General features: G+C 67.6%; 118 protein-coding genes, 1 tRNA gene and 1 riboswitch (2 of these 120 running past the window's edge). Of the genes, 52 read left to right on the top strand and 67 right to left on the bottom strand.

The window, feature by feature from the left end:
• From M8312_RS11110 to M8312_RS11085, 6 genes are all read right to left on the bottom strand, one after another.
• Positions 1–723: the 5' portion of an exodeoxyribonuclease III gene (locus M8312_RS11110; RefSeq protein ID WP_250117756.1), read on the bottom strand. It extends 48 nt beyond the left edge of the window; the window shows 723 of its 771 coding nt (coding positions 1–723); it begins with the start codon at positions 721–723; its stop codon lies beyond the left edge, outside the window.
• A 54-nt stretch (positions 724–777) separates the two neighbouring features.
• On the bottom strand, positions 778–1494 hold the full coding sequence (locus tag M8312_RS11105; RefSeq protein WP_250117755.1) for a tetratricopeptide repeat protein: 717 nt from the start codon (positions 1492–1494) through the stop codon (positions 778–780).
• Positions 1491–2234, bottom strand: a complete 744-nt coding sequence (locus M8312_RS11100; protein ID WP_250117754.1) for an alpha/beta fold hydrolase — start codon at positions 2232–2234, stop codon at positions 1491–1493. The genes M8312_RS11105 and M8312_RS11100 overlap by 4 nt, the downstream gene beginning before the upstream one ends.
• Positions 2235–2282: 48 nt before the next feature.
• Positions 2283–2615 carry a UrcA family protein gene (locus tag M8312_RS11095; protein WP_250117753.1) on the bottom strand — a complete coding sequence of 111 codons (333 nt, stop codon included), beginning with the start codon at positions 2613–2615 and terminating at the stop codon, positions 2283–2285.
• A gap of 112 nt (positions 2616–2727) precedes the next feature.
• The gene (locus M8312_RS11090; RefSeq protein ID WP_250117752.1) at positions 2728–3942 is read right to left on the bottom strand and encodes a hypothetical protein; all 1215 of its coding nucleotides are present in this window, start codon (positions 3940–3942) and stop codon (positions 2728–2730) included.
• The gene (locus M8312_RS11085) at positions 3939–5291 is read right to left on the bottom strand and encodes a glycosyl transferase family protein (RefSeq protein ID WP_250117751.1); all 1353 of its coding nucleotides are present in this window, start codon (positions 5289–5291) and stop codon (positions 3939–3941) included. The genes M8312_RS11090 and M8312_RS11085 overlap by 4 nt, the downstream gene beginning before the upstream one ends.
• A 236-nt stretch (positions 5292–5527) precedes the next feature.
• Here M8312_RS11085 and M8312_RS11080 point away from each other — a divergent pair, with 236 nt between their 5' ends.
• The 6 genes from M8312_RS11080 (at position 5528) to M8312_RS11055 (ending at position 10426) form a co-directional block, all read left to right on the top strand.
• Positions 5528–6244 (top strand): hypothetical protein, encoded by a 717-nt coding sequence (locus tag M8312_RS11080; RefSeq protein ID WP_250117750.1) that lies wholly within the window; start codon positions 5528–5530, stop codon positions 6242–6244.
• A gap of 211 nt (positions 6245–6455) precedes the next feature.
• Positions 6456–6623, top strand: coding sequence for a hypothetical protein (locus M8312_RS11075; RefSeq protein ID WP_250117749.1), 168 nt, complete (start codon positions 6456–6458; stop codon positions 6621–6623).
• A 2-nt stretch (positions 6624–6625) separates the two neighbouring features.
• Positions 6626–7096 carry a hypothetical protein gene (locus tag M8312_RS11070; protein ID WP_250117748.1) on the top strand — a complete coding sequence of 157 codons (471 nt, stop codon included), beginning with the start codon at positions 6626–6628 and terminating at the stop codon, positions 7094–7096.
• 58 nt (positions 7097–7154) lie between these two features.
• Positions 7155–8321 (top strand): dual-specificity RNA methyltransferase RlmN, encoded by a 1167-nt coding sequence (gene rlmN / locus M8312_RS11065; RefSeq protein WP_502957462.1) that lies wholly within the window; start codon positions 7155–7157, stop codon positions 8319–8321.
• Positions 8322–8338: 17 nt separating this feature from the next.
• Positions 8339–9187, top strand: coding sequence for an oxygenase MpaB family protein (locus tag M8312_RS11060; protein WP_250117746.1), 849 nt, complete (start codon positions 8339–8341; stop codon positions 9185–9187).
• Between the two features lie 9 nt (positions 9188–9196).
• Entirely contained in the window at positions 9197–10426 is a 1230-nt protein-coding gene (locus M8312_RS11055; RefSeq protein WP_250117745.1) for an SAM-dependent methyltransferase, read from the top strand.
• On the opposite strand, the gene M8312_RS11050 is transcribed toward M8312_RS11055, so the two are convergent.
• Positions 10368–12176, bottom strand: coding sequence for an AcrB/AcrD/AcrF family protein (locus M8312_RS11050; protein WP_250117744.1), 1809 nt, complete (start codon positions 12174–12176; stop codon positions 10368–10370). The genes M8312_RS11055 and M8312_RS11050 overlap by 59 nt on opposite strands.
• A gap of 83 nt (positions 12177–12259) precedes the next feature.
• Here M8312_RS11050 and M8312_RS11045 point away from each other — a divergent pair, with 83 nt between their 5' ends.
• Positions 12260–12664: a GtrA family protein gene (locus M8312_RS11045; RefSeq protein WP_250117743.1), complete on the top strand. Its 405-nt coding sequence runs from the start codon at positions 12260–12262 to the stop codon at positions 12662–12664.
• Entirely contained in the window at positions 12664–13392 is a 729-nt protein-coding gene (locus M8312_RS11040) for a class I SAM-dependent methyltransferase (RefSeq protein WP_250117742.1), read from the top strand. Before M8312_RS11045 ends, M8312_RS11040 begins: the two co-directional genes overlap by 1 nt.
• On the opposite strand, the gene M8312_RS11035 is transcribed toward M8312_RS11040, so the two are convergent.
• Genes M8312_RS11035 through M8312_RS11025 form a run of 3 tightly spaced genes read right to left on the bottom strand, consistent with a single transcriptional unit; the run spans position 13317 to position 17497 of the window.
• On the bottom strand, positions 13317–14369 hold the full coding sequence (locus M8312_RS11035; RefSeq protein ID WP_250117741.1) for a glycosyltransferase family 2 protein: 1053 nt from the start codon (positions 14367–14369) through the stop codon (positions 13317–13319). The two genes, M8312_RS11040 and M8312_RS11035, sit on opposite strands and share 76 nt — an antisense overlap.
• Positions 14366–15946 carry a hypothetical protein gene (locus tag M8312_RS11030; RefSeq protein WP_250117740.1) on the bottom strand — a complete coding sequence of 527 codons (1581 nt, stop codon included), beginning with the start codon at positions 15944–15946 and terminating at the stop codon, positions 14366–14368. The genes M8312_RS11035 and M8312_RS11030 overlap by 4 nt, the downstream gene beginning before the upstream one ends.
• Before the next feature lie 33 nt (positions 15947–15979).
• Positions 15980–17497 carry a hypothetical protein gene (locus M8312_RS11025; RefSeq protein WP_250117739.1) on the bottom strand — a complete coding sequence of 506 codons (1518 nt, stop codon included), beginning with the start codon at positions 17495–17497 and terminating at the stop codon, positions 15980–15982.
• A 112-nt stretch (positions 17498–17609) separates the two neighbouring features.
• Between M8312_RS11025 and M8312_RS11020 the strand changes: the two genes are divergently transcribed.
• Both M8312_RS11020 and M8312_RS11015 read left to right on the top strand, forming a co-directional pair.
• Complete coding sequence (locus M8312_RS11020) at positions 17610–18272, top strand: EF-hand domain-containing protein (protein ID WP_250117738.1); 663 nt, start codon at positions 17610–17612, stop codon at positions 18270–18272.
• 114 nt (positions 18273–18386) lie between these two features.
• Complete coding sequence (locus tag M8312_RS11015) at positions 18387–20432, top strand: S46 family peptidase (RefSeq protein WP_250117737.1); 2046 nt, start codon at positions 18387–18389, stop codon at positions 20430–20432.
• A gap of 39 nt (positions 20433–20471) precedes the next feature.
• Here M8312_RS11015 and M8312_RS11010 read toward each other — a convergent pair whose 3' ends face one another.
• From M8312_RS11010 to gluQRS, 10 genes are read right to left on the bottom strand one after another with little or no spacing between them, the layout of a single operon-like run.
• Positions 20472–21092, bottom strand: a complete 621-nt coding sequence (locus tag M8312_RS11010) for a MarC family protein (protein WP_250117736.1) — start codon at positions 21090–21092, stop codon at positions 20472–20474.
• Positions 21089–21730, bottom strand: coding sequence for a hypothetical protein (locus tag M8312_RS11005; protein ID WP_250117735.1), 642 nt, complete (start codon positions 21728–21730; stop codon positions 21089–21091). Before M8312_RS11005 ends, M8312_RS11010 begins: the two co-directional genes overlap by 4 nt.
• The gene (gene folD, locus M8312_RS11000; RefSeq protein WP_250117734.1) at positions 21727–22620 is read right to left on the bottom strand and encodes a bifunctional methylenetetrahydrofolate dehydrogenase/methenyltetrahydrofolate cyclohydrolase FolD; all 894 of its coding nucleotides are present in this window, start codon (positions 22618–22620) and stop codon (positions 21727–21729) included. Before folD ends, M8312_RS11005 begins: the two co-directional genes overlap by 4 nt.
• Positions 22617–22907 carry a YggT family protein gene (locus tag M8312_RS10995; RefSeq protein ID WP_250117733.1) on the bottom strand — a complete coding sequence of 97 codons (291 nt, stop codon included), beginning with the start codon at positions 22905–22907 and terminating at the stop codon, positions 22617–22619. The genes folD and M8312_RS10995 overlap by 4 nt, the downstream gene beginning before the upstream one ends.
• 41 nt (positions 22908–22948) lie before the next feature.
• Positions 22949–23902, bottom strand: coding sequence for an L-histidine N(alpha)-methyltransferase (gene egtD, locus M8312_RS10990; protein WP_250117732.1), 954 nt, complete (start codon positions 23900–23902; stop codon positions 22949–22951).
• Positions 23886–25139 (bottom strand): ergothioneine biosynthesis protein EgtB, encoded by a 1254-nt coding sequence (egtB, locus tag M8312_RS10985; RefSeq protein WP_250117731.1) that lies wholly within the window; start codon positions 25137–25139, stop codon positions 23886–23888. The genes egtD and egtB overlap by 17 nt, the downstream gene beginning before the upstream one ends.
• Positions 25136–25759 carry a flavodoxin family protein gene (locus tag M8312_RS10980; protein WP_250117730.1) on the bottom strand — a complete coding sequence of 208 codons (624 nt, stop codon included), beginning with the start codon at positions 25757–25759 and terminating at the stop codon, positions 25136–25138. The genes egtB and M8312_RS10980 overlap by 4 nt, the downstream gene beginning before the upstream one ends.
• Before the next feature lie 58 nt (positions 25760–25817).
• Positions 25818–26381 (bottom strand): cob(I)yrinic acid a,c-diamide adenosyltransferase, encoded by a 564-nt coding sequence (locus M8312_RS10975; protein WP_250119774.1) that lies wholly within the window; start codon positions 26379–26381, stop codon positions 25818–25820.
• A gap of 1 nt (position 26382) precedes the next feature.
• A complete protein-coding gene (locus tag M8312_RS10970; protein WP_250117729.1) occupies positions 26383–26586 on the bottom strand; it encodes an HIG1 domain-containing protein in 204 nt (67 codons plus the stop codon).
• 12 nt (positions 26587–26598) lie between these two features.
• Positions 26599–27435, bottom strand: a complete 837-nt coding sequence (gene gluQRS / locus M8312_RS10965; protein ID WP_250117728.1) for a tRNA glutamyl-Q(34) synthetase GluQRS — start codon at positions 27433–27435, stop codon at positions 26599–26601.
• Positions 27436–27604: 169 nt separating this feature from the next.
• On the opposite strand from gluQRS, the gene M8312_RS10960 reads away from it, so the two are divergent.
• Positions 27605–28171 carry an HNH endonuclease gene (locus M8312_RS10960; protein ID WP_250117727.1) on the top strand — a complete coding sequence of 189 codons (567 nt, stop codon included), beginning with the start codon at positions 27605–27607 and terminating at the stop codon, positions 28169–28171.
• A 57-nt stretch (positions 28172–28228) separates the two neighbouring features.
• Positions 28229–28738, top strand: coding sequence for a response regulator transcription factor (locus M8312_RS10955; protein ID WP_250117726.1), 510 nt, complete (start codon positions 28229–28231; stop codon positions 28736–28738).
• On the opposite strand, the gene M8312_RS10950 is transcribed toward M8312_RS10955, so the two are convergent.
• On the bottom strand, positions 28735–29604 hold the full coding sequence (locus M8312_RS10950; RefSeq protein ID WP_250117725.1) for a UTP--glucose-1-phosphate uridylyltransferase: 870 nt from the start codon (positions 29602–29604) through the stop codon (positions 28735–28737). The two genes, M8312_RS10955 and M8312_RS10950, sit on opposite strands and share 4 nt — an antisense overlap.
• Positions 29601–29963, bottom strand: coding sequence for a hypothetical protein (locus tag M8312_RS10945; RefSeq protein ID WP_250117724.1), 363 nt, complete (start codon positions 29961–29963; stop codon positions 29601–29603). Before M8312_RS10945 ends, M8312_RS10950 begins: the two co-directional genes overlap by 4 nt.
• On the opposite strand from M8312_RS10945, the gene M8312_RS10940 reads away from it, so the two are divergent.
• Positions 29950–30504: a TlpA family protein disulfide reductase gene (locus tag M8312_RS10940; RefSeq protein ID WP_250117723.1), complete on the top strand. Its 555-nt coding sequence runs from the start codon at positions 29950–29952 to the stop codon at positions 30502–30504. The two genes, M8312_RS10945 and M8312_RS10940, sit on opposite strands and share 14 nt — an antisense overlap.
• A gap of 30 nt (positions 30505–30534) precedes the next feature.
• A complete protein-coding gene (locus tag M8312_RS10935; protein WP_250117722.1) occupies positions 30535–32358 on the top strand; it encodes a DUF885 domain-containing protein in 1824 nt (607 codons plus the stop codon).
• A 25-nt stretch (positions 32359–32383) separates the two neighbouring features.
• Here the strand turns inward: M8312_RS10935 and M8312_RS10930 are convergent, their stop codons facing one another.
• From M8312_RS10930 to M8312_RS10905, 5 genes are all read right to left on the bottom strand, one after another.
• Entirely contained in the window at positions 32384–33142 is a 759-nt protein-coding gene (locus tag M8312_RS10930) for a hypothetical protein (RefSeq protein WP_250117721.1), read from the bottom strand.
• A gap of 184 nt (positions 33143–33326) precedes the next feature.
• Entirely contained in the window at positions 33327–34889 is a 1563-nt protein-coding gene (locus M8312_RS14450; protein ID WP_284070177.1) for a M10 family metallopeptidase C-terminal domain-containing protein, read from the bottom strand.
• A gap of 154 nt (positions 34890–35043) precedes the next feature.
• Complete coding sequence (gene dapD / locus M8312_RS10915) at positions 35044–35862, bottom strand: 2,3,4,5-tetrahydropyridine-2,6-dicarboxylate N-succinyltransferase (protein ID WP_250117720.1); 819 nt, start codon at positions 35860–35862, stop codon at positions 35044–35046.
• Complete coding sequence (locus M8312_RS10910; RefSeq protein ID WP_250117719.1) at positions 35859–36530, bottom strand: pyrimidine 5'-nucleotidase; 672 nt, start codon at positions 36528–36530, stop codon at positions 35859–35861. The genes dapD and M8312_RS10910 overlap by 4 nt, the downstream gene beginning before the upstream one ends.
• A gap of 90 nt (positions 36531–36620) precedes the next feature.
• Positions 36621–37571 (bottom strand): aldo/keto reductase family protein, encoded by a 951-nt coding sequence (locus M8312_RS10905; protein ID WP_250117718.1) that lies wholly within the window; start codon positions 37569–37571, stop codon positions 36621–36623.
• 129 nt (positions 37572–37700) lie between these two features.
• Between M8312_RS10905 and M8312_RS10900 the strand changes: the two genes are divergently transcribed.
• The 3 genes from M8312_RS10900 to M8312_RS10890 all read left to right on the top strand — a co-directional run bounded on the left by M8312_RS10900 (position 37701) and on the right by M8312_RS10890 (position 41130).
• Positions 37701–38612, top strand: coding sequence for a sulfite exporter TauE/SafE family protein (locus M8312_RS10900; protein ID WP_250117717.1), 912 nt, complete (start codon positions 37701–37703; stop codon positions 38610–38612).
• Between the two features lie 38 nt (positions 38613–38650).
• The gene (locus M8312_RS10895) at positions 38651–39370 is read left to right on the top strand and encodes a TIGR02186 family protein (protein WP_502957461.1); all 720 of its coding nucleotides are present in this window, start codon (positions 38651–38653) and stop codon (positions 39368–39370) included.
• A gap of 74 nt (positions 39371–39444) precedes the next feature.
• Positions 39445–41130: an ATP-binding protein gene (locus tag M8312_RS10890; protein WP_250117715.1), complete on the top strand. Its 1686-nt coding sequence runs from the start codon at positions 39445–39447 to the stop codon at positions 41128–41130.
• 155 nt (positions 41131–41285) lie between these two features.
• Here the strand turns inward: M8312_RS10890 and M8312_RS10885 are convergent, their stop codons facing one another.
• The 4 genes from M8312_RS10885 to M8312_RS10870 form a co-directional block, all read right to left on the bottom strand.
• On the bottom strand, positions 41286–41861 hold the full coding sequence (locus M8312_RS10885; RefSeq protein WP_250117714.1) for a hypothetical protein: 576 nt from the start codon (positions 41859–41861) through the stop codon (positions 41286–41288).
• A gap of 148 nt (positions 41862–42009) precedes the next feature.
• Complete coding sequence (locus tag M8312_RS10880) at positions 42010–42678, bottom strand: hypothetical protein (RefSeq protein ID WP_250117713.1); 669 nt, start codon at positions 42676–42678, stop codon at positions 42010–42012.
• Between the two features lie 87 nt (positions 42679–42765).
• The gene (locus M8312_RS10875) at positions 42766–43185 is read right to left on the bottom strand and encodes a hypothetical protein (protein ID WP_250117712.1); all 420 of its coding nucleotides are present in this window, start codon (positions 43183–43185) and stop codon (positions 42766–42768) included.
• A gap of 183 nt (positions 43186–43368) precedes the next feature.
• Complete coding sequence (locus M8312_RS10870) at positions 43369–44781, bottom strand: M23 family metallopeptidase (RefSeq protein WP_250117711.1); 1413 nt, start codon at positions 44779–44781, stop codon at positions 43369–43371.
• Positions 44782–44889: 108 nt separating this feature from the next.
• On the opposite strand from M8312_RS10870, the gene M8312_RS10865 reads away from it, so the two are divergent.
• From M8312_RS10865 to fdxA, 3 genes are read left to right on the top strand one after another with little or no spacing between them, the layout of a single operon-like run.
• Complete coding sequence (locus M8312_RS10865; protein WP_250117710.1) at positions 44890–47400, top strand: helicase-related protein; 2511 nt, start codon at positions 44890–44892, stop codon at positions 47398–47400.
• Positions 47401–47685 (top strand): RNA-binding S4 domain-containing protein, encoded by a 285-nt coding sequence (locus M8312_RS10860; RefSeq protein ID WP_250117709.1) that lies wholly within the window; start codon positions 47401–47403, stop codon positions 47683–47685.
• A gap of 30 nt (positions 47686–47715) precedes the next feature.
• Entirely contained in the window at positions 47716–48054 is a 339-nt protein-coding gene (gene fdxA, locus M8312_RS10855) for a ferredoxin FdxA (protein ID WP_250117708.1), read from the top strand.
• A gap of 11 nt (positions 48055–48065) precedes the next feature.
• Here fdxA and M8312_RS10850 read toward each other — a convergent pair whose 3' ends face one another.
• Entirely contained in the window at positions 48066–48860 is a 795-nt protein-coding gene (locus M8312_RS10850; protein ID WP_250117707.1) for a MipA/OmpV family protein, read from the bottom strand.
• A 144-nt stretch (positions 48861–49004) separates the two neighbouring features.
• The gene (locus M8312_RS10845; protein ID WP_250117706.1) at positions 49005–49307 is read right to left on the bottom strand and encodes a hypothetical protein; all 303 of its coding nucleotides are present in this window, start codon (positions 49305–49307) and stop codon (positions 49005–49007) included.
• Between the two features lie 105 nt (positions 49308–49412).
• A riboswitch (TPP riboswitch) is annotated at positions 49413–49517 on the top strand.
• Between M8312_RS10845 and thiC the strand changes: the two genes are divergently transcribed.
• Entirely contained in the window at positions 49512–51380 is a 1869-nt protein-coding gene (gene thiC / locus M8312_RS10840; protein WP_250117705.1) for a phosphomethylpyrimidine synthase ThiC, read from the top strand. It overlaps the preceding riboswitch by 6 nt.
• A 4-nt stretch (positions 51381–51384) precedes the next feature.
• A complete protein-coding gene (locus M8312_RS10835; RefSeq protein WP_250117704.1) occupies positions 51385–51543 on the top strand; it encodes a hypothetical protein in 159 nt (52 codons plus the stop codon).
• Positions 51544–51595: 52 nt separating this feature from the next.
• Here M8312_RS10835 and M8312_RS10830 read toward each other — a convergent pair whose 3' ends face one another.
• Positions 51596–52639: a GTP pyrophosphokinase gene (locus M8312_RS10830; protein WP_250117703.1), complete on the bottom strand. Its 1044-nt coding sequence runs from the start codon at positions 52637–52639 to the stop codon at positions 51596–51598.
• A 126-nt stretch (positions 52640–52765) separates the two neighbouring features.
• Here M8312_RS10830 and M8312_RS10825 point away from each other — a divergent pair, with 126 nt between their 5' ends.
• Entirely contained in the window at positions 52766–53050 is a 285-nt protein-coding gene (locus M8312_RS10825) for a hypothetical protein (protein ID WP_250117702.1), read from the top strand.
• Here the strand turns inward: M8312_RS10825 and M8312_RS10820 are convergent.
• Positions 53047–53331, bottom strand: coding sequence for a DUF427 domain-containing protein (locus M8312_RS10820; protein WP_250117701.1), 285 nt, complete (start codon positions 53329–53331; stop codon positions 53047–53049). The two genes, M8312_RS10825 and M8312_RS10820, sit on opposite strands and share 4 nt — an antisense overlap.
• A 323-nt stretch (positions 53332–53654) precedes the next feature.
• Here M8312_RS10820 and M8312_RS10815 point away from each other — a divergent pair, with 323 nt between their 5' ends.
• The 4 genes from M8312_RS10815 (at position 53655) to M8312_RS10800 (ending at position 55736) form a co-directional block, all read left to right on the top strand.
• Complete coding sequence (locus tag M8312_RS10815) at positions 53655–54074, top strand: MerR family transcriptional regulator (protein ID WP_250117700.1); 420 nt, start codon at positions 53655–53657, stop codon at positions 54072–54074.
• A gap of 89 nt (positions 54075–54163) precedes the next feature.
• Positions 54164–54721, top strand: coding sequence for a hypothetical protein (locus tag M8312_RS10810; RefSeq protein ID WP_250117699.1), 558 nt, complete (start codon positions 54164–54166; stop codon positions 54719–54721).
• Positions 54722–54774: 53 nt separating this feature from the next.
• Positions 54775–55023 carry a LysR family transcriptional regulator gene (locus tag M8312_RS10805; RefSeq protein WP_250117698.1) on the top strand — a complete coding sequence of 83 codons (249 nt, stop codon included), beginning with the start codon at positions 54775–54777 and terminating at the stop codon, positions 55021–55023.
• Between the two features lie 95 nt (positions 55024–55118).
• On the top strand, positions 55119–55736 hold the full coding sequence (locus tag M8312_RS10800; RefSeq protein WP_250117697.1) for a YbhB/YbcL family Raf kinase inhibitor-like protein: 618 nt from the start codon (positions 55119–55121) through the stop codon (positions 55734–55736).
• Here M8312_RS10800 and M8312_RS10795 read toward each other — a convergent pair.
• Positions 55733–56077, bottom strand: coding sequence for a DUF1810 domain-containing protein (locus tag M8312_RS10795; protein ID WP_250117696.1), 345 nt, complete (start codon positions 56075–56077; stop codon positions 55733–55735). The two genes, M8312_RS10800 and M8312_RS10795, sit on opposite strands and share 4 nt — an antisense overlap.
• On the bottom strand, positions 56074–56526 hold the full coding sequence (locus tag M8312_RS10790) for a YaiI/YqxD family protein (RefSeq protein WP_250119773.1): 453 nt from the start codon (positions 56524–56526) through the stop codon (positions 56074–56076). The genes M8312_RS10795 and M8312_RS10790 overlap by 4 nt, the downstream gene beginning before the upstream one ends.
• Before the next feature lie 314 nt (positions 56527–56840).
• On the opposite strand from M8312_RS10790, the gene M8312_RS10785 reads away from it, so the two are divergent.
• On the top strand, positions 56841–57872 hold the full coding sequence (locus M8312_RS10785) for a hypothetical protein (protein WP_250117695.1): 1032 nt from the start codon (positions 56841–56843) through the stop codon (positions 57870–57872).
• A gap of 3 nt (positions 57873–57875) precedes the next feature.
• Here the strand turns inward: M8312_RS10785 and M8312_RS10780 are convergent, their stop codons facing one another.
• Complete coding sequence (locus M8312_RS10780; RefSeq protein ID WP_250117694.1) at positions 57876–58397, bottom strand: peroxiredoxin; 522 nt, start codon at positions 58395–58397, stop codon at positions 57876–57878.
• Positions 58398–58550: 153 nt separating this feature from the next.
• Here M8312_RS10780 and M8312_RS10775 point away from each other — a divergent pair, with 153 nt between their 5' ends.
• Positions 58551–58838: an SWIB/MDM2 domain-containing protein gene (locus M8312_RS10775; protein WP_250117693.1), complete on the top strand. Its 288-nt coding sequence runs from the start codon at positions 58551–58553 to the stop codon at positions 58836–58838.
• 56 nt (positions 58839–58894) lie between these two features.
• Here the strand turns inward: M8312_RS10775 and M8312_RS10770 are convergent, their stop codons facing one another.
• The 5 genes from M8312_RS10770 to M8312_RS10750 form a co-directional block, all read right to left on the bottom strand.
• Positions 58895–59197 carry a hypothetical protein gene (locus tag M8312_RS10770; RefSeq protein WP_250117692.1) on the bottom strand — a complete coding sequence of 101 codons (303 nt, stop codon included), beginning with the start codon at positions 59195–59197 and terminating at the stop codon, positions 58895–58897.
• Between the two features lie 91 nt (positions 59198–59288).
• Positions 59289–59678, bottom strand: coding sequence for a hypothetical protein (locus tag M8312_RS10765; protein ID WP_250117691.1), 390 nt, complete (start codon positions 59676–59678; stop codon positions 59289–59291).
• 79 nt (positions 59679–59757) lie between these two features.
• The gene (locus M8312_RS10760; protein ID WP_250117690.1) at positions 59758–59940 is read right to left on the bottom strand and encodes a PspC domain-containing protein; all 183 of its coding nucleotides are present in this window, start codon (positions 59938–59940) and stop codon (positions 59758–59760) included.
• A 300-nt stretch (positions 59941–60240) separates the two neighbouring features.
• Positions 60241–61098, bottom strand: coding sequence for an SDR family oxidoreductase (locus M8312_RS10755; protein WP_250117689.1), 858 nt, complete (start codon positions 61096–61098; stop codon positions 60241–60243).
• A gap of 32 nt (positions 61099–61130) precedes the next feature.
• On the bottom strand, positions 61131–61397 hold the full coding sequence (locus tag M8312_RS10750) for a hypothetical protein (protein ID WP_250117688.1): 267 nt from the start codon (positions 61395–61397) through the stop codon (positions 61131–61133).
• 110 nt (positions 61398–61507) lie between these two features.
• Between M8312_RS10750 and M8312_RS10745 the strand changes: the two genes are divergently transcribed.
• From M8312_RS10745 to M8312_RS10715, 7 genes are all read left to right on the top strand, one after another.
• The gene (locus M8312_RS10745; protein ID WP_250117687.1) at positions 61508–63316 is read left to right on the top strand and encodes an ABCB family ABC transporter ATP-binding protein/permease; all 1809 of its coding nucleotides are present in this window, start codon (positions 61508–61510) and stop codon (positions 63314–63316) included.
• A 104-nt stretch (positions 63317–63420) separates the two neighbouring features.
• Positions 63421–63762 (top strand): hypothetical protein, encoded by a 342-nt coding sequence (locus M8312_RS10740; protein WP_250117686.1) that lies wholly within the window; start codon positions 63421–63423, stop codon positions 63760–63762.
• A 106-nt stretch (positions 63763–63868) separates the two neighbouring features.
• Positions 63869–66028 carry a M3 family metallopeptidase gene (locus tag M8312_RS10735; protein WP_250117685.1) on the top strand — a complete coding sequence of 720 codons (2160 nt, stop codon included), beginning with the start codon at positions 63869–63871 and terminating at the stop codon, positions 66026–66028.
• 40 nt (positions 66029–66068) lie between these two features.
• Positions 66069–67832: a DNA helicase RecQ gene (gene recQ, locus M8312_RS10730; RefSeq protein ID WP_250117684.1), complete on the top strand. Its 1764-nt coding sequence runs from the start codon at positions 66069–66071 to the stop codon at positions 67830–67832.
• A complete protein-coding gene (locus M8312_RS10725) occupies positions 67829–68209 on the top strand; it encodes a hypothetical protein (protein WP_250117683.1) in 381 nt (126 codons plus the stop codon). Before recQ ends, M8312_RS10725 begins: the two co-directional genes overlap by 4 nt.
• Positions 68210–68218: 9 nt before the next feature.
• Positions 68219–69160 carry a sterol desaturase family protein gene (locus M8312_RS10720; RefSeq protein WP_250117682.1) on the top strand — a complete coding sequence of 314 codons (942 nt, stop codon included), beginning with the start codon at positions 68219–68221 and terminating at the stop codon, positions 69158–69160.
• Positions 69144–69551 (top strand): protein tyrosine phosphatase family protein, encoded by a 408-nt coding sequence (locus M8312_RS10715; protein ID WP_250117681.1) that lies wholly within the window; start codon positions 69144–69146, stop codon positions 69549–69551. Before M8312_RS10720 ends, M8312_RS10715 begins: the two co-directional genes overlap by 17 nt.
• On the opposite strand, the gene M8312_RS10710 is transcribed toward M8312_RS10715, so the two are convergent.
• From M8312_RS10710 to M8312_RS10695, 4 genes are read right to left on the bottom strand one after another with little or no spacing between them, the layout of a single operon-like run.
• A complete protein-coding gene (locus tag M8312_RS10710; protein WP_250117680.1) occupies positions 69520–69741 on the bottom strand; it encodes a putative signal transducing protein in 222 nt (73 codons plus the stop codon). The two genes, M8312_RS10715 and M8312_RS10710, sit on opposite strands and share 32 nt — an antisense overlap.
• Before the next feature lies 1 nt (position 69742).
• Positions 69743–70291: a DUF924 family protein gene (locus M8312_RS10705; RefSeq protein WP_349773282.1), complete on the bottom strand. Its 549-nt coding sequence runs from the start codon at positions 70289–70291 to the stop codon at positions 69743–69745.
• Positions 70288–71712 (bottom strand): metalloprotease TldD, encoded by a 1425-nt coding sequence (tldD, locus tag M8312_RS10700; protein ID WP_250117679.1) that lies wholly within the window; start codon positions 71710–71712, stop codon positions 70288–70290. Before tldD ends, M8312_RS10705 begins: the two co-directional genes overlap by 4 nt.
• Positions 71709–71912, bottom strand: coding sequence for a zinc-finger domain-containing protein (locus M8312_RS10695; protein ID WP_250117678.1), 204 nt, complete (start codon positions 71910–71912; stop codon positions 71709–71711). Before M8312_RS10695 ends, tldD begins: the two co-directional genes overlap by 4 nt.
• Before the next feature lie 57 nt (positions 71913–71969).
• On the opposite strand from M8312_RS10695, the gene M8312_RS10690 reads away from it, so the two are divergent.
• Together M8312_RS10690 and nadB are read left to right on the top strand one after the other, a co-directional pair.
• Entirely contained in the window at positions 71970–72887 is a 918-nt protein-coding gene (locus M8312_RS10690) for an ABC transporter ATP-binding protein (protein WP_250117677.1), read from the top strand.
• Complete coding sequence (gene nadB, locus M8312_RS10685) at positions 72884–74464, top strand: L-aspartate oxidase (protein WP_250117676.1); 1581 nt, start codon at positions 72884–72886, stop codon at positions 74462–74464. The genes M8312_RS10690 and nadB overlap by 4 nt, the downstream gene beginning before the upstream one ends.
• A gap of 279 nt (positions 74465–74743) precedes the next feature.
• Here the strand turns inward: nadB and M8312_RS10680 are convergent, their stop codons facing one another.
• The 5 genes from M8312_RS10680 to M8312_RS10660 all read right to left on the bottom strand — a co-directional run bounded on the left by M8312_RS10680 (position 74744) and on the right by M8312_RS10660 (position 77128).
• Positions 74744–75055 (bottom strand): hypothetical protein, encoded by a 312-nt coding sequence (locus M8312_RS10680; protein WP_250117675.1) that lies wholly within the window; start codon positions 75053–75055, stop codon positions 74744–74746.
• A 116-nt stretch (positions 75056–75171) separates the two neighbouring features.
• Positions 75172–75507 carry a hypothetical protein gene (locus tag M8312_RS10675; protein ID WP_250117674.1) on the bottom strand — a complete coding sequence of 112 codons (336 nt, stop codon included), beginning with the start codon at positions 75505–75507 and terminating at the stop codon, positions 75172–75174.
• A gap of 57 nt (positions 75508–75564) precedes the next feature.
• Entirely contained in the window at positions 75565–75744 is a 180-nt protein-coding gene (locus M8312_RS10670; protein WP_250117673.1) for a hypothetical protein, read from the bottom strand.
• 40 nt (positions 75745–75784) lie between these two features.
• Positions 75785–76543, bottom strand: coding sequence for a sulfite exporter TauE/SafE family protein (locus tag M8312_RS10665; RefSeq protein WP_250117672.1), 759 nt, complete (start codon positions 76541–76543; stop codon positions 75785–75787).
• A gap of 48 nt (positions 76544–76591) precedes the next feature.
• Positions 76592–77128, bottom strand: a complete 537-nt coding sequence (locus M8312_RS10660; protein WP_250117671.1) for a DUF4760 domain-containing protein — start codon at positions 77126–77128, stop codon at positions 76592–76594.
• A 109-nt stretch (positions 77129–77237) separates the two neighbouring features.
• Between M8312_RS10660 and polA the strand changes: the two genes are divergently transcribed.
• On the top strand, positions 77238–80045 hold the full coding sequence (gene polA / locus M8312_RS10655; protein WP_250117670.1) for a DNA polymerase I: 2808 nt from the start codon (positions 77238–77240) through the stop codon (positions 80043–80045).
• Positions 80042–81601 carry a lipopolysaccharide biosynthesis protein gene (locus M8312_RS10650; protein ID WP_250117669.1) on the top strand — a complete coding sequence of 520 codons (1560 nt, stop codon included), beginning with the start codon at positions 80042–80044 and terminating at the stop codon, positions 81599–81601. Before polA ends, M8312_RS10650 begins: the two co-directional genes overlap by 4 nt.
• A gap of 61 nt (positions 81602–81662) precedes the next feature.
• Here the strand turns inward: M8312_RS10650 and purH are convergent, their stop codons facing one another.
• From purH to M8312_RS10630, 4 genes are read right to left on the bottom strand one after another with little or no spacing between them, the layout of a single operon-like run.
• On the bottom strand, positions 81663–83255 hold the full coding sequence (purH, locus tag M8312_RS10645; protein ID WP_250117668.1) for a bifunctional phosphoribosylaminoimidazolecarboxamide formyltransferase/IMP cyclohydrolase: 1593 nt from the start codon (positions 83253–83255) through the stop codon (positions 81663–81665).
• 23 nt (positions 83256–83278) lie between these two features.
• On the bottom strand, positions 83279–84916 hold the full coding sequence (locus M8312_RS10640; protein WP_250117667.1) for a heparinase II/III family protein: 1638 nt from the start codon (positions 84914–84916) through the stop codon (positions 83279–83281).
• Entirely contained in the window at positions 84913–85569 is a 657-nt protein-coding gene (gene rpe / locus M8312_RS10635) for a ribulose-phosphate 3-epimerase (RefSeq protein WP_250117666.1), read from the bottom strand. The genes M8312_RS10640 and rpe overlap by 4 nt, the downstream gene beginning before the upstream one ends.
• A 21-nt stretch (positions 85570–85590) precedes the next feature.
• Entirely contained in the window at positions 85591–86841 is a 1251-nt protein-coding gene (locus M8312_RS10630) for an RsmB/NOP family class I SAM-dependent RNA methyltransferase (protein WP_250117665.1), read from the bottom strand.
• 17 nt (positions 86842–86858) lie between these two features.
• Between M8312_RS10630 and M8312_RS10625 the strand changes: the two genes are divergently transcribed.
• Positions 86859–87026: a DUF1674 domain-containing protein gene (locus tag M8312_RS10625; RefSeq protein ID WP_250117664.1), complete on the top strand. Its 168-nt coding sequence runs from the start codon at positions 86859–86861 to the stop codon at positions 87024–87026.
• Between the two features lie 9 nt (positions 87027–87035).
• On the opposite strand, the gene M8312_RS10620 is transcribed toward M8312_RS10625, so the two are convergent.
• On the bottom strand, positions 87036–88016 hold the full coding sequence (locus tag M8312_RS10620) for an NAD(P)H-dependent glycerol-3-phosphate dehydrogenase (protein ID WP_250117663.1): 981 nt from the start codon (positions 88014–88016) through the stop codon (positions 87036–87038).
• The gene (gene tsaD / locus M8312_RS10615) at positions 88013–89044 is read right to left on the bottom strand and encodes a tRNA (adenosine(37)-N6)-threonylcarbamoyltransferase complex transferase subunit TsaD (RefSeq protein ID WP_250119771.1); all 1032 of its coding nucleotides are present in this window, start codon (positions 89042–89044) and stop codon (positions 88013–88015) included. Before tsaD ends, M8312_RS10620 begins: the two co-directional genes overlap by 4 nt.
• Positions 89045–89096: 52 nt before the next feature.
• Here tsaD and hemC point away from each other — a divergent pair, with 52 nt between their 5' ends.
• From hemC to bla, 4 genes are all read left to right on the top strand, one after another.
• Entirely contained in the window at positions 89097–90011 is a 915-nt protein-coding gene (hemC, locus tag M8312_RS10610) for a hydroxymethylbilane synthase (protein ID WP_250117662.1), read from the top strand.
• Positions 90011–90673 carry a uroporphyrinogen-III synthase gene (locus tag M8312_RS10605; RefSeq protein WP_250117661.1) on the top strand — a complete coding sequence of 221 codons (663 nt, stop codon included), beginning with the start codon at positions 90011–90013 and terminating at the stop codon, positions 90671–90673. Before hemC ends, M8312_RS10605 begins: the two co-directional genes overlap by 1 nt.
• Positions 90670–91473 carry a hypothetical protein gene (locus tag M8312_RS10600; protein ID WP_250117660.1) on the top strand — a complete coding sequence of 268 codons (804 nt, stop codon included), beginning with the start codon at positions 90670–90672 and terminating at the stop codon, positions 91471–91473. The genes M8312_RS10605 and M8312_RS10600 overlap by 4 nt, the downstream gene beginning before the upstream one ends.
• A 62-nt stretch (positions 91474–91535) precedes the next feature.
• Positions 91536–92579, top strand: coding sequence for a class A beta-lactamase (gene bla, locus M8312_RS10595; RefSeq protein ID WP_250117659.1), 1044 nt, complete (start codon positions 91536–91538; stop codon positions 92577–92579).
• Here the strand turns inward: bla and aceB are convergent.
• The 3 genes from aceB to aceA are packed head-to-tail and all read right to left on the bottom strand — an operon-like array spanning position 92576 to position 95650.
• Complete coding sequence (aceB, locus tag M8312_RS10590; RefSeq protein ID WP_250117658.1) at positions 92576–94144, bottom strand: malate synthase A; 1569 nt, start codon at positions 94142–94144, stop codon at positions 92576–92578. The two genes, bla and aceB, sit on opposite strands and share 4 nt — an antisense overlap.
• Complete coding sequence (locus M8312_RS10585; protein WP_250117657.1) at positions 94141–94344, bottom strand: DUF4170 domain-containing protein; 204 nt, start codon at positions 94342–94344, stop codon at positions 94141–94143. The genes aceB and M8312_RS10585 overlap by 4 nt, the downstream gene beginning before the upstream one ends.
• A 25-nt stretch (positions 94345–94369) precedes the next feature.
• Positions 94370–95650, bottom strand: a complete 1281-nt coding sequence (gene aceA, locus M8312_RS10580; RefSeq protein ID WP_250117656.1) for an isocitrate lyase — start codon at positions 95648–95650, stop codon at positions 94370–94372.
• A 130-nt stretch (positions 95651–95780) separates the two neighbouring features.
• On the opposite strand from aceA, the gene M8312_RS10575 reads away from it, so the two are divergent.
• Genes M8312_RS10575 through pheT form a run of 3 tightly spaced genes read left to right on the top strand, consistent with a single transcriptional unit; the run spans position 95781 to position 100658 of the window.
• Positions 95781–97190 (top strand): helix-turn-helix domain-containing protein, encoded by a 1410-nt coding sequence (locus M8312_RS10575; RefSeq protein ID WP_250117655.1) that lies wholly within the window; start codon positions 95781–95783, stop codon positions 97188–97190.
• 34 nt (positions 97191–97224) lie between these two features.
• Complete coding sequence (gene pheS, locus M8312_RS10570) at positions 97225–98289, top strand: phenylalanine--tRNA ligase subunit alpha (protein WP_250117654.1); 1065 nt, start codon at positions 97225–97227, stop codon at positions 98287–98289.
• Positions 98286–100658, top strand: a complete 2373-nt coding sequence (gene pheT, locus M8312_RS10565) for a phenylalanine--tRNA ligase subunit beta (protein WP_250117653.1) — start codon at positions 98286–98288, stop codon at positions 100656–100658. The genes pheS and pheT overlap by 4 nt, the downstream gene beginning before the upstream one ends.
• Here the strand turns inward: pheT and M8312_RS10560 are convergent.
• The 4 genes from M8312_RS10560 to ftsE are packed head-to-tail and all read right to left on the bottom strand — an operon-like array spanning position 100620 to position 103508.
• The gene (locus M8312_RS10560) at positions 100620–101336 is read right to left on the bottom strand and encodes a lysophospholipid acyltransferase family protein (RefSeq protein WP_250117652.1); all 717 of its coding nucleotides are present in this window, start codon (positions 101334–101336) and stop codon (positions 100620–100622) included. The genes pheT and M8312_RS10560 overlap by 39 nt on opposite strands.
• An 8-nt stretch (positions 101337–101344) precedes the next feature.
• Positions 101345–101878 (bottom strand): YdcF family protein, encoded by a 534-nt coding sequence (locus M8312_RS10555; RefSeq protein ID WP_250117651.1) that lies wholly within the window; start codon positions 101876–101878, stop codon positions 101345–101347.
• Positions 101875–102744 (bottom strand): cell division protein FtsX, encoded by an 870-nt coding sequence (locus M8312_RS10550; protein ID WP_250117650.1) that lies wholly within the window; start codon positions 102742–102744, stop codon positions 101875–101877. The genes M8312_RS10555 and M8312_RS10550 overlap by 4 nt, the downstream gene beginning before the upstream one ends.
• 2 nt (positions 102745–102746) lie before the next feature.
• The gene (ftsE, locus tag M8312_RS10545) at positions 102747–103508 is read right to left on the bottom strand and encodes a cell division ATP-binding protein FtsE (protein ID WP_250117649.1); all 762 of its coding nucleotides are present in this window, start codon (positions 103506–103508) and stop codon (positions 102747–102749) included.
• A gap of 75 nt (positions 103509–103583) precedes the next feature.
• Here ftsE and M8312_RS10540 point away from each other — a divergent pair, with 75 nt between their 5' ends.
• Both M8312_RS10540 and M8312_RS10535 read left to right on the top strand, forming a co-directional pair.
• Positions 103584–104633, top strand: a complete 1050-nt coding sequence (locus M8312_RS10540; protein ID WP_250117648.1) for a zinc-ribbon domain-containing protein — start codon at positions 103584–103586, stop codon at positions 104631–104633.
• 51 nt (positions 104634–104684) lie between these two features.
• Positions 104685–104771: transfer RNA gene (locus M8312_RS10535), tRNA-Leu, on the top strand.
• A 45-nt stretch (positions 104772–104816) separates the two neighbouring features.
• On the opposite strand, the gene M8312_RS10530 is transcribed toward M8312_RS10535, so the two are convergent.
• On the bottom strand, positions 104817–106361 hold the full coding sequence (locus M8312_RS10530; RefSeq protein ID WP_250117647.1) for a DUF3482 domain-containing protein: 1545 nt from the start codon (positions 106359–106361) through the stop codon (positions 104817–104819).
• Positions 106358–107842: a hypothetical protein gene (locus M8312_RS10525; RefSeq protein WP_250117646.1), complete on the bottom strand. Its 1485-nt coding sequence runs from the start codon at positions 107840–107842 to the stop codon at positions 106358–106360. Before M8312_RS10525 ends, M8312_RS10530 begins: the two co-directional genes overlap by 4 nt.
• An 86-nt stretch (positions 107843–107928) precedes the next feature.
• On the opposite strand from M8312_RS10525, the gene msrB reads away from it, so the two are divergent.
• Positions 107929–108339 (top strand): peptide-methionine (R)-S-oxide reductase MsrB, encoded by a 411-nt coding sequence (msrB, locus tag M8312_RS10520; RefSeq protein WP_250117645.1) that lies wholly within the window; start codon positions 107929–107931, stop codon positions 108337–108339.
• Between the two features lie 44 nt (positions 108340–108383).
• Positions 108384–109749: the 5' portion of a transglycosylase domain-containing protein gene (locus M8312_RS10515; protein ID WP_502957413.1), read on the top strand. 773 nt of this gene lie beyond the right edge of the window; 1366 of the gene's 2139 nt are visible here — the first part of the coding sequence; the start codon lies at positions 108384–108386; the stop codon falls past the right edge of the window.

Genomic DNA, 109749 nt, shown 5'->3' with positions numbered 1-109749 from the left:
TGCCCGCACCGATCGATCGACCCCGGCCTGCTTGAGGCCCTTGGCCGCCGGACCATTCAATAGCAGGTGGTCGATGCGCAGGCCGGCGTCGCGCGGAAAGGCGTTCCGGAAATAGTCCCAGAAGGTAAACACCTGCTCGTCGGGGTGCTTGGCCCGCAGTGCGTCTGTCCAACCTTGCCGGAGCAAGCGCCGGTAAGCTTCGCGCACCTCGTCGGCGAACAGCGCGTCGTCGCGCCAGCGTTCGGGTTTGTAGACGTCTTCGTCTTCCGGAATGATGTTGTAGTCACCCGCCAGCACCACTGGGCCGTCGACCGCGAACAGCTCGGCCGCCAGCGCCTCGAAGCGGGCGATCCACTCCAGCTTGGCGTCGAACTTGGGACCGGGCCGGGGATTGCCGTTGGGCAGGTAGAGGCACCCCACCAGCACCCCGCCGACCGCCGCTTCGATGTAGCGGCTGGGCGCCTCGGCTCCGTCGCCGGGAAGATTGCGGCGGGTCTCCACCGGCATGGCCCCACGGGCAAGGATCGCCACCCCGTTCCAGCTTTTCTGGCCAAGCCAGATCGCCTGGTATCCAGCCTCGCGGATCGCCTCTTCCGGGAACTTGTCGGGCGCGGCCTTGAGTTCCTGCAGGCAGACGACGTCGGGCGTGGCCCCGTTCAGCCATTCGAGCAGCACGGGCAGCCGGCCGTTGACGCCGTTCACGTTGTAGGTGGCGATTCGCATGACAGGCCATGAACCCTTTGCACCCGCATCGGCTCCGTGCCGTTCGCCGGGCGGCTACCGTTTCGGCGGAGCCTTGGACTTCGGGGCGGGCGCCGACGCCTTGCCCGGCGCCGCTGGTGCCGATGCCGCGGGCGCTGCATCGAGCCGGGCGAGCTTGTCCTTCGCCTCACGGGCGAAGGCGTCGCTGCCCGCGGCCGCGGCGCGATACCGTTCCCGCGCCTGCGCCCGGTCATTGCTCAGCAGGGCAAGGTCGCCGGCCTGCACCAGCGTCGCCGGGTCGCTCGGCAGCAGGTTGAGGGCCCGGCCATTCGCGGTGCGGGCCAGATCAAGCTTGCCCTCCTCGATCGCAACGGCGGCCGAGAAATACCAGTAGAAGGGATCGCTCGCCGCGGTCGCCTGTGCTTCGCTCAGCCTGGCCCGCGCCACCGCGTAATTCTTCTGCTCGAACGCGACCCTCGCCCGGTCGATCAATGCTTCGCCGCGCTGCAGTCCGGTGAGGCCCGTTCCGGCGAGCGCCTGGTCAAGCGCCACCGCCGCCTTGGCCGGTTCACCCGCCGCCAGCCACATGTTGCCGGCCGCGGCCAGTGCCCGGTCGCGGTCGGCACCGACGGCGCGCGAAGCCGCCGCCTCGAACTCCGGGGCGGCCTCGGCAAAGCGCCCGGCGTTGCCGGCGGCCACCGCACGGCAGGCCGCGCCCGCGTCGCCGGTCGCACAATTGGGGGTTTGCGCCGCCTGCGCGAGGGTCGTTGCGGCAAGCAGGGCAAGAATCATTGGGCAAGCTCCACCAGGTCGGCCGCGGCGCGCAGGATGGTGCGCAGTTCCCCGTGGCCCGACAGTCGATGGCCGCCGCCCTTGACCAGCCACAACTGAACCTCGGACGAACGAAGCGCCGCGACCGTTCGCAGCGCCAGGGCGGGCGGCACCTCGCCGTCCGCGTCGCCATGTATCAGCCGCACCGGGCAGTGGATCGGGATCTCGTCACCAAGCAGCAGCCGCTGCCCGGACTCCCAGAAGGCCAAGGTGGTCAGCTCCGAGTCGCCACCATAAGGGTTCTCGCGCTCCAGCCTGCCTGTGGCACGCAATGTCGCGCGATCGTGCTCATCATAACCCCAGTCGGTGAAATCAGGAGCCGCCGCGATGCCGAGCAGCCCGCACACCCGCTCGGGCCGGCGCAGCGCCGCGAGCATCGCCAGCCAGCCGCCCATCGACGATCCGGCAAGGATCAGCGGACCGTCCGTCCGCTCATCCATGATGGCGAGCACCTCCTCGAGCCAGCGCTCGAGCGTACCGTCGGTGAACGCGCCTGCGCTCTCGCCCGTCCCGCTATAGTCGAAGCGCACGAAGCCGAGATCGCGCTCGGCCGCCCAGGAACGGAGGGTCAGCGCCTTCGTTCCCATCATGTCCGAGACATAGCCCGGCAGGAACAGGATGGTGGCGGGACCATTGCCGGCGTGCGCCCGATAAGCGATTCGGCGGCCGTCGGCGAGTTCGTGGAAAGAAGGATCGCTCATGACCGCGGCGACATAGCGCAGCCGCCGCGGTCAAGCGAATGCGAGGGGTCAGCGCGCCGCGACCCGGTTGGCGGTGGCACGCTGCGCCTGCGCCTGCTCCCAAGCCTTGCCCATGCTGTCGGCGCGGCATTGCTTGACCCAGCGCTTGCCCGCCGGGTCGGCCGAGCTCGCGTCGCCGCAGACGTCCGCGGCGGCGCGCTGCAGCCGGGCCTTGAGCAGCGCCTGGCCATGCGCCGAAGAAAGGTCGAGGTCAGCGGTGGACACGGTGGCAACGGCGACCGGACCGGGCATGGCGGCGGACACCGGCGCGGCGAAGGTCAGCGCGGATGCCGCGGCCACCAAGCTGACGAGCGAAGCGGCGAAAGCAGAACGAGCGGTCATGATGGTTCTCCCTGTCATCTACAGGAGACGCAGATGCGCCACATTGACGCGCTGCGGGAGCAACGATGTTGCACCGCCGTTCTGCAAAAACGCTGAACCCGCGCTTTCCCGCCTAGAAGTCGCTCCCGAGCGCCACCGCGAACCCGCTGCCCGGCGTCGCGTTGCCCAATGCCCGATAGCGGTAATCAAGTGACAGCCGCACGTTGCGGGTCATCCGGGCCGAGATGCGCGGCCCAAGGTCGAGCCGGTTCAGGCCCTTCTGTGCTCCACCCCAGACGCCCAGCCCGACCGAATAGCGCCCGAACAGCGGCCGCTCCGCCACCAGGCCGCCGTCGACGAACCAGTCGCGCTGACGCACGGAGACGATCCCGCTCTGGCCATAGCCGTCGAGCCGGAAGCCGAGCGGAAGCGCCTTTCCGTAGATGCCGCCCTCGGCCAGCAAGGCGAAGGCGCTGCGCCCGCCGGTCAGGTCACCGATGCGCTGCCGCCGCTCGGCCAGCAGTCGGAGTGGAAGGTTCACCAGCGGCTGCCACGCGACGCCCAGGGCCGCTTCGCCATTCACCCCGCGGTTGCGGGTGCGGGGCGCGGGAATCGGCGCGGAGAAGCGCAGGTTGGCCGACAGGCGCGGGGTGAAGCGATAGGTCAGCCTGCTTCCCGCCTGGCTTGCGCCCAGCTGTCCGCCGATCGCCAGCGCGGGACTGGTCGCCGCCGGAACGGCGCTGGTGGCGGGGCTGGCCTGGCGGATTAGGCTCCAGCTCGACAGGCTCCAGCGGTCGAGCCGGTGGGGGCCCTCGGGGGTCAATGCTGTCACGGCCGGGGCAGCGCCCGGTCCGGGGTTGAGGGCCACCGCCTCCGGCCGTGACAGCGGCGCCTCGTCCGCAGCAGAGGGACTTGGCTCCACGCCCGAAGCGGGAGCAGCGGTCCAAGGCGTCTGGCGCGGCAACGGCATGGCCGCTGCCGCAACGGGAACAGGGTAATAGATTGGCATCGGCATGGCGGTCGGCCGGGGCGCGGGTGCACCCCATCCGGGCGGCGGCGGCGGCGGATAGCCGTAAGGAGCGCCATATGGTCCCGGTGGGTACGGGTAGGGATAGGCCGCCGGCGCATAGCCATAAGGCGCCGCCGGATATTGCTGGGGCGCCTGAACCGGCCCGGGGCCGAGCGGGGCATAGGACATCGGCGGCCCCGCCACGGCCTGCGCCGGCGGCGCGCCGGGCAGAGGCGGGGTTGCCGGCGCGGCTTCGGGTAACGCCAGCGCGCTTGCCGCCGCCCGGAACGTGACCCAACCGGCGACCGCCACCGCCAGGAACTTGACCGGTGCGCTCATCGTGCTGTCTCCGCTGGAAAGATGTGGGCGGTCTTGTCCCACTGCCGTGGTCCGCCCCTGAGATGGATCATCAGCGCTCGCCGCGCGGCGAGGATGGCGATGACGTTGCCGATCACCATCCGAGGAACGCTCATCAGCCCTTCACCCAGGCCGTAGGCGGACGCGGTGAACATGCCGCGCATGAGCACTCGCCAGGTCAGCAGCAGTGCGGTCAGCCGAAGCAGCCAGTCGAGCCCGCGCGAAAGCGGTGCCGGCGGCGGCGCGCCGAGCCACTGCGCCAGCCACAATTGGCTCCACAGCAGTGCCGCGACATAGCCCGCCAGCAGCAGCACCGCGGCCAGCGGTCCGCGCCGGTCCCGCATCCGGAACCAGCGCTCACCCCAGCCGCGTCCCCAGCCGAGCCGGTCCCAGCCGGAGAAAGCGATCCCGCCCAGCCATCGCGCCTTCTGCCGCACGGCGGTGTCGAGCGTGGCCGGGAAATGGCCTCGGCTAGCCACCACGGCGGGCTGCCCGTGCACCACCGGCAGGCGCACGAACATCGTTCGCTCGCCCAGCGCGCCCAGCCGCAGACCCATCTCATAATCCTCGGTCATGCTGCCGCCGGCGAACGGCCGCCCGCCTTCGCTGCTGGCCAGCCGGCCGAGCGCCTCCCGCCCGATGGCGCAGCCGACGCCCGCAAGCGGAATCGCCGCTCCGACGGCTTCCCGCACCACCAGTTCCTTGCCGTGGCTCTCGGCGAACTCGTCACAATAATGGCCGCCGATCCAAGGGCTGGCCGGGTCGACCAGCGGAACCACCGGCAGCTGGACCACGCCCGCCCGTCCGATCAGCCGGGCGAACAGCTTCAGTTCCTGCGGATGCACCAGATCCTCGGCATCGTGCAGGATCACCGCCGCAGCCCGACGCCCCTCAGCCGTCTCTACCCGGACCAGCGCGTCATACAGCCGGTTGAGGCAATCGGCCTTGGTGGTCGGCCCGTCGACCCCGATGTCGACCGCCACCACGCGCGGATCGGTGACTTGGCGGATGGCGGCCGCGGTGGCCGCATCGTTGCGATAGTGCCCGACCAGCAGGCTGTAATCGGGATAATCGAACCGCTCGAGGGTTGCGCGAAGCATGTCGCCAATCACCGCTGCCTCGTCCCAGGCGGGAATGAACACGACCATCCATCCTTCGGCCGTCCCCCTCAGCATTCCGGCGTCGGCAGGCACGAAGCGGCGGTAGATGGTGAGGGCGCGCCACACCCGGCGCGCGATATAAATGAGGTCCAGCAGCAGGTCGTCGAGCGCGAACAACAGGAAGCCGGCCGCTGCGAACAGCGACAGCTCGACAGCCACGCGCTGGATCATTCCCGCGACGCTCACGCGCGTCGCGGCATGTCCGATGGTCTGGAGAAAAGCTCCGCCGTCATCATACCCCCATGAGACAACCGAGCACCCACTTCTTGGCACAGCCCCGAGGCACAAGCAACCGCGCCGAAACAACGGGAACTCGTGGGGCGCCGCGTTGATTTACCGCTTCCTAATCGCTCGCGTGCAAAGAGCCGGTTTCCCGCCTGTTCCAGAAACTGAGCGCTTTTCTGCCGATGGACCGAACCGCCGCCTTGTCCCAGCAACTTCAGCAGCGCGCCGACGCGCTGCTTGGTCTGCTGGAACGGCGCGCGTCACTGCTCCCGCTGGCCTGGCTGGTGGTGGCCGGTCTCGGCTCGGCGATGCGGTTGAGCGGCCAGTTTGCCGATCCGCTTGCCTGGCTGCCCTATGCGGTCTTCACCGTCCTGCCCGCGGGCGTGCTCACCGCCGCGCTAGCCATTTTCGGCGGCCGGATCGCGCCGCCGGTGATCGCCCGCCACCCGCTCTACGGGGCCGGCGGGTTGATGCTGTCGCTATTGCTGGCACTGGTCGCCGCCGTCCTGCTGCGCGGCATCTCCTTCCTCGCCGCCATCCCGCCCGCTGGTGCGGAGAGCAGCCCTTGGCTCGACACGCTCCACGCCTGGCTCACCGCCGATGCGACGATCGCCTGCAGCCTGTACTCGGTGGCGTTCGCCGCGGGGCTGCGCCGCTCCGCCCATTTCCCGGCGCTGCTCGCTTCGGCCTGGGCGATCGATCTCGCCATGCAGCTGATCATGGCCAATGCCGCGGGCGGAATGATGCTGCCCGCCGCTGTCGCCCTTGCGTTCCAGGCCCTGCTTCGCGGCAACCTCACCCGAGTGCTGGTCAGCATCGGCATCTGGCTGCCCTATGTGCTGCTGTCGGAACGGGTAGCCGTCACCTACCGCCACGAATTGCGCGAGAACGGCGCCTGATTCGTTGCAAGACCGCAATGAACGCGGCGACCCCAACGACCGGCGGTTTTCCGGGCCTTCTGCACGACACTTGCAAAATCAGCGGCTTGGGCCGCACTGTCCTTGAGTGGCGCAGCAAGGTTCTGGTTCGTGGTTGACAACTTCTTAACAGAAGCGTTGAGCCCGTTCGTGGCCGCAGGTTTGCGTGCCGCGAAAGGGAACGATCCTGGCGATGACCAAGCTTCTGACCAGCACGGCGGGCGCAGCCTTGGCGGAGATCGCGCTGGGCGTCGCACTGGCGGGCGCGGCGGTAGTGGTTGCCTCCATTGGCCTCAATGGAGCGGTGCAGCAGGCGGTCGCGCACGAACAGGCGGTCAAGTCGGTCCCCGCCGCCCGTTGATCATGGCCGCGGCGGCGCTGCTTGCCGCTCCGGCCGCTGCCGCTCCTCCCCGCACTCTCTTCGCCAGTCCTGTCTGGGTGGCTTTCGACCGAGGCGCCGATTGCGCCGCAATCGCCCGCTCCGAACTGCTTGCCCTGCCCGGCCGCGACCAGGCCCGCGCCACCATCAGCTTCGACCGCCCACCTGGTCGCCGCAGGGGCGAACTTCACCTGCGCCTGTCCCGACCGGCGATCCCCGGCAGCACGGTGCTGGTTCAGGCCGGTGGCGCGACCTTCCAGCTTACCGCCCGCGGACCCGACGCGTGGAGCACCGGTCCGGCGCAGGAAGCCGCGCTGATCGCCGCCATCCGTTCGGCCGGCGATCTGCGTGCCCGCTTCCGCGCGGGTGATGGCGGCCACACCGACCGTTACCTCCTGACCGGCGCCCCAACGGCGATCGACGCTGCCGCCGCGGCCTGTGCGTCGCGCGGCTAGAAAAAGCACGCATCCTCCGCTACATGGGCCCCACACCATGAGCGCCGATACCACCCTGATGCCGATCCCCGGCCCGATCGACCCTGTGCCCGTCCCGCGCGCTGCACCCGCGCGCGCCGACGGCAAGGTCGAGCTGGTCGGACTGTCCCGTGAGCAGATCCGGGCCGCCCTTGAAACCGCCGGGCTGGAGCCGCGCGCAGCCAAGCTCCGCGCCAAGCAGCTGTGGCACTGGATCTACAATCGCGGGGTCACCGACTTCGCGCTGATGACCGACATCGCCAAGGCGCAGCAGCCGTGGATCGCCGAGCGCTTCACCATCGCCCGGCCGGCGGTTGTGGAGGCGCAGGTCTCGACCGACGGCACCCGCAAGTGGCTGCTCCAGACCCATGACGGTCACGATTTCGAGATGGTGTTCATCCCCGACGCGGATCGCGGCACTTTATGCGTGTCGAGCCAGGTCGGCTGCACGCTCAATTGCCGCTTCTGCCATACCGGCACGATGCGCCTGGTCCGTAACCTGGAACCGCATGAGATCGTCGGCCAGGTGATGCTCGCCCGCGATGCGCTGGGCGAGTGGCCGAGCCAGCCGGAAGGCCGCATGCTCACCAACATCGTGATGATGGGCATGGGCGAACCGCTCTACAATTTCGACAACGTCCGCGACGCGCTCAAGATCGTGATGGATGGGGACGGGCTCGGCCTGTCCAAGCGCCGCATCACCCTGTCGACCTCGGGTGTGGTGCCGATGATGGCGCGCGCCGGTGAGGAGATCGGGGTGAACCTCGCCGTCTCGCTCCACGCCGTTACCAAGGAGATCCGCGACGAGATCGTGCCGCTGAACCGCAAGTACGGCATTGAGGAGTTGCTGCAGGCCTGCGCCGATTACCCCGGCGCCAATAACGCCCGGCGCATCACCTTCGAATATGTCATGCTCAAGGACAAGAACGACAGCGATGCGCATGCGCATGAGCTGGTCCGCCTGATCCGCCACTATCGTCTGCCGGCCAAGGTCAACCTCATCCCGTTCAACCCTTGGCCCGGGGCGGAATATGAATGCTCGACCCCCGAGCGCATCCGCGCCTTTTCGAACATCGTCTTCGAAGGGGGGATCAGCGCGCCGGTCAGGACACCGCGGGGGCGGGACATTGACGCGGCCTGCGGGCAGCTGAAGACCGCGGCGGAGAAGAAGCGCCGGTCAGAACTCGATCGGGAGCAGGCGGCCTAACCAGCCGTTGGAGGCATATGGCCTCGCTCGCCCCCACCGAAAACATCCGCCGCCGAATCGCCGGTGAGGTGGTGGCTTTCTTCAACGACCAGGCGAAAGGTCAGGCGCCGATCGTCCGCAGCCCGGATGCGCTCTGCCCGCCGGGAGGAGTCGCCTGGCGAGTGCATGGCGACGTGACCGGCATGATCGTCGGCGGGGTCGCGGCGCTGCTGCTGCAGATGCTCCATCCCAAGGCGCTCGCCGGCGTTTGGGATCACAGCGACTTCAAGGCCAACATGCACGGCCGGCTGCGCAACACCGCCCGCTTCATCGCGGTCACCACCTACGGCGCCCGTACCGAGGCGGAGGCGGCGATCGCGCGGGTTCGCCGGATCCACGATCACGTCAACGGCACCCTTCCGGATGGCACTCCGTACGACGCCAACGACCCGCACCTGCTCGCCTTCGTCCACATTGCCGGGTCGGCCATGTTCCTGGCCGGCTGGCGGCGCTTCGGGGAACCGGGGATGAGCGCCGCCGACCGCGACCGTTACTGGGCCGAGGTCGCGCCCATCGCCCGGCTGCTCGGCGCCGAACCCGTCCCAGAGACGGAGGCTGACGCGAACGCGCTGCTCACCAGCTATCTGGGCGAGCTTCGCGCCGACACGCGCAGCCGAACGATCCGCGACATCATCCTCAACGCACAGCCCGAACAGCTCCGGGCCGTTCCGCTCCAAGCGCTGCTGATGCGGGCCGCCATCGACCTCCTCCCGCCCGTCGCCCGGCGGCTCCACGGACTGCGTTCCTCGGGCGTTGGCAAGCCGGCGATTGGCGCTGCCACCTTCGGCCTTGCTTCCACTTTGCGTTGGGCGCTCGCTCCGCGCTAGGAAGCGGGCATGAGCATGATTGGACGCTTCATCGACAAGCTGCTGCCCAGCGGCCGCATCACCATCGTCAGCGCTTCCGGGCAGCGGGAAACCTATGGACGCGGCGGTCCGGGCAAGGAGGTGACGGTCCGGCTCCACGACAAGGGCGTCCTGCTCAGCATCCTGCGCAATCCTCGCCTGAACATCGGCGAAGCTTATATGGACGGGCGCATCTCGATCGAGAACGGCACCATCCTCGACCTGCTGGAACTGGTGGTCGGCGCCAACCCGTTCGAGGCCGGCGGCCACAAGGGCACGCTCAAGAAGAAGCACGGCAATCCGCTGAAGGCGCTGATCCGCCGTCGCAACGATGCGCGCCGCTCACGCCGCAACGTCGCCCATCACTACGACCTGGACGGCCGGCTCTACCGGCTCTTCCTCGACCCGGACCTCCAGTACAGCTGCGCCTATTTCACCGATCCGGCGAACAGCCTGGAGACTGCTCAGGCGGACAAGAAGGCGCACATCGCCGCTAAGCTCGACCTCAAGCCGGGGCATCGCGTCCTCGATATCGGTTGCGGCTGGGGCGGCATGGCGTTGTTCCTGAATCGCATCGCGGGCGTCGAGGTACTCGGCGTCACGCTGAGCGAAGAGCAGCTCGCCGTCGCCCGCAAGCGCGCTGAAGAGGCCGGCGTCGCCGACAAGGTCAAGTTCGAGCTGATCGACTACCGCAGCGTCACCGGCCGTTTCGACCGCATCGTCTCGGTCGGCATGTTCGAACATGTCGGCGCCGCCCATTACATGGAATTCTTCGGCAAGTGCCGCGAGTTGCTAGCCGACGATGGCGTGATGCTGCTCCACACGATCGGTAAGTACGGCAAGGCCGGCGTTCCGGATCCCTTCACCGACAAATGGATCTTCCCCGGCTACCACCTGCCCAGCCTCAGCCAGATGCAGGCCGCCAGCGAGGAGGTGCGCCTGATCTGCACCGACGTCGAGACACTGCGCGTCCACTACGCCTACACGCTGCGGCACTGGCTCAACAATTGCTACGCGCACCGCGCTGAGATCGAGGCGCTTTATGACGAGCGCTTCTTCCGCATGTGGGAATTCTATCTGGCGGGCGGCATTGTCGCCTTCGAACATGGCGCGATGAACAACTTCCAGGTCCAGTACGTCCGCGACCGCCGCGCTCTGCCGCTCACCCGCGACTATATGGCGGAGGCGGAGGCGCGCTACCGACCACTCGCCAGATCCTGAACGGACTATCGGCCGGTAGCGGAACCGGCTGCAGCCAGGCCGGCACCTTGCCGTGGATCAGCTGCACGTAGAAACCGTTGGGGGCGCGCGACATGAAAATCGTCGCCTGGCTCATCATCGGGCAGATCATCAGATAATCGGCATGGTGCTTGAGGACGAGCTGGTGCGCCTGCGGCTCCGGCCCGCGGAACGCCTGCATCAGGTCGAGGATTGCCTCGCCATTGCGATGGTAAGGACCCGCGACCGCATTGTGGTGGGTGACCGAGATGATCCTTGGCCCAAGGTCGAGGAAGGTGAAGATCGTGCCCTTGGGCAGCTTGGCGATCGGCCGCAGCGCCCAAAGGGACGGACACAGCCGGTTGGCCTTGTCGACCTGCTTGTCCCACTCCTTGCGTGGCTTGCCCGGCACGAAGTTGAGCGCCAGCGGGGCCGCGGCACCCACTCCAACGACCACCAGCGCCGCGCTTCCGACCGCACCGACCAGCCAGTTCTTGGACCCCCACGCTCGCGGCAGCAGCACCCAGACCAGCGCCGCAGCCCCGGTGCAGGCGAGAAGCTGCGCCGCCGGCCCGGTCCGCATCTGCCACAACAACAGCAGCGCCGGCGCGACGGAGATGGCCGCGGCCGCCAGCGTGCGCCGCGCCAGGTCCCGCTCGGGCCGCCAATGATGCCGTGCCAGCAGCGCCCAGCCGATGAGCCCGACCCCGGGCAGCGCCGCGGTCCGAAGCTGATCCTGCCAGCCATAATCGGTGATCGGCTTGGCCTCGCGGACATTGTTGAGCCACAGCTGAGCCACTTGCGGAGACACGCCCTCCAGCCGGGTGAGGCAGTGCGGCCAGGCCAGCGCATGGAACGCGGCCACGATCACGCCCGCCCCCGCCGCCAGCGCCAGGCGCACCGTCCAGCGCTCCGGCGACAGGCTGGCGATCAGCCACAGCAGCGCCCCGCCAAGCAGCGCGTCCGACAGCCACACTGGCGACAGCGCGTCGCAAACCGGCGCCCGGTTGGCGTAGCTGGCGAAGAGGAGGAAGCCGACCGTGCAGCCCGCCGCCAGGCTGACGGCGAACGTCGCCATCCGCTCGCGCTGGCTGCGATCGTCGACCCACATCAGCACCTGCGCGGCCGCGGCCAGCGCGATGTAGATCAGGCTCTCCAACCCGATGCTCAGCGAGAAGGCACTGGCCGCCCCGGCGACCAGTCCGCCGCGCTTGCCGTCGGGATCGGCAACGCCCGCGATCGTCAGCGCCAGCATGGCAAGCTGCCAGCCATGATGGTCGATCCGTGTCGGCATCACCATGCCGTTGGTGGAGGCGGCGAAGAACAAGGCCGCAAACGCCAGCGGGAAGGCTGCGGGGTGGATCAGCCGCCGCGCGGTCAGCGCCAGCCCCATACACATGGGCAGATAGGGCAGCAGCGGCGCCACCGCGACCGCGAAGCGCTCGGCATTGGGCCCGGTGGTAAACAGACGGCCGAGCAGGATCAGCCCGGCGATCGGCAGGTCGACGATCCGGCTCCAGTGGATGTTCGCGCCCAGCGGCGGGTCCATCCGATACTGCCGCAGGTCGAACCAGTCCTGCCCGTTCAGCAGCGCCCTGACCTGCGCGATCCGCATGTTGTCGTCGGTGTCGTTGAGCTGGAACAGCTCGATCCCGCGCCAGCGCGAGAAGAGGAACCAGACGCAGGCGCCAAGCCAGTAGGCCAGCACCAGCCAACGCCAGTGGCGGGCGGTCCACGCCAGCAGTTTGTCCATCGGGGTCGTCAAGCGGGCGCCTCGGCAAGGGCAAAGAAGTGGCTGGCGCTCTAGCCGGTCCGCCTTAAAGGGCAAGTGAAGCCATGATCAGCAACCTTGCCCCTCACCATCGCGACACGATCGGCCAGTTGTTCCGTTTCGGCGTGGTCGGCATCGGCCTGACCTTGCTGTATGCCGCCATCTACTGGCCGCTCGCCACCTACGTGATGTGGCCGGTGTTCGCCGTCATTATCGCCTTCATCGTCGCGGTCACCGTAGGCTTCTTCCTGCACAGCCGGTGGAGCTTCAAGGGTCATGGCAAGACCGAGGACCACAAGACCAAGGTGCAGTTCTTTGGCGTGCAGACCTTCGGCTTCCTGCTCAATGCGGCCTTCACCTTCATTGCCACCGACCTGCTCCACGGCCCCACCTGGTGGCCGCTGGTCCCGGCAGTGCTGATCACGCCGTTCGCCACCTTCTTCCTCAACCGCCTGTGGGTGTTCGCCTGATGGAACGCATCGTCTACGACCGCATGGCCGAGCTCGACCAGCAGCACTGGTGGTATCGCGCCCGCCGAGTGGTGCTCGACGCGCTGATCCGCCGCACCGTCCAGCCGTCCAGCGACGCCCGGATCCTCGAGATCGGCTGTGGCACCGGCCACAATCTGCCGATGCTCTCCGCCTTCGGGCGGGTGGAAGCGATCGAGGTCGATCCCGCCGCCCGCTCGATGGCCGAACAGCGCCTCGGCCGGGCCGTCGGCTCCGCCCCGCTGCCGACACTCGACGGGGTTCCGGAGCACAGCTTCGACCTGATCGGCTCATTCGACGTGATCGAGCATATCGCCGACGACGCCGCTGCCCTTGCCAGCATCGCCGCCCGACTCAAGCCCGGCGGCAAGTTCATCATGACCGTGCCGGCGCACCAGTGGATGTGGTCGGCGCATGACGTGGTGAACCACCACCACCGCCGCTATTCGAAGTCGGGCCTCAAGAAGCTGATCGAAGGCTCACCGCTCAAGCTGGAGCGGATCGGCTATTTTAACAGCCTGCTGTTTCCGGTGGCGGTCGCCAACCGCTTCGCCGGCAAGCTGCGGGGCAAGGACGATGGCGACGACAGCCTGCCGCCAGCCCCGCTCAACGCCGCGCTGGAAAAGGTGTTTGCTCAGGAAGCGCGGTTGATCGGTAGGATTCCGCTGCCGCCCGGACTGTCGCTGTTCGCGGTCGCCTCCGCCCGCTGAAAACCCGCCGGCCCGGCGACCTGCCCAAGCCCGCGGCTCGGCGCTCGCGACACGCCGGCGATCTCCTGCACGATGTACAGCGGGCGCTGCTTGGCCTGGCTGTAGAGCCGGCCGATATATTCGCCCATCATTGCCAGCACGAACATCTGCACCGCGCCCAGGATCACCACCACCAGCATCAGCGAGGTCCAGCCCTGGATGCTCTGCCCGCTGATGAACGCATAAGCGATGTAGACAATGATCAGCAGCGACCCGAGGCTCAGCAGCAGCCCGGCATGGCTGGCGAGCTTCAGCGGCGCCGAGCTGAACCCGGTCAGCGCGTCGAACGCGAACTTGAGCATCTTGGACAGCGGATATTTGCTGGTCCCGGCCGCGCGCTCGGCCCGGTCGTAAAGAAACGGCACCTGGCGGAAGCCGATCCACGCCACCATCCCGCGCACGAACCGCGCCTGCTCCGGCATCGCCAGCAGTACGTCGAGCGCGCGCCTCGTCATCAGGCGGAAATCGCCCGCGTCGAGCGGGATGTTGATCTCGGTCGCGCTCGCCAGCAGGCGGTAGAAGGCCGTGGCGGTCGCCTTCTTGAATCGGGTCTCGCCCGCCCGGCTGCGGCGCACGCCATAGACCACGTCCGCACCTTCCTCGCGCATGGTACGCAGCATGTCGGACAATAACTCGGGCGGGTCCTGCAGGTCGGCATCGACGATGAGGATGAGGTCGCCCTTGGCCAGGTCGAGGCCGGCGGTCAGCGCCAGCTGGTGACCGTGGTTGCGCGACAGGTCGATGCAGACGAGCCGCGGGTCGCTCGCGCTCAGCCGCTGCATGATCGGCCAGCTGCCGTCTCGCGACCCGTCATTGACCAGCAGGATCTCGTAATCGCCGCCGACCGCGGCCCTGGCCGCATCGCCCAAGCGGCAATGCAGCAGTTCGAGACAGGCTTCCTCGTTGAAGCAGGGAACGACGATCGACAGCAGGGTCATCGCGGCACGTTAGCGTCCGCGCCGGGCAAGCGGTAGAGGGCCGACCCATTGGGTCCCGACCACACCTTGGCGAACCCCGCCGTCAGCAGCGGGTCGTAGGGTGGCGGGTCGATCAGCCACAGATAATCGAAGGCGAACGCCGGAAAACGCTCCAGCCGAACGCCGATCGGCCCGGCCGACAGCCGGCAATGCGGAGCCTTGACCAGGTTGGACGGATCATAGCGCCAATCGCCCGCCGCGCGGTAGGTCACGGTCAGCAGCTTGGCCCCGGGCACATCCCAATGGTCGTTGGAGAAGCCCTGCTTGCGGACCACCACCAGCCCGCCGAGGTGCGCGTTGCGCCACAAGGGCCAGCCGCCGTCCTGGCACGGAATTCCGACCATCGACACGACGCGCGCGCCCATGGGTACATGGTCGAGCGCGGTCAGCTGCTGGCGCTGCTCGTCGGCCGCAATCGCCAGGCTCCACGTCACCGACGCCGTCCTGACGATGAAAAAAGCCAGCGCGAGCCCGGCCAGCCGCCCCGCCAGTCGCAGGTCGGTCCGCTCCTTGAACCGGATGGCGAGAAGCGCGATCGCCCAGATGAACGGCACGATCCGCATGTCCGCGTAAGCGGACCCGAAGATGATGCGCGGCAGGATGGCGTAGGCCACCAGCAGGATCAGCACCGTGAACAGGAGCATCCGCGACAGCGCGAGCTTGGGATGGACGATCGCGAACAACAGCATGGCCGCCGCCGCGCTGACCGAGGCGATGTCGAACCACCGCCAGCGGTCGCGCAGCGCCATGGTGATCCATTCCCACTTCACCTTCCAGTTGAACCAGTCGAGCGTCTTGCCCCCGCCATGCTCCCGCCAGGCGATCATCAGCAGGATCGGCGCGGCCAGGCTCAGGCAGTGAAAGGCCGCCCGCGGGGCACTCATGACCCAGCCCCGGCCCTTGTCGTGCTGGCGGACGCATTCAGACGCAAAGGCCAGCAGCCCCAGCGTCCCCCAGCCGAAGGTGTGGGTCAGCCAGATGATGATCGAGATCGGCACGAACAGCACTGCCCGAAGCCGGCTCTTGCCCAGCCGCCCAAGCCGCAGCCACAGGCCGAACGCCAGAAAGGCGAAAGCCATCGACAGCGCGTAATTGACGAAGCCGAACAGGAAATGATGGCCCGTGATGAACGGCAGCGCGAACAGCACCGTCGGCGGAACCCGGTAGTGGACCTCCCGCGCGACCCACAACATCCCCGCGGCGGTCAGCGGCGGGATCGCCAGCACGATCAGCTTCACCGCCAGCTCGAGCCCGAAGATCTTGGCCAGCGGCATCACCAGCAGGTCGACACCCAGATTGCCGACGACCTTCCACTGGAAGTCGTAATATTGTGACAGATACGGGCTGGAGCCGAGGTCCAGCGCGACCCGGTACCGCCCCATATGGCCGAACAGGTCGACCAGCGGCGGGAGCGGCGGGCCGATCAGCGGGATCATCGTCGCCAGGACCACGGCCGCAACGAACCAGCGCGTCTCCCACCACTGCTTGGGGCGGTCGAGCGCGGCGGTATTGGGCGGCGAGGCGACCATCCAGTCCATGTGCCGCCTCCATAAGCCCGTGCGCGCGCTTTGCTAGCGGCTGGGTCGTTCGATCCGGTAGAGCGTCGCCAGCCCGTCACCCCACACGGGTGTCAGGCCGCGCAACCCCGCCGGTGCGGGCCGCTCCGTCCCGATCAGCAGGAGGAAGTCAAATGAACTGCGCGGCAATGCCTTGAGCGCGCCGTCGACCGTCCAGCTCAGCATGCAGGCCTGCGGCTGCGTCAGCTCCGACGGATCGCTGTCGAAGTTGTTCGGCGGGCGGTAGCGGCGTTCGAGCAGGTTCAGCCCCGACGCCCACCACTGGTCGTTCGAGAAGCCCCGCCGCCGGACAGTGATCATGGAGGCGATATGCGCGTGCCGCTGTTGCGGCCAGCGTTGCGCGCAATCCTGTCCGACCAGCGACGCCAGCCGCGCTCCGACCGGCAGTCGGTCGATGGCGGTCAGCATCGATTGCTGCTCGCGCGCAGCGATCAGGTTGCTGGCCGTCACCACCCCGATCCGAAGCAGCGCAAAGGCAAGCCCGAGCGCGGCCAGCCGCCCCGCCGTGCGCGCCGGCAGCCGAGCAGGGTCGATCGCCATGATGAAGAAGGCGAAGGCGTAAGGATAAAGCCGCATGTCGGCGAAGGCGGAGCCGAACATCTTGTAAGGCAGGATCAGGCCCGCGGCGATGAACAGCACCGCCGGACCGGCCAGCGCCGGCCGCAATGGCAGCCGCCGCCAGCCCAGGATGATCAGCACCAGCGCCACCACTGCTCCGCCAATGTCTGCCAGGGGCCAGCGGTCGCGCAGCACGCCCATGGTCCAGGCGACCTTGTCGTTGAGGATGAACCATTTCTCGGCAAGCTCGCCGTCACCCCGCGCCATGAACGGCAACAGCAGCAGGGCGGTCGCCAGTGGCAGGGTGGCCAATACCGTGTCGCGCAGCAGCGCGCCCGCCTTGCGCCGCCCGGCCAAGCCCTCGCCCAGCACGGCGCCCGCCACCATCAGGCCCAGCATCGCCCAGCCATAGAGGTGCGCAATCATCAGCGGCGGCCCGGCCACCGCCAGCAGCCAGCCTTGGCGCCGTTCGAGCCACCAGCCGAACACCAGCAGCGACAGCGCCGCGGCAAGCACGAAATTGACGAAACCGAACAGCAGCGGCGAGGCCAGGGCGAATGGTATCGCGAACCAGAACGTCGCCGGCACTCGCCCATGCGCCGCGCGGGCGACCTTGAGCAGCCCCGCCGCGGTCAGCACCGGAAGCAGGAGCACAATGAGCTTTGTTGCCGGCTCAAGCCCGATCAGCCGCGCCAGCGGCACCACCATGAGGTCGACCCCCAGGTTGGTCATCAGCTGCCAGTGATAGCCGAAGTATCGCTGCAGATCGGGCGATTGGTTAAGGTCGAGCGCCACCCGGTAGCGCGCCATGTGGGCCGGCAGGTCGACCAGCGGCGGCACCTCCGGCAGCAGGAAGGGCACGACCGTCAGCAGCACCAGAGCGGTCGTCAGCCAGCGCCGCTCCCACCAGCTGGCGGTCACGTCGGAATGGCTGTGGCTGGCTGGGGCATCCATCGTGCCGCAATGCTACACAGCACCGCTGCCGGCGCCAGCCCCGTTCAACTTGCCGCAAGCGAGACGGGCCTAAGCGCGCGTTTACGAAGGGGCCAAAGGCAGGAGAAGAATCATGTCACTGAAGCTGTTGATGGGTGGGCTGCTCGCCGCCGCCGCGACCACCGTTGCGCTCGCGCAACCCGCACCGCCTCCGCCCGCACAGGGCTGGAACAAGGGTCCGCGTGCCGCCGAGACCCGCGCACAGGTCATCCAGCACACGCAGGCGCTGTTCCAGCGGCTCGACCGCAACCGCGATGGCGCGCTCACGCAGGACGAGCTGGCGGACATCGGCGGACGCGGGCCGGGCGCTCCAGGCACCCCGCCACCACACGCCATGGGCGCCGCTCCCAACGGCGGCGACCACATGTTTGAGATGATGGATCTCAACCACGACGGCGTGATCACCCGCGACGAGTTCAACCAGGCCCACGCGCGCATGGGCGCCGGCCACCACATGGACGGTCAGGCCGGAATGGCCGGTCACGGCATGGGTGGCGGCGGCATGGCTGGGGGCATGGCCGGTGGTCACGGCGGCGGACACCAGGACGGGGCCATGCGCGGCCGGATGCTGATGATGGCCGACACCAACCATGACGGTCGCATCACCTTGCAGGAACTGACCGCCGCAGCGCTCGCGCGCTTCGACCGGATGGACGTCAACCATGACGGCACCGTCACGCCTGAGGAGCGGGCCCAGGCTCGCGCGCAATGGGGTGGCGGCCAGCGGGGGCAGTAAGCCCGGTCACATACCGTACAAGGGAGGGGCTCGGCCGAATGGCCGGGCCCCTTTCCATTTGCGCGCCGCTCGCTAACCTCGGTTATTCAGATTCTTTCCGACTTAGGAGCTTCGATGCCCGCTTTTGCTCGCCTTGCCGCCGGAACCGCGCTGCTCGCGCTCACCTCCACCGCCGCTCGCGCCGATGAGGGCATGTGGACCTTCGACGCCTTCCCGGCCGCGAAGATGCGGGCCGCCTATGGCTGGGCGCCCGACCAGGCCTGGCTCGACAAGGTGCGCGGGGCCGCGGTTCGCCTGACGGGCGGCTGCTCCGCCAGCTTCGTTTCTGGCAATGGCCTCATCCTCACCAATCACCACTGCGTGGTTGGCTGCCTGCAGGACCTGTCGACCGCCAATCAGGACCTTGTCGCCAGCGGCTTCACCGCCAGTGGCGCGGCCGGCGAACGCAAGTGCCCGGGCCAGCAGGCCGAGGTCGTCACCGCCATCACCGACGTCACCCCGGACGTGCAACAGGCGATCGGCGCGCTCACCGGCGCCGCGGCCGTGCGGGCCCGCGACGCGCGCATCGCCGACATTGAGAAGGCCGGCTGCACCGACCCGGCGACGACCCGCTGCCAGGTCGTGCGGCTCTACGGCGGCGGCCAGTACAAGCTCTACAAGTATCGCAAGTACAGCGACGTGCGGATCGTCTGGGCGCCCGAGTTCGCGGCGGCCTTCTTTGGCGGCGATCCCGACAACTTCAACTTTCCTCGCTATGCGCTCGATGTCGGATTCCTGCGCGCTTATGAGAATGGCAAGCCGGTCACCACGCCGGCCCACCTGACCTGGAACCCCCGCGCGCCGCAGGATGGCGAAGCGACCTTCGTGGTCGGCAACCCAGGCTCGACTCAGCGCCTGCTTACCCAGGACCAGCTCGCCTTCCAGCGGGAGGTGGCGCTTCCGATCACACTCGCCAGCCTGTCCGAACTGCGGGGCCGCCTGATCAGCGCCATGGCGCAAAGCCCCGAGCGTGCCCGGGAAGGCGCCGATACGCTGTTCGGAGTCGAGAACAGCCTCAAGGTCTACATCGGCCGCGTCGGCGCGCTTAACGACCCCGCCTTCACGGCCAAGCTAGCCGCGGCCGAGGCTGACCTGAAGCAGCGCAGCGCTGCCAACTCCGCCATCGGCAATCCCTGGGGCGACATCTCTCAGGCCGTGAAGGCTTATCGCGACATCTACGTCCCCTACCGCTTCATTACTCCGAACAGCGAACTCTACGGCTATGCGGAGACGCTCGTGAAGGCCGCCGCCGAGCGCGGCAAGCCGAACGCCGAGCGCCTTCCCGGCTACACCGAAAGCGCCCTGCCGCTGCTCGAGAAGCAGCTGCTCGACGAAAAGCCCGTCTATCCCTGGCTCGATCAGCTGACGCTGGAGTGGAGCCTCAGCAAGGCTCGCGAATATCTCGGCGCCGACGATCCCCAGACCCGCCTGATGCTCGGCAAGGAGAGCCCCGAGCAGTTGAGCCAGCGGCTGGTCAGCGGAACCAAGCTTGCCGACCCCGCCTATCGCCGTCAGCTCTGGCAGGGCGGCGCCGCGGCCATCGCGGCCTCGACCGACCCGATGATCGTCTACGCGCGCCAGCTCGACGCCCGCGACCGGGAGCTCGATCGCCTGTACAAGGAGCGCTACGACGCGCCGGTCACCGCCGCCCAGGCGCGGCTGGCGACCGCTCGCTTCGCCGCTTACGGGGCCAGCAACTACCCTGACGCGACCTTCACCCTGCGCATCAGCTACGGCCAGGTGAAGGGCTGGACCGAGCGCGGCCAGCAGGTCCCGACCCGCACCACGATGGGCGGCGCCTTCGACCGCGCCACCGGAGCCGCGCCGTTCGCGCTCGCCAAGGCCTTCACCGCCAACGAAGCCCGGATCAACAAGAACACCACCTACGACTTCGTCACCACCAACGACATCATCGGCGGCAACTCGGGCTCGCCGGTGATCGACAAGGCGGGGACGGTGATTGGCGCGGCGTTCGACGGAAACATCCACAGCCTCGGCGGCAATTACGGCTACGACCCGGCGCTCAACCGCACCGTGGTGGTCTCCGCCGCCGCCATCGACGAGGCGCTGCGCAACATCTACCCGGCGCCTGCCCTGCTGGCGGAACTGCGCAGGAAGTAAACCTGTGCGGCGAGGCCCGGGCCGTCCGGGACCTCGCCGTCAGCTGAGGACGTGGGGGAAGCTCTGCTTCAGCCCATCGACCACGAACTGCGCGGCAAGGGCTGCGAGCACCACGCCTAGAATTCGGGTGATCATCGCTTCCAGTCGCGCGCCGATGAACCGCATCAGCGGCCCGGCGGCGAGCAGCGACAGCATGGTCAGCGCGATCACGCTGGTCATCGCGCTCAGCACGATGGCGGTCTCGATCGTTCCGTTGGCCCGCGCGGTCAGCAGCATGGCCGACGCGATGGAGCCCGGCCCCGCGATCATCGGGATGGCCATCGGGAAGACGGAGATATCCTCCTGCTCGACGTGCGCCGCCCGCTCCTCGCGCCGCTCCGTCCGTTTCTCGAAGACCATGTCGAGCGCGATCGCGAACAGCATGATACCGCCCGCGATCCGGAAACTCGCGAGCTGGATGCCGAGCGCCCGCAACAGCGGCTCGCCCAGCAGCGCAAAGAACATCAGCACGCCCCAGGCGATCAGCGCCGAGCGGATCGCCATCCGCCGCCGCTCCGCAGCGACGGCTCCGCTGGTCAGCGAGGCGAAGATCGGTGCGCACCCCGGCGGGTCGATGACGACCAGGAAGGTCACCAGCGCCGAGGTGAACAGGGCAATCATCGGCGCGGGGGCGCGGCGATCCGCTGGTCGAGCACCGTCACGAACCGCTGTCCGGTCCACAGCTTCGCAAGCTGGTGGCGCGCGCCGTCCGGCGTTACCTTCCACTGGTAGAGCAGGGTGCCGTCGGCGGCCCGCGTGAAGCCGGTGTCGCCCGGCGGGCTGGCACGGTTGATCGGCGCGTCATAGGCCGCTTCGATCTGCTTGCGGCGCAGCTCGGCATTGGCGCACGACGCGCGGCGAACGGTCGGGCGAGCGGGAACGCGGCCGACCCGCGAAACCTCGTCGCCGCCGTCAACCGTCCAGCGCCACGCGCCGCTTGCCTGGCGAAGCCACAGCGTGGTGAAGGTCCCGCCATTGCGCGGGCCCCGCCACGGCCCTGTATTCGCCGCAGTCCGCCCGTCGCACGACACGAAGCTCCGCTCCGCCCACCAGCGCACCGCGCGCGGCGGGTTGGCGCGACCCTTGAGCCAGACCTGCGCCCAGGTCGCCTGCGGCGTGAACATGACGGCGGTCGGATCGGCCCATTTGGCGAAAGCCGTCCATTGTCCCTGGCGCTGCGCATCCGCGGCGAAGGCGCGTTCGGCATCGACGGCCGTGACGACCGGCGCCATGGCAAGCAGCAGTGCGGCAGCGATCATAGGTCCTCCGGCGGATTGAGTCCGGCGCGGCGGTGCGCCGCAACCAGCGTGTTTCTGAGCAGCATGGCGATCGTCATCGGTCCGACTCCGCCCGGCACCGGCGTGATCGCACCGGCGACCGCCCGCGCTTCGTCGAACGCCACGTCGCCAACGATGCGGGTCTTGCCCGGTTCGGCCGCCGGCACGCGATTGATGCCGACGTCGATCACGGTCGCGCCTGGTTTGATCCAGTCGCCCCTCACCATCTCCGCCCGGCCGACCGCGGCCACGACGATGTCCGCTCCCCGGCAAACCTCGGGCAGGTCGCGCGTTCGGCTGTGCGCCACGGTTACCGTGCAGCTTTCCTGCACCAGCAGCGCCGCCATCGGCTTGCCGACGATGTTGGAGCGCCCGATCACCACCGCATTGGCGCCCGTCAGGTCGCCGAGCTGCGCCTTAAGCAGGTGCAGACACCCCAGCGGCGTGCACGGCACCAGCGCGGCCGGATCACCGACCGCCAGCCGCCCGGCATTGACCACATGGAAGCCGTCGACATCCTTGTCCGGATCGATCGCGTCGATCACACGCGCGGCGTCAATCTGCGCCGGCAAGGGCAATTGCACCAGAATTCCGTCCACCGCCGGATCGCGGTTCAGCTGCTCGACCAATGTCAGCAGCTCCGCCTCGCTGGTGTCGGCCCGCATCGGGTGATGAACCCCGTGCATGTTCGCTTCCGCCACGGCCTTGTTCTTGGACCGGATGTAGACCGCGCTGGCGGGATCTTCGCCGACCAGCACCGTTGCCAGGCCAGCCGGGCGTCCGGCGCTTGCCCGGAAGAAATCGGCGGCGATCGCCACCCGTGCCCGCAGCGCCTGCGCGGCGGCACGGCCGTCGATCAGCGCCGCGCTCATGCGACGTCGCTGGCGAGCCCGCCGAGCAGCATCCGCACGATCTGGATCGCAATCAGCAGGACGATCGGTGACAGGTCCAGGCCGCCGAAATCCGGAAGAACCTTGCGGATCGGTCGGTACAGCGGGTCCAGCAGCCGGTCGATGGCGACGATGAACCGCCGCACACCCTGTGAGCTGGTGTTGATGACGTTGAACGCCACCAGCCAACTCAGGATCACCTGACCGATGACGATGTAGCCCAGCAGGCGGAGCAGCAGGTCGGCAATGCCGATGAGAGCGAGCAGCATGTCTCCGCGCTTAGCCGGACTGCCTCAGCGCGGCAACACACTCACGGCGCAAACCGCTCGGCTTCGGCTTCGGCCAGGAACAGCATGAAGTCGCCGGCCGGATCGGTCCACCAGGTCCGCGGGGTCCAGCCCCCGGCCGAAAGCAGCAGCCCGGCGCTTTCCGGCGTGTATTTGTGACTGTTCTCCGTGTGGATCGACTGACCCGCATCGAGCCTGAAGTGCTGGCCAAGCACGGTGAAGCTGACCGGCTCGCGCGCGACCAGGTGCATCTCGATCCGGTTGAGCAGGCTGTTCCAGCGCGCCTGGTGCCGGAATTTGTCGACAGGGATGTCGCCCTCCAGCTCGCGGTTGATCCGCTCCAGCAAGTTGAGGTTGAACGCCGCCGTCACGCCCTGCGCATCGTCATAGGCCGTGACCAGCCGGGCCTGATCCTTGACCCGGTCGAACCCAATCAGCAGCAGCGCCCCGGTGCCAAGGTCTTGGCGGAAGAGCCGCAGCAGGTCCGTTGCGCTCGCGGGCACGAAATTGCCGATGGTCGAACCCGGGAAGAAACCAAGCTTGGCCTGCCCCTGGACCTGCTCGGGAAGGGTGATCGGGCGGGTAAAGTCGCCTTCGATTGGAAGCACCGGCACCGACAGCTTGCGGCTCAGCGCCGTCGCCTCGTCGCGCAGCATTCCGCCGCTGATGTCCACCGGAACATAAGCCGCGGGCATGATCGCGTTCAGCAGAATCGGCGTCTTGGTCTGCGCACCCGCGCCCCATTCGACCACCGCCCGTCCCGGCTCGATCCAACGCGCCAATTCGGGTGCGATCGCCCGCAGCAACGCCGTCTCGGTACGCGTCGGATAATATTCCGGAAGGACCGTGATCTGTTCGAACAGCTCAGACCCGCGCTGGTCGTAGAGCCATCGGGCCGGAATGGCGGGCGGCGAAGCGGCCAGCCCGGCCAGCACGTCGGCCTTGAAGATCGGGTCGGTTTCAAGCGTCGCGAGCAAGGCGGACCCCCGTGAATTGCCAGCGTGCCGCCGGCGGGAAGAAGTTGCGATAGGAGGCGCGGCTGTGTCCGCGCGGCGTGGCGCAGCTGGCGCCCTTCAGCACCATCTGACCGCTCATGAACTTGCCATTATACTCGCCAACCGTGCCTTCGACCGGCGTGAAGCCCGGGTGCGAGAGGAAGGCGGATGCCGTCCAGCACCACACATTGCCAAACAGGCCCCCACCGGCGTGAGGTCGAACGGCCTCGGCGCGGTCGAGCTGATTGCCACCAGCCGCATCCTCTCCCGCCGCCAGCACCTCATATTCCGCTTCGGTCGGAAGCCGCGCACCCGCCCAGCGGGCAAAGGCGTCCGCCTCATAATAGCTGACGTGCGCGACGGGCGCGTCGAAGTGGAGTGGCTGGCGGCCCGCCAGCGTGAAGGCCGTCTGCTCCTCGGCGCTCCAGTAGAGCGGCGCGGTGACGTCATGCCGTCGCACCCAATCCCAGCCGTCGCTTAGCCACAGCGTCGGGGACCGATATCCGCCGTCGGCGACGAACTCCAGCCAGTCGGCATTGCTGACCGGTCGCGCCGCCAACCGGTATGGCTCCAGCCAGGCACGATGACGTGGCCCTTCGCAGTCGAACGAAAAGCCGTCACCATCAGCGCCGATCTCGATGACGCCATGACGTCCCTCGATCCACTTCTGGTCGTCGCTTGCCGGAGAAGAACCCATCCGGTCCCCTGCGTGGCTCGCCATGTAGGCTGGCTCCAGCGGATTGGCCGCGAACCCGGCCAGCACGTCCGTCAGCAGCAATTCCTGGTGCTGCTGCTCATGCTGGATACCCAGTTCGACCAGCGCCAGCGCCGCGGGTGGCAACTGCGGCAATGCAATTTGCAGCCGCTCGTCGACATGGCCGCGCCATTCGCGCACTTCCGCCAGGCTCGGCCGGCTGATCATTCCGCGCCGGTCTCGTGCCAGACGGGCGCCCTCACCCTCGTAATAGCTGTTGAACAGGAACGGGAAGCGCTCGTCATAGGCGCGATATCCCGACACATGATCGCGCAGCACGAACGTCTCGAAGAACCAGGTCGTATGCGCCAGATGCCATTTGGCCGGCGAAGCGTCGGCGAACGGCTGCAAGCAGGCATCCGCCTCGGACAACGGCTCGGCCAGCGCCAGGGTCAGCGCGCGCGTCCTTGCCAGACGCTCGGCGAGCGGCGCTTGGGCGGCCAGGATCGGGGCGTGCTGGTTCACTGGTCCTGCTTCACTCCGGGATATATCGCGCCTTTAAGCAGCTTCGCCAGGTGCGCGGCGTTGGACGCGAGCATCGCGGCCGTCTGCTTCACTTCCTTCGGCGTCTCGGGCAGCTGGTTGAAGTCGGTCTTGTGCATCGCCTCGCCCACCCAATAGCAGGACGCGCCGGCCGGGATGGTCCAGCCAGTATCGTTCAGCGACTGGAACAGGTCGGCGGTGACGTTGTGCGCGCCATCCTCATTGCCGACGATCGCCGCCACCACGACCTTGCCGAAGCTCGGCATCCGGCCCTGTTCGTCCGTTTCGCTGAGGAAGGCGTCCATCCGCTCCAGCGCGCGCTTGGCGACGCTGCAGGTCTGGCCCATCCAGATCGGTGTTCCGAAGATCAGGATGTCGGCGGCCAGAATTCTCGCACGGATGCCCGGCCAGGCGTCGCCCTCGCCCATGTCGCTCTCCACCCCAGGCTTCACGTCATGGTCGGCGAGCCGGATGGTCTCGGTGAGCTGCACGTCGTGCCGGGCAAATTCGTCGGCGAGGACCTTGATCATCGCATCGGTGGAGGACGGCTTGCCGCCGCTCGGCTTCAGGCTGCAATTGAGGGCGACGGCGGTAAGCGGCATGGATTTCTCCGGAATTTACGCCACTGAAACGAGCCGTTCGACAATTGGTGCCTAGTAATTAGGTCCGGGTTGCCCCGGGCACCCACAGCACGTCGCCGGACCCTTCCGCCGCCACCACGCGGGCCGCGACGAACAGATGGTCGGACAAGCGGTTGAGGTAGGCGAGCACCGCCTCGCCGACCGCCTCGCCCTCGGCCAGCGCAACGGCCGCCCGCTCCGCCCGCCGGGTGGTCGCCCGCGCCAGGTGAAGTGCCGCGACCGCCCGGCTCCCGCTCGGCAGGATGAAGCTGGTGAGCGGCGCCAGTTTCTCGTTCAGGGCGTCGATCTCGCTCTCGAGCCGGGTCACCTGCTCGGGCAGGATGCGCAGCGCGCCTTCGATCTCGCCAGGGGTGGCGAGGTCCGCGCCAAGATCGAACAATTCATTCTGGATGCGCAGCAGCGAGCTCGCCAGCCGATGCTCCGGCGACAACTCCGCCAGCGCGAGTCCAACGGCGCAATTGACCTCGTCGACTTCGCCGATCGCCGTCAGGCGGGCACCGGCCTTGCTGACGCGGCTGCCGTCGACGAGGCCCGCCTCGCCGCCGTCGCCGGTGCGCGTGTAGATCCGGTTGAGCTTGACCAGCTTAGCGGCCCGATCCGGCCAGCATCAGGATGGCAACGGCGACGAACACCGCGATACCCTGGTAGAGGACGCGCTTGCGCATCCACTGCTGCTGCTCTTGCTGGTTGCCGACCTTGCCCGATGCCATGGCCATGACGCCCCGAACCAGGACGTAAGCGACGGCGGCCATCAGGACGACCAGCACGATGATGAGGAGCGTGTTCATGATGCGCTCTATTTAGGGCATCGCCAGCCGATAACTAGGTGGCAGAAGTCCGGTAGCAAGCGCGTCGGCCAGCGCCCGTCCATCCACGCCGGCGTCCCGCATCGCGGCAAGCGTCGGCGCGCTGTCCCGCTTGGCCAATCGCCGCCCGTCCTCATGTACCACGAGCGGGTGATGCAGGTAGGTCGGCTCGGGCAGGCCAAGGAGCACCTGCAGCAACCGCTGAACGGGCGTGGACGGACGCAGGTCCGCCCCACGCACCACCAGGTCGACCCCGCTCGCCGCATCATCGACCACGCAGGCGAGGTGATAGGACGAGGGCGCGTCCTTGCGCGCCAGGATCGCGTCGCCGATCTGCGCCGCGTCACTGGCGAAGGTGATGCCATCGGCCTCCCGCCAGCCGGGCAGGCCCGCCGCCGCCATCGCGTTGGCGCTGTTCAGCCGCCAGCTGTGCGGCGTCCGCTCCCGTCGCTCCGGATCGTCGGCAAGCTCTCGGCATGTTCCCGGATAGCCGCTGCCCGCATCGCCATGCGGCGCGGTCAGCGAGGCCGCGATGTCCGCCCGCGTGCAGAAGCAGGCGTAGACCAGCCCCTCCCGCTTCAGCTGCTCCAGTGCATCGGCATAGGCCGCCACCCGGGCCGACTGGACCAGCGGCACGCCGTCCGGCGCCAGCCCCAGCCAGGCCAGGTCCTCCATGATCCCGCCGACGAACTCGGGCCGGGCCCTTCCGGGGTCGAGATCCTCGATCCGCAGCAGCCACCGTCCGGCCGCCAGCCGCCCCAGCACCGCGCTATAAGCGTGCCCCAGGTGCAGCCGACCCGTTGGCGACGGCGCGAACCGCGACGTTGTCATGTGCGCGCCTCTTGACCCGTAATCCGCAACTTGCGATTCATGACGCTGTCACACCGGTTTGGCAGCCGGGTGTCATCAGGGAAGTGGCCGATAACGGCTTTCTCCTCCTGAGTGCGACGGGCCGGGGAGTGCAGGTTCGGTTCTTTAAGACCGGAGGCCTTGCGCGCTCGTGTACCATCCCGAACTCATTCGCCATCCCGACAGCTGTCCCGCCCTCGTGCTCAATGCGGATTACACTCCGCTGAGCTATTATCCCTTGAGCCTGTGGCCGTGGCAGACCGCGGTCAAGGCGATGTTCCTGGAGCGGGTCGATGTCGTCTCCCACTACGAACGCGAGGTTCACTCGCCGACCCACACGCTGAAACTGCCCAGCGTCATTGCGCTGCGCCAGTTCGTGCGGCCGAACGAATATCCCGCCTTCACCCGGTTCAACCTGTTCCTCCGCGACCGCTTCCGCTGCGTTTATTGCGGCAGCCACCGCGAACTCACCTTCGACCACGTGATTCCGCGCGCTCAGGGGGGCCGGACGACTTGGGAGAATGTCGCCACTGCCTGCGCGCCCTGCAACCTCAAGAAGGGCGGCCGAACCCCGCGCCAGGCCGGGATGCCGATCCACCGCGAGCCGATCCGGCCGACCAGCTGGCAATTGCAGGACCATGGCAAGAGCTTCCCGCCCAACTACCTGCATTCAAGCTGGCGCGACTATCTCTACTGGGACGTCGAGCTGGATCCGTAGGAGCTGGACGGACGGGTAGGTAACTACTCGTTAACCAATGCCGTTCACGTTTGGAGCATGGCTGGTTCAGCTCCGCATATTCTCGTTGTCGATCCCAAGGCGGCCCATCGCGCGCTGCTCGCCCGCCGCCTCACCGCGGAGGGCTATGGAGTCACCACGACCGACAGCGTCGGGGCGGCCATCGCTCTGCTTCACCGGACCCCGGTCGACCTTGTGCTGGCCGAACTCGCCATGCCGGTGTTCGACGGCATCGCCCTGACCCAGCGCCTGCGGGCCACCTCGGCCTGGCGGGACCTGCCGGTGATCCTCATCAGCGGTCGCAGCGAGCATGACGGCGTTGTGCGTGCCCTCGCTGGCGGCGCCGACGACGTGGTCGTCAAGCCCTTCCACTTTGAAGTGCTGGTAGCCCGCATCGCCCGCCAGCTCGAACGCGCCCGCGCCCTTCGCGAATTGCGCGCCGACATGGCCGCGATGGACGCCCGCGTGGTGGAGCGCGCGATCGCTTTCGGTGAACTCCAGGACCGCTACCGCGCCCGCGAAGCGGAGCTTCGGCGGGTCGAGGCCTAGGCGGCCCCGACCGCGTCGCGCACCACGTCGCGCAGATCGTCGCGCCCGAGCGCCAGCGCGATTGTCGCCCGGACATAACCGGCGCGGTCGCCGCAATCGTGCCGCACCGCATCCACCTTCACCGCATGGAACGGCTGATTGCCGATCAGCTTGGCCATCGCGTCGGTCAGCTGGATCTCGCCGCCGGCGCCCGGCTCCTGGTCGTCGAGCACCTGCATCACCTCGGGCTGCAGGATGTAGCGTCCGATGACGCCCAGTCGCGATGGCGCCACTTCGGGCTTCGGCTTCTCGACCAGTCCCTTGACCTCGGTCAGCGTGCCGTCGCTCCGGCCCGGCGTGACGATGCCGTAGCTTGCCGTCTTGTCGGCCGCGACTTCCTCCGCGCAGACGATGTTGCCACCGACGCGATTGTAGGCGTCGACCATCTGCCGAAGCGCGCCCGGGCTGCCCGCCATCAGATCGTCCGGCAGCAGCACCGCGAACGGCTCATCGCCGACCACGTGGCGTGCGCACCACACGGCATGACCAAGCCCCAGCGGAGACTGCTGGCGAACGCTGATCAGCTCACCGAAGTCGGCGCGGCTGGCATCGAGTACCGACAGGTCCTTGCCCTTGCCGCGCATGGTCGCCTCAAGCTCGTAGCTCTGGTCGAAATAGTCGACCAGGCTCGACTTGCCCCGCCCGGTGACGAAGATCAGCTGCTCGATGCCCGCCTCGCGCGCCTCGTCCACCGCATATTGGATCAGCGGGCGGTCGATCACCGTCAGCATCTCCTTGGGCATGGTCTTGGTCGCCGGAAGCAACCGGGTGCCGAGCCCCGCGACGGGGAAGACGGCCTTGCGAACTGGCTTGAACGTGCTGGTCATTTCGGGGTCGCTGGTCCTGGATTGTCGATGCGATTCTGCGCCTGCCCTTCGGTTTCCACTTCCGGCGCCGCGCCACCGTCTGGCGGCGGCAGGTCGAAGCGGTCGGCGGTGCGCGGGCGGTTGCGGCTCTGGATCTCGTCGGTGCGCTCGGGGCGGGCTTGCGGCGGCAAGGTCAGCAGCTCCTCCACCGTAGGGGTGGTCAGCGCCGTCTTCGGCTTTACCGGCAGCGACTGGCCCTCGCGCGGTTGCAAGGTGCCCACGCGGCCGCAGCCGGCCATGGCCGTCAGCAAACCCAGCACCAATGCGGCCTTCCCAAGCCGCCGCCGAACGGGGTAGGCCCTGCCCATGCGCCTCATCATGCTCTCGGCCGCCCTGCTGCTCATCGCCGGTTGCGATAGGCAAGTTTCCTCCAACGGCCAAGCCGCCGCGGACGCCAATTCGGCCGCTCCGGTCAAACCGCAGGCCAGCAAGCTCGACCGATCCCAGGCCGGCAAGCCCGCGCCCGACGTCAGCTTTGTCGATGGCGATGGTGCGGAAACCAGCCTTGCCGCTTTCTCCGGCAAGCCCGTGCTGCTGAATCTGTGGGCGACCTGGTGCGCGCCATGCATCAAGGAGCTGCCGACCCTCGACAAGCTTTCGGCAAGCCCCGGTGCCCCGCAAGTGGTCGCGCTCAGCCAGGACATGCAGCCCCAGTCGACGGTCGCGGCCTTCATGGACGAACGGAAGATTGGCCTCGAAAGCTACCAGGACAAGGAAATGGCGATGAGCACCGCCCTTGGCGTGCAGACCCTGCCCACCACCATTCTCTACGGCTCGGACGGCAAGGAAATCTGGCGCTATTCGGGCGAAATGGACTGGACCAGTCCGCAGGCCGCCCAGATGCTCACCGCAGCCAAGTAACCCGCTTAACCGACCGGAGAACCTTTGTTCATGCGTCACCTGACCTGGCTCGCCGCCGCCCTGCTCACCGCCCCGGCCGCGATCGCGCCCGCCCAGCCCGCCGCTCCCGCCGCCAGCGCCACGGCCGCCAGCGAGGATGCGCGGCTGACCGCCTTCCTCGATGCCGAGTTCGCCCAGGACCTCAAGCTTCGGCCCCAGCTCGCCACCCGGCTGGGTTCCAAGGAAGGACAGGACCGGCTCGACGACAACAGCGATGCCGGCCAGCTGCAGCGGCTCCAGGCGCGCCGCGCCAGCGTGGCCCGGATGAAGGCGCAGTTCGACCGCAACAAGCTCTCGCCGGCCGGCCAGACCAACTATGACATCTGGCAGACCGAACTTGACCGGGCTGAGCTCCAGTACCGGTACCGCCGCTTCCAGCCGCCCTTCTATTCCTTCCTCTACTCGGCCAACACATCGCTGCCCGACTTCATGATCAACACCCACACGGTCAGCGACGCGGGCGACATGAAGGCTTACAATGCGCGGCTTCGCGCCATCCCGGCCGCCCTCGACATTGCCATCACGCAGAGCCGCCAGTCCTCCGTCGCCGGCATTCGCGCCCCGAAATTCCAGATCGAGCGGATCATCAGCGGCAGCCGTACCCTGATCACCGGCGCACCCTTCGACCGGGGCAAGGACTCCCCGCTCTGGGCCGACGCCAAGGCCAAGGTCGCCAAGCTCCGGTCAGGCAACAAGGTCACCCAGGCCGAAGCCGACACCCTGCTCGCCGACGCCCGCACCTCCGTCCTCGCGCTCAAGCCCGGCTATGAGCGGGTGATCGCGTGGGCGCGAAGCGAACTCCCAAGGGCACCGAGCGGACGCGTCGGCGCCATTTCGCTCCCGGGAGGGACGGACTGGTATGCAACCGCGCTCAAGATCAACACGACCCTCGACCTCACCGCCGACCAGATCCACGCCATCGGCCTCAAGGAAGTCGCCCGGATCGAGGGTGAGCAGGATGCGCTGGCCCGGACTGCGGGCTTTGCCAACCGCCAGGCTTTCTACGCCGACCGCGCCAAGCGCTTCCCGCCGGCCGAATACACCGATGCAACGCGCAAGGAGTATCTCGACCGCGCCAACGCCGCCATCGCCCACAACCGCGAATTGCTGCCGGCGCGCTTCAACAACTTCCCGCAGTACAGGATGGAAGTCGTCCGCGAGCCCTCGTTCAGCGAGGTCGCCGGCGGCGCCGCCCACGCCGCCCCGCCAAGCCCCGACGGTGTCCGCCCCGGTCGGGTTTACGTCCACCTGGTCGGCAAGACGGAGGACCCCGCCGCCGTCTACGACCTGATGTGCCACGAGGGCGTGCCCGGCCACGTCATGGCCGGCGACATCCAGGTCCGCCAGACCGGCACCCCCAGGTTCCGCCGCGCCGGCGGCTACGTCGCCTTCAACGAAGGCTGGGCGCTCTATGCCGAATTGCTGTGCAAGGAGATGGGCGCCTTCCCCGACGTCGCCGCCGACTTCATGCGCCTCGACGCCGAGCTGTTCCGCGCCGCCAGGCTGGTGGTCGACACCGGCATCCATGCCAAGGGTTGGACCGAGGACCGGGCCGTCGCCTACATGATCGCCAGCGGTCGCCTTTCGCCCGAGATGGCCCGCTCCGAGGTGCGCCGCTACATCACGCTTCCGGGCCAGGCGACCGGCTACAAGATCGGCATGCTCAAGATCATGGAGTTGCGCGCCGCGGCCGAAAAGGCGCTCGGGCCCAAGTTCGACATCAAGGCTTTCGACGACCTGATCATCGCCGAAGGCTCGCAGCCGCTTCCGGTACTGGAGCGGCGGGTCAACAACTGGGTCGCGGCACAGCGGTAACGCCCGCCGCGACCCAAATCGTCGCTTACTTGGCCGAACCGCCCTTCATCTGCGCGTCGAGGGCAGCGCCGCTCTTGGCGATGTCGGGCATCAGCTTCATCAGGTCGGGCAGCGCCTCGAAGGTACCGCGGATGACATCCGGCTCGAACCACAGGCCGACCATCTCACGCCCATAAGCCGCGCCGGTCGGGGTCGCCAGGAACGCCTGGATATCGGCCAGCTGGCGGGCGTCGAACCGGCGCGCCAGCGCCCGCGACATGCCCTCGCGGAAGCGTGGTTCGGTGACGTCGCCGACCTTCACCATGGTGGTCTGCACGAAGGCCTTGCCGGCCGCGACCTTCGCATCGAAGTTCGGATCATCGCGCGACAGCTTCACCCGCAGCGGCTCCGTGCTCGGCGGCTTGGCCGGCGCGGCGCCCTTCTTCGGCGGGGTCGGCGGCACCATGCTGGCGAAATCCGCCTCGCTCATGCTCAACACATGGTCGACGGTCCGATCGATGAAGCCGTTCATCGCCTTGGCGTAAGTGCCGGTCGGGAACATCTGCATAGTGGCCTGTCGCGCCAGCGCCAGCCGCGCGGGCTCCGGCTCGGGCCCGGCGGGGAACATGCGATCCATGATCTTCATCATGCTCGCCATCACCTCGGCCGGATCGGGCGCCGCCTTCTTGGCCGGAGCGGCCGCGGCGCCCTTGGGCTTGGCGGTGGCTGTGGCGGTGGCGGCGTTCGACACCGTCGGTACGCAAAAGGCGGCGCAGGCCGCGAGTGCAAGCAGCTTGGATGACACGATGATTTTCCCCCCTGTTGGCCGCTCGATAAGGGGCAAGATCGCGCCGATCAATCCGTCCGGTTGCGGAACGAGTTCACCCCAAGAACGGACGGGTTCATTCGAAGCGGCAATTCTGAGGCCATGAAAAAAGGGCCCGCCGGACGAACCGGCGGAGCCCCCTTTCCGTCACTCTTGTCGACGCTCAGGCGTGAAGCAGCACGTCCGAGGCAAGGGTCACATCCGAGCCCAGCACGATGATGGTCATGTCCACCGCGCCATTATGGTCGGTGTCGATGCCCAGCGTGTGGGTCGCGGCATTGTACGAGACGTAGCCGCTGGTCGCGCCCGCGACGCCGCGCAGGTCGATCTTGTCGGCACCGGTGGCGAAGTCCTTGATGGTGTCGGTCGACTTGTCGTTGTCGAACACGAACGTGTCGTTGCCCGCACCTCCCCACAGCTCGTCGTTGCCACCAAAACCGCGCAGCACGTCGTTGCCGCCATTGCCCTTGAGGACGTTGGCGACGTCATTGCCCCACAACAGGTCGCGCGCCGAACCGCCGGTCGCATTCTCGATCGTGACGCCATAAGCAATGGAGAAGTTCTGATATTCGGTCGCGGCGATGCCGCTGACGCCCGTGTCGGCAGCGATGCTGGCGGCGTTGGCGTTCATGTAGCTGTTCGCCGTCGCGGTCAGCGACGCCTGCGTCGTTCCGCCGAGATCGGCGCCGGCAAGCACCGACAGCTCGGCGCGGGCGGCGTTGACGTCCGCCGCACTGGGAACCGCGCCGCCGATGGAGCTGAACGAGCCGGCGTGCAGGTCGATGAACTGCGACACGGTAAAGCCCGACGCATCGATCGTGTCGTTCCCACCCGCATCGTAGATCGACAGGTAGGGGAAGGGGTTCTTGGTGAAGTCATACACCGCGTTCCCGGCGGTCGAGTTGAAGCCATAGACCGTGTCGCCGACGCGCGTGGTCGGATCCGCGCCATACTTCTCCTGGATGACGAAGATGTCGTGCAGCATTGGCGTCTGCGCGTTGTTGTTGGTCAGCGTCGACCAATTGATCGTCCGCGCGCCCGTCAGTGACGAGCTCCAGTAGGACATGATCGTATACTGGTTGGTGTCCTGGGCATATTCGGCCAGCCCGGCATAGGTCTGGGGCACGTTGGCGTCGTAATTATAGGCTCCCGGGTGCGACAGTCCCAGCGTGTGGCCAAGCTCGTGCACCAGCGTGGTGTTGCCGTATCCGCCCGGCGTGAACCACTTGTTGGTCCAGTTGCCGTTGACCGGATCGTTGGGGTCCGCGGTGAAGACGTCGCTCTGGAACTTCCAGCCCCGGTGCCCCGGATAATAGGCATAAGCCTGAGCGGGATCGAGGGAGTTGGCGAAGACGATGTCCGCGCCCTGCCCATTGGTCTCACGGAAGCTCTGCGGGATGAGGTCGTCCCACAGCCGTATGGCGGCGCGGGCCGCGTCCTGCTGAGCGGGCGAGTAAGCCGACAGGCCGAACGCCGAGGTGAAGCCCGCGTTCGGGTTGTTGTACAACCCGGTAAGGTGAGCGAGGTCGAGGAAGGTGTAGGTGATCACGCCGTTGGAGGCCTTGAGCGTTTCGCCCGAGTCCAGGTGACTGGTGACGCTATTGGGTCCGGTCAGTGGCAGGATCTTCTTGCCCCGCCAGGTTGCACCCGTCCCGCCGAACGGATCGAGGCTGAAATCGGCGGGATCGCTGTCGACGGTAAGCTTTACAGTACGGGGCAAGGTCATCGAATCACTTCCTCCACCGCCAGTCGTGGTGACCGGCTAGGCGACGAAAGCTGTCCGGAAGTTCATCAGCCGTCAACTTATTATTATGGAGTTTTTTCCTTTTCATTATAACGGCTTCGCATCAATTCTGAGCGCCTGCGCCGGTTGCCGCAGGTCAGTCGCGAAGCAGCTCGTTGATGCTGGTCTTGGACCGGGTGCGCTCGTCCACGCGCTTGACGATCACCGCACAGGCGAGGCTCGGGCCGCCGTCCTTGCCCGGCAGGCTGCCCGGCACCACCACCGAATAGGCCGGCACCCGGCCGTACATCACCTCGCCGCTCGCCCGATCGACGATCTTGGTGCTCGCACCCAGGAACACGCCCATGCTCAGCACCGCGCCCTTTTCGACCACCACGCCCTCGGCCACTTCCGAGCGCGCGCCGATGAAGCAGTCGTTCTCGATGATCACCGGCCCCGCCTGCAGCGGCTCCAGCACTCCGCCGATCCCCGCACCGCCCGAGATGTGGACGTTGCGGCCGATCTGCGCGCAGCTTCCGACCGTCGCCCACGTATCGACCATGGCGCCCTCGCCGACATAGGCGCCGAGGTTGACGAAGCTCGGCATCAGCACCGCGTTGGGGGCGATAAAGGCGCCTCGGCGGACGATCGCGCCCGGCACGGCACGGAAGCCGGCCGCCCTGAACTCCTCCGGTCCCCACCCTTCGAACTTGCTGGGCACCTTGTCCCACCAGTGGGCCCCGCCCGGACCGCCGGAGATTGTCTCCATGGCGTTCAGCCGGAAGCTCAGCAGCACCGCTTTCTTCAACCACTGGTTGACCTGCCAGCCCTCGGCCGTCGGCTCGGCTACCCGCGCCGTGCCGCTGTCGAGCAGCTGCAGCGCCTGCTCCACCGAGCTCCGCAACGTCTTGCAATCGAGGTCGAGCTGGTCCCGTTGCTCCCACGCGCCGTCGATGATCCCCTGAAGCTCGCTCAATTCCCGTCTCCCAGCAACTCTTCCAGCCACGCACCGACATTCTCGATGCGTACGTCGATATGGCCCGGCTCGGCATCGTGGTTGCCACGCTCGGAGCCATTGTCCACCCACACGGTGGTCATCCCCAGCGCTTTCGCCGGCCGCAGATTCTGCGCCATGTCCTCGATCAGGCAGGCGCGCGCCGGATCGATGCCGAAGTTGGCGCACAGCAGCCGGTAGCCATGCGGGTCCGGCTTGGGCCTCAGTTCCGAGGCGATGATGTCGTGCAATTGCTCGAACTGCTCGGACGCGCCGATCCGCTCCAGCACCCGCCGCGCGTAGGGCGCATCGCCGTTGGTGAAGACGAACTTGCGCCCGGGCAACCGACCCAACCCGCGCACCAGCCGCTCGTCGGGCGCTACCCGGTCCAGCGGAATGTCGTGCACGTCGTCGAGGAAATGCTGCGGGTCGATGTCATGCTCGGCCATCAGGCCGGCCAGGGTCGTGCCATGCGCGTGGAAATGCGCCTTCTGCACGCGCTTCGCCTCGACCGGGTCGCAGCCTTTCAGCTGCTGGATGTAGGCCTGCATCCGCTCGTCGATCAGCCCGAACAGCCCGGTCGACGCCGGGTACAGGCAATTGTCGAGATCGAAGATCCAGTCGGTGACGTGAGCGAAACGCGGGTCCATGACCGTTCGTCATTGGGAGGAGCGCAGCGACGAAGCAATCCACTTCGCAACGGGAACGTGGCTTGCTTCGCTTGCGCTCGCAATGACGGCTCAGGCGGGCTGCAGCGCCTCCGCCAGAATCTCCTCGGCCCGCGCGAACAGCGCCGGATCGACGCTTGCGCCGCTTGCCCCGCAATTCTCGATCACTTGCTCCGGCCGCGATGCGCCGATGATCGCGCTCGACACTTCGGGCCGGCGCAGCACCCAGGCCAGCGAAAATTGCGTCAGCGTCAGACCGGCCTCCGCCGCCAGCGGCTTCAACCGCTGCACCGCTTCCAGCACCGGCTTCTGCATCAGCCGGTCCATGAACCCGCCCATTTCCTCGCTGGTCGCACGGCTGCCCGGCGGCGGCGGACTGTCCGGATCATATTTCCCGGTCAGCACGCCCTGCGCCAGCGGCGACCAGACGATCTGGCCGATCCCGTTGGCGATCGACAGCGGAAATACTTCCCGCTCCGGCTCGCGCCACAACAGGCTGTACTGCGGTTGGCTCGAGACGAACTTGCGCGCGGTGCCATTGTCGAGCGCCGCCTGGATCCGCTCGGCCGGCCATTCGGAAAAGCCGATGTAGCGCACCCGGCCGCTGTCCACCGCGGCGGTCAGCGCCTCCAGCGTCTCGTCGAGGTCCGTGTCCCAGTCGTAACGGTGGCACTGGTAAAGATCGACATAGTCGGTGCCCAGCCGCTCAAGCGACGCGTCCAGCTGCTTCTCGACCTGCTCGCGCGACAGGCCGCGATCGGAGTCGCTCATTGGAAAGAACAGCTTGGTCGCCAGCACATAGCTGTTGCGCGGCCGGTCCTTGAGCGCCTCACCCAGGAAGCTCTCCGCCGCTCCCCGACCATAGACGTTGGCGGTGTCGATGAAGTTGATCCCCTGGTCGAACGCCGTGTCGAGGCACGCCCGCGCCTTGTCGGCCTCGACGCCGACCCCGTAGGTCAGCCACGATCCCAGGCTGATCTCCGACACCTGCAGGTCGCTGTCGCCCAGGTTCCGATACTTCATCGCCGCTCTCCTTTTGTGCCGTGTGAACCCGCCAGGCCAACGGTTCGATCCACGCCTGCCCTCGACCCGAACGGAGGATTGCACCCGGGCTTTGTCCCGCCACGCTTTGCCGCTAGCAAGGCTCGACCCATGGACATCTACCTCCCGATCGCCGGCATGTCCGTCAATGCGCTGCTGATGGTGGCGCTGGGCTTCCTGGTCGGCATCCTGTCGGGCCTGTTCGGCGTCGGCGGCGGGTTCCTCACCACTCCCTTGCTCATCTTCTACGGCATCCCGCCCAGCGTCGCGGTCGCCAGTGCCACCACCCAGCTGACCGGTGCCAGCGTGTCGGGCGTGCTCGCCCATATGCGCCGCGGCGGCGTCGACCTGCGCATGGGCGGAGTGATGATCGCCGGCGGCCTCGTCGGCAGCGGCGTGGGGGCGATCATCTTCCGCCTGCTCCAGACCAGCGGACAGATCGATACGGTGATCGGCGTCCTCTACGTCCTGCTGCTGGGCTCGATCGGCATCCTGATGCTGCGCGATGCACTGATCGCGCTCGGCTGGGTCAAGGTGGCCGCGCCCGTTCAGGGCCGCCCGCGCCACAACCGCTGGGTTGCGGGCCTGCCTGGCCGCTGGCGCTTCTACGCCTCGGGCCTGTACCTCTCCCCCATCGCGCCAGCCCTCCTGGGGTTCGCCGCCGGCATGCTGACCGTGCTGCTCGGCGTCGGCGGCGGCTTCATCCTGGTGCCGGCCATGATCTACCTGCTCGGCATGGCGGCGCGGGTCGTGGTCGGGACCAGCTTGGTGATGATCCTGGCGGTCAGCGCCGCCACCACCATGCTCCACGCGCTCACCACCCATTCGGTCGATATCGTGCTCGCCGCGTTGCTGCTCGTCGGCGGCGTGGTCGGGGCGCAGATCGGCGCGATCCTCACCACCCGCATCAAGCCCGACCTCCTCCGCCTCAGCCTGGCCGTCATCATCCTGATGGTGGCGCTGCGCGTCGCGCTTGGCCTGACCTATCGCCCGGACGAGATCTTCTCGATCGAATATCTGTGATCCGCCGCCTCGCCCTCCTCCTCTTGGCGCCGCTGCTGATGGCGCAGTCGACGCCGATCCTGGTGCCCGACATCTCGGCCCGCCGGATCGACATCCAGTACAGCTTCACCGGCGCTCAGCTGCTGCTGTTCGGCGCCATCGTCTTTCCGCGCGGCCGGGTGCCCGATCGCCCCGCCGACATCGTGGTGGTCCTCAAGGGCCCGGTCCAGCCGATCATGGTGCGCGAAAAGCAGCGCATCGCCGGCATCTGGACCAACGCCGACTCCAATCGCTTCCGCTCCGCCCCCGGCTATTATGCCGTGGCCTCGTCGCGCCCGATCAGCGAGCTCGTCGATGAGCGCACCGCCGCCATTTACGAGCTTGGCCTCCAGAACCTGCAGCTCTCTCCCGGCGGCGGGGCCCAGCCCGACAAGGAGCGGCGGTTCGAATCCGGCCTGCTCGACCTGCGCCGCCGCCAGCGCCTCTATGTCGAGGATCCCAAGGGCGTCGAAATCAGCGAGAACGTGCTCTACCGGGCGCGGATCTTCATTCCCAGCCAGGTGCCCGTCGGCACCTACACGGCGGAAACCTTCCTGATCGAACGCGGCAAGGTCATCGCCGCCGCCACCAAGGAGATCCAGGTCGGCAAGTCGGGGTTCGAGCGGCTGGTCGCCCAGTCCGCCCGCCGCCATGCCTTCCTGTACGGCCTCGCCGCCGTCGGCCTGTCGCTGTTCCTCGGCTGGGCCGCCGCCGCCGCCTTCCGCCGCAGGGGTGCGTGACGGAATCTTAACTGCGCCCGCGTTAACCGTGCTTCCGAACCCAAGCGTCTTTGTGTGTGGAGCCGGACCAAGCGATGACCGATCAACCGAGTCTCAAGCAATTCCTCGACGAGCTTTCGAGCTTCAACGACGAGGATACGACCGGAGGTCACGTCCCCGCCCCCGCCCACAAGCTGGAGCCGATCGGCGCAGTGCTGGAGATCGCCGGTTCCGGTTCACGAATCCGCATGGACGCCGCGCGTCTGGCGGCCATCAGCACCCATGCCGACCAGTCCGTCGCCATGTCGGGCCAGGTAGGCAGCCAGGTGAAGATGGCGCTCGCCGGAAGCTGGCTGATCGCCAACGTTCGCACCATGAAGCAGGATGACGACGGCTCCATCAGCGCGATGATCGACTTTCTCGGCGAAGCCGATCGCGACAGCTCTGACCGGATGAGCAACTTCCGCCGCGGCGTCACGCGCTACCCCATTCCCGGCTGCCCGGTGATGCCGGTTTCCACCGAAGACCTGCGCTCCGTCTTCGCCGCCTCCAACAGCGCCCACGTCGAGATCGGCACCGTCTACCCGACGGATGATATCCGCGGCGCCCTCTACATCGACCCGATGCTGTCCAAGCACTTTGCCGTGCTCGGCTCGACCGGTACCGGTAAATCGACCAGCGTCGCCCTGATCCTCCACCGCATCTCGAGCTATTCGCCCGAGGGTCACATCGTGATGATCGACCCCCACGGCGAATATAGCGCGGCCTTCAAGGGCATCGGCGAGCTGTTCAACGTCGACAACCTCCAGCTGCCCTACTGGCTGATGAACTTCGAGGAGCATTGCGAAGTGCTCCTCACCACCGACGGGGCCGAGCGCCAGCGCGACGCCGACATCCTCGCCAAGGTGCTGCTTGCGGCCCGGACCAAGACCAAGGCGTCCGAACAATATGGCAAGGTCACCGTCGACAGCCCCATTCCCTACCTGCTGACCGACCTCAACCAGGTGCTGGTCAACGAGATGGGCAAGCTCGACCGCGCCGGCGACACCACGCCCTACCAGCGGCTCAAGAACAAGCTGGACGAGCTTCGCGCCGACCCGCGCTACACCTTCATGTTCTCGGGCATGCTGGTCAGCGACAATATGAGCGGCTTCCTTGCCAAGCTGTTCCGCCTGCCCGCCAACGGCCGTCCGATCTCGATCGTCGACGTGTCGGGTGTTCCGTCGGAAATCACATCGGTGGTGGTTTCCGTGCTCGCCCGGATGGTGTTCGACTATGCCATCTGGTCGCGCACCGAGGCGCAGCGCCCGCTGCTGCTGGTCTGCGAAGAGGCCCACCGCTACGTCCCCAAGGACGAGAGCGCCAAGGGCCAGGCGGTCCGCAAGATCCTCGAGCGTATCGCCAAGGAAGGCCGTAAGTACGGCGTCTCGCTTGGCCTGATCACGCAGCGGCCGTCCGACTTGGCCGAAGGCGTGCTGTCGCAGTGCGGCACGATCATTTCCATGCGTCTCAACAACGACCGAGACCAGGCCTGCGTCCGCGCGGCGATGCCCGAAGGCGCCCGCGGTTTCCTCGACAGCATTCCGGCGCTTCGTAACCGCGAATGCATCGTCTGCGGCGAAGGTGTCGCTATCCCCATCCGCGTCCGCTTCGACGACCTCGAGCCCGAAAAGCGCCCCGCCTCCGCCGACCCCAGCTTCGCCGCTCTGTGGCGCGAGACGGGCGGCGAGGAGGAGATCATCGGGCGCACCATCAAGCGGTGGCGGGGGCATGGCCGCTAAGCCGCCGAGCGCAGCGCCGCCGACGCGCCAGCGTCGCCGGAGCTGCGCGAAGAGCCGGCGAAGCGCGGCCGCCCTGCAGCCGGCAGGCTGACAGGACCGACGTCACGCGGTTTCACTCCGCGTGACCCACTTCTTCTTCCTCGTTAAGCTGCCCCCTAAGGCGCGAGCTGACCCCGCTTCGCCTTGGCCGCCAGCGCCGCTGCCTGCGCGGCTTTCTCCCGCTCGTCGGCTTCGCGGTCGGCCTTGGCGGCGAGGTAGATCTGATATTCCGACGGCTGCGGATCGGTCACCAGCAACTGGCCGACGTTCCCGCCTTCCAGCGCCGTCTGCACCATCTTCACCGCCGTCATCGCCGCGCCGACCACGTTGATCATCGGCGGGTTCATGCAACCGGCCGAGCCCACCACCTGGCAGCTCGTGTCCTTCAGCAGCTCGCGCCGCTTGGGCAGCGTGTGGTTGTGCGCGATCTGCTTGGCGCGGATCACGTCGGGATCGATCCGATAGCCCTCCGGCGGCGGCGCGCAGACCGTGATCACCCCCGGCTCGGTCGGCAGGCTGATGCTGCACCCAGCGGGGGTCAGCGAGGCCGGCAGCTTGGGCTTGGGCTTCGGCGGCGCCGGCGGCCCGGCAACCTGGCTCTTGTCGACGGCGGCAGGCGCGGGCGAAGCAGCGGACGAGCCAGCGCTCACCGCCTGAACCGCCATCAACGCAAGCACCACCGACATCGTCATCCTCCGGCTCGACCCGAACCGCCTGCTCCCGCCAAGCTGAACCTCAGTTTGACAAGGCGGCAGCAGCCGCACGAGTTCCGCTCAACGGAATGTCCGCAATGGGCGTGCAGAGACTCGGATCCGACCCAAGCCGAAAGTCTGCGTCCACTCAGCCGATTGATCGGCAAAACTCTTTAAGTGGCGAGGGGTCCTCCGGGTCTCGCGCTGCGTGGACATCCAGTCGATCAGCGATGTGTTCGAGGATTGGCCAATTAATCCCGAAGGTGAAATCGAGCATGCGCTCGCGGCGGATCAGACCGCCAAGCCGCACCTGATCATCACGGGTCAGGCTCGCCAGTCCGTCGAAGTTACCGATGTCGCGCCAAATTGCGCGCTCCTCAAGTGAATGGTCCTCGAAATTCGCTAGGTTGTCGTAAGCCGCCCCGTAAGCGAGCCGGGTCTTGAGAGGGATGTGGTTATACACTTCTCCTGTGCGTGCTTCCCACGCGCTCATCCGTAGCGCCAATCGCATCGGCAAGCTGATCGGCCCCGATAAACGACCATCCGTTCCACTGCGAGATCGCTCCAGCCAGCGCTCCAGTTGGTCAAGCCTGGCCGTGACGCAGTGCCCCTGAATAAGCCGGTACTGATATGTCCCCAAATCATAGCTTAGATCGCTGTCTAGAGCGGCGCGAAATTCAACAACCTCGTTGTTCCAGTGCCAAGACTCGACGACCTGCTGCGCTCCGAGTGCGATCAGCACGCCCAATACGATGATGCCGACTTCGCCGGCAAACTCACGCCAGCCGTGCAGTGGCTTAGGTAGATGAACATGCATTCAAAGCGCCCCCGATCCCGGGCGAGCCTAGCGGACACGCGAATGTCCGCAATGGGCCGGAAGCGGGCACTCTGACTGCCGCGCCCTCTATGTCCGACACCGCGGAATGATTGAGCCTCGGGCGGGATAAATCGTCAGCCTGCGGATGCTCCAGTAGCTCAGATCCAGTGCGACGAAGATCGGCGAACCTTTCTGCTGGTAGATGGCCTGGCCTGCCCAGCTGCTCCCCACCGGCGTCAGGCATTCGCTCCAGCCCTGGTTGTGAAGTTCACTGGTGACGGCCACCAAGGCGCTCTGGTCCGTCGGGTGCCACAGCGTCAGGTGATCGAAGCCGCCGGCGCCATCACCGCCATGAAGGTCAACCGCGGCGCTGAATGGCCCGTGACGCCACAGGAACACGCCTTCCTTGCGGCACCGCATGGTGACGTTGTCGGGGCGGCAGGCGGTGAAGCCGGCCCGCCGCGCGTCCGCCAGGCTGCCGCTCACCGGCAGATGGTCGAAGGTCAACGCGGCGGGGGGCCGCCGCTCTTCCCCGCATGACGCAAGCAACGTGAGCGCCAGCAATGGCGCAAGGAGCCAAGGTCGAGAGCGCGAGCCTGGCACCGGCCTGCCGTGCGCGGAGGTATCCCACTGTTCCAGCATGCGGCGACTTACGGCTCACCAGCCGCGCTCGGCAATGGGTGGCCTCGATCAGCCCCCAAGCAGCTCCTTCACCCGCGCCCTGATGGCGGCGCTGGCACCTGGATTGACCGGGGCCGCGCTGACGAAGCGGATGCCCATCGGGTTGACCGCCTCGCCGTTGCGCAGCGTCTCGAAGTGGAGGTGCGGGCCAGTCGACAGGCCGGTCGAGCCGACAAAGCCGATCAGCTGCCCCTGGTGAACCAATGTGCCCGGCGCCACCGCCATCCGGCTCATGTGGCTGTAGCTGGTGACCAGCCCGTTGCCGTGCGCGATCCGCACCTGCTGGCCATAGCCGCCGGCCCAGCCCGCCTGGATCACCTGGCCCTCCGCCGCGGCCGCGATCGGCATGCCGTAATGGGCGCCGAAGTCGATCCCCTTGTGCATCCGCGCATAGTGCAGGATCGGGTGGAAACGCATTCCGAAGGTCGAGGTGATCGGCGCCTGCACCGGCCAGAAGATGCCGCTCGACACCCGCGGCGCGGCGCTTGTGCTGCTCGCCGCGTCGATCCACTGCCCGTTCCACTTCACCAGTTGCAGCGGTGCGCCCATTGCCCGTTCCAGCCCGGCATAGAGCAAGGGACCGGTCACGACCTCGCCCGTCGCCGCCCGGGCATTCGCCAGCACCAGGGTGAAGCGATCGTCCTGCGCCACGCCGCTGCCAACCTCGATCTGGGTCGCAATCGCCTGCAGATATTGCGCCGCCGCCATCGGGCTCGCCCCCGCCGCGCGAAGCGACCAGTAGAGCCCGTCGCCGACCTTGCCCCTGATCCGCAACGGCCGGCGATCGACAGCAATGGCCGTCGTGCTCATCGCCAGCCCGGCGCCGGCCCGCGCCAGCCGCACCTTCAAGTCCATGCCGGCCTGGAGTTCCAGTTGCTCCAGCGGCCGGGCCCCGCCCGCCAAGGACGCGCCCAGCGTGAAGCTGACCATCGTTCCCGGTGCCAGCCGCCTGCCCGCCGACCGCACCAGCGCCTCGGCCCGCGCGGCATCCGCCGCCACCGTCCCGCTGCGCACCAGCAGCCCGGTCAGACCGTCATTGCCCGGCCCGATCGCCCCGACCAGCGCCACCGTGGTCCGCACCGGCGCTTCGGCCAGCGGAGTGACTGCATTCGTTTCCGCCATCGGCAGCCCCGTCGGCGACCCCGCCGCCAGCCCGCCGATGCCCAGCGCATCCCATTGCTCGGCCTGCGGCGCGTCGAACCACTCGGCCCGCGGCCCGGTCAGCGGCTCCAAGCCCGGCGCGAGCCAGGCGACGAACGCCACCAGCGAGAGCAACGTCCCCAGCCCGCGCCACCAACGCGCGCTGAACAGGTCGCGGCCAAGGTCGACCGTCAGATCGAGGTCGCGCCAGCTTGGGCGGGGTGCAGGCTTGGCCCCGACCAGCGGCGCCGCGTCGGCGGCCAGTATGCGCGACTGAAACATCGCACTCGGTCTGGCCGATCAGGGTTAACGCCACGCTAAGACCGTATCCCGCTGCGCCCCCGTAACGATCCTCTTGCACATCGCCCGCCCATGCCCCCACATCCGCTCATGGCGAACGGCGACGGTGCGGTGCGGGCGATCCTGGGTCCGACGAACACGGGCAAGACCCACCTCGCGATCGAGCGGATGTGCGCCCACTCGAGCGGTGTCATGGGCTTCCCCCTCCGCCTGCTCGCCCGCGAAGTCTATGATCGCGTCGTCCGGATGAAGGGCGAGGCCAGCGTCGCCCTCATCACCGGCGAGGAGCGGATCACCCCGCCGACCGCCCGCTACTGGCTGTGCACCGTCGAAAGCATGCCGGTCCCCAATTGGCAGGACGAAGGCCAGGACTTCGCCTTCTGCGCCATCGACGAGGCACAGCTCGGCACCGATCCGGAGCGCGGCCACGTCTTCACCGACCGCCTGCTGCGCGCCCGCGGCCGCGAGGAGACGCTGATCCTCGGCGCCGACACGCTCCGCCCGCTGATCCGCACCCTCATCCCCGAAGCCGAGATCGTCACCCGCCCGCGCTTCTCGACCCTGCGCTACGCCGGGTCAGTCAAGCTCTCCCGCCTGCCGCCCCGCTCGGCCGTGGTCGCCTTCTCCGCCGAACAGGTCTACGCGCTCGCCGAGATGCTGCGCCGGTTCAAGGGCGGCGCGGCGGTGGTGATGGGCGCGCTCTCCCCGGCCACCCGCAATGCCCAGGTCGCCATGTTCCAGCGGGGCGAGGTCGACTATCTCGTCGCCACCGACGCCATCGGCATGGGCCTCAACATGGACGTGTCCCATGTCGCCTTCGCCGGGCTCGAGAAATTCGACGGCCGCCGCGATCGCCGCCTGACCATCCCCGAGATGGCCCAGATCGCCGGCCGCGCCGGCCGCCACCAGCGCGACGGCAGCTTCGGCACGCTCGGCCTCGGCGGTGACAATGCGGCGGCGTTCAGCGACGAGGAAGTGCTTGCGATTGAAGAGCACCGCTTCCGCCCGCTCGACCATCTCTATTGGCGCAACAGCGACCTCGACTTCTCCGACGTTCGCGCGCTCATCGCCAGCCTGGAGGAGAAGAGCGGCGATCCGCTGCTCCGGGCCGCGCCCTTGTCCATCGACCTCGCTGTGCTCAAGGCCATCGCCGAGGACCCAGCCGTCGCCGCCATGCGCGGCAAGCAGGCGCGCCGCCTGTGGGCCGCCTGCGGCCTGCCCGACTTCCGCAAGGTGGGGCCCATGCACCACGCCCGCATGGTCCGCCGGGTATTCAGCTACATCGGCGAAGGCGGCCATATCGCCGCCGACTGGTTCGCCGCCGAGGTCGCCCGCCTCGACAATGTCCAGGGCGATATCGAGGCCCTGGCCGACCGCCTCGCCGGTGTTCGCAGCTGGGCCTACATCGCCCACCGTTCCGACTGGCTGAAGGAGCCGGCGAGGTGGGCCGAGCGGACCCGCGCGGTCGAGGGCCGCCTGTCCGACGCACTCCATTCGGCCCTCACCCAGCGTTTCGTCGATCGTCGCACCGCCGTGCTCGTCCGCGACATCGGCGCCCGCGGGGCCGACGCGCTGCCCGTGACGGTGGCCGCGGACGGCGAGGTCAGCGTCGGTCCGGAACCCATCGGCCATCTCGCCGGCTTCGACTTCACCGTCGATCCCACCGCCCGACTCGCGGACAAGCGCCTCCTGCTGGCCGCTGCCGAGCGCCGGCTGGGCGAGGAACTCGACCGCCGGGCCAAGGAACTGGCGGATGGCGACGACACTCTCTTCACGCTCGCCGCCGAGCCGGGGCAGCCGGTCGCGATCGGTTGGAACGGCCACATCCTCGCTCGCCTCGCCCCCGGCCGTTCGCTGACCGAGCCCGCTGTCCGCACCGCTCGCGCGCTCGACCGCCTCTCCGCGCCCGTGCGCGCCGCCTTGCGCGCTCGCCTCGAACGCTGGGTCGAAGCGCAGGTCGCCCGCCACCTCGGCGAGCTCGTCCGCTTGGGCCGCGCCTCCTCCGATCCGCAGCATCGACCGGCCGTGCGCGCGCTCACCGCCATGCTGGCCGACGCCGGCGGGCTCTTGCCCCGCAAGGCGCTGGCCGCGCCGATCGGCCAGCTCGACAAGGATGATCGCGCCGCGCTTTACCGCCTGCACGTCCGGCTGGGTGCGCTCGACGCCTTCCTGCCGACCCTGCTCAAACCCGAAGCGCAGCGCTGGCGGGCGGCGTTGATGACGGTTCGCGGCAACCAGCCGATGCCCAGCCTGCCCCCACCCGGGGCCGCGACCCTGCCGGCCAGCGCCGACCGGCACGGCGCCGCCCTCGCCTACCGCCGGGTCGGCGAAATCTGGCTTCGCATCGATCTTGCCGATCGCCTCGCCGCTTATGCCCACAGGATTCGGGCGGCAGGCGGCGGGGAGGTCGTCGACCGTCAGCTCGCCACCTCGCTTGGGCTCGACGAACCCGCGATCGCGCGCCTGATGGCGGACGTTGGTTTTCAGCCCAAGGGCGAGGCGTGGAGCTGGCGCGGCCAGCGTCGCCGGCAGGAACGCCCCGTCGCCGCGCACAAGCCCGGCAACGCCTTCGCCGCAGCCCTGGCGGACCTCAAGCGCTAGATGCGGATCGACCGCTTCCTGTTCTTCATCCGCCTGATCAAGTCCCGCACCCAGGCCCAGGCGCTACTGGCCGAGGGCCGCACCCGCATCGACGGCAAGCGGGTCGACAAGCCTTCCGAAGAGGTCGCGGTCGGAAGCGTCATCGCGCTTCCCCTGCGCGGACGGGTCCGGGTCATCCGTGTGCTCTGCCTGCCCGCCCGGCGCGGGCCGCCGGCCGAAGCGCGACTTGCCTTTGAAGAGATCGGCGAAGGTCCACCCGTTGACGGAACGCCAGCCCCGCAATAGCGCTCTCTCCAACAAGGAGCTCGAACAACCATGACCTACGTCGTCACCGACGCCTGCATCCGCTGCAAGTATATGGACTGCGTCGAGGTCTGTCCGGTCGACTGCTTCTACGAGGGCGAGAATATGCTCGTCATCAACCCCAACGAATGCATCGATTGCGGCGTGTGTGAGCCGGAGTGTCCGGCCGAGGCGATCCTGCCCGACACCGAAAGCGGCAATGAGAAGTGGCTGGAGCTGAACTCCACCTTCTCATCGCAATGGCCCAACATCACGCGCAAGAAGGACTCCCCCGCCGACGCCGACGAGCACAAGGGCGAGGAAGGCAAGTACGATAAGTATTTCTCGGCGGAGCCTGGCGCGGGCGACTGACCCGCGCGGGCTCAGCGGCGGATGGTGAAGGTGTAGTTCAGGCCGATTCCGGCCGAGAGCTGGTTGCGTGAGCCATATTGCCGGATGAACGGCGATTTGGCGGCATCGCCGACCAGCCGCTCGAACCGCCCATAGCCGAACAATCCGAATTGCTTGTTGAGGGCAAGGTTCAATCCACTCGCCAGCGCCACGGCGTGCAGCCCGCTGCCCGGACGATAGGCCGGGAGGCCCGTGGCCAGTGCCGCCGTCGGGCTCACGCCGAAGTAGGCGCGCTGATAGCGCCCGTTCGAGAACAGCAGCCGCGGACCGATGGAGAAGACGTACTTGTCGCCATCGCGCCAGATCTTGTCGGCACCCACCTGCCCAACCAAGCCGTCATGCCCGCCGATGCCCTTGCGCAGCTCGGCCCGCAGGCGGATGCTGTCGTTCAGCACATAATCGACGAAGCCGCCCGCCTCGATTGTCCGCTTCACCGGTCCGATTGCAACGCCCGCGTCCTCGTTGGTGCGCTTCGACTGGAAATACCCGACAGGCCCCACTGCGAAGCCGCCGCTGGTGAACAGCGGAATGCCGAACCCGTCATCGGGCGCCGTGAAACGGAACTCGTTGTCGCCCTTGGCGATGCTGACCCGCACCAGCGGCACGATGTCATTCTTGTCCGCGCCAACGAAGGACGGACGAGTCTGCGCTCCTGCTCCCACCCGGATCCGCAGGTCGGGCGTGTCATCCTGTGTCTCGGTACTGGTCTGGGCGAAAGCGGCGGTGCCGCCCGAAAGCAGGGCGGCGGCGATGAGGATAAGCTTCATGGCCAACCGAACAGCTAACCGCCCGCTTGGTTGCACGGGCGTATCGATTCCTCCGCCAGTCGCCCCTGAGCACAAAAAAAATCGAGCGCCCGCGGGGTTCGCGGGCGCTCGAGTTGCGCGGCGGGATGAGGCCGCGTGGGGGACTTACAATCCGTTCTTGAGATTGGTGTCGGGATCGTGGGTGGCCTTGTCCTTTTCCTTCAGCGAATTCTCGGTCGTGCTGTTGGTCGCCATGTTGGCGTCGGCGCCGCCCATGGCGTTCGAATCCATGGCATTGGCGCCCATCATGTTGGCGTCCGTGGACATGTTGGTGTCCATCATCATGTTGGAATCGGTGCTCATCATGTTGCTGTCGGCCGACATGTTGGCTTCGTCATTCTGGGCCTTGTTGCCGCCGCAGGCGGTCAACGTGAGGGCCGCACCGGCGGCGAGGATCATGAGGCGCATTTCCATCTTCTCCCTGTGACTACAGGCGCTTCAACACCGCACGACGCGCTTGTGTCCCTCTGTTCGCTCCGGTTCCGCTTGATCCCGCGGCTCCCTTCCTTTCTATGAGCCCACCCGGGGAGCCCATGAGGGCTGAGAGTCGGCATTCGGCCGAGACCCGTTGAACCTGGCCCGGTTAGCACCGGCGTAGGGAGGATAAATACCATGGCCGACATACCCGCGCGCACCGAACTCAAGGTCACCACCGGCCCTATCCGTGGCAGCCGGAAGGTCCACCTGGGGCCGCTCAATGTCGCCATGCGCCAGGTCATCCTGGAGCCGTCCTCCGGTGAGCCGCCAGTCACCCTCTACGATACCAGCGGCCCCTACACCGACCCCAATGCCCGCATCGACATCATGGCCGGCCTGCCCGAACTGCGCAGCGGCTGGATCCGCGCCCGCGGCGATGTGGAGGAAGTCACCCAGCGTGAGGTCCGTCCCGAGGACAATGGCATGGCTGGCCCAGATCGCAGCGGCGGCGTCGCGCCCTTCCCCAACGTCCGCAAGAAGGTGCTCCGCGCCCGTTCCGGCGCCAACGTCACCCAGATGCACTACGCCCGCCGCGGCATCATCACGCCCGAGATGGAGTATGTCGCCCACCGCGAAAACCTCGGCCGCGAAGCCGCGCTGAACACCCCCCGGGACGGCGAAAGCTTCGGCGCCGCCATCCCCGACTTCGTCACGCCCGAGTTCGTCCGTGACGAGGTCGCCCGCGGCCGCGCGATCATCCCCAACAACATCAACCACCCCGAATCCGAGCCGATGGCGATCGGCCGCAACTTCCTGGTCAAGATCAACGCCAACATCGGCAACAGCGCCGTCGCCTCCGACGTCGCCGCCGAGGTCGACAAGATGGTCTGGGCGATCCGCTGGGGCGCGGACACGGTGATGGACCTCTCCACCGGCCGCAACATCCATGACACGCGCGAGTGGATCCTCAGGAACTCGCCCGTGCCCATCGGCACCGTCCCCATCTACCAGGCGCTCGAAAAGGTCGGCGGCATCGCCGAGGACCTGACCTGGGACCTGTTCCGCGACACGCTGATCGAGCAGGCGGAGCAGGGCGTCGACTATTTCACCATCCACGCCGGCGTCCGCCTGCCCTACGTGCCCCTGACCGCCAAGCGCGTCACCGGCATCGTCAGCCGCGGCGGCTCGATCATGGCGAAGTGGTGCCTCGCCCACCACCGCGAGAGCTTCCTCTACGAGCGCTTCGACGAGATTTGCGAGATCATGAAGGCCTATGACGTCGCCTTCTCCCTCGGCGACGGCCTCCGCCCCGGCTCCATCGCCGACGCCAACGACGAAGCCCAGTTCGCCGAGCTCTACACGCTGGGTGAGCTCACCAAAAAGGCGTGGGAACACGACTGCCAGGTGATGATCGAGGGCCCCGGCCACGTGCCGATGCACAAGATCAAGGAGAATATGGACAAGCAGCTGGCAAGCTGCGGCGAGGCGCCCTTCTACACGCTGGGGCCGCTCACCACCGACATCGCGCCCGGCTACGACCACATCACCAGCGGCATCGGCGCCGCCATGATCGGCTGGTTCGGCACCGCGATGCTCTGCTACGTCACCCCCAAGGAGCATCTCGGCCTGCCCGACCGCGACGACGTCAAGGTCGGGGTCGTCACCTACAAGCTCGCCGCCCACGCCGCCGACCTCGCCAAGGGCCACCCCGCCGCCAAGCTGCGCGACGACGCGCTCAGCCGCGCCCGGTTCGAGTTCCGCTGGCGCGACCAGTTCCACCTCAGCCTCGATCCCGACACGGCCGAGCGCTACCACGACCAGACCCTTCCCGCCGAAGGCGCCAAGACCGCTCATTTCTGCTCCATGTGCGGACCCAAGTTCTGCAGCATGAAGATCACCCAGGAGGTCCGGGACTTCGCGGCCAAGCAAGACGCCGGCCTGCTCAACGCCACCCCGGCGCCCGCCGCCGCCGAAGCCGAGCAGGGCATGGCCGAGATGAGCGCGAAGTACCGCGAAGGCGGCAACGAGCTCTACATCGGCGCTGGTGGACGGGAGCACGACTGAGCCAATGGCCGACCTCTACCGCAAACGCCTCGAGTCCGAGCGCAAGACCCTCTGGGCCACCTGCCGCCTCAAGGGTTTTGCGAAGGACACGCCCGAGCGGCTGCGGATTGCGGAGCTCGACAAGCTGATCGCGGAGCATGACGCCAAGGGGGCGAATATTTGAGCGAGGTTTTACATCAGTAAGAAGAGAACAACTTGTAACTAGCAGGCCAGAATCAAGAAGCCTTGGCTATCTTGATCACTCTGTCTGCAATCGATTTATCCCATCCTAAACTAATAAGCTGATCTGAATTTATTTTGTTCTTCATATGTCGAATCAGGTGAAGAACAAGCGCAAACGATGGACTTATGCTCCAGAGGCCTGAAGCTCGATCGGCCTCATATTGCGCCTTCATATAGTCGACGTCAAACTCTCCAACAGCCTGAATGACACCTTGAACAGTGTCAATTCCCTCCGACTTTGACAAGGATATGACTTGATTAGCCGCATCATTGTCGAATGTATCTTCGATCTCGTAGCCGATTGTTCGGAGACGGTTTAGTCCGGCCTGCCCACCTAGCCAACGCAAACTAAATCGAGCGACTGCAGTCACCGTTAAGGGCGTTTTAGCGTTTTTAGTGCTTAGATTCTTTTCGCGCTCGATCGCGAGCTTTTTCCTTTGCTCGCGAAGCCCAACAAACTCCTCATCAGCTAGCTCGAAAAGTCCCGCTATTCGATTAAGACGGCGCTCCAGTTTTCGTGAAGCCTCTTCATTTTTATATTGTAACTCGTGGGAAACGGCCGACCAAGCGTGTTGTATAACCGTTCTAATCTGTATCTCACATTGCAGATCGGCGATTCTTCTCCACTCTATAAGGTCTTTTCTGGCCTCTGCACATTTTACAATATAGTGTGCCGATATGTATCCAAATTTATCACTACCGAGCTGATCTTGTTGATGTGAGAGTTCCTCTTCAACGACTAGGAATTCCCTCTTCACAATTTCGGCGATCTTCACGCAGTCGTCCTGATAAAACGCAACTACCCTTACACCTGCCAAGTCCGGCACCTGTGACAAGCTCGTGTAGGATTTTTCAGGCCTTGTGAGCTTCTTCTTGAAGCTCTCAACATCCTTAACCCGGCTTTCGACGATAAGGAACTTAAGGCTTTCCTCGGAGAGTGCGGATCTTAATAGACCGGCGATCTGTTGAGTGAGATTGTAATAGTCTGATAATCTGGCGACGAAACCAGTTACCAAATCGGCGGATGGATGGGCCATTATAGGATATCAAGATTATAATCTGCTCTCGATCAAGTGTCGGAACGTGCATACGAGACACTTGAGTGCGACGGCCGAACACTCGGTTGAAACATGACTTTCGCCTCTCTTACGAAAAGAAGCTTTGTGACCCGCCACCCCAAACCAGCCTGGACCGGCCTCTGGTTCGACAGCGTCTTGCTGATGGCCGATGCCGCCGCCGTCATCGGCCTGCGCACCCTGACGGTGATGCAGGGCGGGCCCAAGGCCGCGAAGGAAGCCGAGCGTATGGTGGCGGAGAAGATGGCCGCCGGCGCCGAACTCGCCGGCACGCTCGCCAGCGGGAAGGTCCGAACCCCGCAGGGCACCGCTCGCGCCGCGGTGCGGATCGCGGGCAAGCGCGTGCGGGCCAACCGCAAGCGGCTGGGCTAGGCCCTGACTTCGACACCCTTCCAGAAGGCCACCCGCCCTTTGATCTCCTTCGCGGCGTCCTTGGGCTCGGGATAATACCAGGCCGCGTCCTTGTTCTCGGCGCCGCCGGCCGTGATCGTGTAATAGGACGCCGTACCCTTCCACGGGCAGACGCTGGTGGTCGCGCTGTCGGTGAGCACGCCCGGCGTCACCGCCTCCAGCGGGAAATAAGCGTTGCCCTCCACCGTCACGATGTCGTCGCTCTTCGCGATCAGCGTGTCGTTCCAATAGGCTTCGGCCATGACCCTTCTCCCTTTGCGTTCCGCGGGAGGCCCGGCCGGACACCGGCCGGCCGCCCTCCGCCATGTCACTCAGATGGTGACGGCCAAGGGCCATGTCGCCCCCGGCTTAGGGCCATGCAGGGGAACAGGGCCGCACCCCGGCCAAGCGCCGGGGTGCGGCCATACGCACTTTAGCAGGTGCAGTTCTTGCAGGTGCAGGGGTTGCAGCGGCAACCGCCGCCGGACTTGCAGCCGCAGTTGCTGGTGGTCGGCTTCTGGGTCTTCTCCATGGTCATTCTCCTTATTGTCCAACAGTGGACGAAAGGGGTAGTAACCGCCGTACCATGGTACGGAATCAAGCGAAAAGATCGGACACCATCGGCGGGGTCGCGGCGGCGGCGTGCGTGGGGGTGGAAACGGTCCGTTACTACCAGCGCATCGGCCTGCTGGCCGAGCCGCCGAAGCCGTATGGCGAGGTGCGCCGCTATGGCGAAGAGCATGTGCGGCGGCTGCGCTTCATCCGCTCGGCCCAGGCGGCCGGCTTCGCGCTCAATGAGATCCGCGAGCTGCTGGAGCTGGACGCCGGCGACGACCGGGAGCGCGCGCGGGCGCTGGCCACCCAGCGCATCGCCGCCATCGACGGTCGCATCGCCGAACTCCAGGAAGCCCGCGCCGCTCTGTCCCGCCTCGCCACGGCATGCGCGCGCGAGCGGGAAAAGCCCTGCCCCATCCTCACCGCCTTCGAACCGGCGCCGGACTCCTGAGCCCGGCGCCGCTGGTCCAACGGACCGGTTGGCGGCGGCATCGTTCCGGTGGCATCACGATCCCCTCGTTGCCCTCCGGGATACGCCCCATGCTGCCGCTCTTCGCCGCTGTCCTGCTCGCCGCCGCTGCGCCGCCGCCGCCGCCGTCCGCGCCGCTGACCGTGGCCGCCGCCCGCGCCTCCCAGGTCGGTCGCTGGCGCGGCAAGCTCGAATATCGCGATTATCAGGCCGACAAGTGGTTCGGCCTGCCGGTCACGGTGGAGGTGCGCGACGGCGGCGACGGCGTCACCCAGCTGCGCGTGGCCGACTTCGACGATGGCCCCCAGACCGGCGTGGTCCGAATCACCACCGCCTCCATGCTGCTCAAGGACGGGGTCAGCGAAAGCAGCGTCAGCTTCCGCAAGAACCGCGACGTCGAACTGTCGACCGCTAGGCTGACGCTCCAGCCCGGCGCCGGTGGTCCGAACCGCTGGACCCTGGTCAGCGAGGAGACCGGGACCGACGACGATCGCCCCGCCCGAATCCGCGTCACCACCACCCGCGCGAGCGACACGCTGGTGGCGCTCAAGGAAGTGGATTTCACCGACGACGCGGGCGAACGCTGGCTGGTCCGCAACCGCACCACTCTTTCCCGCGTGGGCGACTGACGCCGCCGCTGCCGCGCTTTCAAAGTAGGATTTGGCCTGCTTTATCCGTCACGATGAGCGACCCCTCGCCGCCGCGCTGGACGCCAGAGCGTCAGTGCCTGTTCCTCTCCCACCTCGCCCGCCGCCGCTGCGTCGAGGCGGCCGCGCGCGCCGCGGGGATGAGCCGCGAAAGCGCGCATCGCCTGCGCCGGCGCGAGGCGGGCGGGCTGTTCGACCTGCTGTGGACCGATATCCTCGCCACGCCGCCCGTGCGGGTCACGGACTGGCAATTTCGCCGTGACCCTCGGGAGGGCAGTTTCTAGAGCGGAAGGCGCCGGTTTCCGGGTCACTCCGGTCCTGCGCTCCCGCGGAAACTTCGTGACCTGCATCCCGCCGCCCGCCGGCGCGTTGCTGGCGCATGCTGGAGAATATTCCCCACTGGCTCGGGGCCGCGCTCGGCAACGTCCGCGCCGGCCATGACAAGCTCACCCTCGCCCGCCTCGGGCTGGCCGACGTGCCCTCGCTCGACCTGATGAGCCCGGCCTTCGCCTCCGGCGCCCGTCTGCCGGAGCGCTTCACCGCCGATGGCGACGGCGTCTCCCCGCCGCTCCACTGGCGCGGCGTTCCGCAAGGGACCGCCCGGCTGGCGCTGATCGTCGAGGACCCGGACGCCCCCGCCCCGCGCCCGCTGGTCCACGCCATCGTCGCCTCGATCGACCCCGCGCTCGATCATCTCGCGGAAGGCGCGATCCGTGCTGATGGCGCCGGCGCGGACGGCAAGGACGTCGGCCGGAACAGCTACCTGTCCGAAGGCTGGCTCCCGCCCGATCCGCCGACCGGCCACGGCTCGCACGACTACGTCTTCCAGCTACTCGCGCTCGGCCCCGACGCGCCCGAGCCGGACTCCAGCCCCGGCCGCTCCGACCTCGTCGAGCACCTCACCGGCCACGTCCTCGCCGCGGGGGTCCTGATCGGCACCTATTCGCGCGGAGAGGAAGCGCCCGTCGGCCCCGTCGGCTCAGCGCTGCCGGCCTAGAGCCCGAAGATCTCGAGCGAGGAGCGGTACTTCATCGCGTCGAGCTGTCCGAAGATCGCCTCCAGGCTGCGCCCGGCCGCGAGCTGCTCGCTCACCGCCGCCACTGCTTCGCGGTAGCGTGGCCCAAGCAGCGAATGCGCCAGATAGGCCCGCGCCTCCCCGGGTCCTGACAGTCCATAATGTTTGGCCGTCGGGCTGCGTCCAAGGTCGCGGTGCTGGGGGAAGATGAACCACATCCAGTGGCTCTCCTTCCGCCCGGCCCTGATCTCGCCCAGCGCCCGCTCGAACACCCCGCCCGCCTGCGCGTCCACGAACCGCTGGAGGTCGAACGGATCGCTCATGCTCGCGCCAGCCGCACCAGCGTCTCGTCGAGCGCCTGGAGGAAGCGGGAGCGGTCGGCGCTGGCGAACGGACGGGATCCGCCGATGCCCTCGCCGCCGGCGCCGGCCCGCAGGTCGGCCATGATCGCGCGGGTGGCGATGGCGGCTCCGATGCCGGCGTTGGTGAAGGGCTTGCCGTTGTGGCCAAGCACCGTCGCGCCCGCCTTCAGGCAACGCTCGGCCAGCAGAATGTCGCCGGTAACCACTACGCTGCGCGGACCAGCCTCCTTCGCGATCCAGTCGTCGGCGGCGTCGAACGCGTCGCTGACCACGACCCGCGCGATCAGCGGATGCTCCGGCACCCGCAGCCGCATGTTGCTGACCACGCTGACCGGCACGCCGCGCCGCCACGCCACCTTGTACACCTCGTCCTTGACCGGGCAGGCGTCCGCGTCGACCAGGATTCGCAGCTGCGCCGGAGCGCCTCCCGCCTTAGCCGTTGCCAAGTCCGCCGCTGCTGCCCTTGCTCGAAGGATTGGCCGCGATCGTCTTTGGCTTTTCCTTCTTGGGTTTCCGCGCTTCCTTGTTCGACTTCATCTGACCCTTGGCCATGACATTGCTCCCTGGTTCTCGTTCGTCACATGATGCTACCACAGCGGAGTGCTTCAACCCATCAGGGCCGAACAGGTGCCCCGGGCTGAAAAGCCAGCTCTCACCTTTGCTTAACCGATGTTGCCTATGGCTACGGTGTTCTGCGGCTTCGGCCGCCTGCGGAGCTTGAAGCATGAACATGTATCGGGGGCACCCGCAGCACGTTTTCATCCCCGATGCGCATGCCAGTGGAGTCCGCTCCTACCGCGAGCCGGCCGAGCCGCACCCGCTTCAGCTGACCTTCCTCGAGGAGGAGGGAGAGCGCGGTTTCTGCAACCGGATCGCCAACCTCCTGTCCGCCGGTAATGCGGCAGCGACGGAGGCCATGCTGCGCGAAGAGCTTGCCCCCTTCGAAGGCTCGCTGGCATCGCTGTGCAAGGCGACCAGCGCCGACCAGGTCACGATCGACGGGTGGGATGACCTGCTGCCGATCCTGGCTGAATGGGAAGGTCCGCCGGTCACCGCCATCACCCTGGGTCTCACCAATCCACCCGACCTGGTGTTCGAAGCCGGCCAACTGCATGAGCCGGAGCTGCTGCTCGGTCTCTACTCGGACGAGGCCTTCCCCTTCTCGACGGCATGCGCCGACGGATTGCTGGAGGAGTGCAGCCAGGACGTTCCAGCCTGGGTCGGCAAGGAAGAGGATGTTGAATTCTACTGCTCGGCAGCGGGCCTCGGTGAGCTCAACACGGCGCTGATCGGCCACAAGCACCGCCACTTCCTTCGCGATGGTCGGGATGGCGTGGAGGGCCGTGCGCCTGGTGGCTATGTCGAATATGTTCTCGGCTGCTGGCTTCGCTCCACGTTGTTCCTGCAGGCGGTTCAGCGCGCTTCCAGGCAGCTTCCGGCAGGCTGCCGGCTGGTGGCCGGAGCAGTGGGGGTCAACGCCGATTTCGTCGCTCTGATCGAGGCCAAGCGCCCGCGCGCGTCCGCTGCCAGGAAAGCGGCGAAGACGAACGAGCCGCAGTTCGCCACGCTGACCGTCAAGCCCTGGGTCCCGCGCGAGGATCTTGACGCCATCACGAACCCTCCCGCCGGAGCGACCTTGCGCCAGCGCGTGCTTCAGGGCGAGGCCGAGCAGGCAGCTCCACCCGCCGCAGTCGCAGAGCAGGAACCCGCCCCACGGCGAGGCTGGCTTGCGCGCCTGCTTCGCTTGGGACGCTGAGGCTTAGCGGGGGAGCGCGCGGACCGCCGCCAGCGTCTTGGCGACATGGTCCTTCCAGCTCAGGTCCGAATGGACAAAGACAATGCGTCCGTCTCTCGCGATTACATAGCTGGTGCGGTTGGTCATGGAGACGACCGGCAGCTTCACGTCATAGGCGCGGATCACGTCGGCGCTTGCTGTCGCGACCGGGAACTTGCCTCGACACGCTTCGGTGCTGAAGCGCTTGAGCGTGGGCAAATCATCGGCGCTCATTCCGATCACCCGCGCGCCGGCCTTCCGGAAATCGGCGGACGCGTCGCTGAAGGCCTTGGCTTCGAAGGTGCAGCCTTCCGTGAATGCCTTGGGATAGAAATAGAGCACGACCGGCCCGCTCTTGAGCTGGTCGGCAAGGTGCAGCCGGAATTCACGTCCGTTCAGCGCGCCCGTGGTGGTGAAGTCGGGCGCCTTGGCGCCCACCGGCAGGGCGGCGCTAGCCGGCGCGCTGAGACCGAGCGTGAGGAAGGCGGCAAGCAGCAGACGGCGCATGGGACAGGCTCCTGTCGATCAAAGTGTCAGTTGAAACGCTACGCCCCTCCAACCGCGACGTCCACCGGGCCAAGGGACCATGCTGACGCGTCAGCCGGAACCGCCAACCGATCACGCCGGTTGCCGCCATGGCAGACCGAGAGGAGTAGCGTGATGGCCAAGAACGTCGAAATCGACGACACCAACCCGGACGCGGTTCACCAGAAGATCGACGTCAGCCCCGAGCTTGCAACGATCGTCGGCGAGGGCCCGATGGCGCGCGGCGAGGTCACCAGCAAGATCTGGGACTATATCCGCGCGAATAAGCTGCAGGCGAAGGACGACGGCCGTGAGATCGAGCCCGACGACAAGCTGGGCAAGATCGTCGGCGACAAGCGCCTGACCATGTTCGAGATGACGGCTAAGGTGAACCGCCACATCCGGTCGCCCTCCAAGGCCTGACAAAAAAGGGCGCTCACCCGCGAGGGTGAGCGCCTTCTCCTGCGTGCTCTCGCAGATTAACGCTTGTTCTGGCTGTTGCCCGAGACGGTGTCATCGGCGCTGTTGCCGTCGATGTCGGCACTGGTGCGGGTCGCGTCGGCCTTTTCCTCACCCTGCTCACGGACCTTGTCGGCCTTGTTCTCGAGCGCGTCTTCACGGTTCTCGCTGGTGGCGTTGTCGGCCATGTCCTCGAGGTTATCGGCCGTGTTCTCGGCGTTCGCCTCGATGTTGTCGGCGGCACGCTCCTGCGGCGTGTTGTTGTTGCACGCGGCGAGCGACATCAGGCCGGCAGCGACAGCCAGTGCGGAAAGCTTCTTCATAGGAATTCACCCCTGTTTTGCGTTTGGCCCCCCAGCGGGGCCGTCGACGTTACTGAGGCGTTTCAATTCCCCAACCGCTCGGTTGTTCCCATCAGCGCGGCGGGTGGCAGCAGGCGATGGCCGCCGCGCCCGTCGCCGGGTCCTGCTCGACAAGGGCGGACTGACCTTTGCGGCGCATGAAGCCCGCGGCGGCCTGAAGCTCCACGTAGGACTTGCCGTCCGGTGCAGCCACGATGTCGAGATCGGTCGACCGCTGCAGCGCGAAGTGCGGCCAGACGATCTCCAGGTGATGAGGCCCGGGCGGCAGCGCAAAGGCCAGCAGGCGCTTTTGTCCGAGCGTTCCGAACTCCTTGCCGTCAATCAGCAGCGTGGGTGCGAACAGGATCGGCTCGGCATAAGCGCGGTAGACGATCAGGGTCGCCGCGTGAGGCGGCAGCAGAGGCGGGGAAATTGCAAGCAGCAAAGCCGAGAGGATGGGCATGGTCCCTCCATCGATCGGCATGGGTCAGTGTAACGGTCAGATCAGCCCAGGCAATGGCCAAAACGCGCGGTGGCTCGCCTCAACGGTCGGAGGCGAGCCAGGCGGCGACGAAGTAGAGGATGACCGCAATCGGGCCGGTGACCAGCACCGCGAGTACCAGACCGAGGCGGACGACGAGCGGGTCGACGCCGGTCGCGTCCGCGATCCCCGCTCCCACGCCCATCAACTTGGCATCCCGACGGTTCAGCTGAAACTTTTCCAACTTGGCGTCCCTTCAGGCGAGGTGGATCGGGCCGACGGCGGCCGAAACAAACAGCATGGCGGTGACGAAGGCGCCGGCCAGGCTGACGGCGACACTGCGGAAGGACGACGACGAAGCGAACATTGGTAACTCCCTGTCTTTCTGGTGGCGACCGCCCAATCGGTGCCACGGCAAACACAATGCAGGGAGCGTGCCAAACGCATAAAGTCGTTGTTTTTCAGTTAGGCGCGCGAAATGGCGCTCCCAGTTCCGCGCCAGGAGCCCCATGCGTTGGGACTTTTTCCCATATCAGTGGTGGGGTCAGCTGCTGGTCGTGTTGCCGCCATCCGGGTGAATGACCTGACCCGTCATGTAGCTTGAATCCTCGCAGGCCAGGAACAAGAAGGCGGGTGCCACTTCATTGGGCTGCCCCGGGCGTCCCATCGGCGTATCCTTGCCGAATTCCGGGATTTTTTCCTTGGGCTGGCCGCCGAAGGGATTGAGCGGGGTCCAGATCGGTCCCGGCGCGACGCCGTTCACACGAATGCCCTTGTCGACGAGGTTCTTGGCAAGGCTGCGGGTGAACGCCGTGATGGCCCCCTTGGTAGCGCTATAATCGAGCAGGATGGGCGCGCCCTTGTACATCGTTTCCGAGGTGCAGTTGACGATGGCCGCCCCCGACTTGAGGTGAGGCCGGGCCGCCTGCGTGAGGAAGAACATGGAAAAGATGTTCGACTGGAAGGTGCGCTTGAGCTGCTCCTCCGAGATGTCCTCAATATTTTCTTGGTGATGCTGCTCGCCAGCGTTGTTGACGAGCACGTCTAGCTTGCCGAACGCGTCAATGACCTGCTGCACCGCCTTTTCGCAGAACTGCTTGTCGCCGAGGTCGCCTGGGATGGTCAGAGCCCGGCGGCCCTCCGCGACCACGATGTCGCGGGTTTTCGCGGCATCGTCATGCTCGTTGAGGTAGAGGATGGCGACGTCCGCGCCCTCGCGGGCGAACAGGGCCGCGACCGCACGGCCGATGCCGCTGTCGCCGCCAGTGACGATCGCCACCTTGTCCTTGAGCCGGCCAGAACCCGGATAGCGCGGCTGCCACTCCGGCTTGGGCTCGAGTTCGCTCTCGTGCCCGGGCAGCTGGTCATTGGGATGAACTTCGGGCTGGAAAGTGTCGGCCATGGTTTGCTCCGCTTTCAGCCGAGCCGGATGGCTCAGCCGTTGCGGTGGTCAACGCCGCTCGGCAGCGGTCGCTCCGTCCTTTGAGCCGCCGGCACGGTTCCCGCCTTGCGGCACTCGGCGACAATCGTCGGGAAGTCGAAATCGGTGCTCTGCGCCAGCGCCGCGCCGGTCGCCGCGGTGCAGCTCGCATGGCTTTCGAACCGCGTCGGCATGGTCGCCACGGGAGTGCAGGCGGCCGAGCCGTCGGCGCAGCCCAGGATGGCGATGACGTAAGCGACGGGACCCATATGCAAACTCACTGACACGCAAGGGGAAACTTGGCTGCATAACCGCGCAGTTAACTTGCAGTTCCGTTCGTTTCGGCACCGGATGATTGCAGGGCCGGGCGCAGCTTCCTACCTTGGTGCCGATGGCCACAGCGAACGAGACGACCACCCGCCCGACGGCGGGCTTCAAGACGCTGTGGCGCTTCCTGCCGATGCTCTGGCCCAAGGGCGAGACCGAGCTCAAGGTCCGCGTGGTTGTTGCGGTGCTGCTGGTCTTGGTGGGGCGAGGCGTGCTGTTCGCCATGCCCTTCACCTACAAGGCGATCATCGACCGGATGAGTGGCCCGGCGCAAGCCGTCGGCATCGTCCTGGCCCTCGTCGCCGCCTACACGCTCGCCCGTTTCGGTGGGGTGCTGAGCGATAATCTGCGCAACGCCGTGTTCGAAAAGGTGGGTCAAAATGCCGCCCGTCGCTTGTCGGCGCGGGTGTTCCGGCACGTCCACAACCTGTCGCTGCGGTTTCATCTGGAGCGGCGCACCGGCAGCCTGACCAAGATTGTCGAGCGCGGCACCAAAAGCATCGACATGATGCTTTATTTCCTGCTGTTCAACATCGCTCCAACAGTGATCGAGCTGGTTGCAACCAGCCTCATCTTCTACTTCAAGTTCGGACTGACGCTGGTCGCCGCCACGCTGGTGACTGTTGCCATCTACATCACCTTCACCCGCCGGGTGTCCGAATGGCGCAGCAAGCTGCAGCGCGAGATGAACGACGTCGACAACAAGGCGATCGGGCGCGCGGTCGACAGCCTGCTGAACTATGAGACGGTGAAATATTTCGGCGCGGAGGACCGCGAGGCGCGCCGCTATGACGAGGCGATCGGCACCTTCACCCGCGCCGCCGTGCGCAACGAGGTCAGTCTCGCCTGGCTCAACATCGGGCAGAGCTTCATCACCAATGGCATGATGGCCGGCGCGATGGCGCTGACCGTCTGGGGCTGGAGCCAGGGCAAGTTCACCCCAGGCGACGTGGTGCTGGTCAACAGCCTGCTGCTGCAGCTTTTCCGGCCGCTCGACATGCTCGGCTGGGTGTACCGCTCGATCCGCCAGGGGCTGATCGACATGGAGGCCATGTTCGACCTCACGGACACCGCCGCCGAGATCACCGACAAGCCGGGAGCACCGGCGCTCAAAGTACCCCGCGGGGAGCTGCGGTTCGAGCATGTGCGCTTCGGCTACGACCCCGAACGCACGATCCTCGAAGGGGTGAGCTTCACGGTGCCGCCCGGCACCACGCTGGCGGTGGTCGGCCCTTCGGGCGCGGGCAAGTCGACGCTCGCCCGCCTGCTCTACCGCTTCTACGACCCGCAGGGCGGCCGAATCCTGATCGACGGTCAGGACATTGCGGACGTGACCCAGGCCAGCCTGCGCGCGGCGATCGGAATCGTCCCGCAGGACACGGTGCTGTTCAACGACACCATCGGCTACAACATCGGCTACGGCCGCGACGGCGCGAGCCAGGAAGAGATCGAAGGTGCCGCGAAGGGCGCGTCGATCGACCAGTTCATCGCTGCCTTGCCCGACGGCTATCAGGCGATGGTCGGTGAGCGCGGCCTGAAGCTGTCGGGCGGAGAGAAGCAGCGCGTGGCCATTGCCCGCACTCTGCTCAAGGATCCGCCGATCCTGATCCTGGATGAGGCGACCAGCGCTCTCGACAGCCGCACGGAAGAGGCGATCCAGGACACGCTCGGCGATGTCGCGCGCAACCGCACCACCATCACCATCGCCCACCGCCTGTCGACCGTGGTGGGCGCCGACCAGATCATCGTGCTGGATCAAGGCCGAGTCGCCGAGCGCGGCACCCATGCCGAACTGCTCCGCCGCCAGGGGCTTTATGCCGAGCTGTGGGCGCGCCAGGCGCAGGAGCGGGAGCTGGAGCAGGCCGCCGAATAGTCGGCACGGAAGGCGGTTTGGTGAACGGCCTGCAAGCCATCCCTGCTGACATTTCGTTGACGAATGCATCCTTACCCACGCCCAAGCGAGGGGCATCATGGAGTATGATGATGCAGGGTTTCGGTAAGCGCGTCGACGTTCCCGGTGGCAAGCGCAAGGTGCTGCGGGAGCGGGTTACACTGGCCGGGTCGGCCACCACGCTGGGCGGATCACGATCGGTCGCGATCAGCGATCTTGGCCTGAAGGGCGCCAAGCTGTCGGGCCGGTCCCTGCCTGCGGACGGCAAGCAGATCCTCCTGAAGATCGGTGACATCGAAGTGCTGGGCCAGGTCGCCTGGTCTGGCGAGCATGACTGCGGCATGACCTTCGACGAGCAGCAGACGCCGGAACAGCTCGCCGCGATCAAGGATCAAGGCCGGCTCGGTACCGTCTTCATGATTGTCTGAGGGTTCGCCGAGGGGCGATCCAGCAGTCTCGTTCATAATTCAGTTTTGTGAAAGGCTCGAGCGCGCTAGACCTGCCCGCATGTTTTCAAAGGATGCAGGTAAGTCCATGATCCGTAAGCTTCTTCTCGCTACTGCTGCAATCGCCGTCATCCCCGCGGCCGGTGCCGCCGCGCCCGCCAGGCGCGCCGCTCCGGCCGCGTCGGCGACGTTGGCTGCCTCCAACCCCTTCGCCCGGGCAAGCACGCTGCCGCTGCAGGCGCCGGACTTCAGCCGGATCAAGGACAGCGATTACCTGCCCGCGATCCTGGCCGGCATGGCGCAGCAGAAGCGCGAAGTAACGGCGATCGCCAACAACCCGGCCAAGCCGACCTTCGACAACACGATTGTCGCCATGGAGCGGTCGGGCCAGCTGTTGGAGCGGGTCAATCTCGCCTTTTCGGCGGTGAACGGCGCCAACACCAACGACACGCTTCAGGCCGTCGACACGAAGACCAGCCCGCTGCTGGCCCAGCACAACGACTTCATCAACCTCAACGCCAAGCTCTTCGCCCGGGTCAAGAACCTGCACGACCGCCAATCGACTCTGGGCCTCAACGCCGAGCAGGCCAAGCTGCTGGACGTCTACTACAACCAGATGGTTCATGCCGGCGCCGAGCTTCCCGCCGCCAAGCAGGCGCAGCTCAAGGTCATGAACACGCAGCTGTCGACGCTGCAGACCAGCTTCACGCAGAAGCTGCTGAACGCCGCCAAAGCCGGCGCCTTGCACGTCACCGACAAGGCCGAGCTGGCGGGGCTCAGCGACGCGCAGATCGCCGCTGCGGCCGAGGCCGCCAAGGCGCGCGGCCTTGCCGGCTATGTGCTGCAGCTGCAGAACACGACCCAGCAGCCCGCCCTTGCGAGCCTGACCAGTCACGCGACCCGCCAGAAGCTTTATGAGGCGAGCATCAATCGCGCCGCCCATGGCGACGCCAACGATACCCGGCCGCTGATCCAACAGATTGCCCAGCTGCGTGCGCGAAAGGCGGCGCTGTTCGGCTACTCGAACTGGGCCGACTACGCGCTCTACGATCAGATGGCGAAGAACCGCCAGACGGCCGTCAGCTTCCTCGAGCGGCTCGCCCCCGCGACCAATGCCAAGCAGAAGCAGGAAGCCGCGGATATCCGCGCGCTCGCCCGGCAACAGGGCGCCACCGCGCCGGTCACGCCGGCCGACTGGAACTTCTATGCCGAGCAGATCCGCAAGCAGCGCTATGCGCTCGATAACGACCAGCTCAAGCCTTACTTCGAGATCAACCGCGTGCTGGAAAAGGGCGTCTTCTACGCCGCGAACCAGCTCTACGGGCTGACCTTCAAGAAGCGCACCGACCTGCCGACCTGGAACCCGGACATGGTCACCTACGAGGTGACCGACGCCAACGGCCAGCAGCTCGGCCTGATGTATTTCGATTTCTGGAAGCGGGACAACAAGAATGGCGGCGCGTGGATGTCGAACCTGGTCAACCAGAGTTATCTGCGTGGGACCAAGCCGGTCATCTACAATGTCGAGAACTTCACCAAGCCGGCTCCGGGCCAGCCCGCGCTGATCAGCTTCGACGACGTGACCACCATGTTCCACGAGTTCGGCCACGCCCTGCATGGCCTGTTCGCGGCACAGACCTACCCGACCCTGTCCGGCACCAACGTCGCCCGCGACTTTGTCGAGTTCCCCAGCCAGTTCAACGAGAATTGGGCGCTCGATCCCAAGATCCTGCCCAATTATGCCGTCCATTATCAGACCGGGCAGGTGATCCCGGCCGAGCTGATCGGCAAGATCAAGGAAGCCCGCACCTTCAACCAGGGCTATGACAATGGCGAGGTGCTGGAGGCCGCCCGGCTTGACCTCGACTGGCATTCGCTGCCCGCCAATGCCGGTCCGCAGAACGTCGACCAGTTCGAGGCCAATGCCCTGGGCAAGAGCGGCTTCGACGTCGCCGACGTGCCGCCGCGTTACCGGTCCAACTACTTCCTGCACATCTGGGCCAACGGCTATTCGGCCGGCTACTACGCCTATCCCTGGACCCGGATGCTGGGACAGGATGCCTTCGCCTGGTTCCAGGCCAATGGCGGCCTGACCCGCGCCAATGGCCAGCGCTTCCGCGACATGGTCCTCAGCCGCGGTAACACGCAGGACTATGCCGCCATGTACAAGGCGTTCGCCGGCCGCGATCCCGACATCAACCCGTACCTGACCTATTATGGTCTGAACAACACGGGCGGCGAGAAGTAAGCATCTTGCGAACCGGGCCGCTTGTGGTGAGAGCGGCCCGGTGACCGACCCGCACCAATTGCTCAAATCCGTGTTCGGCTTCGACTCCTTCAGGGGGGTGCAGGAGCAGGTCGTGTCACGCGTGCTGGCGGGCGAGAATACGCTGGCGGTAATGCCGACCGGCGCCGGCAAGTCGCTCTGCTACCAGCTTCCGGCGCTGGCACGGCCGGGCATGGCGCTGGTCATCTCGCCGTTGATCGCCCTGATGCACGACCAGATCCGCTCGGCCGACGCGCTGGGCATCCGCGCGGCCTCCCTGACCAGCGCCGACGACCGGCAGACCGTGACCGAACGGGCGCTCAGCGGCGAACTCGACCTGCTGTATGTCGCGCCGGAACGGGCGACAACCGATCACTTCGGGCGCATGGTCGAGCGGCTCGACCTGGCGCTGATCGCCATCGACGAAGCGCATTGCGTGAGCGAGTGGGGCCACGACTTTCGGCCCGACTACCGGATGCTCAAGGGCCTGCTGAGCGCCTTTCCGCAAGTGCCGCGGCTGGCGTTGACCGCCACCGCCGACCGGCGGACCCGCGCCGACATCCTCCAGCAGCTCGGCTTGCCCGAGGACGGGCTGATCGTGGCCGGCTTCGACCGGCCCAACATCCGCTACGTCATCCGCCCGCGGGAACAGGCCGGGCGACAACTGGAGCAGCTACTCCGCGATCGTCCGGGCCCCGCGATCGTCTACACGCCCAGCCGCGACAAGGCCGAGAAGACCGCGGCGGCGCTCAGCGGCAACGGTCGCCCGGCCCGAGCCTATCACGCAGGCCTCGATCCAAAGGTCCGCCAGCGCAACCAGCACGACTTCGTCGCGTCCGAGGACATGGTGATGGCGGCGACGATCGCCTTCGGCATGGGCATCGACAAGCCGGACGTCCGCACCGTCGCGCACGTTTCCACGCCCAAGTCGATCGAGGCTTATTATCAGGAGACCGGCCGCGCCGGGCGGGACGGCGATCCGGCCGAGGCATGGCTGTTCTGGTCCGCCGCCGACTTCGCCCTAGCCCGCCAGAGGCTTGAGGAGGAGTGCCCGCCCGACCGGCGCGAGGCGGAGCGCGAGCGGTTGAACGCGCTCGCCGCATTGGTGGAGACCCCCGGCTGCCGCCGCGCCGTGCTGCTTCGCCACTTCGGCGAGGATCCGCCCGAGACCTGCGGCAATTGCGACAACTGCCTGGAGCCGCCCGCCCAGATCGACGTGACCGAGGTCGCCCGCAAGCTGCTGTCCGCCGCCTTCCGGACGGAAATGCGGTTCGGCGTCGGCCATCTCGTTGACGTGCTGGCTGGCAAGGAGACCGACAAGGTCCACGCCAACGGCCATCACCGCCTGTCGGTGTTCGGCATTGGCACGGCCGAGGAGTTACCGCTAGTCCGGCATGTCGCGCGCGCCCTCGTCGCCCGCGACGCGCTGCGAGCCGATGCTTACGGCGGCCTGAGCTTCGGCCCGGGCGCGCGCGCCATCCTCAAGGGCGAGGCGAGCGTCAGCATCGCCGTCCCGACGGACACCAAGGGCAAGCGCCGCCGAAGTCGCGCTGACGATGGGCCGGCCGACCCGTTGTTCGACGCCCTTCGCGAGACCCGCCGCTCGCTCGCCACCGCGCAGGGCGTACCGCCCTACGTCATCTTCCACGACAGCACCCTGCGCGAAATCGCCGCCGCGCGTCCGGCCAGCCTCCACGACCTTTCCCGGGTGCAAGGCGTGGGCGCCGCCAAGCTGGAGCGGTATGGCGCGGCGATGCTTGAGACTGTGGAGCGCTTCGCCGCATGAAACCGCTGCTGCTGATCGGCTCGCTGATCGGCGTGCTGGCGCTGGCTGCAATTGCCCGGGCGATGGGGCTTGGCCGGCGCGGGCCGTTGACCAGCGCCGAAGTGACCACGCGCCTCACCGAAGAATATGGCCCGTTACGCTTGCGAACCGTACTGCTCAGCCAGGATGGCAGGGCCGCGCTGGCCTTCGCCCATGACGGACGAGTGTTCGGCGTCAAGGCGCACGGGGTCGACATGGCCAGCCGCGAGCTTCACCGGCCGCTGCTCGCCACCGAGGAGGGCGACACGCTGGTGATCGACCCGCGTGACCGCTGGTTCGGGCCGCTGCGCCTGCGCCTTGGTCAGGCCCAACTCCCCAGCGTGCGAACAATGTTGTAAGCAGCGGCCATGCCCGACCTGCCCAAACCGGTCGATTATGCGATTCCCGGCTTCATCCTGCTGGTGCTGGCCGAGATGGTCGTCGCGCGCCTTCGCGATCGCCGGCGCTACTGTCCGCGCGATACGCTGACCTCGCTCGCGCTGGGTCTCGGCAGCACGGTCGCCGGGTCGTTGTCGGTCGGCGCGATCTTCGCGGTGGCGAGCTGGCTGTGGCAGTTCCGGCTGGTCACCGTACCGTGGAGCTGGTGGGCGTTCGCGCTCTGCTTCGTGGCCGACGACCTGCTCTATTACTTCTTCCACCGCTCGGCGCACCGGGTGCGATGGTTCTGGGCGAGCCACGTCATCCACCATTCGAGCCAGCATTATAACCTGTCGACCGCGCTGCGGCAGACCTGGACCGGCTTCTTCAGCCTCGCCTTCGCCTTCCGCCTACCGCTGTTCCTGATCGGTTTCCCGCCGGCGATGGTGTTCTTCTGCGCCGGCCTCAACCTCATCTACCAGTTCTGGATCCACACCGAGGTCGTCGGGCGCTGCCCGCGATGGATCAAGGCAGTGATGAACACGCCCTCGCACCACCGCGTCCACCATGCGGTCAACCCGCGCTACCTCGACCGCAATTATGCCGGCGTGTTCATCGTCTGGGATCGCCTGCTCGGCACCTTCGAGCCCGAGCGCGACGATGAGCGTCCGCGCTATGGCATCGTCAAGCAGCTCGGATCGTTCAACATCCTGTGGGCGGCGGTGCATGAGTGGGTCGGCATCGCGCACGACCTGTGGCACGCACCATGGCACGCGAAACTCGGCTATCTGCTCAAGGAACCAGGCTGGAGCCACGACGGCAGCCGCGAGACCAGCGAATTGATCCGGATGCGCTGGCGCCAAACAGAGGATGCGCGTAGCACCAAGGCGGATGCAGTGGTGACGGGGCCCGACCATGTTCAAGCAGCTTGACGCCAAGACTTTCGTGGCGGGGCAGATCGCACCGGAGGACCTCGCCAAGGCCAAGCAAGCGGGCGTGACCCTGGTGGTCAACAATCGCCCCGATCATGAGGACGCCGGTCAGCCGACGAGCGACGAGATCGAAGCCGCCGCGCGCGCCGCCGGACTGGATTACCGCCACGTTCCCATCGACCGGGGCATGGGCCCGAACCATGTCGAGGCGATGCGCGAGGCGATGCATGCGGCCGGCGACGGCAAGCTGCTGGTGTTCTGCCGCTCTGGCATGCGCTCGACCCTGGCTTGGGCGGTTGCGTGTCGCGAGGAGGGAGTACCGAAGGCAGAGCTTGAGGAAAGGGCCCGAAACGCCGGGTTCAGCCTGGGGGCAGTAGACCATCTGCTCTGAGGATCGCCCAGGCTTCGTCCTGGTCGCCATCCAGCACCATCAGCCGCACCGGCATCAGCCAGCCGACCCCGATGTAGCCGTGCATCGCGCTGTCGAACAGCACGGCGTCAATCCCCGCCCGCTCCAGCGTCAGCCGTGCCAGATCCGCCGTGATCTGGCTTTCGTAGCGAGCGAGCTCGACCAGGCTCATGTCAGAACGGCTCCACCGGTCCTGCCGCGAGCTCCGCTGGCGTTGAGGCCCGCCCAAGCGCGGCATTGCGGTGCGGGAAGCGGCCGAAGCGCGCAATGACGTCATGGTGTCGCCGCGCGAAGTCGAGCCGCTCGGGATCGCCGAGCGTCTCGAACAGCGCCAGCGCGCGCTCCTGGTCGGCGAGGACCTCGCTGTGCTGGAAAGGCATGTAGAGAAAGGTTCGCTCGTCCAGGTTCAGGTCACGGTCGTGCCCAAGCGCGATAGCGTCGCGTGAGATGGCGAGGGCCAGCGGGTCCGTCGCGAACTGTTCCGGCAAGCCACGAAAGAGGTTACGAGGGAACTGGTCGAACAGGATGACGGCCGCCAGCGCGCGGCGCGGCGAGTCCAGGAAACTCTCCGGCGGGCAGTCGCGCAAAGCCGCATGAACCCGGCCGAAGCGGCGCCGCAACTGCTGATCGAGTACCTCGTCAGTCCTGAACCATTGCGCCGGATCAAGGCTGAACCAGAAGGCGAGCACCCGCTCGCTCCAGTCGGCCGAGCGGTGGATCAAGCGGCGGTGCCGCCGACGGTCAGGCCATCAATCAGCAGGGTCGGCTGGCCGACGCCCGCAGGGACGGACTGGCCACCCTTGCCGCAGATGCCGACACCCTCATCCAGCTCCAGGTCGTTGCCGATTCCTTTGACCCGCGTCAGCACCGTCGGCCCATCGCCGATCAGCGTCGCGCCCTTGAGCGGCTCGGCCAGCTTACCGCCACGGATGCGATAGGCCTCGGTGCAACTGAAGACGAACTTGCCGCTGGTGATGTCGACCTGTCCGCCGCCGAAGCTATTGGCATAGATGCCATCCTTGACCCGGCCGAGCAGTTCCGCCGGATCGTCCTGACCACCGAGCATGAAGGTGTTCGTCATCCGCGGCATGGGCGCATGGGCAAAGCTTTCGCGGCGGCCGTTGCCGGTCGGCTCGACCCCCATCAGGCGGGCATTGAGCCGGTCCTGCAGATAGCCGACCAGGATGCCGTCCTCGATCAGCGTGGTGCGGCCGGTCGGCGTGCCTTCATCGTCGATGGTCAGCGAGCCGCGCCGCTCGCCCATCGCACCGTCGTCGACGACGGTGACGCCAGGTGCCGCAATTCGTTCGCCGAGCCGGCCGGAAAAGGTGCTGGTCCCCTTGCGGTTGAAGTCGCCTTCCAGCGTGTGGCCGACCGCCTCGTGCAGCAGCACGCCAGGCCAGCCGGGGCCGCACACCACCGTCATCTCGCCCGCCGGCGCGTCCACCGCTTCCAGGTTGGTCAGCGCCTGGGCCAGCGCGATGTCGATCGCGCGGTTCCAGATCGCCGGATCGAACAGCCGGTCGTAGAGGTAGCGGCCGCCGAGCCCGTGAAAGCCCATCTCGCGGCGGTCGCCCTGCTTGGCGACGATTGACACGTTCAGGCGGACCAGCGGGCGCACGTCGGTGGCGACGAAGCCGTCGGCGCGCACGATTTCCACCACGGACCAGCTGCCCTGCAGGGCGACACTGACCTGCGCCACGCGCGGGTCGCGAGCCCGGGCGGCGGCGTCGATCTGCTGGCACAGCTCGACCTTGCGGGCGAACGGAATAAGGCCGAGCGGGTCTTCCTCGCCGTACATGCGCTGGTTGGTGCGGGCGGGCGGCGCAGCCCTCGCGCCCTTGGCCGGATCGAGCAGCTGAAGCGTCTGGGCCGCTCGTTCGATCGCCGCGGCGCTGATCTCGTTGGCATGGGCGAAGGCGGTGGTTTCGCCGCTCACCCCGCGCAGGCCGAACCCGCCACCGGTGTTGTAGTCGGCGGTCTTCAGCCGGCCGTCGTCGAAGCCGAACGCCTCCGAGCTGCGATACTGCAAATAGAGCTCGCCATCGTCGCAAGCCGCGAGATGCCGGGCCACCAGCCGCTTGGCCTCATCCGGATCAAGCGCCTCGCGGTAGAGGAATCGGCGCGGGTCGTGCAGCGTCACGCTGCGGTCGCCTGATCGTCCGCAGGGCCGCCGACCAGCACGAAACGGCGGTCGCAATAACCGCACTCCACGAAGCCCTTTTCATCGATGCGAAGAAAGACGCGCGGGTGACCAAGCGCAGGGGCGACCTCACCGCCGCCGTCGCAGGACACGGCGTTGGTGGTGACGCGGAAGGTTTCTGGCGGGGGGATAGCTGACATCTTTCCGAGGTAGCCCCTCGCTTGCCTGCCTTCAATAAGCCGCTAGTGGCTTCACCCATGACCGACGCGGCAATCCGGATCGACCAGCTGTGCAAGACCTACGCCGGCGGCAAGCGAGCGCTGGACGGCGTCAGCTTCGAGGTCCCGCGCGGACAGATCTTCGGGCTGCTCGGTCCCAATGGCGCGGGCAAATCGACCCTCATCAACATCCTTGCCGGCCTGGTGGTGAAATCATCGGGCACCGTCGACATCTGGGGCTTCGACATCGACGAGCACCCGCGCAACGCCAAGCTGTCGATCGGCGTGGTGCCGCAGGAGATATTGTTCGACCCCTTCTTCACCCCGCGCGAGGCGCTGGAGATCCAGGCTGGCCTCTACGGCATTCCGGCGCGGGAACGCCGCAGCGACGCCTTGCTCGCCGCCATGCGGCTGACCGACAAGGCCAACGCTTATGCGCGCACCCTTTCGGGCGGCATGAAGCGGCGCCTGCTGGTCGCCAAGGCGATGGTCCATTCGCCGCCCATCCTGGTGCTGGACGAGCCCACCGCCGGCGTCGACGTCGAGCTTCGCCAGCAATTGTGGGACTATGTGCGCGAACTTCACGCGCAGGGCGTCACCATTGTCCTCACGACCCATTACCTCGAGGAAGCCGAGGAGCTGTGCGACCGCATCGCGATCATCAACCACGGCCAGGTCATCGCCAACGAGCCGACCCGCACCCTGGTCGGCCGCGCGCAGGAGAAGAAGGTCGTCGTCACCGTCGACCGTGACGTCATGACGGCACCCGAGGCGCCCTGCTTCGAGCAGATCGAGGTGTCGGGAGAGCGCCAGCTGACCATCACCTACCGCAAGGACCGGGTGAACGCCGGCGAAGTGCTTGGCGCACTCGGCGCCCAGGGGCTCGGCATCGTCGACGTCGTCACCCGTGATCCCGATCTCGAGGACGTTTTCCTCAGCCTCGTGCGGCAGGCGTGAGCCAGTCGTTCGACGTGCTGGTCATCGGCTCCGGCGCGGCGGGGCTGACGGCGGCGCTGAACCTGGCCGAGCATTGCACGGTCGGAGTTATCGCCAAGGGCTCGCTGAGCGACGGCGCGACCGACTGGGCGCAGGGCGGCATCGCCGCCGTGCTGGAGGAAGGCGACAGCTTCGACGCCCATGTCGAGGACACGATGATCGCCGGCGCCGGGCTCAACGATCGCAAGGTAGTCGAGCATGTTGTCAGCAGTGCGCCCGCCGCGATCGCCAGACTGATCGAACTCGGGGTCCCCTTCGCGGAAGAAGGCGGCGCGCTCCATCTGACCCGGGAGGGCGGGCACAGCCACCGGCGGATCGTCCATGTCGCCGACGCGACCGGCCACGCCGTGCAGAAGGCGCTGGAGCGGGCGGCGGCGGCCCACCCGAACATCACGCTGGTGCCCGACATAGTCGCCATCGACCTCGTCACCGGGCGCAACGCCGCCCGCTTCTCGACCGACGGCACGGTCCACGGCCTCTACGCCTATAATCGCCAGACCCGGAAGGTGGAGACGCTGACGGCCCGCGCGACCGTGCTTGCCACCGGCGGTGCCGGCCGGACCTACCTTTATTCCACCGCACCGCGCGGCGCGACGGGTGACGGCATCGCCATGGCGTGGCGCGCCGGCTGCCGCGTCTCCAACATGGAGATGATGCAGTTCCACCCGACCTGCCTCTACAACCTCACCGTCAAGAACTTCCTGATCACGGAGGCGGTGCGCGGCGAGGGAGGCCTGCTCAAGCACCCGCAGACCGGCCACCGCTTCATGCCCGACTATGACGAGCGGGGCGAACTGGCGCCGCGCGACGTGGTCGCCCGCGCGATCGACAGCGAGATCAAGCGCGACGGCCTGGAATATGTCCACCTCGACATCAGCCATCGCGAACCCGATTTCGTGAAGGCGCATTTTCCCAACATCTACCAGAAGCTGCTCGGCCTCGGCATCGACATCACTCGTGAGCCGATCCCGGTGGTGCCGGCGCAGCACTACACCTGCGGCGGCGTGGTGGTGGACATGGACGGCCGAACCGACGCGCCGGGACTCTATGCCGCGGGCGAGGTCACGGAAAGCGGCCTTCACGGCGCCAACCGCCTGGCCTCCAACTCCCTGCTCGAGTGCCTGGTCTATGGCGAGGCGGCGGCACGGGACATTCTCGCCCGCTGGGATGAGCTTCCGCCCGTCCCGGCGCTGCGTGACTGGGACGAAAGCCGGGTCAGCAACAGTGACGAGGAAGTGGTGATCGCCCAGACCTGGGGTGAGATCCGCCGCTTCATGTGGAATTACGTCGGCATCGTCCGCACCACCAAGCGGCTGGAGCGCGCCAAGCGCCGCGTCGACATGCTGCGCCAGGAAGTGCAGGACTATTACGGCAAGTTCCGCGTTACCCCCGACTTGATCGAGCTTCGCAACCTCGTCGAAGTCGCCGACCTCATCATCCGCTCCGCCCTTCACCGCCACGAGAGCCGCGGGCTGCACTTCAACCTCGACTACCCCCGGGTGCTGGCGCAGGCGAAGGACACGGTACTGGTTCCCTAAGGCGAACTCGGATCACGAAGTTTCCGTGGTGCGGGCCGTTCTCCGACAGCCATTCGCGGAAACCTCCGCCGAATTCCGCCCTCCGCGCACCCGTGTGACATGATGGCGATGTTTCCGCCGTGTGACCTGCGGCACGGCGAAGTTCCCGCTTCGAACGCGCGCCCGGCTTTGCTTGATTGTCAAAGAAGTGTCCGTTCCGCGTCCTGAGCCAAGCAGCCGGAATCCTATTGTTCAAGGCGCCAGCGGGAATGTCTGCTTTGGGTGGAAAGCGGACATTCGTCATTTTGCTATCTGGATAGCGTCGAGAGCATTCAGCCATATCAAAAAGACACCGCTCGTGATTATGGGAAGCAGGGCGATATGGGCGATCAGATTGTTCCTGAAGAGGCTTCGCTCAGTATCTCGGTGCGCTCTCCCATAGAGGTCCGTATCGAAGTAGCCCTCCATGGCCGCAGTGTAGAGCTTTCTGGCGAAATCCCAGACGAGCCACGGCCCGCCGACCGACGCGATGAGGAACCAAAGGCTTCTCAAAAAATGAGCTTCCGGGTTGGCAATGATCAGCAAGGCGGCAACCACACCAAACATCATCACGAACAGGAGGCGACTGAGTCGAAGCACACACCAATCTATCTCGCCACTCAATGTCCGCAAGCGGTCGAACTCAGACGCTCAACCGGAATGTCGCATTTGGGTGGAAAGCGGACATCTTAACGCCTCTCAAATGCGACAAGCTCGCTAGCTGCGAAGGGCGGGTGGACTACGGCTTCATACCAGTCCTTCCGGAAGGTCGGCAGGCGCTCCAAGTAGCGCAGGAACTCTTCCCAACCTTCAGCCTCTTCGTGGAAGAACCACGTTTGCCCACGAGCATCTACGTCGCAGCAAATCAAATCGGTGGTGAGTTCGTCTCGTTTGTAGAATGTCACCTTCTGAATGTCGGCTAGCGGAAGCTGTTCAAGGACATCGCTCGGGATGCGGTCACGGCGTGAACCGACGTTTGCCCACGCCGTGCGCAGTCTGCTCAGGCCGTCGCGCCACATCGCCATGCCAGCATCCTGCTATGCCTGCTGAACGTCCGCAATGGGTCGAAAGCAGACATTCGTTCAGCGCAGCTTGGCGATCTTCAGCCTGAGCGACTTGGCCTGCTTCTCCGTGCTTTCCTCGCTCCGGGTCAGCGCCTTGGCGATGGCTTTCAGGCCCATGCCCTTGACCGCGAGGCGATGGAGCTTTTCGAGCTCTTCCTGGGTCCAGGGCTGCTTATGGCGTTCGAACTTCTCGGACATGGGCTGAGCATCGGCCTTGCCGCGCCGCCTGTCCAGACGTTCAGCGGTAGGCACGGGCGAAGAAGACAATCGTCGTCGCCGCGGTGACCAGGAGGGTCCAGCCGCGCACCGCCCTGGGCGGAAGGCGCTTGCCGATCACCGCGCCGAGCCATCCGCCGACGACCGCGCCGGCCAGCATCGGCAGGCAGGCACGCCAGTCGATCATGCCGAAGCCGATGAAGATGAAGGCGGCGGCGAGGTTGGCGATGGCCAGCATCAGGGTGCGGATGGCGAACAGCTCGCGTGGGCGGATGTTCGCCAGCAGCCCATAGACCGCGGTGGTGATCAGCCCGACGCCGCCACCGAAGTAACCGCCGTAGACGCCGAGCAGCCCCTGCGTCGCCATCAGGGTGCGGCGGCCGATCGTCACCCGCGCGTGGAGCCAATCGGCGGCCCGCTGCCCGAACAGCATGACTAGGAACGCGAACAGCAGCAGCCAGGGGATGATGAGGTCGAAGGTGCGGGTGGGGGTCAGCACCAGCAACAGGCTGCCGACGAGACCGAAGGCGAAGGTGATGATGGCCAGCCGCCTGACGGAGATGCCGCCGACGGGCGCCAGCTCCTTGCGGAACGACCAGGCGCTGGTCGCCGCACCGGGCAGCAGCGCCAGGTTGGAGGTCGCATTGGCGATGTTGGCCGGCAGCCCCAGCGCGATCAGCGCGGGCAGGGTGGCGAAGGTACCGCCGCCGGCGAGAGCGTTCATCGCCCCGCCGAGCAGGCCCGCGCCGAAGCTGAGGAGGAGGGGGAAGAGGTCGGTCACGCCGCGCCGCCTGTCGCCGCGCGGGCGCCGTCGTGCAAGGGGGCGGCCTCAGCCGCCGCGCCGGGCGAGCCGGTCGAAGTCGCGCGGCGAGCGCCAGGCGCCGAAGCGCTGCGCGGCGAGGAGGTCGTCGGCGGCGCCGACCCGCTCACGCATCCGGTCGGCGAGCCACTCGACCCATTCGAACAGGGTCGGCCAGCCCGCGGCCCGCTGCTCCTCGACGTAACGGTGGAGCTTGACCCAGCACAGCAGGGTCGGGCCGCGATAATATTCGGCGTACATGTCGAGCGGAACGTGGCCCCGCGCGACCAAGGGGCCGAGACTTTCGAACATGGCGAGGAGGTTCATCACCGGGCCGAAGCGGTCGCCCAGCCGCTGGCGCAACGCCGCGCTGTCGAGGTCGTGGGGAAGCTGGTGGAGGAACAGCACGGTGTCGGCCATGTCGGGCGCCTGGAGCAGGCGGAGCAGCTCGTTCCCGGCGGCGCTCTCGCGCTGGTGGCGAAGCTGACGGAGCTGGATCAGTCCGAAGCCGATCCCGACCACGACGGCGACCGTCTGGATGAGCTGAAGCCAGACTTCGACGGTCATCGTGCGGCCCTCCTTGCCGGACCATCATTGGCCGGGACGGGCGGCGTGGCAAGCAAAGGGGAACGGCTGCGGTGGATTTGAGGGCCAAGGCTGCTACATCGGGCGCTTCATGTCCGATACGCCCCAGCCACACCTCTACCTTGTCGACGGGTCGAGCTACATCTTCCGCGCCTATCATCGGCTTCCCCCGCTCACCAACCGGCACGGGCAGCCGTCGGGCGCCGTCTATGGCTACACCGCCATGCTGTGGAAGCTGGCCGACGGGCTCAACAAGGCCGACGGGCCGACCCACATGGCCGTGATCCTCGACAAGGGCTCGTCCTCGTTCCGCAACGAGATGTACGACCAGTACAAGGCCCACCGTCCGCCGCCGCCGGAAGACCTGGTCCCGCAATTCCCGCTGATCCGCACCGCCACCCGCGCCTTTTCCATCCCCTGCATCGAGGAAGAAGGGCTCGAGGCCGACGACATCATCGCCTGCTACGTCACCGCCGCGCGCGAGGCCGGGTGGAAGGTGACCATCGTCAGCTCCGACAAGGACCTGATGCAGCTGATCGAGGACGGCTCGGTCGACATGCTCGACACGATGAACGACCGCCGGATCGACACCGCTTATGTCATCGAGAAGTTCGGGGTCGGGCCGGAGCTGGTCGGCGACGTGCTCGCCCTCATGGGGGACAGCGTCGACAATGTGCCGGGCGTTCCGGGCGTCGGGCCGAAGACCGCCACCCAGCTGATCCAGGAGCATGGCAATCTCGAAGCCGTGCTCGCCGCCGCCGACGGGATCAAGAAGCCCAAGCTGCGCCAGAACCTCATCGAGCATGCCGACAGTGCCCGGCTGAGCCGCGAGCTGGTTCGGTTGAAGTGCGATGCCAATCTGCCCGAGCCGCTGGAAGCGCTGGCGCTGACCGGAATCCCCAAGGAGCCGTTGCGCGAATTCCTCGAGGACCAGGGGTTCAAGACCCTTCTGAACCGGATGGTCGGCGGTGGCGGGGCACCGGTAGCGACCGGCAGCAGCGGCGCGGCGCGGCCAAGCATGAGCAGCCTGCCCGACCGCGCCAGCGGACCGGCGCCGGCCGAAGCGATCGACATCGAGCGGTCGAAGTATGAGACGGTAACGACCGAGGAGGCGCTCGACCGCTGGATCGCGGCGGCGCGCGCGCAGGGTTTCATCGCGGTCGACACCGAGACCGACTGCATCGATTGCATCGTGGCGCGGCTGGCGGGCGTCAGTCTCGCGACCGGACCGAACCAGGCCTGCTACATCCCCGTCGGGCACAGTGGCCTCGACATGTTCGCCGAGGCACCGCAGCAGTTGCCGCTGCAGCTGGTCCTCGACCGGCTGAAGCCGCTGCTCGAGGACCCGGCCGTGCTCAAGATCGGGCACAACCTCAAATATGATTATGTGATGTTCGCCAAGCACGGGATCGAGCTGTCGCCGGTCGACGACACCATGCTGATGAGCTTTGACCTCGATGCCGGCCGCAGCGGGCATGGGATGGATGAGCTTGCCAAGCTGCACTTCGAGCATGAGTGTTTGAGCTTCAAGGCGGTGTGCGGGACCGGCAAGAACCAGATCACTTTCGATAAGGTGCCGCTGGACCGCGCCACCGAATATGCCGCCGAGGATGCCGACATCACTCTTCGGCTATGGCAGCGCCTCAAGCCCCGCATCGCCGCCGAGAATGTCACGCGTGTCTATGAGAGCGTCGACAAGCCGCTGGTTCGGGTGGTCGGCTGCATGGAGCGTGAGGGCGTCAAGGTCGACCGGGAGTATCTGGCCGAGCTCAGCAAGACCTTCGCCACCGAAATCGCGAGCCTCGAAGAGCGTGTCTATGAAGCGGCGTGCGGGCCGTTCCAGATCGGCTCGACCCAGCAACTGGGCCAGGTGCTCTACGAGCGGCTGGGCCTCAAGGGCGGCCGCAAGGGCAAGAGCGGGGCCTACTCCACCGACGTCAATGAGCTGGAACGGCTGGCCGCCGAAGGCGTCAGCTGCGCGACGCTGGTGCTGGAGTGGCGACAGCTGACGAAGCTGAAGACCACCTACACCGACGCGCTGCAAGCGCAGATCAATCCGGAGACCGGCCGGGTCCACACCAGTTTCAGCCTGGCCGCGGCGCAGACCGGACGGCTGAGCTCGACCGATCCCAACCTGCAGAACATTCCGATCCGGACCGAGATCGGTCGCAAGATCCGCGACGCCTTCATTGCCGAGCCGGGCCATGTGCTGATGAGCGCCGACTACAGCCAGATCGAGCTTCGGCTGGCGGCGCACATCGCCGACGTTCCGCAGTTGCGCGAGGCGTTCCTCGACAAGGCGGACATCCACAGCATGACGGCCGAAGAGCTGTTCGGATCGTCCGACCGCGACGCCCGCAACAAGGCGAAGACGGTCAACTTCGCCATTCTCTACGGCATCTCGTCGTGGGGACTGGCGGGGCGGCTGGGCATCTCGAAGGATGAAGGCAAGGTCATCATCGACCGCTATTTCGAGCGCTTCCCCGGGATCCAGAACTATATCGGCGACACGCTCAGCTTCGTTCGCGAGCACGGCTTCACCCGCACCCTGTTCGGGCGCAAGACCCACTTTCCGAACATCCGCTCCAGCCAGATGAACCAGCGCCAGGGCAGCGAACGGGCGGCCATCAATGCACCGATCCAGGGCACCAGCGCCGACATCATCAAGCGGGCGATGGCGCGAATGACGCCGGCGCTGCGCGATGCCGGGCTGCCCAAGGTTCGGATGCTCCTGCAGGTCCATGACGAGCTGGTGTTCGAAGTACCGCAGGGACAGGAGGAGGAGGCCGCCGCCGTCATCCGGCGGGTGATGAGCGAGGCCGCCGAGCCGGCCGTCAAGCTGACTGTCCCGCTCGACGTCGATGTCGGACATGGCGCCCACTGGGGCGAAGCGCATTGACCGCGGCGACGGACGCGGAACCGCAGGCGCCAAGCGCGGACCTCGCCGCGCTGGCTCGGGGCGGCCGGATCAACTTCTTCGGCTTCGTGCTTCGCCTGGCGGCGCGCCTGCCGTTCCTGTTCATCGCCGGGCGAATGTATGGCGCCGAAGCGCTTGGCCGCTTTGCCTATGCGGTGCTGATCGTCGAGTTCGCCGCCCAGCTTTCGACGCTGGGCCTCAAGCGCGGGCTGGCACAGCAGTTGAGCGAGACGGACAAGGATCATGCCTGCGTGGCCTGGGATGCGCTGCTGGTCGCCGCGCTGGGCTCGGCCATCGGGATGGGCATCCTGTTCGTCTTTCCGGAGGCGATGTTTCCCAATTCGCAGATCCACGGGCTGGAGTGGTTGCTGCCGCTGGCCGTGCTGGCGCTGGCCTGGTCAGACATCATGCTGGCGGCGCTGGCCTACCGCCACGACGTCGGCGCCACCGTCCGCGCACGAGCCATCGTCGAGCCGTGGATCATCAGTGGCGCGGCCTTGGCCTTCGCCTTCATCTCCAAGCGCGACGGACTGATCATCTCCTATGCGCTGTCGATGCTGGGCGCGGTGGTCGCGTCGGCCATCCCGTTCCTGCGCAGCTATGGCTTTGCCCGCGGCTGGCGGCCCGACCCGGGCGAAGCCTGGCACATCGCGCGCCGCTACCTGCCGGTCGCCGCCGCCGACACGGTGGAGTGGGGCAGCCGCCGCATCGACCTCGCCATCCTCGGCCTGTTCGCGACACCCTATATGGTGGGCATCTATTACGTCGCCCAGAACGTTGCCTCGCTGCCGTCCAAGCTCAAGACCAGCTTCGATCCGATCCTGAGCCCGGTCATCGCCAACAATGTCGCCTCAGGCGACTATCTGGGCGTGGCCAGGCAAGTTCGGCAGGTCGGCTTCTGGGTGATCGCCGCACAGGCCGCCGTGGGCCTGGCGCTCTGCATTCCCGGCAAGGCAGTGATGGGGCTGGTCGGACCGAACTTCGTGGCCGGCACCGCGGCGCTGGCCTTCCTGCTCGCCGCCGAAGTCGTGGCGGCAACCGCCACCACCAGCGAGGCGGCGCTGATCTACATCGCGCGCAAGCGCAACATGCTGCTGTCGCTGATCATGTTGGGCCTGCAGGCGGTGCTGACGGTCGTGTTCATCCTGATCATGCGCCGGTTAGGCTGGCCGCCGAACTGGCAGGCGACCTCGCCGGCGATCGCGCTTGCGGTGGCGCTCGTGTTCGCGGCCGTCACCAAGGCATCGCTGGCGTCCCGGCTGCTGGGAGCACCGGTCAGCGGCTGGCGCTGGCCGCTGGTGTGGGCAGCCGCCGCCGCCACGCTGGTCGGTGAACTGGCGATCCGCTTGCCCGAGTGGCTGGAACTCGGGCTCGGCATTCCGGCGATCCTGGCGACCTTTGGCGCGGTGATCTGGCTTCGTGGCTTCGGGCCCGAGGACCGCGAACTGTTCCGGATGCGCAAGGCCGACATCGAGGAACTGGAGCTGCGCGAAGCAGAGCTTCCGGCGCCAGGGACCAGCGGCGACGTGGTTCGGTAGACCCGGGGCCGCGGCGTAAATCCGCGGCTCGTCGGTGGCCGACGTCGTTGTGCTCGGCTCCTCAGTGCCGGAAGTGCCTCATCCCCGTGAAGATCATCGCCAGCCCGGCCTCGTCGGCGGCGCGGATGACTTCCTCGTCCCGCATCGAGCCGCCCGGCTGGATCACCGCTGTCGCCCCCGCCTCGGCCGCCGCCAGCAGGCCGTCGGCAAATGGGAAGAAGGCATCGCTGGCCACCGCCGAACCCACGGTCCGCGGCTCGGCCCAGCCGTGGGTTTCGGCGGCTTCGCGCGCCTTCACGGCGGCGATCCGGGCGGAATCGCGCCGGTTCATCTGGCCCGCGCCAATCCCTGCGGTCGCGCCGTCCTTGGCATAGACGATCGCATTCGACTTGACGTGCTTGGCGACCGTCCAGGCAAAGCGGCAGTCGGCCACCTCCTGCGCGGTCGGCTCGCGCCTGGTGACGACACGCAGGTCACCGGGTGCGATCACGCCATTGTCACGGCTTTGCACCAGCACGCCGCCCGCAATGGTCTTGAGCTGGAGCCCCGGCCGGCGGGGATTGGGCAAGGCACCGGCCAGCAGCAGCCGAAGGTTCTTCTTGGCCGCGAACAGCGCCACGGCCTCCTCGTCGGCGTCCGGCGCGATCACCACCTCGGTGAAGATACCGGTGATGGCCCGCGCGGTTTCCGCGTCGAGCGACCGGTTCACGGCGACGATGCCGCCAAAAGCCGACACGTCATCGCACTGCAGCGCGGACGTATAGGCACCCAGCAGAGAGTCGGCTTGCGCCACTCCACAGGGGTTGGCGTGCTTGACGATCACGCAGGCGGGCGGGCCATCCCGGAATTCGGAGACGAGCTCGAGCGCCGCGTCGGCGTCGTTCAGATTATTGTAGCTGAGTTCCTTGCCCTGGATCTGGCGCGCGCCGGCGACGCCAGCGACGCTCCGCACCTGCGGCAGGTAAAGGGCGGCGGACTGGTGCGGGTTCTCGCCATAGCGCAGCTCCGCCGACTTGGTGAGCGCGAGCGGCAGAGTAGCGGGGAACGCCTGACCCTGATCGGCGAAGGCGAACCAGCTGGCGATGGCGCTGTCGTAAGCCGCGGTCAGTGCGAACGCCTTGCCCGCCAGCCGCCGCCGCATGGCAAGCGAGGTGCTGCCGCCATGCGCGTCCAGTTCACCGACCAGCGCTTGATAGTCGGTCGGGTCGGTCAGGATCGCGACATGGGCGTGGTTTTTGGCGGCCGAGCGGACCATCGACGGTCCGCCGATGTCGATATTCTCGATGATTGCGTCGCGCGGGGCGCCGCGGGCGACGGTCTGCTCGAAGGGGTAGAGATTGACGACGACCAGGTCGATCGGGGCGATGCCATGCTCGGCCGCCGCGGCCTGATGCTCCGCATTGTCGCGAACGGCGAGGAGGCCGCCATGGACCTTCGGATGAAGCGTCTTGACCCGCCCGTCCATCATCTCGGGGAAGCCGGTGAGGTCCGACACGTCGCGAACCGGATGCCCAAGCTCCCGCAACCGCGCGGCCGTGCCACCAGTCGAGACCAGTTCGACGCCGTGACGGATCAGCGCCGCGGCCAGCTCATCAAGGCCATTCTTGTCGGAAAGGGAGAGGAGCGCCCGGCGGATGGGCACGAGATCGGTCATGGTGGTCCTCGGTCAGTTCAAAGTCAGGATGAGCGGCGGAATTGCCAGCCAATGTCGACGCCCAGCGCCGAAACCTCGCCAGTGATCGCCAGCTGAAGGCAGGAGGCGAGGCGGCCCGTACCGTCCACCCACACGCTTTCCTCCACTTCCAGGCGGGCACCCTTGCAGCGGAAGTTCCACGGGGGCGCGCCGGGCGAGCGAAGGATCGCGCCCATCTGGTCAGCGGTGGCAACCGCTTCCACCCCGGGCGCGAGGTGGAAGCGCAGCGTATAGGACGCAGCGTCGCGGATCTTCTTGCGGCCTTTTGGCAGCAGCCGGTCGAGGCCGCGCACTTCCTTGCCGTCGTTCGCCAGCATGACGCCGCGGCTGTGGATCAGGCCAAAGCCGCGGACGTAGCCGTCGTGACTGGCCTCGAGGCGGGTGAACTCGTCATCGTCGCGGCGGTCGAGGGTGACGTCCCTAACGCCTGTGCCGAGGCTGCCGTCGGGGAGAATGGCGGTGGAGTTGGTGTCCGACAGGGTGAGCGTGCTGTGCGCGGCGGTGGTGCGCAGGGCCTGCGCCAGCTCAGCCGGAAGGCTGGTGGGCAGGAGGCCTGGCCCACCGCAGTTGACGACCAGCCGCTGCGGCCCGTCGCTCAGCTCCATGGCTAACGTCGAGGCCGAGCCGATCCGCGCCATCCGCGTAGGCGGCGGGGGTGCGGCATCGATCACGAGGATGGTGCCAAGCGCTGTCAGCCGGTGATAGCCCCAGCCGCGCGCCTGCCGAAGCGGACGGGCACGCAGGCCGCAGCCTTCGATCAGGGCCGCTATACGGGCGGTTTCGCCAGGGTTGCCGCCCTGCCAGCTGCCAAGCGCGCCATCGCCCATCGTGACCCCGTGCAGGGCCGCGAGCGCGGCCGTTGCGGCATTGTCTAGCGCGTCCGGCATCGCCTGCTTGGCGGCATGATAAGCCGCGTGCAGCAGGCCGAGCCGGTCGACCAGCAGCGCCTGCTCGGCGGGGGAGCGGGACACCAGCCCACCATCGTCGAACTGGCCGGTCGCAAGGGCGCGGGTCAGGCCGGCCTCGGCTCGGGCGACCCGGCTCGACTGCCCCTGGAGCAGCAGCGCGCCGGCGGTCAGGCCTGCCCAGGCCGTGATCCGGGGCAGGCCAGGTGGCGACTGGTCGGCGTTGACCGCCAGGTGGCGGGCACCGCGCGCCATCGTGTTGAGCAGGGCCGAACGATAGCCGGCGTCACTGCTCGACAGGAGGTAAGGGGCGTAGGCGGTCCAGAACAGCAACCTCTCGCCCCACAGCGGCGGCGTCCAGGCCGCGTCGACCTTGCCGCCATGCGCCACCAGCCAGCGGGCAGCGACCGCTTCGGCGAGGCGGGCACCCTTCTCACGGGAGGCAGCGGCCGACAGGTCACGAAGCCATGAAAAGCCCTGCAACTCCCGTGCAAGCGGCGACATGGTGCCAATCGCGGCAAAGTCGACGTCCGGCAGGGTGAGCATGTCGGTGCCGCGGATGAGCTTGCCGCCGAGCAACTGGTCACCGCGGGCGCGATCACCATGAACATGGTCTCGCGGGACCGCGGCAAGCCGCAGCGGCGGCTTGTTGCGGCCGAACAGCCGCCGCAGAACGGGCGGGCGGCCGAGCCGGTCGACTCCGCCCGCGCTGCTCACGCGGGGCCTCGAAGGGAAGCAATGTTGGCAGCGTACCGCTCCGGGCCGCCGGTGAAGGCCGCAGTTCCGGCGACCAGCGCCGTTGCGCCAGCGTCGATGCACTGGCGGGCCGTCGTGGGATCAACGCCGCCGTCGACCTCCAGCTCACAGGTGAGACCTTCCTTGGCGATGCGCTTGGCAATGGCCTCGATCTTCCGGAGCTGGCTTGAAATGAATTTCTGCCCGCCGAAGCCCGGATTGACGCTCATGACGAGGACAAGGTCGAGCTCGTCCAGCACATAATCCAGCATTTTGGCGGGAGTAGCGGGGTTGAGCGAGACGCCGGCCCGCTTGCCGAGGCCCTTGATGCGCTGAATGGTCCGGTGAAGGTGCGGCCCTGCTTCCGGGTGGACGGTGATGATGTCGGCGCCCGCGTCGGCGAAGGCGTCGAGGAACGGATCCACCGGCGAAATCATCAGGTGCACGTCGAACGGCTTGGCGCTGTGCGGGCGAAGCGCCTTAACCACCGCCGGCCCGATGGTGAGGTTGGGGACAAAATGCCCGTCCATCACATCGATGTGGATCCAGTCGGCCCCCGCCTCGTCGATCGCCCGAACCTCCTCGCCGAGGCGGGCAAAATCGGCGGACAGGATGGAGGGAGCGATGCGGACCATGGAGCCGATTAGACGTTGTCCCTAGCCGCGGACAAGCCGGGCGATGAAGAAGCCGTCCAATCCGCCTTCTTTCTCCAGCATTCCGGGCAAAACGCGCAACCAGCCGCGCTCGTGCGGGGCGATGCCGGACGGAAGTTCATCTGGACTGATCGGGTCAATGGCGAGGCCTGCGGGCGGAGCGGCGACGATCTCCTCTCCCTCGTCCAGCTCCAGCGAGCAGACCGCGTAGACCAATGTGCCGCCGGGCCGCAGCAGGCTGGCCGCATGGGCCAGCAGCTCAGCCTGACGCACGGCGCTGTCGGCAATGATGCGTGGCCCGGCGCGGTACAGCACCTCGGGGTGGCGGCGAAACGTGCCGGTCGCCGAACAAGGCGCGTCGAGCAGCACGGCGTCATAGTCGCCGCGGCCCCAGGCCATGGCTTCCGACGCCATTGTTTCGGCCTCAAGGCCGGTCCGGTGCAGATTCTCGGAAAGTCGTGCCAGACGACTTTCCGACCGATCGACGGCAGTGACATGGTGACCGCGTGACGCCAGCTGCATCGTCTTGCCGCCCGGGGCGGCACAGAGGTCGAGCACCGTGGCAGCATCGCGCGGGATCAGTCGTGCCGGCAGCGAAGCCGCCAGATCCTGCACCCACCAGCCGCCTTCACCGAAGCCGGGCAATAGCTGTACGGGCGCACCGCCGCTGAGGCGGACGTGGTTCGTCACCAGGCTGACCCCCTCATTATCCGCCGCGAACTCCTGGGCAGCCGCATCGTCGGCAAAGCTGAGATCGAGCGGCGGCCGCCGGACGATGGCGCGGCGCGCAGCCGCCACCACCTCGTCGCCCCACGCAGCGGTCCAGCGCTCTTCAACCGCCGCAGGGAGATGAGGAGCGTCGCTCGCCTCCAACCCGCGCCGCAACAGGGTGCCCAGGACACCGTGGACCAACCGCCTCGGTCCGCCGTCGACCAGCGGCAGCGCGGTGGCGACTAATGCGTGGTCGGGCACGTTCATCGCCAGTTTCTGGGCAAGGGCAAGGCGCAGCACCATGCGCGCCTTGGCGTCGTCGGCCAGCCGCAGGCGCGTCGCGCCGTCGATCAGGGCGTCCAGTTCGGGCAGGCGGCGCAGCGTCTCACCGGCGATGGCAAGGGCCAGGGCGCGATCGTCACCCGCCAGCCGCTGCGCGGCACTGTCGAGCGTCTGGCCACGGCGCAGCACCGCATCGAGCAGTTGCAGCGCCGCTCGCCGCTCACTTAGGCCTTCGGTCCCTCTTGGCGCGGCGCCACTCATCGCCCATCTGCCTTGTCATGAAGCGGCCCAAGCACCTCGACCCGCCCGCCTACCTCAGCAAGTCGCCGCCGGTTCCGGCGCCCGACCTGGCGGAGCCAGCCGGTCCGCCCGCCGGCGACAAGCCGCGCCCGGAGCCAACCCGTTATGGCGACTGGGAAAAGAACGGCATCGCCTGGGATTTCTGAGCCGGGCATCTACTGCGCCTCGGCCCGGGGCGGTCGACTGAGCAGGCTTTCGAGCACCGCATCGACGCTCGCGTGGCCGGCCAGCAGGGTCGCAACGGCCGCGACGATCGGCATGTCTATCCCGCGTTCCTGCGCCAGGCGGTGCAGCACGGGTGCGGTGAAGGCGCCCTCGGCGACCGTTCGTCGGTCGGTCAGCAGGTCCGCGGCGGGGCGACCTTGCCCCAGCCCGACACCGAGCGAATAATTGCGGCTGCTGGTGCTGGAACAGGTGAGGACGAGGTCACCAAGCCCGCACAGCCCGGCCAGCGTCTCGCGCCGGGCGCCTGCGGCCAGCCCGAACCGGGTCATTTCGGCAAAACCCCGTGCTATCAGCGCGGCGCGCGCGTTCTGGCCAAGGCCGCGCCCCTCCACCACGCCGCAAGCGATCGCGAGGACGTTCTTGATCGCTCCGCCGACTTCGGCGCCAGCGACGTCGTCGCTGAGGTAAAGGCGGAAGGCCGGCTGGGCGAGGCGAGCGCGCACCTGCTCGGCCAAGGGCTGGTCGGTGGCGGCGAGGGTCAAGGCGGTGGGCAGCCCGGCCGCGACCTCGTGCGCGAAGGTCGGTCCCGAAAGCACCATCACCTCTGCATGAGGGCACACTTCACGCGCAATGCTGTGGAGGAGCGAACCACTGCCTTCCTCAATCCCCTTGGCGCAGAGGATGAGTGGGCCGCGAATGGCGGGCGCCCCAGCAAGAACGGAGCGCATGTGCTGGGCCGGGGTGACCGCCAGCAACGCCTCGCAAGCCCCGAGCGCACCGATGTCGCTCGTCGCCCGAATGCTCTGGGCAAGGCGCAGGCCCGGAAGGAAGAGCTTGTTCTCGTGGTCGGAATTGACCGAAGTCACGACCTCGGCCTCGCGCGCCCACAACAGCACCGGCTCACCCTGCGCTGCTGCGACCTGCGCCAAGGCGGTCCCCCACGCGCCGCCGCCGATCACTCCGACCTTCATGCCTTCACTCCTGCGCCGCGTACCGCCTCGGCGGCCGGATCGAGCGGCCAGCGAGCGCGCGCCGGTGCGTCGAGTGGATCCACCAGGCCGGCCGCGAAACGCTCCGCCCCGGCCCAGGCGATCATCGCCGCATTGTCGGTGCAGAGCCAGCCGGGCGGACTGGAGAAGGCGCGGCCATGCTCGGCGGCGAGTTGCTGGAGCGCCGCGCGGATGGCTCCGTTCGCGGCAACACCGCCAGCCACGACCAGCGCGGGTGCATCGCTCGCCGCGAGCGCGCGGCGGGTACGATCGAGCAGGCAGTCCACCACCGCCTGCTGAAAACTGGCGGCGACGTCCGCCGGCGCATGAGTGCCGGCCGCAACCGCCCGCTGAACCGCGCTCTTGAGGCCAGCGAAGGAGAAATGCGGCTCGGGTGAGCCGACCAGCGGCCGGGGCAGCGGCACGGCGGTGGGGTCGCCGTCACGGGCCAGCGCCTCGATCGCGGGTCCGCCAGGGTAGGGCAGGCCGAGCAGCTTGGCGGCCTTGTCGAACGCTTCACCGGCCGCATCGTCGATGGTGGTCGCAAGGCGGCGATAGTCGCCGACCCCGCGAACCTCGAGGAGCTGGCAATGCCCGCCGCTGGCGAGCAGCAGCAGATAGGGAAAGCGCAGGTCGGGGTCGGTCAGCCGGGGGGACAGCGCATGGCCTTCGAGATGATTGACGGCCAACAGCGGCTTGCCAGCGGCCAACGCCAGCCCCTTGCCGGCGAGCAGGCCCACCATCACCCCGCCGATCAGTCCCGGCCCGGCGGTTGCGGCCACCGCGTCAAGCTGATGCGGGCTGACCCCGGCGTCCGCCAGTACCTGCGCGATGAGGCCGGGCAGCACCTCGACATGCGCGCGCGCCGCGATCTCCGGCACCACGCCGCCATAAGGCTGGTGCGCGCTGTTCTGACCGACCACCGCCTGCGCCAGGATGCGCCGGTCGCCGGTGACGAGTGCCGCCGCACTGTCGTCGCAGGAAGACTCAAGGCCAAGGATCAGGGTCATGGGTCGCGAAGCCCTTTGCCCCATGCCGGTCGGATGCACTAGGGGGCGGGTCATGCAGCGTCCCCTTGTCCTTGGTACCCGTGGTTCTCCCCTGGCGCTGGCGCAGGCCCATATGGTCGCGGCGGCGCTGGAAGCCGCGCATGGCTGGCCGGCCGACAGCGTCGAACTGCGCACGGTGAAGACCAGTGGCGACCGGATCCAGGACCGGCCGCTGGCGGAGGTCGGCGGCAAGTATCTGTGGACCAAGGAACTCGACCAATTTCTCCTCGGCGGGGAGACCGACCTGTCGGTGCACTCCATGAAGGATGTGGAGAGCGACCGGCCGGAGGCATTGCACATCGCGGCCATGCTCCCGCGGGCCGACGTCCGCGACCGGCTGATCGGGGCGGAGTCGCTGGATGAACTGGCTCAGGGCGCACGGGTGGGAACCTCTTCGCCGCGCCGCGCCGCCCAGTTGCTTCGGCGGCGGCCCGACCTGCAGATCGTTCCCCTGCGCGGCAATGTGGCGACCCGGCTGGGCAAGCTGGGGGTGGAGTGCGACGCGACGCTGCTGGCGGCAGCCGGGCTCGACCGGCTGGGCATCGATGAGGGCTCCCCCGTCGAGACGGACGTGATGCTGCCGGCACCGGCCCAGGCCGCGATCGGGATCGAGTGCCGGACCGACGATGCGCGGGTGCGGGAACTGCTCGCGCCGATCAATCATGGCGCCACCTGCGCCGCGGTTCATGCGGAGCGCGCCTTTGCCCGTGCGGTCGGCGGTTCCTGCCACTCGCCGGTGGCGGCGCTGGCCGTGGTCGGCGCGGACGGGCTGATCTGGCTTCGCGCGGAACTGCTGAGCACGGACGGCGCCGAACAGGAGGGCGGGGAAGTGCGGTTCGATCCCGTAAGCGATAGCGATGCGCCCGAAGCGCTGGCCCGCGACCTGCTTGAGCGGGCACCGCCTTCGATCCGAACCCTGTTCGCCTGATGCGGCTGGTCGTGCTGCGGCCGGAACCGGGTGCCTCCGCGACCGTGGGCCGAGCCGAAGCCGCCGGGCTGGAGGCCTTCGCCCGGCCCATGTTTCGGGTCGAGCCGCTGAACTGGACCGCGCCCGATCTCACGGAGTTCGATGGTGTGCTCGTGACCAGCGCCAATGCCGTCCGCCAGGCGGGGTGCCAGTTGGCGGCGCTTGCCGCGCTGCCGGCCTATGCGGTGGGGGAGGCCACAGCGGACGCGGCGCGGGCGGCAGGCCTGACGGTCGCGGCGACCGGAAGCGCGGGCGTCGCGGCGTTGCTGGCGGAGTTGCCGGCGAACTTGCGGCTTCTTCACCTGAGTGGACTCGAGCGGACCGAAGCCGAGCCGAGACAGCAGGTGACGGTGGTTCCGGTCTATCGCTCCGTCCCCGTCGAACCCGCACCAGACCTCGCCGCGCTCGCCCCTGCCGTGCTGCTCGTCCACTCGCCTGCGGCCGGGCGGCATCTCGGCGAGGTCCTGAAGGAGCGTTCCCGCTTCCACGTCGTCGCGATCAGCCCCGCGGCAGCAGCGGCTTGCGGCTCCGGCTGGGCGAGCATCAGCGCCGCACCGGAGCCGACGGACGCCGCGCTGCTTTCCCTCGCAGCGCGGCTGTGCCAACAATCGCCGCCGAAATGACCAGCATCGCTCCTCGTCGCGGTCCCGGCGTTGCCGCATGGCTGCTGATGATCCTCATTCTGCTGGCGCTTGGCGCTGCGGCGGCGATCTGGGGCCTGTCGCGGTGGGAAGGCGCCGCCCGCTTCTTCGGCGTAACGCCGGCGGCCACCGTGGCGACCACAGCCGCTCCGCAGGCCGCTCTGGCCCGACCCGTGCAGCCAGCCGCCACGTCCGTGTCTGCTCCGCCGGCGTCCACCGCCAATCCCGCGGAGGTGGCGGTGCTCGAAGCGCGCATCGCCCGGCTGGAAAATACCACCCAGCAGGTGGCCGGTTCGGCCGGCCGGGCCGACGGGCTGCTGGTGAGCTTCGCCGCCCGCCGTGCGATCGATCGCGGCGTGCCGCTCGGCTATCTCGAGGCGCTGCTGAGCGAGCGCTTCGGTGCGAGCAATCGCCAGGCGGTCGCGACCGTCATCACCGCCGGCCGCAATCCGGTGAGGCTCGACCAGCTTCAGACCCAGTTCGAAGCGCTGGGCCCGCAGCTCCAGGGCGGCGGTGAGGTCGGCTTCTGGGAAGCGACACGCCAGCAGCTCGGCTCGCTCATTTCCATCCACCGCGCGGACCGGCCGAGCGCAAGGCCTTCGGCCACCTATGCACGGGCGCTTGCACGACTCGAAGCCGGGCAGGTCGACCAGGCCCTGGCCGAGGCGAGGCGGCTGCCGGGCATCGGCGGCGCCGGGCCGTGGGTCGACCAGGCCCGCCGCTACATCGCGGCCCACCGTGCGCTTGACGAGATCGAGAGCGCGGCCCTGCTCAGCCGCTAGAGCGACTTGCTCCGGCGCGGCCGATTTGCGAGTCTCAGCCGGGCGAAGAGGGGTTCGGCGTCATGACGTCCTTGATCATCCGCATATCGGCGGCACTGCTGGCCCTGGCTCCGGCCAGCTGCGCGGCGGTCGCCCAGCCTGCGCGCTCGGCCGTTCCAGCGGCTCCGGCTGCGCTGTCCGGGCGCATTGCCGAGCTTGGCCGTAGCTTCAACGGGCGCGTGGGTATCGCCGTCCAGTCGGTCGATCGGGGCTGGCGCACCGGCTGGAAGGCGGACGAACTCTATCCCCAGCAAAGCGTCAGCAAGTTCATGGTGGCGCTGACGGTGATGGACCGGGTCGATCGCGGCCAGCTCAGCCTGGATGGGCCGGTCACCCTCACCCGCAGCGACCTGACGCTGTTCCACCAACCGATCGCCGACAAGATCCTGAGCGGCGGCGGCACCTACACCACCACGGTGCAGGCGCTGCTGATCCAGGCGATGACGCAGAGCGACAATACCGCCAACGACAAGCTGATGCGGCTGGCGGGCGGGCCGGACGCCGTGCGCGGCTTCATCGCCGGCCGCCAACTCGGCAACATCCGCTTCTACAATGGTGAGCGGGCGCTTCAGTCGCGCATCGCGGGCCTGACGTGGAGCAACAATTATTCGATCGGCGACGCCTTCTACAAGGCGCGCGACGCCCTTCCGCTCGCCCTTCGCCAGCGCTTGTTCGAGCGATACATCGACGATCCCTATGACGGCGCGGCGCCATCATCGCTGGTGAACACGCTGGCGCGGCTGAAGCGGGGGGAACTGCTGCAGCCGGCCTCGACCGCGCGGCTGCTGACCATCATGAGCAATACCGCCACCGGCAAGAACCGGCTGCGCGGCGGGCTCAAGCCGGGCTGGACCCTGGCCCACAAGACCGGGACGGGGCAGGAGCTTGGCGGCGTCCAGGCCGGCTACAACGACATCGGCGTGCTGACCGCCCCGGACGGCCGAAGCTATGCGGTGGCGGTGATGATCAAGCGCACGTCGACCCCGCTGATCGTCCGCATGAACCTGATGAACGACGTCGTGCGGGCGGTGATCGCCGCGCACGAAGCCACCGCCTTCACTCTCTAGTCGAGCAAATCATAAGCGGGGAGGGTCAGGAACTCCTCACAGTCGGGGTCGAGCACCATGGCGCGGAACAGGCCGGCCGCCTCGTCGAGGTGCGGCTGGTCAGTTATGGCGGCAAGCTCGTCCTCGAACAATTGCTCGAACAACGGCCGGTCGAAGGCGCGGCCATCGTCGAGCGGAGCCGTGTACTTCAACCACTGCCACAGCTGGGTCCGGCAGATTTCCGCCGTCGCGGCGTCTTCCATCAGATTGTAAAGCGGCACCGCGCCCCGGCCGGACAGCCAAGCCGCCATGTACTGGATGCCGACCCGGATGTTCTCGCGCGCACCGGCTTCCGTCCGGGGTCCGGTATGCAGCTCCAGCATCTCCTCGCGCCCGGGCACATGGCGCGGCCGCACGCCCAGCTGATTGGGGCCCGTCATCCGGGCGAAGGCCTCCAGCGCGACCGGGACCAGCGCCGGGTGGGCGACCCAGGTGCCGTCATGGCCGTTGCCCACCTCTCGCTCCTTGTCGGCGCGAACCTTGTCCATCGCTTGGCGGTTGGCCGCCTCATCGCCCTTGACCGGGATGAATGCCGACATGCCGCCCATCGCGAAGGCACCCCGCCGGTGGCAGGTGTCGATCAGGCGCAGCGAGTAGGCCGCGAGGAACGCCTTATCCATCGTCATCGCCGAGCGATCGGGCGTCAGCCGGTCCGGCCGGTCGCCCAGCCGCTTGATGGTCGAAAAGATGTAATCCCACCGGCCACAGTTGAGGCCGACGATATTCTCGCGCAGCGCGAACAGGATCTCGTCCATCTCGAAGGCGGCGGTGATCGTCTCGATCAGCACGGTCACCTTGATCGTCCCGCGGGGCAGGCGCAGCTTGGCCTCGGCGATGGCGAACACCTCGCTCCACAGCTCGGCCTCGAACCGGCTCTCGAGCTTGGGCAGGTAGAAATATGGGCCGGAGCCGGCAGCAAGAGCGGCGCGCGCGTTGTGCCAGAAATAGAGCCCGAAATCGAACAGCCCGCCACTGATCGGCTGGTCGTCGATGGTCAGGTGCCGCTCATCGAGGTGCCAGCCGCGTGGCCGCACCTTGAGCACGGCAACCTCGTCGTTCAGGCGATACTGCTTGCCGGTGCCCTCGTCGGTGAACCCGAGCCGCCCCTGCCAGCGGGCGCGCAGGTTGATCTGCCCCCGAAGCAGTTCGTCCCAGGTCGGCGCCGTGGCGTCCTCAAAGTCCGCCATGAACACTTTCGCGCCGCTGTTGAGCGCGTTGATGACCATCTTGGCGTTGGTCGGCCCGGTGATCTCCACCCGGCGGTCCTGGAGGTCGGCCGGAATCTCGCCGACCCGCCACTCACCCGCCCGAATGTCGGCCGTCGCCTCTGGAAAGTCCGGAAGCGCGCCGTCCCGGAACCGCGCCTGGCGGTCGCCGCGCGCGGCCAGCAGCGAACGCCGCCGCCCGTCGAACCGCTCGTGCAGCTCGGTCAGGAACTCCAGTGCGTCGGCGGTGAGGATCTCCTCGGCCCCGGGGACATTGGACGGTTCAACCGCGACCCGGGGCCGCTCAAGGACATCACTCACTGCAGCTTCAGCTCCGGTTCGACACAGATGGCGTAACGCTCGGTCGCCGCACAGCGGTCCCGGAACGTCAGGCGCTGCCATTCCATGCGCGCCTTCAGCTCGTTGGCAAAGGGCCCGCTGACCCTTTCGGTGCCGGGCTGGAGCGCCTGGAAATCACAATCCTGATATTCCCCCCCGATCACCCAGTAACGCTGTGCCATGATCCTGTACTCCTTGGCTGGCGGGTTATTCGGCCGCAACGAACTGCGCGGCTTCGGTGGATTCCTTGAGTGCGGTGGTCGAGGCCTGGCCGGCACTGACCGCGGTGGCGATCGCGTCGAAATAGCCGGTGCCGACCTCGCGCTGGTGACGCGTCGCGGTGTAACCGTCCTTTTCGGACGCAAACTCGGCCTGCTGGAGCTCGGAATAGGCCGCCATGCCGTGGTCGCGGTAATTCGACGACAGCTCGAACATGCCGTGGTTCAAGGCATGGAAGCCGGCCAGCGTGACGAACTGATACTTGTAGCCCATCGCACCCAGCTCGCGCTGGAACTTGGCGATGGTATCGGCGTCGAGCTTCGCCGCCCAGTTGAACGACGGGCTGCAGTTGTAGGCGAGCAGCTTGCCCGGATGCTCCCTGTGCACGGCTTCCGCGAACTTGCGGGCGTCCTCCAGGTCCGGGTGGCTTGTTTCCCACCACAGCAGGTCGGCGTGGGCGGCGAAGGCGAGTCCGCGGGCGATGCAATGGTCGAGGCCGCTGCCTTCGCGCAGGCGATAGAAGCCCTCCGGCGTCCGCTCACCGGTGATGAACTGGCGGTCGCGCTCGTCGACGTCGCTGGTGATGAGCTTGGCGCTTTCCGCGTCGGTGCGCGCGACGAGCACGGTCGGCACCCCGCAGATGTCGGCGGCGAGCCGCGCCGCATCGAGGTTGCGGATTGCCGCCTGGGTCGGGATCAGCACCTTGCCGCCGAGGTGGCCGCATTTCTTCTCGGACGCGAGCTGGTCCTCGAAGTGAACGCCGGCGGCGCCCGCCTCGATATAGGCTTTCATGATCTCGAAGCAGTTCAGCGGTCCGCCGAAGCCGGCCTCGGCATCGGCGACGATCGGCACGAACCAGTCGCGCTTGGCACCGCCCTCCAGATGCTCGATCTGGTCGGCGCGCTGGAGCGTGCGGTTGATCCGCTTGGCCAACTCCGGACCGGCATTGGCGGGATAGAGCGACTGGTCGGGGTACATGGCCCCGGCGGTGTTGGCGTCGGCGGCGACCTGCCAGCCGGACAGGTAGATGGCCTGAAGCCCCGCGCGGACCATCTGCATCGCCTGATTGCCGGTGACGGCGCCCAGCGCCCGAACTGGCTCTTCCTGGCCGTTGAGCAGTTCCCACAGCTTGAGCGCGCCGCGCCGGGCGAGCGTGTGGTCGATCGGCACCGAGCCACGCAGCCGCTTCACGTCCTCCGCACTGTAGGGCCGCTCGATTCCGTCGAAACGGCCGGGCGGAGCGGAAACAACTTCACTGAAATCGGCCATGCGAATCACCCCTGAAGGAACTGGTTACAGGGACATTGGAACGCAGGTTGGCGGACAAGTTGCCGTTGAGAAGTGCTAAGCTGCCAACATTAGACTTGTGCTCGTTGTAAAAAGTTGACAGCTTCTCAGCATGGTTCAGCGCAAGCTCTTCCTTGGCGCCCGCCTCAAACGGCTGCGGCGCGAGCGCGGCCTCCAGCAGGGGGCGATGGCGGCCGAGCTTGGGATCAGCCCAAGCTATCTGAACCATCTCGAGCGCAACCAGCGCCCCGTGACGGCGGGCATCCTGCTCAAGCTGGCCGACGCCTACGACATCGACATCCGCGCCTTTGCCAGCGAGGGCGGCGAGCATGGCGGCGCCGACCAGCTGGCGGAGGTCTTCACCGACGGCATGTTTCAGGATCTGGGCGTCAGCCGGCAGGAAATCCTAGAGACGGCCGACAATGCGCCCGCCCTGGCCGAAGCGGTGACCCGGCTCTACACCGCTTTCCGCGAGCTTCAGCGCCACCCGGTGGGCGCGGACACCGAAGGTGACGAGCGCAGCTACATCACGCCCGAGACTTGGGTTCGCGACTTCATCCAGTCGAGCCGCAATCACTTTCCCGACCTGGAAGACGGCGCCGAGACGCTGGGCGGCGCGCTGGGCGATCCGCTGTCGGTGGCCGAGCCGCTGCGCCGGCGCCTCAAGGAAGCCTATGGCGTGGACGTGCGGGTCGCCAGCCCCGAGGAAATGGAAGGCGCCAGCCAGGTCTACGATCCGCAACGGCGGCTGCTGTTGCTCTCGTCGCTGCTTCGCCCCGAGAACAAGACCTTTGGCATCGCCTACCAGCTGAGCCTGCTGGAGCTGCACCCGATCATCGCCCGCCTGATCGAAGCGGCGCGGCCACCGGACGCCGGGACCCGCCACCTGCTCCACGTCAGCCTCGCCAATTACGCGGCCGGGGCGATCATGATGCCCTACGGCAAGTTCCTGACGGCAGCGGAGCGGTACCGTTATTCGATCGACCGGCTGTGCGCGGAGTTCGGCGCCAATGTCGAGCAGGTCGCCCACCGCCTGACCACCATGAATCGGCAGGGCGCACGCGGGGTGCCCTTCTTCATGCTGCGGATCGACCCGGCCGGGAATGTGTCCAAGCGCTACGCCGGCGAGAAATTCCCATTCTCGCGCTTCGGCGGCACCTGCCCCCGCTGGAACCTGCACGCGGCCTTCCAAGCGGCGGGACAGGTCGTGACCCAGCTGATCGAGACTCCCGACGGGCATCGTTATTTCACCGTGGCTCGGACCATCGAGCGGCCGATCAAGACCGAATTGTCCGGCGGACTGCTGGCAATAGGGCTGGGCTGCGACATCGAGCATGCGCACCGGCTGCACTGCGCCGAGGGCATCGACCTGGAGCGTGCGCCGGTCACTCCGGTGGGACCCTCCTGCGGCATCTGCCCCCGCATGGACTGCGCGTACCGCGCCACTCCGCCAGCCGGTCGGACGCTGGCCGTGCACGAATTCCGCAAGACCGTGTCGCCCTTCCCCTTCGTGGGTGCGTGACGTCGGCGGACACCGACGCTACAGCCCGGCCAAGATGACTGATCTCGACAACACATTGGCGCGGATTGCCGCCGCGTCGAACCTGCAGGCGCTCGATTCCGAGCGGGTGAGCGCGCTTGGCAAGAGCGGCTGGGTGACGGCCCTCCTGAAGACGCTGGGCAGCCTCAGCCCCGAGGAGCGCCAGACCCGCGGGCCTGAGATCCAGGGCATGCGCGGCGCCGTCGCCGACGCCATCGCCGCGCGCAGGGAAGCGCTCGAAGCTGAAGAGCTCAGCCGGAAGCTGGCGACCGAGCGCGTCGACCTGTCCCTCCCCGCGCCGGAGCGGCCGGTGGGCACCGTCCATCCGGTCAGCCAGGTGATGGAGGAACTGGCCGAGATCTTCGCCGACCTCGGCTTCGCGGTCGCCGAGGGGCCAGAAATCGAGAGCGACTGGTACAACTTCACCGCCCTCAACATGCCGGAGCATCACCCCGCCCGGGCGATGCACGACACCTTCTATTGCGAGCCGCGCGGCGACGAGCCCGCGCGCGTTCTGCGCACCCACACCTCTCCGGTGCAGATCCGGGCGATGGAGAAGCATGGCGCCCCGCTCCGGGTGATCGCGCCGGGGCGGGTCTACCGGTCCGACAGCGACGCCACGCACACGCCCATGTTCCACCAGATCGAGGGCATCGTCATCGACCGCGCGATCCACATGGGTCACCTCAAGTGGACGCTGGAGACTTTCCTCAAGGCCTTCTTCGAGCGGGACGACATCGTACTGCGCATGCGGCCGAGCTACTTCCCCTTCACCGAGCCATCGGCCGAGGTCGACGTCGGCTACAGCCATGAAAAGGGCCGCCGCGTCGTGGGTGGTTCGGAAGGCTGGATGGAGGTGCTGGGCAGCGGCATGGTCCACCCGCGGGTGATCGCGGCCGCGGGCCTCGACCCCGACGAATGGCAGGGCTTCGCCTTCGGCACCGGTGTCGACCGTTTGGCCATGCTCAAATATGGCATGGACGACCTGCGCGCCTTCTTTGACGGCGATATCCGCTGGCTCAAGCATTACGGTTTCAGCGCGCTCGCCGTGCCCACCCTGGCGCAGGGAGTGGGCGCATGAAGTTCACCCTGTCGTGGCTGCGCGACCACCTCGAGACCGACGCCTCGGTCGATGAGATCGCCGAAACCCTGACCCGCATCGGTCTTGAGGTCGAGGAGGTCACCAACCCGGCCGAGAAGCTCGCGCCGTTCCGGGTGGCGGAAGTCCTGACCGCCGAGCGTCACCCCCAGGCTGACAAGCTGCAGGTACTGAGCGTCGATGCCGGCAACGGCCCCATGCAGGTCGTGTGCGGCGCGCCCAATGCCCGTGCCGGCATGAAAGGCGTGTTCGGCCCGCCCGGCGCCTATGTCCCCGGCAGCGACATCACCCTCAAGGTGGCGGCGATCCGCGGGGTCGAGAGCCGCGGCATGATGTGCTCGGTCCGCGAGTTGCAGATCGGCGACGAGCATGACGGCATTATCGAGCTTCCGGCCGACGCACCGGTCGGCGCGGCCTTTGCGGCCTATGCCGGGCTGGACGACCCGCTGTTCGACGTCGCGCTGACTCCCAACCGGCCGGACTGCCTGGGCGTCCGCGGCATTGCCCGCGACCTGGCGGCGGTCGGGCTCGGCACGCTCAAGGACCTGCCTGTATCGGCGATCGCTGTCAGCGGCGCCAACCCGATTGCCATCCACGTGGAGGACTGCAGCGGCTGCCACGCGTTCGCCGGCCGGCTGATCCGCGGCGTCCGCAATGGGCCTTCCCCCGAGTGGCTGCGCAAGCGCCTGACCGCCGTCGGCCTCCGTCCGATCTCCGCGCTGGTCGACGTGACCAACTTCTTCTCACTCGACCGCGCCCGCCCCCTGCACGTCTATGACGCGGCCAAGCTGCAGGGCGGCATCGTCGCGCGGCGTGGCCGTGAGGGCGAGCGCTTCACGGCGCTCAACGACAAGGAATATGCGGTCACAGCGGAGGATTGCGTGATCGCCGACGAGGCGGCGGTGCTCGGCCTCGGCGGCGTGATGGGCGGCGAGTTAACCGGTGTGAGCGAAGGCACCACCAACGTCCTGCTGGAATGCGCCTGGTTCGATCCGGTCAGCATCGCGCAGACCGGCCGCCGGCATCAGCTCAACTCCGACGCGCGCGCCCGGTTCGAGCGCGGGGTCGACCCGACCAACCTCGTCGAGATGACCGACGCCGCGACCGCGGTGATCCTCGAGCTGTGCGGCGGCGAGGCGTCCGACGTGACGCTGGCCACCGCCGGCGACTGGAACACGATCACCGCGCCCCGCACCGTCAATTTTCGTCCGGAGCGCACGGCCGGGCTGGCCGGCGTGGACCTCCCGGCCAGGGAGCAACACGCGATCCTCGAACGGCTTGGATTCAAGGTCACCGGTAGCGGCGTAATCCCGCCCGGCTGGCGCCCCGACGTGGACGGCGAGGCCGATCTGGTCGAGGAAGTCGCCCGCATCAACGGCTTCGACAAGATTCCCGCCACCGCCCTGCCGCGGCGCGAAGGCGTTGCCCTGCCCACCGCGACGGCGGCCCAGCGGCTCGAGCGGCGGGTTCGACGGGCCGCCGCCGCGCGCGGGCTCGACGAGGCGGTAACGTGGAGCTTCATCGGTGAGGCCGAAGCCGCGCCCTTCACCGACGGGATCGAACCGTGGGTCGTCGCGAATCCGATCAGCGAAGAGCTGAAGGTGATGCGCCCCTCCCTGCTGCCGGGGCTCATCGCCGCGGCCAAGCGCAACCTCGATCGCGGCGCCGCCAGCGTCCGGCTGTTCGAAGTCGGCCGGCGCTATCGCGAAGACGGCGAGAAGCCCACGCTTGGCCTCCTCCTTGCTGGCGACGCGAGCCCGCGCGGCTGGCAGGGCGGCAAGGCGGCGCCATTTGGCCCGTTCGATGCCAAGGCCGAAGTGCTGGCCCTGCTGGAGGCGGCGGGCGCGCCGGTCGCCAACCTGATGGTCTTCCCCGACGCCGGACCGACCTGGCATCCCGGCCGCTCGGCAACGCTGCGGCTAGGCCCGAAGACGGTGATCGCCGCCTTTGGTGAGCTGCATCCGGCGCTGGCCCGCCAGTTCGACGTGCCGGCCGCCACGCAGGCGGCTGAGCTCTACCTCGATGCCATTCCGGCGGCGCGCAGCAGCAGCCGGACCCGCCCGGCCTTCACGCCGCCAGCCCTGCAGGCGGTGACCCGCGACTTCGCGTTCCTGGTTCCCGGGGGCGTGACCGCCGACGCCCTGGTGCGGGCGATCCGCGGCGCCGGCAAGGCGCTGATCGCCAGTGCCCGTGTATTCGACCGCTACCAGCCGGACGGCGGTGAGCTGAGCCTCGCGGTGGAAGTGGTCCTGCAGCCGACCGACAAGACGCTGACCGAGGAAGAGATCGCGGCGGTGAGCGCCCGGATCGTGTCAGCGGCCGGGAAGCTCGGCGCCCGCCTGCGCGGCTAGCTCGAAGGCGTTCAGCGCGGCGTGGACGCGGGCCTCGATCTCGTCGCGCTTGAGACCGGCGGGAATGGTCTCGCCGATGCGAATGTGGATGGTCCCGGGCCGCTTGAGCAGGCCCTTGGTCCACAGCCGACCGCTGTCCAGCGCCACCGGCACCACCGGCATGCCCAGCGCTCGGTATAGGCCCGCGAAGCCCGAGCGCAGCGGCGGGGTGGTGCCGGGCGTGACCCGCGTTCCCTCGGGGAAGATCACCACGGGGCGTCCGTCGGCCTTGGCCTTCCTGCCGAGCGCCATCATCTCCCGCAGCGCACTCGCCCCCGCCTCGCGGTCGACCCCGATGACCCCGAACGCCTTCATCACCCAGCCGAGCAGCGGGGTGTCGACATATTGGCGCTTCATCACCACCACGGGCGTGTCGGCGAGCCGCAGCGACTCGATCGTCTCCACCATCGCCTGGTGCTTGATGGCGATGAGCAGCGGCCCGGGCGGGACCTCGCCCTCGATCTCCCAGCGAATGCCGAGCAGATCATGGACGAGGTTGTGGTGGAAATTCGCCCAGCCGCGCACCACCGTCTGCAGCGCCCGCTCGCTGAACGCGGCCACGATCAGGCTGGCGATGCAGTAGAGCACCGTCGCGGGATAGAAGATCAGGAAATAGAGGGCGGAACGAAGATACTGCATGGCGCGCCTTACATGTCGAGCCACACCGCCGCCCGGCGGAGGACATATTTATTGTACTCGCCGAACAGGGTGAGGAACCGCGGCCTGGTCGGCACCGCGTCGGTCAGCAGGGAATAGCGCGGTCCCAAGTGATGGCGGAACTCATAGGCGGCGCGCCGCATGTGCCAGTCGCTGGTCACCAGCCGCAGCGAGGTGAAGCCGTTCTTGCTGAGCCAGCGCCCCGCCTCCTCGGCGTTGGAGCGGGTGTCCACGCTTTCCGAGCCCAGATCGACGCAGCAGCGCAGCACCTTGCTCGTCCCGGGGCCGAGCCGCTTCTGCAGGTCGGCCCTCGACACGCTGGGATCGGCGCCGGCGATCAGCATGCGCCTGGCCCGTCCTTCCCGCATCAGCGCGACGCCGCGCTCGATCCGGTTGGGGCCGCCGGTCAGGACCACGATCGCCTGCGTCACGTCCGCTCCGGCCGGCTGGCCCAATGTGACGCTGAACAGCGCGAAGCCCAGCGCGTAGAGGAGCAGGAGGATGGCGGCGAGGCGCAGGATCATAGCGTTGCCCGCAATGCCCGGTTTATCGTCGCCCGCGCAACCAACCGCGCCAGCAGCGCCCCGGCGAAGGGAAGGATGGCGAGCACCACCAGGTCGATCGGGCGGAGAGCTGGGCCATCGGCGGCAATGGCGAGGAAGGCGCCGCTGGTCGTCAGCGTCAGAAAGATCAGCAACAGGCCCGCGATCGTCCCGATCACCCCGCCGATCAGCGCCTCGCGCGTCATGCGCCGCTGGAACAGGGCGGCGAGCTGGCGATCGGTGGCGCCAATGCCATGCAGCACCTCGATCGTGCCGCGATGCGCTTCATAGGCGCTGCGCGTCGCCAGCATCACCGCCGCCGCGCTTGCCGCCGCCATCATCAGCACCAGTGCCAGGGCGATGGCCTGGAGCAGCCGAAGATTGGCCAGCAGCGGGCCGAGCTGATCGGAAAAGGACTGCAGCCGGGCGGTGGGCGCGGCTTGCGCAAGTGCGTGGCGCAGCGGTGCGGGCGACGCACCGGGCGCAAGGGTCACGTCGATCAGGCCGGGCAGCGGCAGGTCCGGGCTTTGCGCCAGCTCGGGGCCAAGCCACTGGCCCACCAGGTCGCGGACCCGCGCTTCGGGCAGTGCGCTGACCGCGGCGACGCCGGGCGCCTGGCCAAGCCGCTTCGCCAGCGGTGCGGCGGTCCGCGCCCCGCCAGGAAGCTGGACCGACCAGCGCTGCTCCGCCCCCGCCGCCACCAACCGGGCGGCGTTGGCGAGCGTCAGGCCGGCGGCGCCGACCAGCACGGTCACGAACATCAGCACGCCGATGAGCCATGGGGCCAGCCGCGGCCCGCGATCGGGCAGCAACAGTTGGTCGCCAAGCAGGGGATCCGGTCGCGTCATCTTCATGAAAGGCTCGGCCGCTGCGGCGGATGCTTGAGCGCGCCGGTCGGATCCACCAGCCGCCCGCCCTCCAGCCGCATCATCTGCGCGCCCTTGGTTGCGGCGATCAGGGACAGGTCGTGGGTCGCGACCAGCACGGTGGTGCCAAGCCGGTTGAGGCTCTCGAACAGGTGCAGCAGGCGCTTGGCCATGTCCGCGTCGACGTTGCCGGTCGGCTCGTCCGCGACCAGCAGTTCGGGATGGGCGACCACGGCCCGTGCGATGGCCACCCGCTGCTGCTCCCCGCCAGACAGGGTAGGCGGCGGCGCAGCCGCGCGGTCCGCCAGGCCGACCCAGTCGAGCAGTTCGCGAACGCTGGTGCTGACCTCGGACTCGGGCCGACCGGCGATGCGCAGCGGAAGCGCGACATTGTCGAAGGCCGACAGGTGGCGGACCAGCCGGAAGTCCTGGAACACCACCCCGATCCGCCGCCGAAACGCGGGCATCGCCTCACGCGGGGCGTCGCTCAATTCCTCGCCGAACAGGCGGATCCGACCGCGGGTCGGCGCCTGGGCGAGGTAGAGCAGCTTCATCAGCGAGGTCTTGCCGGCGCCGGACGGCCCCGTGAGGTAGGTGAATCCCCCGCGATTCAGCCGGAAGTCCATGTCCTTGAGGACCTCGGCGCCGGTGCCGTAGCGCAGGCCGACGCTGTCGAACTCGACAATGGCGTGCCCGCCGCTCACTCCCTGGTCACCCCCCGTATACGCGCGCCGATTCTCTTGCATGGCGCCGCTGCCTTGCCAATGCCGCCGCTGTGCGGTTTACGTGAAGGCAACCATCAGGGGCAAAGGGCTTATACAATGATCCTCACCTGTCCGGCTTGCGGGACACGCTATACGGTGAAGGACGGCGCCGTTCCGCCGGGTGGGCGCCAGGTCCGCTGCGCCAACTGCAAGCATAGCTGGCATCAGGATCCGGAAACGGACTCCGGCGACGAAGGCGCCATCGCGCCCGCAGCCGCCGAACCGACCGCCACCGATTATCCCTCGCCAGAGGCGAACACGCATCCGGCGGGTGAGGAAAGCGGCAAGCCGGCGGAAGCGGCTTTGTCCGACCATGCCCATCCGGACGTCGCGGACCAAGGCGCTTACGCTGATGATCCGGACTCATCGCCATTGCCGGACCCTCAGCCTAGGGCGGCCGAAAGCGGTTGGGTGGCAGCGGCGCGGGCCGAACCGGCTGAACCCGCTGAACCCGCCGAGCAGGACGCGCACGAGGAGCATGGCGAGCACGAGCACGAACGCGAGCCGCTGCCGTACCTGGTCGCGCATGACCCGGGGCTCGCGACGCCTGCGCTGCCGGCCGGCGAGGAGATGGGCTGGGTTGCGCCGGGCGCGGCCGAGCCCGCCGACGCCGACTTCGCCGCCTACGACCGCGGTGACGAGGACATCGGCGGCGGCCGGGGCAAGGGCTTGATCGGCCTGCTTGTGGCCCTCGTGCTGATCGTTCTCGCGGTGCTCGCCTTCTGGTTCCTCGCGCCGAACAGCTTCAAGGAACGGCTCGGCCTGGCGCAGGTCAGCGACACCCAGCTCAAGGTCCAGGTCGACCAGCAAAGCCGCCGCACCCTCGCCAGCGGGCAGCAGGTGCTGGAGGTGAGCGGGAAGGTGATCAACCCCACCGACCAGACCCAACCCGTCCCGCCGCTGCAGGCGCAGTTGCGGAGCCTGGACCAGCAGGTGGTCTATCGCTGGACAATTCCGCCGCCCGCGCCCTCGCTCCAGCCGGGCACCAGCGCGAGCTTCAACAGCGCGGAGCTGAACATCCCGCCGTCAGCGGCGTGCCTTGACGTTTCGCTCGACAAGCAGCGTCCTTCCAACGGTCCCTGCCGCGCCGCCGGCAAGGAGGGCTGACACGGTTGCGTGGGGTGCGGACCGCTGCTAGGGCCGCGCCGCCAAGAACATGCGGTCGTGGCGGAATTGGTAGACGCGCAACGTTGAGGTCGTTGTGTCCGAAAGGACGTGGAAGTTCGAGTCTTCTCGACCGCACCATCAAATCGGTAAGCTGACCTGCCGCGGGCAGGTCAGCTGGTTTGCTCACGACAACTGATGTCGCGCAGGCGTTGACGCGCCACTCTCTTCAGCCCCGATCATCGTTGCCGCACCCGCGGCCGTAAGCCGCTCCTCATTGCGGAAGATCGCCTCGGCCTCGGGATATAATCCGAGGAGCAGCCGGCGCGCTGTTCGCGCCAGCACCGCCTCAAGCGCGTGCTCGACTGCCGCCTCGCCTTCCTTCCGCTTGCCGATCGCGGCATTGATCGCGCCGCGCTCCGGCTCGAGTGCACGATCGACGGCCTCACTCCAGTGCGCGGGATGCTCGCCCTCTTCCCACTGCCCCCGGCCCCGGCCGAAGTGCGCCACCGCCAGGTAGCGCAGCAGCGCGGCGCGGATCAGGCCCGCGAGGAACTCGTCGGACCAGCGAACAGCGTTCGCATCCGAGCCACCGGCCACGGTCATGTTGTAGCCGCGCGCCGCTGTCTTCGCACCGAAAGCGCCGAGTACCGAGCCGATGAACATGCCGCCGCCCAGCGTAAGTCCGCCAACCGCGAGGTCGGCGGCAAGCCCGCCGGCAGCACCTGAAACCAACCCGCCAAGCACTGTGGCAACACCCTCGCGCGCGGGGGCGGTCTCGCGGAAATCGTCGCGCATCCGCTTCAGCACCTCACCGGCGGCGCGACCCGCCAGGCCATGCAGGGCGATCAGTTCGTCGGTCGAGCGGCGGATCAGCACGTCGAGGCGCTCGGCCAGCTTGCCCATCGCGCGCTCCCCCTGCGGCGAGCTGTCACCAGCGACCGGATGCATGATCGCGCCGCGCAAGCGGTCCGTGAGCTTGCGCTCCCCGATTTCTTCCCGGTCGGTCACGGCCGAAGCGAGTTGCGCAGCCAGCACCTGCATCGAAGCATGGAAGCGCTGCAAATTACGCGCGGCCCAGGCCCCGGCGATCGTTGCCAAAGGCCCCTGCTGCTCGGCGGGAAGCAAGGGCGCCACGCTGTCCAGCAGCTCTCCCTCCTGGACCCAGCAGCGGGCAAAGGCGTCCAGCGTCACCACACCACGCACCAAGGGCCGTTCAGCGACGGTCTGGCGCCAGCGTTCCTCTTCCGTGCGGCTTTGCTCGGATGGCGCGCCGACCTGGTTGAGCAGCAGCAGGATGGGTTTGCCGATCCACTCCAGAACCTCCATTTCCAGCGGGATGTAGGTAGCGGCCGCCGGGTCCTCGGCAGCGTTCACCAGGTAAAGGATGACATCGGCCTCATCCCGCGCATTGCGGATGGCCTGCTGGCTCGACCACAGGGGACGGTCGCGCCAACGATCCCACACCTGGGTCAGGAACCAACCGATAGGATTGCCGGCCTGGCGCAGCCGGCCGACTAGCCGGGCGGTGTCGCCAAAGCCGGGCGTGTCCCACAGCATCAGCGTATCGCCGCCGGCCTGAAGGAGGACGTAGCCGGTCGCCGCCTCCGTTACATGCGCGGCGTCGCGGACCTCGCCGACGTCCTGGCCGAGGAGGGTCCGTACGAGCGTCGTCTTCCCCGCATTGGTGTGGCTGACGAGGCTAAGATTGATGATCCGCTCGGCGTTCATGCCGGCACCGGGGTCCGCAACAAAGCGCGCTCGAGCAGCCGGGCGCCGACCTCCTCTTCGCCGAGTTCCAGCGAGAGGATGACGGGATCGAGGCCGGTGCTTCCCGCCAGAACCTGCCGCCAGGCCGTCGCGCGTTCCTCCAGGCGGCGCTGGCCTGAGCCTTGACCGCGCAACCGCTCACGAAGGCCGCTGTCGTCGACCAGCAGGGTTAGCCCGGCTCCGCCGCCGCGCAGCGCCGCCGCGGCCTCGCGCGCGAAGGCACCGTGGTTTTCCTCCTCCGGAGTGGAGGACAGGCTGAACAGCAGCACCAGCTGGTCCGCCGCCGTCAAACGGGCGCGATTGGCGGCGAGCCAATCCTCTTCGGCGCCGTAGGGCACCGGCTGATCCACCACGACCCGCATATTCTCGCCCAGCGCCTGGCCGAGCAGCCGTTCGAGCCGCTCTCGCGCCGCCGGAGAGGGAGTGGTCGCATAAGGCACGACCAGCGCTTCTCCCGCGCGGCCAAGCGCGCTGCGGAGTAGGGTACGGACATAGAAATCCTCTTCGCCCGGAACGCTCATCCGCCGCGCCAGCGCCGCTGCGCGAACCGCGCTCCAGCCGGCCAGCACCAGTCTCGGGCCGATCACGAACAGGGTCGCGGTGGTGGCCCACAGCAACAGCCAGTCCCCGGCATTCTCGGCCCCGCCGCGCAGGGCGCGCAGCCGTTCGGGCGTCGGCAGCGGAATGCCGGTCACCCAGGAGGCGGGAGCGAACAACACCGAGAGGAAGGCGCTGATCTCGTTTTCCGCGCCGCTCCACGTGCCGGACCACCCCGCGCGATACTCGGCCGTATAGCGCGCACGGATCAGCATTCCGCCGATGATACCCAGAGCGAACAGCGCCGCGCCGAGGTGGAAGGTCCGCTTGGCCCGGGCATCGGTCAGCGGCCCGGCCGTGACCGCCCAATCACGGGCGAAGCGCGCCATTCCGCGTTCCAGGCTGGGCTGTGAGGACAGGCGCGGCGCGAAGGGCCGCCCGAGCTTCTCCAGAGTCGCGAGCAGCGGGTGTCCGCCGCGACGGTGTCGAACGCTTTCCACCAGCAGCCAGCCGTAGACGAAGGCGTTCCACGCCAGCATGCCGAGCAGCGGAAAGGCGAGGATGTTGAGCTTCTCTCCGTCGAGCTCATGGCTGAGGAAGCCGACAGCCAGCGCCGCCAGCGGCACCGCCCAGTTGAGCCAGCGTGGCCACCGCGACAGCGAATAGGCGCGCCGCAGCGCGGGAAAGCGTGGCAGCAATCGTTCCAGCGCCACCGCCGAGCGCCGCTCGAGGAAGCGCCCGGTGCCCTTGCCGACCTTGTCCGGCGCGCCGTCACGAAGCCCGGCCGCGGTGGCGAACTGCCGGTCCTCCCGGGTCAGGACGGCGCCGTCGCGATCCTCGCTCTCGATCGCGCGAACCAGCATGAGGTCGCGCGCGTTTTCCTCTGGCAGGCGGATGGTGCTCACGCTTGCTGCAACGAGGGACAAGCCCGGAGGATGCAGTTGCCGCGCCCCTGGCCGCTTCCCACATAGGCGCCCGAAAGGAATTCAGCATGACCGACATGCCCAAGACCGAGCAGGAATGGCGCGAGAAGCTTGGCCCGGACCGCTATCGGATTCTCCGCCAGCACGGGACCGAAGCGCCCTGGACCGGCGAACTGCTGGGAAACAAGGAACAGGGGCAATATGTCTGCGCCGGCTGCGGCGAGCCGCTGTTCGCCAGCGACACCAAATATGAGAGCGGCTCGGGCTGGCCGAGCTTCACCGCTCCGGCGGCGGCCGACGCCGTCAAGGAGATCACCGACACCAGCCACGGCATGACCCGGGTCGAGGTGCGCTGCGCCAAGTGCGAGGGCCACCTTGGTCACGTCTTCCCCGACGGACCGGGACCCGAGGGCCTGCGCTACTGCATCAACTCGGCCAGCCTCGACTTCGCGGGCAAGAAAGACGCCGCGTCCGAGTGACGCTTGCCGCCGGGGTGGGCAGCCCCTAAGCCTTGCGCCCACCCATGGCTGCGCCTTCTCGCCGACCCGCCCCGAACAGCTCGCGCCAGCAGCCGCCACCTCGCCGGCGTGGCGGGTGGTTCGGACGTATCCTCAAGTGGGGGCTGTTCGCCTTTCTTGCCGGGCTGATCGCGCTTGGCGTGACCGTTGCCATCGCGATGAGCCAGCTGCCGTCTTATTCGGAGCTGGCGCAGCGCAAGGACCTCGGTCAGATGATCCGGGTCCATTCGGCGGACGGCAAGGTACTGGTCAGCATCGGCCCGACGTTCGGCCAGTGGATCCCCTACGAGCAGATCCCCGCAACCATGCGCGCGGCGATGATCGCGGTGGAGGACAAGCGCTTCCGCAGCCATCCCGGAGTCGACCCCATCGGCGTGGCCCGCTCCATCAAGGTGCGCCTGCAGACCGGCCACTTCAGCCAGGGCGGGTCGACCATCACCCAGCAGCTGGCGCGCAACATCTTTCTGACCAACAGCCGCAACTTCGGTCGCAAGGCGCGTGAGGGCATCCTGGCGCTCGCCCTGGAGCGCAAGTTCAGCAAGGACCAGATCCTCGAGCTCTATCTCAACCGTGTCTATTTCGGCGGCGGCGCCTACGGCATCGACGCCGCCAGCCGCACCTTCTTCGGCCATCCCGCAACGCAGCTGAGCCTGGGCGAGGCGACCATCATCGCTGGACTGGTGAAGGCACCGTCGAACTACTCCCCCACCGCCGACGTCGAAGCCGCGCGCGGCCGTGCCGGGGTAGTGCTCCAGTCCATGGTCGAGAACGGGTTCATCAGCCGCGCTGCGGCCGAGAGCGTCGACCCGGCCCGAATCGTGGTGCAGCCGACGCAGAAGCAGAATAGCATCCGCTACTTCACCGATTGGGCGCTGCCACAGCTCGACACGCTGATTGATGAGACCAGCGACCCGATTGACGTCTGGACCACGCTCGACACGCGGATGCAGGCAGCGGCGGACAAGGCGATCGCCGCCAACACCCCCGCGGGTGCGCAGGGTGCGCTGGTCGCGCTGGACCGCGACGGGGCGGTCCGGTCGATGATCGGCGGCAAGGATTACGTGAACAGCATCTATAACCGTGCGACCCAGGCGCAGCGGCAGCCGGGCTCCGCCTTCAAGCTGTTTGTTTACCTGGCAGCGCTCGAATCGGGGATGAAGCCGACCACCACCTTGGTCGATGAGCCGATCACCATCGAGGGCTGGACCCCGCGCAACTCGACCCGCAGCTACCTGGGCCAGGTCACGCTGCGCGAGGCGTTCGCCCGTTCGATTAACACCATCAGCGCCAAGATCGGGGCGCAACTCGGCTTTTCCACCATTGCCGACATGGCCCACCGCTTCGGCATCTCCGGCCAGATCTCGACGTATC

Origin of the sequence: Sphingomonas sp. KRR8 (assembly GCF_023559245.1) — a bacterium.
Taxonomy (GTDB): domain Bacteria; phylum Pseudomonadota; class Alphaproteobacteria; order Sphingomonadales; family Sphingomonadaceae; genus Sphingomicrobium.
The sequence above is the reverse complement of the archived record's forward strand: the minus strand, read 5'-3'. Positions and strand labels throughout refer to the sequence as shown.

Bases quoted from the DNA above. Each gene is read 5' to 3' on its own strand.
- M8312_RS11105 (WP_250117755.1), bottom strand. From the start codon at position 1,494: ATGATTCTTGCCCTGCTTGCCGCAACGACCCTCGCGCAGGCGGCGCAA.
- M8312_RS11100 (WP_250117754.1), bottom strand. From the start codon at position 2,234: ATGAGCGATCCTTCTTTCCACGAACTCGCCGACGGCCGCCGAATCGCT.
- M8312_RS11095 (WP_250117753.1), bottom strand. From the start codon at position 2,615: ATGACCGCTCGTTCTGCTTTCGCCGCTTCGCTCGTCAGCTTGGTGGCC.
- M8312_RS11090 (WP_250117752.1), bottom strand. From the start codon at position 3,942: ATGAGCGCACCGGTCAAGTTCCTGGCGGTGGCGGTCGCCGGTTGGGTC.
- M8312_RS11085 (WP_250117751.1), bottom strand. From the start codon at position 5,291: ATGATCCAGCGCGTGGCTGTCGAGCTGTCGCTGTTCGCAGCGGCCGGC.
- M8312_RS11080 (WP_250117750.1), top strand. From the start codon at position 5,528: ATGGACCGAACCGCCGCCTTGTCCCAGCAACTTCAGCAGCGCGCCGAC.
- M8312_RS11075 (WP_250117749.1), top strand. From the start codon at position 6,456: ATGACCAAGCTTCTGACCAGCACGGCGGGCGCAGCCTTGGCGGAGATC.
- M8312_RS11070 (WP_250117748.1), top strand. From the start codon at position 6,626: ATGGCCGCGGCGGCGCTGCTTGCCGCTCCGGCCGCTGCCGCTCCTCCC.
- rlmN (WP_502957462.1), top strand. From the start codon at position 7,155: ATGCCGATCCCCGGCCCGATCGACCCTGTGCCCGTCCCGCGCGCTGCA.
- M8312_RS11060 (WP_250117746.1), top strand. From the start codon at position 8,339: ATGGCCTCGCTCGCCCCCACCGAAAACATCCGCCGCCGAATCGCCGGT.
- M8312_RS11055 (WP_250117745.1), top strand. From the start codon at position 9,197: ATGAGCATGATTGGACGCTTCATCGACAAGCTGCTGCCCAGCGGCCGC.
- M8312_RS11050 (WP_250117744.1), bottom strand. From the start codon at position 12,176: ATGGACAAACTGCTGGCGTGGACCGCCCGCCACTGGCGTTGGCTGGTG.
- M8312_RS11045 (WP_250117743.1), top strand. From the start codon at position 12,260: ATGATCAGCAACCTTGCCCCTCACCATCGCGACACGATCGGCCAGTTG.
- M8312_RS11040 (WP_250117742.1), top strand. From the start codon at position 12,664: ATGGAACGCATCGTCTACGACCGCATGGCCGAGCTCGACCAGCAGCAC.
- M8312_RS11035 (WP_250117741.1), bottom strand. From the start codon at position 14,369: ATGACCCTGCTGTCGATCGTCGTTCCCTGCTTCAACGAGGAAGCCTGT.
- M8312_RS11030 (WP_250117740.1), bottom strand. From the start codon at position 15,946: ATGGACTGGATGGTCGCCTCGCCGCCCAATACCGCCGCGCTCGACCGC.
- M8312_RS11025 (WP_250117739.1), bottom strand. From the start codon at position 17,497: ATGGATGCCCCAGCCAGCCACAGCCATTCCGACGTGACCGCCAGCTGG.
- M8312_RS11020 (WP_250117738.1), top strand. From the start codon at position 17,610: ATGTCACTGAAGCTGTTGATGGGTGGGCTGCTCGCCGCCGCCGCGACC.
- M8312_RS11015 (WP_250117737.1), top strand. From the start codon at position 18,387: ATGCCCGCTTTTGCTCGCCTTGCCGCCGGAACCGCGCTGCTCGCGCTC.
- M8312_RS11010 (WP_250117736.1), bottom strand. From the start codon at position 21,092: ATGATTGCCCTGTTCACCTCGGCGCTGGTGACCTTCCTGGTCGTCATC.
- M8312_RS11005 (WP_250117735.1), bottom strand. From the start codon at position 21,730: ATGATCGCTGCCGCACTGCTGCTTGCCATGGCGCCGGTCGTCACGGCC.
- folD (WP_250117734.1), bottom strand. From the start codon at position 22,620: ATGAGCGCGGCGCTGATCGACGGCCGTGCCGCCGCGCAGGCGCTGCGG.
- M8312_RS10995 (WP_250117733.1), bottom strand. From the start codon at position 22,907: ATGCTGCTCGCTCTCATCGGCATTGCCGACCTGCTGCTCCGCCTGCTG.
- M8312_RS10980 (WP_250117730.1), bottom strand. From the start codon at position 25,759: ATGCCGCTTACCGCCGTCGCCCTCAATTGCAGCCTGAAGCCGAGCGGC.
- M8312_RS10970 (WP_250117729.1), bottom strand. From the start codon at position 26,586: ATGAACACGCTCCTCATCATCGTGCTGGTCGTCCTGATGGCCGCCGTC.
- gluQRS (WP_250117728.1), bottom strand. From the start codon at position 27,435: ATGACAACGTCGCGGTTCGCGCCGTCGCCAACGGGTCGGCTGCACCTG.
- M8312_RS10955 (WP_250117726.1), top strand. From the start codon at position 28,229: ATGGCTGGTTCAGCTCCGCATATTCTCGTTGTCGATCCCAAGGCGGCC.
- M8312_RS10950 (WP_250117725.1), bottom strand. From the start codon at position 29,604: ATGACCAGCACGTTCAAGCCAGTTCGCAAGGCCGTCTTCCCCGTCGCG.
- M8312_RS10940 (WP_250117723.1), top strand. From the start codon at position 29,950: ATGCGCCTCATCATGCTCTCGGCCGCCCTGCTGCTCATCGCCGGTTGC.
- M8312_RS10945 (WP_250117724.1), bottom strand. From the start codon at position 29,963: ATGATGAGGCGCATGGGCAGGGCCTACCCCGTTCGGCGGCGGCTTGGG.
- M8312_RS10935 (WP_250117722.1), top strand. From the start codon at position 30,535: ATGCGTCACCTGACCTGGCTCGCCGCCGCCCTGCTCACCGCCCCGGCC.
- M8312_RS14450 (WP_284070177.1), bottom strand. From the start codon at position 34,889: ATGACCTTGCCCCGTACTGTAAAGCTTACCGTCGACAGCGATCCCGCC.
- M8312_RS10910 (WP_250117719.1), bottom strand. From the start codon at position 36,530: ATGGACCCGCGTTTCGCTCACGTCACCGACTGGATCTTCGATCTCGAC.
- M8312_RS10905 (WP_250117718.1), bottom strand. From the start codon at position 37,571: ATGAAGTATCGGAACCTGGGCGACAGCGACCTGCAGGTGTCGGAGATC.
- M8312_RS10900 (WP_250117717.1), top strand. From the start codon at position 37,701: ATGGACATCTACCTCCCGATCGCCGGCATGTCCGTCAATGCGCTGCTG.
- M8312_RS10895 (WP_502957461.1), top strand. From the start codon at position 38,651: ATGGCGCAGTCGACGCCGATCCTGGTGCCCGACATCTCGGCCCGCCGG.
- M8312_RS10890 (WP_250117715.1), top strand. From the start codon at position 39,445: ATGACCGATCAACCGAGTCTCAAGCAATTCCTCGACGAGCTTTCGAGC.
- M8312_RS10885 (WP_250117714.1), bottom strand. From the start codon at position 41,861: ATGACGATGTCGGTGGTGCTTGCGTTGATGGCGGTTCAGGCGGTGAGC.
- M8312_RS10880 (WP_250117713.1), bottom strand. From the start codon at position 42,678: ATGCATGTTCATCTACCTAAGCCACTGCACGGCTGGCGTGAGTTTGCC.
- M8312_RS10870 (WP_250117711.1), bottom strand. From the start codon at position 44,781: ATGTTTCAGTCGCGCATACTGGCCGCCGACGCGGCGCCGCTGGTCGGG.
- M8312_RS10865 (WP_250117710.1), top strand. From the start codon at position 44,890: ATGGCGAACGGCGACGGTGCGGTGCGGGCGATCCTGGGTCCGACGAAC.
- M8312_RS10860 (WP_250117709.1), top strand. From the start codon at position 47,401: ATGCGGATCGACCGCTTCCTGTTCTTCATCCGCCTGATCAAGTCCCGC.
- fdxA (WP_250117708.1), top strand. From the start codon at position 47,716: ATGACCTACGTCGTCACCGACGCCTGCATCCGCTGCAAGTATATGGAC.
- M8312_RS10850 (WP_250117707.1), bottom strand. From the start codon at position 48,860: ATGAAGCTTATCCTCATCGCCGCCGCCCTGCTTTCGGGCGGCACCGCC.
- M8312_RS10845 (WP_250117706.1), bottom strand. From the start codon at position 49,307: ATGCGCCTCATGATCCTCGCCGCCGGTGCGGCCCTCACGTTGACCGCC.
- thiC (WP_250117705.1), top strand. From the start codon at position 49,512: ATGGCCGACATACCCGCGCGCACCGAACTCAAGGTCACCACCGGCCCT.
- M8312_RS10835 (WP_250117704.1), top strand. From the start codon at position 51,385: ATGGCCGACCTCTACCGCAAACGCCTCGAGTCCGAGCGCAAGACCCTC.
- M8312_RS10830 (WP_250117703.1), bottom strand. From the start codon at position 52,639: ATGGCCCATCCATCCGCCGATTTGGTAACTGGTTTCGTCGCCAGATTA.
- M8312_RS10820 (WP_250117701.1), bottom strand. From the start codon at position 53,331: ATGGCCGAAGCCTATTGGAACGACACGCTGATCGCGAAGAGCGACGAC.
- M8312_RS10815 (WP_250117700.1), top strand. From the start codon at position 53,655: ATGGTACGGAATCAAGCGAAAAGATCGGACACCATCGGCGGGGTCGCG.
- M8312_RS10810 (WP_250117699.1), top strand. From the start codon at position 54,164: ATGCTGCCGCTCTTCGCCGCTGTCCTGCTCGCCGCCGCTGCGCCGCCG.
- M8312_RS10805 (WP_250117698.1), top strand. From the start codon at position 54,775: ATGAGCGACCCCTCGCCGCCGCGCTGGACGCCAGAGCGTCAGTGCCTG.
- M8312_RS10800 (WP_250117697.1), top strand. From the start codon at position 55,119: ATGCTGGAGAATATTCCCCACTGGCTCGGGGCCGCGCTCGGCAACGTC.
- M8312_RS10795 (WP_250117696.1), bottom strand. From the start codon at position 56,077: ATGAGCGATCCGTTCGACCTCCAGCGGTTCGTGGACGCGCAGGCGGGC.
- M8312_RS10785 (WP_250117695.1), top strand. From the start codon at position 56,841: ATGAACATGTATCGGGGGCACCCGCAGCACGTTTTCATCCCCGATGCG.
- M8312_RS10780 (WP_250117694.1), bottom strand. From the start codon at position 58,397: ATGCGCCGTCTGCTGCTTGCCGCCTTCCTCACGCTCGGTCTCAGCGCG.
- M8312_RS10775 (WP_250117693.1), top strand. From the start codon at position 58,551: ATGGCCAAGAACGTCGAAATCGACGACACCAACCCGGACGCGGTTCAC.
- M8312_RS10770 (WP_250117692.1), bottom strand. From the start codon at position 59,197: ATGAAGAAGCTTTCCGCACTGGCTGTCGCTGCCGGCCTGATGTCGCTC.
- M8312_RS10765 (WP_250117691.1), bottom strand. From the start codon at position 59,678: ATGCCCATCCTCTCGGCTTTGCTGCTTGCAATTTCCCCGCCTCTGCTG.
- M8312_RS10755 (WP_250117689.1), bottom strand. From the start codon at position 61,098: ATGGCCGACACTTTCCAGCCCGAAGTTCATCCCAATGACCAGCTGCCC.
- M8312_RS10745 (WP_250117687.1), top strand. From the start codon at position 61,508: ATGGCCACAGCGAACGAGACGACCACCCGCCCGACGGCGGGCTTCAAG.
- M8312_RS10740 (WP_250117686.1), top strand. From the start codon at position 63,421: ATGATGATGCAGGGTTTCGGTAAGCGCGTCGACGTTCCCGGTGGCAAG.
- M8312_RS10735 (WP_250117685.1), top strand. From the start codon at position 63,869: ATGATCCGTAAGCTTCTTCTCGCTACTGCTGCAATCGCCGTCATCCCC.
- M8312_RS10725 (WP_250117683.1), top strand. From the start codon at position 67,829: ATGAAACCGCTGCTGCTGATCGGCTCGCTGATCGGCGTGCTGGCGCTG.
- M8312_RS10720 (WP_250117682.1), top strand. From the start codon at position 68,219: ATGCCCGACCTGCCCAAACCGGTCGATTATGCGATTCCCGGCTTCATC.
- M8312_RS10715 (WP_250117681.1), top strand. From the start codon at position 69,144: ATGTTCAAGCAGCTTGACGCCAAGACTTTCGTGGCGGGGCAGATCGCA.
- M8312_RS10710 (WP_250117680.1), bottom strand. From the start codon at position 69,741: ATGAGCCTGGTCGAGCTCGCTCGCTACGAAAGCCAGATCACGGCGGAT.
- M8312_RS10695 (WP_250117678.1), bottom strand. From the start codon at position 71,912: ATGTCAGCTATCCCCCCGCCAGAAACCTTCCGCGTCACCACCAACGCC.
- M8312_RS10690 (WP_250117677.1), top strand. From the start codon at position 71,970: ATGACCGACGCGGCAATCCGGATCGACCAGCTGTGCAAGACCTACGCC.
- M8312_RS10675 (WP_250117674.1), bottom strand. From the start codon at position 75,507: ATGGCGATGTGGCGCGACGGCCTGAGCAGACTGCGCACGGCGTGGGCA.
- M8312_RS10670 (WP_250117673.1), bottom strand. From the start codon at position 75,744: ATGTCCGAGAAGTTCGAACGCCATAAGCAGCCCTGGACCCAGGAAGAG.
- M8312_RS10660 (WP_250117671.1), bottom strand. From the start codon at position 77,128: ATGACCGTCGAAGTCTGGCTTCAGCTCATCCAGACGGTCGCCGTCGTG.
- polA (WP_250117670.1), top strand. From the start codon at position 77,238: ATGTCCGATACGCCCCAGCCACACCTCTACCTTGTCGACGGGTCGAGC.
- purH (WP_250117668.1), bottom strand. From the start codon at position 83,255: ATGACCGATCTCGTGCCCATCCGCCGGGCGCTCCTCTCCCTTTCCGAC.
- rpe (WP_250117666.1), bottom strand. From the start codon at position 85,569: ATGGTCCGCATCGCTCCCTCCATCCTGTCCGCCGATTTTGCCCGCCTC.
- M8312_RS10630 (WP_250117665.1), bottom strand. From the start codon at position 86,841: ATGAGTGGCGCCGCGCCAAGAGGGACCGAAGGCCTAAGTGAGCGGCGA.
- M8312_RS10625 (WP_250117664.1), top strand. From the start codon at position 86,859: ATGAAGCGGCCCAAGCACCTCGACCCGCCCGCCTACCTCAGCAAGTCG.
- M8312_RS10620 (WP_250117663.1), bottom strand. From the start codon at position 88,016: ATGAAGGTCGGAGTGATCGGCGGCGGCGCGTGGGGGACCGCCTTGGCG.
- tsaD (WP_250119771.1), bottom strand. From the start codon at position 89,044: ATGACCCTGATCCTTGGCCTTGAGTCTTCCTGCGACGACAGTGCGGCG.
- hemC (WP_250117662.1), top strand. From the start codon at position 89,097: ATGCAGCGTCCCCTTGTCCTTGGTACCCGTGGTTCTCCCCTGGCGCTG.
- M8312_RS10605 (WP_250117661.1), top strand. From the start codon at position 90,011: ATGCGGCTGGTCGTGCTGCGGCCGGAACCGGGTGCCTCCGCGACCGTG.
- M8312_RS10600 (WP_250117660.1), top strand. From the start codon at position 90,670: ATGACCAGCATCGCTCCTCGTCGCGGTCCCGGCGTTGCCGCATGGCTG.
- bla (WP_250117659.1), top strand. From the start codon at position 91,536: ATGACGTCCTTGATCATCCGCATATCGGCGGCACTGCTGGCCCTGGCT.
- M8312_RS10585 (WP_250117657.1), bottom strand. From the start codon at position 94,344: ATGGCACAGCGTTACTGGGTGATCGGGGGGGAATATCAGGATTGTGAT.
- aceA (WP_250117656.1), bottom strand. From the start codon at position 95,650: ATGGCCGATTTCAGTGAAGTTGTTTCCGCTCCGCCCGGCCGTTTCGAC.
- M8312_RS10575 (WP_250117655.1), top strand. From the start codon at position 95,781: ATGGTTCAGCGCAAGCTCTTCCTTGGCGCCCGCCTCAAACGGCTGCGG.
- pheS (WP_250117654.1), top strand. From the start codon at position 97,225: ATGACTGATCTCGACAACACATTGGCGCGGATTGCCGCCGCGTCGAAC.
- pheT (WP_250117653.1), top strand. From the start codon at position 98,286: ATGAAGTTCACCCTGTCGTGGCTGCGCGACCACCTCGAGACCGACGCC.
- M8312_RS10560 (WP_250117652.1), bottom strand. From the start codon at position 101,336: ATGCAGTATCTTCGTTCCGCCCTCTATTTCCTGATCTTCTATCCCGCG.
- M8312_RS10555 (WP_250117651.1), bottom strand. From the start codon at position 101,878: ATGATCCTGCGCCTCGCCGCCATCCTCCTGCTCCTCTACGCGCTGGGC.
- M8312_RS10550 (WP_250117650.1), bottom strand. From the start codon at position 102,744: ATGACGCGACCGGATCCCCTGCTTGGCGACCAACTGTTGCTGCCCGAT.
- ftsE (WP_250117649.1), bottom strand. From the start codon at position 103,508: ATGCAAGAGAATCGGCGCGCGTATACGGGGGGTGACCAGGGAGTGAGC.
- M8312_RS10540 (WP_250117648.1), top strand. From the start codon at position 103,584: ATGATCCTCACCTGTCCGGCTTGCGGGACACGCTATACGGTGAAGGAC.
- M8312_RS10530 (WP_250117647.1), bottom strand. From the start codon at position 106,361: ATGAACGCCGAGCGGATCATCAATCTTAGCCTCGTCAGCCACACCAAT.
- msrB (WP_250117645.1), top strand. From the start codon at position 107,929: ATGACCGACATGCCCAAGACCGAGCAGGAATGGCGCGAGAAGCTTGGC.